Here is a 115343-nt window from a genome sequence, read left to right on the forward strand (position 1 = left end):
GCAGCAAAGGCAAAAGCAGCCGCTCTCGCCCGAAGACAGTCAAAAGAAAGTGGTACAGAAGAACCGGAAGGGAATATGGATGTAGCAAAACAAAAGAAAGAGGCAGCAGCAAAGGCAAAAGCAGCCGCTCTCGCCCGAAGACAGTCAAAAGAAAGTGGTACAGAAGAACCGGAAGGGAATATGGATGTAGCAAAACAAAAAGCAGCCGCAGCAGCAAAGGCAAAAGCAGTTGCTCTCGCCAAAAAACAGGAATCAGTGGGTAAAGGAGAGGATCCTGAAAAAGCAAAGGCTAAGGCCATTGCTGCTGCGAAAGCAGCCGCGGCTGCAAAGACCAGGGCTACTATAAAGGAGAGTACAGAAGTTCACACCCCAGATGAACCTTCACCAAACCAATCAATACTCGATCAAATTGTTCTGGCTATTGAAAAGCATTTGGGACAAGGTGCGCTAACAGATTACTATATTAATAACCTTTCAAAAGATGTCCCCACATTAGTTGCCAAACCAGATACATATTTTCAAATAGCTGAATTTTTACGAGATGATGAACAGTTAAGCTTTCACTATTTATCGGAACTGCATGGAACAGATTTTGAAACTCATATGGAAATCTATGTTCACTTATATTCATTTAATACGAATCATTCGGCTGCTTTGAAAGTGAAGCTGGATAGGAATTCTCCAGTTGTTCCTTCATTAGTCCCTTTATGGTCGGGGGCAAATTGGCCGGAATGTGAGGCCTACGATTTACTCGGTATCCTCTTTCAGGGACACCCTGATTTAAAGCGGATTTTACTTGGTGAGGATTGGGTCGGGTATCCTCTTCGAAAAGATTATCAACCTTATGATGTGGAGGTGTAACCCAATGTTACGGACGGAAGAAATGCTTCTCAATGTCGGGCCACAGCATCCGAGTACACATGGTGTTTTTCGGCTTGTCATCAAAATCGATGGTGAAATAATAAAAGAGGCTACACCTGTAATTGGGTATCTACATCGGGGTACGGAAAAACTAGCGGAAGATCTACAATATACTCAGATTATCCCCTATACAGACCGACTGGATTATCTAGCCGCAATGACAAATAATTATGTGCTTTGTCACGCTGTAGAAACAATGATGGGGGTTGAAATCCCCGACAGGGCTGAGTATTTGCGGGTAATCGCAATGGAGTTAGGCAGAGTTGCGAGTCACCTTGTTTGGTGGGGAACGTATTTGCTTGATATTGGAGCGACGAGCCCCTTTTTATATGCTTTCCGTGAACGGGAAATGATCGTTAACTTACTGACTGAATTGTCTGGTGCACGACTTACATTTAATTATATGCGGGTCGGAGGTGTGAAATGGGATGCTCCTGAAGACTGGATTGAGAAGGTGGCAGAGTTTGTTCCTTATATGAGGGAGCAGCTGGCTGGTTACCATGAGCTGGTAACAGGGAATGAAATCTTCGTGAACCGAGTTAAGGGAGTGGGCACCTATTCGAAGGAAGAAGCGCTTCAGTACTCATTGAGCGGTGCAAACTTAAGATGTACAGGTGTAAAATGGGATTTAAGAAAAAATGAACCATATTCCATTTATAATCGGTTTCAATTTAATATTCCTACCCGTGAAGAAGGCGATGCTTTTTCACGCTATCACTGTAGGATGGAGGAAATTGAAGAATCATTGAAAATCCTTGAGCAGGCAGTTGAGCAATTTCCAGCCGAAGGACCGATTCTTGCTAAGGTCCCGAAAATTATAAAGGTGCCGAAAGGGGAGGCCTTTGTCCGAATTGAATCACCAAGAGGGGAAATCGGCTGCTATATCGCAAGTGAGGGAAAAAAGGAGCCATACCGGTTAAAATTTCGCCGACCCTCATTTTATAATCTTCAAATTCTTCCAAAGTTACTGGAAGGGGAAAATATGGCGAACTTGATAACGATATTAGGCGCCATCGATATTGTATTAGGGGAGGTCGATGGTTAAATGATCCAGGATTTGCTTCAATCCACTCCAAGTCTACTGAATTTTGGCATCTTTTTTGGCTTGGCTGTGCTACTCCTATTTGTTGTTTTAGGGTTTGTCACCTATGGTATTCTTTCTGAAAGAAAAATCATGGGGTTCATGCAGTTGCGGGTGGGGCCAAATCAGATTGGTGGTAAATGGGGGCTTTTGCAGACCGTTGCAGATGTTTTGAAGCTTTTAATCAAGGAGGATACAATCCCCAAAAAAGCCGATAAGCCGCTATATATATTGGCACCGGTAATCGCCTTTGCTCCAGCTTTCATGGTCCTTGCTACATTGCCATTTACCGATGCTTTTCAATTTGCTGATATAGGTGTCGGATTATTGTATTATATGGCAGTTTCCGGCATTACGACGATTGGTATCGTCACGGCAGGTTGGGCATCCAACAATAAATACTCTTTGATTGGCGGAATGCGGGCAGCAGCGCAAATGATATCGTATGAAATTCCGCTCGTGATGTCGTTAGTGGGAATAGTCCTGTTGACAGGGAGCTTAAACTTAAATGATATCGTCGCTGCACAGGAGAAGATTTGGTTTATTTTTCTTCAGCCAATTGCGTTTATAGTTTTTTTTATTGCATCGGTAGCTGAGTTGAACAGGGTTCCTTTTGACCTTCCGGAAGCGGAATCTGAATTAGTCTCGGGTTATCATGTTGAATACTCTGGATTTCGCTGGGCCTTCTTTATGTTGTCGGAATATGTGTATATGTTTGCAATGGCTACGTTAACCACTGTATTATTTTTAGGGGGATGGAATTCTATACCGTTTCTGGATTTTATTCCGGCAGCTATCTGGTTCGGCCTGAAGTTTAGTGCTGTGTTTTATGTATTGGTTTGGATTCGTGTAACCTTTCCGCGTATAAGGGCAGACCAATTGATGGAGTTCGGCTGGAAAGTCCTGCTGCCGATTGCATTAGCTAATATATTTTTGACTGCACTTTTAAAAGAATTATTTAAACTTTTTTAAAAAACTTAAGCTAATCAGAAAGCGAGGGGTTAATATGCTTGGCTTAGCAAAAGGTTTAACTTATACGTTGAAGAACTTGACCCGGAAAAAAGTGACCTATGACTACCCGAATGAGCCGCTGCCGCTCCCTGATCGATTCCGCGGTATACAAAAATTCTATCCTGAGAAGTGCATTGTATGCAATCAATGCGTGACGATTTGTCCAACAGACTGTATACAATTAATAGGAAAAAAGCATCCGGACCAAACAAAAAAAGGTAAAATCATCGATACGTATGACATCAATTTTGAGATATGTATTTTGTGTGATCTATGTACGGAGGTTTGTCCAACTGAAGCGATAGTGATGACGAATCAATTTGAACTGGCGGAATACAGCCGTGAACAGTTATTTAAAAATCTGGAGTGGCTGGATGAAAATGATGAAAATATCCGGAAGGTGAATAAGGTATGAGTTTGTCCGGTGAATTAATTGCATTTTTTGGTTTGGCACTCGTCGCCATATTAGGCGGGGTGCTGCTAATTACGCTAACAAAAGTGGTACACATGGTAATTGCCCTTGTCTTTACATTTCTAAGTATTGCAGGCATTTATATGCTGCTCTCGGCAGAATTTGTGGCAGTCGTACAAATCTTGATCTATTCTGGGGCAATTACGATCATGATGTTGTTTGGAATTATGCTGACTAAACATCAAGAACGCGAAGAACCGGCAAAAAGGGGGTGGGGGAAATTCTCTTTGCTGCTTGCGGTTGCTGGATTTGCTGTGGCGGTTTATCTGGGTATTTACAATCTGCATATACCTGTTCAGCCAACGACCTTGCATGAGGAAAATACTAAACAAATTGGTATTGAGCTGTTTTCCAAATATGTGATTCCGTTTGAAGTGATGTCTGTCCTCCTACTTGTTGCCTTAGTCGGTGCCATTGTGTTAGCAAAAAAAGACGATAAGGATGAGGAGGGCGATCAATTATGACAGAAGTTCCCTTGTCTGCTTATCTGGTATTGGCACTAGTTTTATTTTGTATTGGTCTATATGGTGCATTGATAAAAAGAAACGCGGTCATTGTTTTGATATCCATTGAGCTGATGCTGAACGCTGCGAATATCAATTTAGTTGCTTTCAGTAAATTTGGAGTAACGCCATCTATTACTGGTCAAGTGTTTTCATTATTTACAATAACAATTGCTGCAGCCGAGGCAGCTGTTGGGCTGGCTATATTAATGGCCCTTTATCGTAATCGTAAGACGGTCAATGTTGATGAAATGGACACGATGAAGCATTGAAGGTTTATATAAATGAAGAAGGGGATTTGATACGATGATGGAGAATGCTTGGCTCATACCGATCTTCCCACTCGTCACGTTTCTGGTTCTGCTTCTATCAGGCAGGAGATGGCGAGAACAAGTAGCCTATATAGGAATATTATTAACGCTAGCTTCGTTTATTTTATCGCTGCTTGTCTTGATAGAACGGTTTAAGGAACCTACTTATAAAGTAACTATAGATTGGCTTTCCATCGGTGGGACTCAACTTACGGCAGGATTTGAAATCAATCAGCTTAATGCCTTGATGCTCGTGATTGTTTCACTTGTCAGCCTGCTTGTCCAGATTTACTCGAAGGGGTACATGAATGGTGAAGAGCGATTCTCCATTTTCTATGCATACCTTGGTTTCTTCACCTTTGCCATGCTTGGACTTGTCATGGCACCCAATTTATTGCAACTCTATTTTTTCTGGGAACTGGTCGGGGTTGGTTCCTTCCTATTGATTGGGTTTTACTTTTATAAACAGGAAGCGAAGAAGGCTGCGAAGAAGGCCTTTATTATGACAAGAATAGGTGATGTAGGGCTTTTAATCGGCGTTATTCTACTATTCTGGGAAACTGGTAGCTTTGAATATGGCGAGATCTTTCAAGCCGTTCAAGCTGGTGAGATTTCAGTTGGAAGGTTGACATTGATTGCTGTTCTGATTTTTATCGGTGCGGTTGGGAAATCGGGACAGTTTCCTCTTCACACCTGGCTTCCTGATGCAATGGAAGGTCCGACTCCTGTATCTGCACTGATTCATGCAGCAACTATGGTTGCAGCAGGAGTTTACTTGGTAGCCACTATGTTTCCGTTGTTTCTGGCAAGTGTTACAGCAATGCAGATCGTAGCAGTAACGGGTGGATTTACAGCCATCTTTGCTGCAAGCATTGCTCTTGTGCAAAAGGATGTTAAGCGTGTGCTTGCCTATTCGACAATCTCCCAACTTGGTTTTATGATGCTAGCTTTGGGTACGGCTGGATATGTGGCCGGGGTGTTTCATTTAATGACTCATGCTTTTTTTAAAGCATTGCTGTTTTTAGCAGCAGGAAGTGTAATTCATGCTATACATACACAGAACATAGAAAAAATGGGTGGGTTATGGAAAAGGTTGAATTGGACAGGACCGCTGTTCTTAACTGGAACTTTGGCGATATCGGGGTTTCCCTTGCTGTCGGGGTTTTTCAGTAAAGATGAAATTCTCATGTCGGCCTGGGAGCATGGGGACTATCTCCTATTTACACTTGCGGTGATTACATCCTTTTTAACAGCATTTTATATGTTCCGCCTGTTTTTCATGATATTTGCAGGAGAATCACGAAGTCCGGTTAATCAGGTTAAGGAATCAGCTTCAATCATGTTACTTCCTATGTTTGTTTTGGCGTTGCTTGCTGTAATCAGTGGATATATTCAAACACCATGGTTCGGAACATTCCTTGGTGATTGGCTAGTCGAAGGAAATGAAACGCTGCTTGGCGCTAGTCATAATGAGGGACCTATTTGGATCATGTTTATGGCCGTGTTTGTATCGCTGGCTGGCATATTACTTGCTTATATGATATACGCTAAAAAGAAGATACCTCGGGGCTGGCTCTTCAAAGAGAACTCCAAATTATATAAAGTTTTAGATAATAAGTATTTTATTGATGAGATTTACTTTTTTACTCTAGGCTATGCAATTAAAGGCTTTAGTTTATTTCTTTCTTATATTGAAAAGTTCATTGTCGGGGGATTGATCTCAACAGTGACAAGTTCAATAGAGGGGCTAGGTAAAATAGGGTCTAAACTGCAAACAGGACAGGTGCAGCAGTATGGCATGATCGCCTTTCTTGGACTTGCGGTATTATTGGTCATCTTTGCGTTAACAGGGGGGTATTTAAGATGAATGTCTATTTGCTCTCACTATTAGTGTTTTCTCCGCTACTTGGCATTGTAATGGTTGCCATTATGCCGATAAAAGAGGAAAGAACGATCAAGCAATTCGGTTTTTTCGGAACACTGCCTCCCCTTATTCTCTCGTTGTTTCTATTTAGTCAATATTATTCGGGTGTGGCACTCTCTTCCTTTGATACCAAGATGAATTGGGTCCGATTTGGAAATTTGGCGATGTATGACCCTAAATTGTTTACCGTTAATTTTGAATTGGGTCTGGATGGGTTAAGCCTCATCTTTATATTACTGACGACAATCGTGTCGTCGCTAGCGGCGATAGCTTCCATTTATATAAAACAAGAGTTGAAAGGGTATTACCTTTTATTTTTGATTTTAGAGATTGGTATGCTCGGTGTCTTTACAGCAGAAAACTTAATTCTTTTTTTCATCTTTTTTGAAATGACGTTGATTCCGACATTCTTTTTAATTGGGAGATGGGGATTTTTAGAGAAGGAGAAAGCGTCTTATAGTTTCCTAATTTATAACGGCATTGGTTCAGCGGTTTTATTGGTGGCTATTCTGATTTTGTTTGCCCGGACAGGAACGACGAATATTGCGGCTTTGTCTCAGATGATGACGATGGGCGGCGTCTCACTCTTTGCACCAATTTCCGGTTCGATGAAGTATGGATTATGTTTGGCCTTCATCATAGCTTTTGCGATTAAGCTGCCCGTATTTCCCTTCCACAGCTGGATGGTGCGGGTTCATGCCGAGGCACCGCCATCCATTGTTATGATTCATGCAGGTGTCCTTTTGAAAATTGGGGCATATGGAATCATCCGGTTTGGAATGGGAATTTTCCCGGAACAATATAAAAGCCTGGCTTTTATCGTTGTACTATTTGGAGTCCTAAGCTTGTTATATGGTGCATTTTTAGCGTTAGTGCAAACGGATTTCAAGCTAGTTTTAGCATATTCCTCGGTCTCGCATATGGGAATAGTTATGATGGGGCTGGGTGCCTTGAACGAATCGGGTATCCAGGGAGCCATCTTTCAAGTTATCTCTCATGGATTAATTGCTGCTTTGTTGTTTTTCTTGGTTGGCGTGTTGTATGAGCGGACGGGTACGACCATGCTTACTAAACTTGGTGGCTTGACAAAGTCTATGCCAATATTTTCTGGACTTTTGCTAGCCGGCGGGATGGCCTCCCTCGGTTTGCCCGGGATGTCTGGCTTCATCAGTGAATTTATGGTATTCCTTGGCTTATTCAAGAGTCAGCCATTGTTTGCGGCAATCGGAGCTCTGGGACTTGTTTTAACGGCTGTCTATATGCTGAGAGCGGTCCTGATGATAACGTTTGGTAAAAGTAATAGCTTGGTAGAGAAAGAGAAACGTGACCTTATGGGGCTGGAGTTTGTGCCAACAGTGGTACTTCTCGGGTTGATTATATCGGTTGGGGTGTACCCAAATCTGTTAGGCGGGCCTCTTCAAGGAACGATTGATGCCATGATTCTAGCGCTAGGGGGGCGATGAAGGATGGATTGGAACACAATGCTTTCTTACAAATGGGGAGCGATGATGCCGGAATTCATCATCCTTGGAACAGCCATGATTCTTTCGATATTGGATTTATTCTGGCCAAATCATTTTAATCGAAGGAAACTTGCATGGCTCGCGTTAACCGGAATTATTCTGGCATTTTTTTCACTGATTAGCTTATTTTCATTTGAGACTGTAAGCATCTTATCCGATACATTTCGTTTAGATTCATTTGCAAAAGCATTTAAGCTAGTCTTATTATTCGGAGCGGGCCTTGTCATCCTCCTTGCAGAAAGCTACGAGCCCCAAGAGGGATTACAGGAGCATCGCGGGGAATTTTATTATCTGTTCCTGACCGCATTGCTTGGGGCGATGATCATGACCTCAAGCGGGGATATGATAACCTTGTTTGTTGGACTAGAACTACTTTCGCTTTCTTCTTATATATTGGTAGGAATACGTAAACATAATCGAAAGTCTAATGAAGCGTCTATGAAATATGTAATAAACGGTGGTATTTCAACGGCAATCACTTTGTTCGGAATGAGCTATTTATATGGAGTGACCGGTTCGGTAAATCTAGGGGAGATGAGCCGGACGATGGCCGCTATGACGGATGGTCAGCTGCAATACATTATGGGTCTCGCTTTCTTCATGGTTTTTGTGGGTTTATCCTTTAAGATTGCTGCCGCTCCGTTTCATATGTGGGCGCCTGATGTCTATGAGGGAGCACCTACTCCAGTTGTTGCCTTTTTAAGTGTCATCTCGAAAACTGCAGGATTCGTCATCATCCTGCGTATCTTCCTTTCACTGTTTCTAACCGCTTCCGGTGATACATTTGGAGCGCTCGACTTTTTGGAAAAAAATAATATCTATATAGCTTTTGTGGCAGGTCTGACGATCATTATTGGGAATGTAATTGCATTAAGACAACAAAACTTAAAACGGTTATTTGCCTATTCCAGTATCGCCCATGCTGGTTACCTCCTTGTAGCGGTAGCGACATTGGGCGGTGGCTACTTCTTGATGGATACAGTCTGGTTTTACTTACTGGCATATGTACTAATGAATATTGGCGTATTTGCGGTCATTCAGCTGCTTTCCAGTCAAAGTGGCTCAGAGGACATAAGTATCCTGGCAGGGCTTGGAAGGAGATCTCCATACCTTGCCATAGCATTTACTGTCTTTATCCTCTCGTTAGCTGGAATTCCCGGAACGACAGGGTTCATTGGCAAACTAAATATATTTCTTGGAACATTCATTACTGAACCTGGACATTATGTTCTTGCAGGGATCATGATTGCAGGTACAATTGTGTCCTATGTGTATTATTTTGGATTATTGGTTCAAGTCTTTTTCCGCCCTATTCATTCAGATAAGGTACTAAAAATTCGATCTGGTCTGTCCACCGTTATAATTATTTGCCTAGTAGGTACTCTCCTTTTTGGAATAGTTCCTAATCTAGCCTTGGATTTTCTCCATAATCAATTTGGGGATTTTACAGATTTTATTTCGAGTGAATGATATAATGCCTGTATCAGAGGCTTGTTCTATTGGATCAAGCCTCTATTTACAGTTTTAAAAAGATATTTTGCAATTCTTCCTTTTATATTCCAAATTCGAAGGGGTTTTGTGTTAGAATAGAAGACGGGTGTCTTTTAGGAGGTATGTACATGTTTTCAGCAATGGGACAACAGGCTTTAACAGGAATAATTGCACACTTGTTTTTCATTGCAGTTACCTGGTGGGCTTTACAGGCATTACACTTTGATAAAATTTTAAGATCTAATTCGGTCATCAAGGCCAGGGTTTTATATATTTTATTAACGGTTGCCATCGGTTCAGTTGTAAGTAATTTCTTCCTTGACTACCTGGGATTTGCGAACCAACTCCCATATATGTTTAGTGATGATTAATAAGCTGTAAGACTCTGCTTATAGCAAAATATGATTCTACTCTTGTATTCGCCATACTTCCTCTGCTATTTGCAATATCAGGTAGTGAGGTGTCACCAATTGTCGGAAAACACGAAGTATGAACTCTCTCCTTGTGGAAAGAATGTATAAAAGGGGAGGGATTTAACATGCATAATTGGAACAAAAAAATGTTAACATACATAGTATTTCTTGGTTTGATGGTGATTTTAATTGGGAATAGAACGATTGTGGCAGAAAGTAAAGCCGATATAGTTAAGTTGGTGGAACTGCTACAACAGGATAAGGATGTAAACATAGGAGAATGGTCTGTATATGCTAGAGAAATAAATAAAGAGATTGCAACTAAACAAGAGTTTGAAAGAGAAGTATCAGTTTTAAAACAAAAATACCCTCAATTTCAATGGTACCGGAAAGATGATGCTTCCGGCTGGAAGGCAGAGGCGTTAATTTACAATGTCGATTCAGGTCTAACCGAGTCTATTAAAATAATGACAACGGAAGAAAAATTTGATAAAGTTACCTATGTTGTTTACGAAGTGAAGGGGCAAAAGTGGAGAAACGCTAATTCAGCCTTCTTTACAACAACGTTCCAGAACAGGGTGAATGACCTATTTATAGGAACTCCTTCAATTTTTTCTTGTATTAAAGGGTCTATCAATGATAATATGGATTCGGTTTTAAACTCTAAAACTGTAGATCTGTTAGATATGTTCCAAGCAAGGGAAATTGAGAGTGTGCATGAAACAAACTTTACATCTATATCTGCACATTCAACATTGTTTAAACAACCTTTGACAAAAGAAAAATTAAATTTGCAGTTTGGGCTACGGACAGAAGGATTGGGTGACCGAACGAACTTTGTAGTTGGCACACCAATCATAACGTTTGAATATTAATATAGAGAAAATGGACGCGGAGGGGAATACTTTTGGAAAAAATCATCGTCCGCGGCGGAAATAGGCTTAGCGGGACAGTTAAAGTAGAAGGTGCTAAAAACGCCGTTTTGCCAGTTATCGCTGCAACATTATTAGCAAGTGATGGGAAAAGTATCATTAAAGATGTTCCTACGCTCTCCGATGTATATACAATCAACGAAGTATTGCGCAACTTAAATGCAGATGTTGCCTTTCATGACAATCAAGTAACTGTAGATGCATCAAGAGAGTTATTAGAAGAAGCACCATTTGAATACGTACGTAAAATGAGAGCTTCCGTTTTAGTGATGGGCTCATTATTAGCAAGGAATGGCCGGGCCCGCGTTGCTCTCCCTGGTGGTTGTGCCATCGGTTCTCGTCCTATCGATCAACATTTAAAGGGCTTTGAAGCGATGGGAGCAAAAGTGAAGGTCGGTAACGGTTTCATTGATGCCGAAGTTAAAGGCAGACTTAAGGGTGCAAGAGTGTACCTTGACTTCCCAAGTGTAGGTGCCACTGAAAATATCATGATGGCAGCAACACTTGCTGAAGGTACGACTGTACTTGAAAATGTGGCCAAAGAGCCTGAAATTGTAGATCTTGCGAATTTCCTTAATAAAATGGGTGCTAAAGTCAGAGGCGCTGGTACGGGTACAATGAGAATCGAAGGTGTCGATAAATTATATGGCACTGAACATGCGATTATACCTGACCGCATCGAGGCTGGTACGTTTATGACAGCGGCTGCTCTTACTGGTGGTAACGTTCTTGTTCAAGGAGCTGTGCCTGAACATCTTACTTCCCTTATTGCGAAAATGGAAGAAATGGGCATTACAATTCTTGAAGAAGAGGACGGATTGCGTGTTATCGGTCCAAAAACCTTGAAGGCTATTGATATTAAAACAATGCCACATCCTGGTTTCCCAACTGATATGCAATCACAAATGATGGCATTATTATTGCGTGCTGAAGGAACAAGTATGATTACGGAGACAGTGTTCGAAAACCGTTTTATGCATGTTGAAGAATTCCGTCGCATGAATGCGAATATAAAAATTGAGGGTCGTTCTGTTATTGTGAATGGACCAACTAATATTCAAGGTGCTGAAGTGGCTGCCACTGATTTACGTGCTGCTGCTGCGCTTATCCTGACTGGATTAGTTGCGGATGGCATTACTCGTGTTACAGAATTAAAGCATCTTGACAGAGGATACGTAAACTTCCATGGTAAATTAGCATCTTTAGGTGCTGATGTGGAACGTATTAACGAAGAAGTACCTGCAGAAACAAAAAAAATTGCCGATTTAAACGCATAAGATATCTAAAAAAACCCATTCACGCTTCAGTCATTGAAGTGTGAATGGGTTTTTTGTTTTGTTCTAGTATTAAAACTTCTAATCCAGTACCTGTCGTTTTTCTATTCATAAAAGCTTGTCCTTCGACATACATATGTTATGTAGAGATACCTGCTGGATGGGAGAATATCAGCAGAGAACAAGTGTAGGGAGGCCCAGGATTTGAAAGCTATCAAACCGATGATCGTACTATTTATAGCAGTAGCATTTGTGATTATTATGATTCCAGCAGTGCTTGTGCTTCCATTTTCAAATGATAAGACAAGTGGAAAGTTAGACGAACAATTAGAACAGAAAGCAAAGGAAGAGGGTAAAGAAGTGAGTACAAATGAAATGAGTTCCGTTGAAGTTGCTGTTTACCGTACAACTGCTAAAAAGATTCAAAAACTGCCGATGGAGTCGTATTTGGCTGGAGTGGTTGCAGCGGAAATGCCTGCGGATTTTGAGGAAGAAGCATTGAAGGCCCAAGCATTGACAGCCAGAACCTACATTGTCGATCAGCTCATTAACGATAATCGAATGGGCTTGCCAGACGGTGCGGATGTGAGCGATACGGTAATGCATCAAGTTTATATGAATAACGATGAGCTAAAAGAGCAGTGGGGCTCTGATTATAAATGGAAGATGAAGAAAATTAACAAAGCTATTAAGGAAACACAAGGCCAAATTCTAACCTATAATGGAAAACCAATTACAGCGACTTTTTTTTCGACCAGCAATGGGTATACAGAGAATTCTGAGGACTATTGGGAAGCAGAGTTTCCTTATTTAAAAAGTGTATCCAGTCCATGGGATAAAGAATCACCAAAGTTTTATAATAAAATGGTAGTAGACGCTGCGGATTTTGAAAAGAAGCTAGGGGTAAATCTATCATCAGGGACAACAATAGGGACTGTCATTGAAAGAACATCAGGTAATCGTGTAGGCGTAGTTGAAATCGGCGGAAAGAAATTGACAGGGAAGCAGATTCGTGAAAAGCTCGGATTGAAGTCATCTGATTTTAACTGGGAGCGCCAAGGCAACCAAATTGTCATCACGACAAAAGGATATGGACACGGAGTTGGAATGAGTCAATACGGTGCTAATGGAATGGCCCGGGAAGGAAAAAACTATGAAGATATTGTAAAGTACTATTATAAAGGGGTAAAAGTACAGTCTTCTGGCAAGTGGATGAATACAATGACGGCGAAAAAATGAGAGATGGGGATTCCCATCTCTCATTTTTTTTCGCCTATTTTTTCTATAATAGTCAAAAAGCCACGTTCGTGTTTGAAATAGTGGTAGTGAACATGAAAATAGACAGCCAATACTCCGATGATATCTTTAATTACATCTATTAAGGTGGCGGAACGATAGGGAATGAAAGATTGATGATATTCATCTACAATACCGTATAAGCCTGCCACAAGGGCAGCCAACAAGCTTAGCCCGGGCTTCAGTTTTTGGTTTACTGCAAGAGCAGAAACAAACAATATGTACAAAATTGCAAATTCGACTAAATGAAGTGCCTCTTTTATAAATCGGTCCGTTGTTGATGAGGGGATATCAAGAATAACATCATCAGGAAGGCTGGACATAGTCCAAATGGCAATCATATATAAAAAAGGTAATAACGTTAACACGAGTTTAAAGGCTTTTTTCATAAATTAAACATCCTTTAACAGTAAGATACAAAACATTTTACCATTCTACGAATAAAATCGGTTTCTTTTCCACAAAATAAATCTAAAAAATTTTTTACCAAAATGTATATAATCTTAGCAAAATGTTCAGAATGATTGCTGAGGTGATTAATATGAGAGAGGAAGAAAAGAAACCAACTTCCAAAATCCGACGTATACTTAAACAACGTTGGGCATTATCAGCAATCTATATCGCAAGTGCAGCCATAATCTTAGCCGCGGCCTTCTTATTACAAAATAGTTTTGATGATTCAGCTAATGACGGTAAAAAGGATTCAGCTGAAACAGGAAAAAACTACGATCAGCCTTCAGTCGAGGTTAATAGTAATCTTGAGACAATCAAGATGCCTGTAGCCGATGCCGACAAAACCGTAATTAAAAAACAGTTCTATGATGTGAATGCAGATGAAAAGGCACAAGAAGAAGCGTTGGTTTTTTACAACAATAGATATGAGCAAAACAAAGGTGTAGACATTGCGATGGAAGATGGTAAATCTTTCGATGTAAAAGCATCGTTAAGTGGAAATGTAGCGAAAGTTCAAGACGATGCCTTGCTTGGCAATTTAATTGAAGTTGAGCATGAAGATGGTGTCGTTACTCGTTATCAATCAGTGAAAGATATCAAAGTTGCGGTTGGTGACAAAGTGAAACAAGGACAAGCTATTGCTACTGCTGGAAAAAGCCAAATCAATGAAGAAGCAGGCGTGCATGTCCACTTCGAAATCAGAAAAGATAACATTGCATTAAATCCAACTGATTTTGTTGATAAACAAGCATCTGCCATTCAATCTGCAACTGAAACAGAAGGCAGCACACTTGATGATTCAACTGAGAAAGAAGAAACACCAGCAGTTGATGAATCTGAAAAGGGCACGGATTTAGAAAGTGGTACTGATAAGGAAGGCTCTACTCCAGGTGAAGATTCTACTGAGGAAAGCGATTCCTTGAAAGATTCGTTAAATCAATCTAATTAAGATTAAGATTTTTAATAAAATCAAAACATAAACCTTGAGCGTTTCGAATGACAACAACTGAAAATTTGGTAAAAGGAAGCCGTTCGTTTTGAACGGCTTCCTTTTTTTCGTTCGAGGAAATATTGGTTTAAACGCTGAAACCCTCGCTCTTCCGACAAATTTCTCGGGAAATAATTTATTTTTAAGGAAAATAAACAGATAAATCTGAGAAATAAATCTAAACCACCTGTCCCATTAGGCATATATTCTTAACCAAGCTAATAAGATGTTATAAACCATGCAAAGAGAGTGTTTGAGGTGAGGAATCGTTTATTACAAATTATCTAATAGTTGAATAATTCTATCTTTCATTGTTTATAGGGCAGCGGTATTCGATTCGAAAAATACGAATCTCATTTCACACTTCTCACATCCAATTTGGGGAGGTCGAGTGGTGTGCACGATTACATCAAAGAAAGAACTATCAAGATAGGAAAGTATATCGTGGAAACTAGAAAAACAGTCCGCGTCATTGCAAAAGAGTTCGGAGTCTCTAAAAGTACAGTGCATAAAGACTTAACGGAGAGGCTGCCAGAAATTAATCCTGATTTGGCAAACGAAGTGAAGGATATATTGGATTATCATAAATCCATTCGTCACCTTCGAGGTGGAGAAGCGACAAAATTAAAATATAAACGATCGGAAAGAGAAGAAGAAATCGTTAAATAATTATATAAATTGATTCCGGTATTTGGAAGTGATTCGAGAAATTAGGGAATAGATAAAGGGACATGAAAATGTGTCATCTTTCTAAAACCTTGATTATGAATCTCCATGCCGGGATTTTTTTATTGGGAAAAGAAAGGGATAGTGATTTATGGATATCGGTCATTCAGGGGGAAAGTAGTATATGTTTGTGTTTATTTATAATTCATACTTACTTGTGTCAATACGATATGGTAAAATAAACAATTAGGACAGAAGTAGGTTATATGTGAGGATATTCAAGGAGGATTTAAGAAATGTTTGCTAGAGATATCGGGATAGATCTTGGAACAGCCAATGTTCTAATACATGTCAAAGGTAAAGGAATTGTGTTAAATGAGCCTTCGGTAGTAGCGATTGATAAGAATACAAACCGTGTTCTTGCTGTCGGGGAAGAGGCTCGTAAAATGGTAGGCCGGACTCCAGGAAACATCATCGCAATTCGTCCTTTAAAAGATGGCGTCATTGCGGACTTTGATGTAACAGAATCGATGCTTAAGCATTTTATAAATACATTAAATGTGAAAGGCTTTCTTTCAAAGCCTAGAATTTTAATTTGCTGCCCAACAAACGTAACAAGTGTTGAACAAAAGGCGATTAAAGAAGCTGCTGAAAAAAGCGGTGGCAAGAAAATATTCCTTGAAGAAGAACCAAAAGTAGCTGCAATCGGTGCTGGCATGGATATTTTTCAACCAAGTGGCAACATGGTCGTAGATATTGGTGGAGGTACAACTGATATTGCGGTTCTTTCGATGGGGGATATCGTTACGTCTTCTTCTATTAAAATGGCCGGTGATAAATTTGATAATGAAATTTTACATTATATCAAACGGAAGTATAAGCTTCTAATCGGTGAACGTACAGCAGAAAATATTAAAATTCAGGTTGCAACAGTCTTCCCTGGTTCACGTAAAGAAGTCATTGATATTCGTGGGCGTGATATGGTATCAGGATTACCTAGAACCATTTCTGTAAACTCTGAAGAAATTGAAGAAGCGCTTCGCGAGCAGGTTTCCATCATTGTACAAGCTGCAAAAAGTGTGCTTGAGCGGACACCACCTGAACTTTCTGCCGATATTATTGACCGCGGGGTCATATTAACAGGCGGAGGCGCATTACTTCATGGAATCGATCTCCTTCTTGCAGAAGAACTTAAAGTTCCAGTACTTGTAGCAGAAAATCCAATGGATTGTGTTGCAATTGGAACTGGAATCATGCTTGATAATATGGACAAATTGCCACGGCACAAATTCAATTAAAAAGCGGACGTGAAAGTCTGCATTATAAGATAGGGGTCTAAGGTTCAGACAAACATGAGGCATAGTGAAAGTGCGTGCAGTTCTAGTACTGATGAGCAATAGGCCCTCTTCTTTTAGTTGAAAATTTAACACCATTCCTTTAAATCTGACCTAGCCTATAATACATACAAATTCTTCTGCCTAATGCTTTTCTTTTTTTCTTAAGATACTGAAGTTTATGACCGATAAGATAGATATAAGATAATGAACGGTATAAATAATGTAGAATAAGGAGTGAAGAAGATGTTAAGAGGTTTTTATACAGCTGCTTCTGGAATGCTTACACAGCAAAGGCGTACAGAAATGCTGACAAACAATATGTCTAATGCAAATACAACAGGGTTTAAATCTGACCAAACGAGTGTAAGATCTTTTCCGGAAATGCTTCTCAGCAACATCGATAGTAAAACGATTCCTACAGAGAACAAATTGAGCATTTCGAGGTTGTCTCAGGTAGGGAGCCTTAGTACCGGTGTTTATGTACAAGAAACCAATCCTATATTTACACAAGGTACTCTAGAGGAAACCCAGCTTAATACAGATCTTGCCTTGGCTGACGAAAATCTTCCAATCAATGAAAGAACCGGTCGGCAAGGGGCGGTGCTTTTTACTGTTCAGGATGTCGAAGGTGGACTCCGTTATACACGTAACGGCAGTTTTACTTTAGATGGGCAAGGGTATTTAACCACCTCTAATGGTTATTATGTACTGGATGAGAATAATGAACGAATTCAGCTTGATAGTGATCAGTTTACCGTTACAGAAAACGGTGTTATTTTAGAAGGAAATGTTCAAAAGGCACGCCTTGGCATCGGTTTTTCAGATAATCCATCAGCACAGCTTATGAAAAATGGGGAAGGCCTCTATAAGGTTGTGAATGATGAGGAATTACCTAGTGCATATGCGGATGCAGAGGTTAGTTTTTCTACCAAACAAGGTTTCCTTGAGGGCTCGAATGTGGATCAATCGAGAACGATGACAGAAATGATGTCGTCATACCGCTCTTTTGAAGCGAGTCAGAAAGTCCTTCAAGCCTATGATAAAAGTCTGGATAAAGCGGTTAATGAAGTTGGCAAGCTTTAAGTAACCGATTTATAGAAAACTGTCTTTGGGAATTTGAACATTTAAGGGGAATGTCTATGAATCGATCCATGATAACAGCGACGAATACGCTAAACCAACTTCAAAGTAAAATTGATCAAATCAGCAATAATATTGCCAATGTGGATACGACTGCTTTCAAAAAGACCCAAACGAGTTTTAATGACTTGTTAACACAAAGTTTTGATAACCAGCCGAGTAAGTCCAAGGAAGTTGGAAGGTTGACAACACCCGGGATAAGACAAGGAACAGGTGCTAAGATAAGCCAAGCTCAATTGGTGCTTGCACAGGGTGCTTTAAAGACGACAGACCGTAATCTTGATGTGGCATTCACAAAGGAAGATCTATTCTTTACGGTAAGCGTTCAAGATGACAAAGGGGTCAATACAAGATTAACACGGGATGGTGCTTTTTATTTATCCCCTAATGCAAAAAATCCAGAACAAATGATGCTTGTTACCTCTGCTGGGCATCGAGTCCTTGATGAATATGGGGAGTCGATCCTTATTGAGGGTAGTATTACAGATATCACAGTTTCGGAAGAAGGCTTATTGACGGTTGATACAGAGGAATTTGGCGAGAAGAGTTTTGGGCCCGGCGTTGTAGCGGTAAAAAAACCACAATTCCTTGACCAATTAGGTGGTAACTTACTTGGTCTTCCCGATAACATGAGAGGCGTGGGCATTATGGAAGATGATATTATGACAGCGCTAACAGGAGATTCACGTAGTGAAATAGCTGTTCGCCAAGGCATCCTAGAGTCCTCAAATGTCGATCTTTCTAAAGAAATGACGGATTTAATCAATGTTCAGCGTCATTATCAGTTCCAATCCCGTGCGGTAACGATGGCTGATCAAATGAGCGGATTAATCAATGGTATCCGTTGAGTAATAGGAATAAAGAATACCTCGCTGCGGGTTTATACCGAATCGGTTATAATTAATACTTTAAAAAAGATATTTGTTGGCGCTTTTCATTTCGACAAGGCTGCTGATAGTATGAGAAGAGAAAATCAGTCGGCGAGTTTTCTTAGAAAAAGGAGCTTTTACATCTAATATGGAGCAAAAAAGTGTAATGAGACAACAACTTAATGAAGAGGTAATGGAAGTTGAAACGAAACCAAACCGTAGAATCAGGGTCCGTCTTTTGCCAATTTGGCTTCGTTTACTCATTGTTATGGGATTAATTTTCTTTGCTGTATTATCTGGGGCGCTTTTAGGTTACAGTGTGATCGGTGGAGGACACGCAATGGATGTTTTTCAAAAATCAACGTGGACCCATATTATTGATATTGTAAACAAAGACGCATAGTTCCATGCTTTTCGAGGTAGTTGCCGTCGGTATAGAAATGTTTTAAAATGGCAACTACGTCTCTGCCATTAAGGTAGAGGCGGGTTTTCGTTATGTATGAAAAAATTAAAGTCATAGGAGGAGCAAATATGTTAGATATTACCCAAATAAAGGAAATTATTCCGCATCGTTACCCATTTTTATTAGTTGATCGGATTATTGAGATAGATGAAGGAAAAAAAGCAGTAGGACTGAAAAATGTTACAGCTAATGAAGAATTCTTTAATGGGCATTTCCCTGATTATCCAGTTATGCCTGGGGTTTTAATTGTAGAGGCATTAGCACAAGTTGGCGCTGTAGCAGTTTTGAAACAAGAGGAATATAAAGGACGGCTTGCGTTTTTTGCTGGAATTGATAATTGTCGATTTAAAAAGCAGGTAAAACCAGGTGATCAACTACGCCTTGAAGTTGAAATAGTGCGTATGAGGGGATCATTGGGTAAAGGGAAAGCTGTGGCAACCGTAGATGGCGAGGTTGCATGTGAAACTGAGATTATGTTTGCCTTTGGAGACAAATAAAATATACTTGTTCAAGATAAAGTTGGATTAATATTGCTGTTTTTTTACAAAATGGGTTTTAAAAGCCTTTATAAGTGTATATAAGAAGCAAATGCTTTGCCGGACATAAATTTGTCCGGCATTTTTTTATGCTAATCATTTATTATTTTTAAATAGGACGCAAGTTATTTTTACATTCGGGCAAAATAACTAAGAATTAAGAAAGAAAGGAGGTTGCCAAAAATGATGAAGAATAGAATTTTAGCACTAATTGGAGGATCTTTATTATCTATGATGTTCCTTGCTGGATGTGGAACAAATAATAATGATAACAATCCTGCCCCAGAAGATAATAACATAATTGACGATAATAAAAATGGCGTTGATGATAACAATGTGAATGATAACAATGTAAATGATAACAATGTGAATGATAACGATGCAAATGATCTGGATAAAAATGACGATGGAATGATTGAAAACGATGATAATACCAACGATAACGATAACAAGTAATTAGCATTGATTAAAAAAGACTGACTTAGTTAAAAAGAGGATAATTTATCCTTTTTCGTCTAGGTCAGTCTTTTTTATGCGTGTATTTGGTTTGAGGGGAAATAGGAATAAAGGGAAGGGTACCTTATTTATTTGTGGCTAGTTTAGGCTTGGAGCGGATTTTTTGCTTGAACTCATTTATTAATTCATCGCCGACTAGACCTTTTTGGACCAAATCTTCAAGAAGAAGTTCTGCATATTTGCTGCGCGTTTTTTGGATGTGTCCAACAAATAATAAGCTATAATGGTTGCCCACCTTTTTTATTGTGCGTAGGACAGTGTTAAATAAAGCTGGCTCATTGTCCTTTTTTGTAATAACGGCTTGGATAAACACCTCTCCGTTTATATTGGGAAGTTTGGATTCAAGCTGGCTGAAATGGCTTTCTTCTACAAATGCTTCGAGTAACCAGGTTCTAGCATCATTTTCTTTATTAATTATAAGACCATCTGTTAAAACAATATCAATTAAGTGTAAATCCTCAGTAACAATTTGCAACGAAATTAATTTAAACGATTTCATCTAATTCCTCCGTTTCTTGCCTGTAAAGGAGAGTGGAAAATACCTCTCTTTAACCTAGATTTCGATAAGTGATGGGTTCGCGATAGTTTATAACTGTAAATCCTTTTAAAGGTAATTATATCATACTAAAAAACAGTACCTTAATGAAATGAAAACCCAACAATTTTCTAAATTATGAACGATACAATAAAAATTCGCAAAAAATTTAAATTTGTATTCTTTTTGTTTTTTACTTACTTTTCATCGCTAAAATTGAATTTTAGATAAATACAAATCGGGTTTTTAAGAAGAAAATAGGTGGATACAGATTATTTTGTCGATTTTCCATCTGATGAAAGATTCATTATGATAAAAGCATATTAAAGAGAAAGGAGTGAAACGATGATCAACCAAATTACCCTTGTTGGGAGATTGACGAAGGACCCCGAATTAAGATACACACCGGATGGCAAGGCGGTTTCCAATATTACGTTAGCTGTCAATCGTAACTTTCGTAATACAGTAGGCGATTATGAGGCGGACTTTGTACAGTGTATCATATGGAAAAAGACAGCTGAAAATACCGCTCAGTATTGCAAAAAAGGGGCCTTAATTGGCATTACCGGCAGAATTCAAACGAGGAGATACGAAAACCAAGAAGGTAAAAACGTATATGTCACCGAAGTTGTTGCCGAGAAAGTTCAATTCATTGGATCAAAACAAAATGATGTTAAGCCAAAGGATTTTGAGCATATTGGTTTATAGTCTAAAGTGAATTTCAGCTCTTGAACCAGGCGTCTATTTCATCAACAGAAGATTAAGACCCATTTACTCCTCTTAATTCCCCAAAGCCAATTTGGCTTTTTCCTCGCACGTATCTCCGTTTCCCTCTAAATGAATCAAATACATGATTCCCTCTTATTGAATGACTGCCAAATAGCAGTCATTTTTTTATGAAATAAATATGCGCAACAAAATAAATTTATTATTCTGGTAAATTAGAATTTTTAGAAAATATATTGTAAATTTTTGAATTTGATGCAATAATAAACAAAATAATATTAAGTTGGTAAAATAGTCATGTATAGGAAGTGATGTAATGAGCGGGCCAATTATTGAAGTGAACGGGCTACGAACGAGTTTTCGTACAGATGATGGGGAAATTCCAGTTGTGAATTCCATCGATTTTCATATCAATCCGGGCGAAGTATTGGGGATTGTTGGAGAATCAGGCTGTGGAAAAAGCGTAACTTCTTTATCTATTATGGGACTAGTACCAGCGCCTGCTGGAAAGGTAGAGGGAGAAATCCTTTTTAAAGGGGTTAATATTGCCAATGCACCTGAAGCGAAAATGAGAAAGATTCGTGGAAATGACATTGCGATGATTTTTCAGGAACCGATGACAAGCTTGAATCCTGTTTTTACAATTGGGGAGCAATTGGTTGAGACTCTTCGGATACATAGAAAATGGAATAAAAAGCAGGCTCGTCAAAGAGCGGTGGAAATGTTGAAGCTTGTTGGTCTTGGACGTGCTGAAGAACTGATCAATGAATATCCGCATCAACTTTCAGGAGGGATGAGACAGAGGGTCATGATTGCAATGGCAATGATTTGCGAGCCACAACTCCTCATCGCAGATGAACCGACTACTGCTTTGGACGTGACGATCCAAGCACAAATTTTAGAGTTAATGAAAAATTTAAATAAACAGACTGATACGGCGATCATGATGATTACCCACGACCTTGGTGTAGTGGCGCAAATGTGTGAGCGTGTCCTTGTCATGTATGCAGGGAAGGTAATTGAAGAAGGAAATGTGCAAACGATTTTTCAAAACCCGAAACATCCATATACGGTCGGTTTGCTACAATCAATTCCTGATATGCGTCTAAAAAAAGAGCGGCTTTATTCGATACCTGGTCATGTTCCAAAACCAGGGACAGGCAACCTGGGCTGCCAGTTTGCCCCTCGCTGCATTCATGCTATGGAACAATGTCTAAGTGAGACTCCGTCACTTCTAGAATTTGAGGCTGGGCAGTATGTACGCTGCTGGTTGTATGAAGATCAGAAAGGAGCAGCATTGCATGAATCAACCGTTAGTTAAGGTGGAAAACCTGAAGAAGCATTTCCAAATCAAAGGAGGTATTCTTGGGAAGACAGTCGGGGAGGTCAAGGCCGTTGACGGTTTAACATTTTCGATTTACAAAGGGGAAACCTTAGGTCTTGTTGGTGAAAGCGGTTGCGGGAAATCGACAACTGGCAGGTTACTGCTCCGATTGCTTGAGCCGAGTGAAGGTAATGTTTATTTCGAAGGAAAAGACTTAACGGCTTTAACTTCCCGTGAAATGAGAAAAATGCGTCGGGAAATGCAAATGGTCTTTCAGGACCCATTCGCTTCCCTTAACCCTAGACATACTGTTGGAAGGATATTGGAAGAACCACTTATCGTTCACGGTGTAAAAGATAAAAAAGAACGTAAAGACCGTGTGAAGGAGCTCCTTAAGGTTGTTGGTTTAAGCAGTTACCATGCAAAAAGGTACCCGCATCAATTCAGTGGTGGCCAGCGGCAACGTATTGGCATCGCCAGGGCACTAGCAGTTAACCCTAAGTTGATTATTGCTGATGAGCCAGTCTCTGCACTCGATGTGTCGATTCAAGCGCAAGTATTGAATCTTTTACAAGATTTACAGAAGGAATTTGATTTGACTTACTTATTCATTGCCCATGATCTTGGTGTAGTTCGGCATATCTCGGACCGCGTCGGTGTTATGTATCTTGGTCATATCGTTGAATTGACGGAAAGTGAAGAACTCTACGTAGACCCCCTTCATCCATATACTCAGGCTTTATTATCTGCTGTGCCAATTCCAGATGTGGAATACAAGGGAGATAGAGTAGTCCTGCAGGGAGATGTTCCAAGCCCATCTAACCCGCCAAGCGGTTGCCCCTTCCACACGAGATGCCCGCAGGCCATGGTAGAGTGTAAAACAGTAAAACCCGTCTTGCATGAGCATAAACCCGGTCACTACGTTGCTTGTCATTTATACAATTGACACGACGTATACATAAATTCTCAAACAAATAAAGGGGGAAGAATATGAAGAAGACATTGGCTTTATTGCTAACTACAATCCTGGCGCTTTCACTTGTACTTGCAGGATGTTCCTCATCTACAACAAAAGAGAAAGACGATGATAAAGGGGGATCAAGTGAAGCAAAAGGCGGCGTATTAATTTATGGTAAAGGCGGCGATGCAGTTTCACTAGATCCCGCAATCGTAACGGATGGTGAATCATTCATCGTCACACAGCAGGTTTTTGAAACTCTTGTGAAATACGGAGAAGATAATACGGAAATAAAGCCAGGTCTTGCAGAATCATGGAAAGTTTCCGATGACTCAAAGACATATACATTCAAATTGAAAACCGGCATTAAGTTCCATGATGGCTCGGATTTCAATGCAGAAGCAGTTGTTAAAAACTTTCAGCGTTGGGCACAAAGTAAAGATGAAGCTAAATTTGCATACTATGCCTCTATGTTCGGCGGCTTTGAAGGTGATGAAGGCCATGTTATCAAAGAGGTAAAAGCTATTGATGCTAATACAGTGGAATTTACGTTAAATCGTCCGCAGGCACCATTCTTGAAAAATATTGCGATGCCTACATTTGCAATAGCAAGTCCAACTGGTTTTGAAAAAGATGCTGATAATTTCGGTAAGAATCCGTCTGGAACCGGTCCTTTCAAATTCAAATCATGGAAACCAGGCGATACGATTGAAGTGGTGAAAAACGATGACTATTGGCAAGATGGACTGCCAAAGCTTGATGGAATCACGTTTAAAGTCATTAAAGATAACTCTGCTCGTTTAAATGCTGTAATCAAAGGTGAAGTTGATCTAATGGACGGGTTAAACCCAAGTGATATTAGTAAAGTAACAGGAGATGACAAACTGCAAATATTCGAACGCCCATCCATGAATGTCGGCTACTTTGCATTCAATGTTGAAAAAGCACCATTCGACAAAAAGGAAGTACGCCAAGCCATCTCACACCTAATTAACAAAAAAGAAATCATTGATAACTTTTACGAAGGCACAGCTGAGCCTGCTAAGAATCCAATGCCGCCATCTGTTTCTGGCTACAATGACAACATTGAAGACTATGACTACGATGTAGAAAAAGCGAAGGAATTACTTAAAAAGGCTGGACTTGAAGATGGGTTCAAAATGGACCTTTGGGCAATGCCGGTACCACGCCCATATATGCCAGATGGTCAAAAAGTAGCTGAAGCCATTCAAGCAAGCTTAAAACAGGTAGGTATCGAAGCAAATATCGTTTCGTATGAATGGGCTGCATACTTGGAGAAAGTTCAGGCTGGTGAAGCTCAATCTTTCATGCTAGGTTGGACAGGCGATAATGGAGATGCAGATAACTTCCTTTACACATTATTGGATAAAGATAATATCGGATCAAATAACTATGCTCGCTATGCAAACAAAGAAGTTCATGAACTATTGATTGAAGCTCAATCTACTGCAGATGAAGCTAAACGTAATGAGTTATATGGAAAAGCACAGGAAATCATTCATGAAGAAGCACCATGGGTTCCACTTGTACACTCTTTACCACAACTTGCTGGAACTAAGACAATAAAAGGATTTGTTCCGCATCCAACCGGTTCTCAATCTCTAGTTAACGTGTCTATAGAGAATTAACCGTACGAATCGGGGAGTATGGATTTATGCATGCTGCCCGGTTTTGTTATGGAATGCATTTCAAAATAATCGAGGGTGAATGTAAAGGACCCTATTGTAAAAAGGCGGGTGATTGTTTTGTTTTCCTACACCGTACGGCGTTTAGGATCCCTCATTCCAGTATTACTTGGAATGGCGTTTATTGTATTTATGATGATTCGTGCGATTCCAGGAAATCCTGCACAAGTAATTTTAGGACAGCAAGCAACAAAAGAGGCAGTTGCGGCAATGACAAAGGAACTCGGTTTGGATAAACCTTGGTTTATTCAATTTTGGGATTATCTATCAGGTCTGCTAACAGGAGATCTGGGTGTTTCCTTAAAAACAAAGAGTCCGGTATCTGAAGAAATTGGGCCTTATCTAATGGCGACGATTGAGTTAGCCTTGATTGCCATGCTTATAGCTGTAGTCATTGGTGTAAATGCCGGTATTATTTCGGCATGGTTCCAAAACTCATGGTTTGATTATGCAGCCATGGTCATTGCATTGATTGGTTTGTCCATGCCGATATTCTGGCTTGGGCTAATGGAACAATATATCATTTCGATTCAATGGGATTTACTTCCTACGACAGGGCGGGATAATATCAGGGATCCTGTTGAGGCAATAACGGGTCTGTATTTATTAGACACCCTCATTGCTGGAAGAGTTGACCAATTTAGCGAAGTGGTTAAGCATTTAATTTTACCGGGCCTCGCGCTTGCTACCATTCCGATGGCGATTATTGCAAGGATGACACGCTCGTCCATGCTAGAGGTAATGAGATCGGATTTCATTCGTACGGCTCGTGCCAAGGGAATGAGAATGTTTTGGGTTGTTTATAAGCACTCCTTGAAGAATGCTTTAATTCCAGTGGTTACGGTTATCGGCCTACAAACAGGGTTACTCTTAGGTGGGGCAATTTTAACGGAAAACATATTTGGTTGGCCAGGTATCGGTACATACATTTATGATGCAATTCTTTCCCGGGATTATCCGGTCATTCAGTCCGGAATCCTCATCATCGCCTTTTTGTTTGTCATGATTAACCTAGTTGTGGATTTATTGTATGCAGCGATTGATCCTAGGATTAAGTATAAATAGGGAGGGAAACTCATGCCTGAAATAGCAACGAATACATCGCCAATCCTTCCTCCCCAAGAGGCAGAGGAAAAAGTCATCTCTCCCTGGAGTGAAGGGTGGAAAAGCTTTAAGAAAAATAAGATAGCCCTTGTCGGTCTGGGCATTGTTTTATTTTTTATCTTAATCGCAATTTTTGCTCCGGTTATTGCACCTTATTCATTTGAGGGGCAGAAGCTTAGTGATAAACATCTGTCTCCATCTTCAGAACATTGGTTTGGAACGGATGAATTTGGGCGCGACATTTTGAGTAGGGTCATCTATGGCTCGCGTATATCAATAGGAATTGGCTTTTTATCTGTGGCCGGGTCAGTCGTGGTCGGGTCTTTTCTAGGAATTATCGCCGGGTATTACGGAAAGTGGATAGATGCAATCATATCGAGGGTTTTTGACATTATTCTGGCGTTTCCAAGTATATTGCTTGCCATTGCCGTAGTAGCCGTATTGGGGCCTTCACTTCGCAATGCACTTATTGCCATTGCCATCGTCAATGTCCCGATATTCGGCAGGCTTTTACGTTCGAGGGTTTTAACGGTGAAAGAAGAGGAATATGTAACAGCTGCCAAGGCAATAGGAATGGGGGATGGCCGGATTCTACTTCATCACGTACTCCCGAACAGCCTTGCACCGATTATTGTTCAAGGTACTTTGGCGATTGCCACTGCCATCATAGAGTGTGCAGCACTCGGGTTCCTTGGTCTCGGTGCACAACCACCGGCACCAGAGTGGGGGAAAATGCTTGCCGATTCGAGGTCGTTTATCATTCAGGCACCATGGACGGTGCTGTTTCCTGGCCTTGCGATTATGCTAACTGTCCTTGGCTTTAACCTTATGGGTGATGGACTGCGTGATGCATTGGATCCAAGAATGAAAAACTAATTGTTAAAAGGTGGTGATTCTTTTATAATCACCATCTTTTTTCGTTTTCCTTACAAATCTATTAAAATATGAAAAATAATAACAAAATACTAGTTGAAAATAGGAAAATAGTGACTATTACCTCTTAAAATCACCCCAAAGGTTATGATACTTTTATACTTGGTTAGAAAATTCCAAAAATTGATTATTTTAGAGGAGGAAAAGTTCATTGATTAAACGTAGCTTGTCCATTCTAGCAATCTTTCTATTAGTATTTACGGCAACCGTTTCCGCAGCCAAGCTCCCTGATCCTTCAGGCGGTTCGAGCGTTGGAAAGAAGAATCAGGAAAGTATTTTAAAGTTAAAGAAAAACGAAACGGAAAAGAAATACAAAAGTAATGAGAAGGTCAGGGTCATCGTAGAGATGAAGGAAGCCCCGGCAATAGAAATAGCTTCGAAAGAAGGGAAACTTTTTAAAGAGCTATCTAAAAATAAGAGGCAACAATTAAAGGCCGAAAAGTTGGCCAACCAGAAAAAAGTGAAAAATAAAGTGAAAGAGAAAAAAATTGCCTTCAAGGAACTTGAAAGCTTTACGACAGTCGTAAATGGTTTCAGTGCAGAGCTTCAATATGGTGAAATTAAAAAGGTGGAAGCCATGCCTGAAGTTGCTGAAGTACATATAGCGAATGAATATGAACGTCCTGTTGAAAAGCCAGATATGATTTATAGTAAAGAACTTGTCCAGGCTCAGGAAGCTTGGCGGGAGTATGGATATAAAGGGGAAGGAATGGTCGTTGGTATTATCGATACTGGAATCGACCCATCTCACCGTGATATGGTCTTAAGCGATGATAATAAGGCAGAACTGACTGAAAGTGAAATTAGTGGAATAAAAGAATCTAGCCATCTATTAGGTAACTATTATACGGCGAAGGTACCTTATGGATACAATTACATGGACGAAAATGAAGAAATCCTTGATCTTGGTGAAGAGGCTTCGATGCATGGAATGCATGTAGCCGGAACCGCAGGAGCTAACGGGGATGAAGAGAATGGCGGCATTAAAGGGGTCGCTCCTGAAGCCCAGTTACTTGCTTTAAAGGTATTCGGGAATGATCCTGCTATACAGACAACATGGGGCGATATTTATATTAAGGCAATTGATGATGCAATTATTCTTGGGGCAGATGTACTGAACATGAGCCTAGGATCTACTGCAGGTTTTGTATCAGCTGAAGATCCTGAGCAGCAGGCGGTTTCGAGAGCTGTGAATAATGGGATACTCATGTCGATTTCAGCAGGGAATTCGGCTCATTTTGGAAATGGGTTTGCAAACCCAACGGCCTCGAACCCGGATATCGGCGTTTCAGGTTCACCTGGACTTGCCCATGATTCGGTACAAGTAGCATCCGTCGAGAATAACTACATGGATTTAGATGCGGCTACTTATGATATTAACGGGCAGGAAGGGAAAGCACCGTTCATGTCGGCTTCAAGCGTACATCCCAATGCTCTAAAGGATAAAACGTATGACTTGGTTGCTGCAGGTCTTGGGACGCCAGGGGAGCTTTCGAAAGTGGATGTGAAAGGCAAGTTTGCCCTTATTGAGCGCGGCACGCTTTCTTTTATTGAAAAAGCCCAAAATGCTCAGGCAGCAGGAGCAGCAGGAGTCATTATTTATAACAATGCAGATGGGTATATTTCTATGGCCACAGATCCAAGCATCACGATACCGCAATTGTTTATGTTGAAATCGGATGGAATAAAGTTGAAAACGGCCATAACTGAAGGGGAAAAGGTGAAGGTTACCTTTAATGGTGATAAAACAAAAGCTGTAAATCCCGAAGCAGGGAAAATGAGCTCATTCAGTTCATGGGGTGTCGCACCGAATCTGGATTTTAAACCAGAAATCACAGCTCCAGGTGGACAAATTTACTCGACATTGAACAATGATGAGTATGGCATGATGAGTGGTACCTCGATGGCGGCACCGCATGTATCCGGGGGTTCTGCACTGGTTCTTGAAAGAGTGGATAAAGAATTTAAACTAAATGGATTTGCGCGAGCGAATTTGGCTAAGAACCTGATGATGAATACTTCAAAGCCATTAACGGATCAAGGTGTCGTCAATAATGCTCTTGGCTGGGAAAACCCTTACTCGCCTCGCAGGCAAGGAGCAGGAGTCATGCAGCTGCAATCTGCTTTGTCCACACCAGCTGTCGTGACGGAGGCATTCACGAAAGAAGCGAAGGTTGCTATGAAGGAAATTGGCAATAAGTTTGCCTTTACTTTGAAGGTTGAAAACTTCAGTAACAAAGCAGTCAAATATGATGTAAAAGGAAATATTCAAACAGACTATGCTATCCAGGGGCAACTGGGTTATTCCGCTAACCAATTAGAGGCACAGGAAATTCAGAACGCTTCGATTAAAATCAATAATAAAAATACAAACAAGATTACCGTACCTGCAAAAAAATCGGTTACATTTGAAGTGAAAGTGGACATATCCAATGCAAAAGTACTTGGCGATGATCTTCAGACTCTTGTAGACATTGACAAGGTCTTCCCAAATGGGTATTTTGTAGAAGGGTTCGTGACACTGAAGGATCCAACTGACACTAAACCAGAACTCCATGTTCCGTATGTAGGTTTTAAAGGAGAATGGGACAAGGCCCCGATCCTAGATGGAACGAAATATGATAAAGAGTCGTTCTATGGCATGGCAGGAGGAGTTTCGACAGCAGGCAAGGATTTCACTTATCTTGGCTACGACCCTGCAGGAAAAACATTTAATAGCAAATATATTGCGATTTCCCCGAATGGCGATGGAGCACAGGATGACTTCGTGCCGGTCCTATCATTCTTGAGAAATGCGAAAAAGGTAGAGTTCAATATATTGAATGGTGAAAACAAATCAGTCCGGAAACTTCGCACGGAGAATAATGTGCGTAAGGACTATTATGATGGTGGAAAAGGTTCCGCATACTCACTTGATCCAGCGCGTAAATGGGACGGTAAAATCAATAATGCACTCGCTAAAGATGGAGTCTATTATTTTGAAATCAAAGCGATGATAGATTACGAGGGTGCAAAATGGCAGACGTTTAAAATGCCTATCAAAATCGATACGGTAGAGCCGACAGTTAAGATATCGAAAATAGGTAAGGTGTTAACCATCCAAGGTAAGGATAATTTAAATGGTTCAGGACTTGCCTATTACGATGTACAAATTGATGGTGCATCTATCCTTGAAGAGCCCCTTGCAGCGAATACGAAAAAATTCACTCTGCCTGATGTAAAAGGGGAAAAGGTACAAGTCGTGGCAATTGACTTCGCTGGTAATGAAAAAGTAGCTGAAACCGAATTGGCCACTGATTCTGCTCCAATCGATAATAATGCACCAGCTGTTAAGATTAAAAGTCCTGAAGCCTTAAGCGTGAACAATAAAAATAAAATCAAAATAACAGGTGATATTGAAGAAGCGTCGGAAATAAAGGAATTTAAAATCGACAATAAAAAGGTCCCTGTAACGTATAACAAAACGAAGAATAAGTATGAATTCTCTATTGAAAAGAAATTTGGGGATGGCGTCCAAAGCTTTACGGTTAAAGCAACAGACAAATGGGATAATACGGTTTCCTTTAAGCGGACGATTATGGTTGATACAACAAAACCAGGTTTAAAGGTTAAAGGTGTGCCAGCAACTGTGGGAGTCAAAGGGTCAAATCCAAAAGTGGACGTGACAGTAGAGGATAATTTCGATGAGATCCGCCTTTATTTGAACGGAAGCGAAGTATTCTATAATGAATTCAAGGAACCATACAAAATGCGTTCCTATAAGAAGAAGATAGAGGATTTGGAACTACCGCTTAAACCAGGCAACAATAGGTTTGAATTTAAGGTAACCGATCTTGCTGGAAATGAATCGAAGAAAGTATTCAACATCCAAAAAGCCAAAAAATAAACGAAAGGCAGCCCTCTTATCCAAAGGGGGCTGTTGTTATGTATTTAAGACCTATGAAATTTTTAAAAAGTGAAGTTTGAGCAGCTTTTCTTCCAACTGCCAATTTAGAAATATAGGTTTTGCAATGATGTAGATCGTGTATTTTTGTTCGTAAAATTAATAAAACTTCAAATATTCCTGCGAAAAGCTTTCAGTAGCTTTACGGCATTTTTACCATGCTAATGTCGAAATCTATGAGAGAAAATATTTATTTTCGGGTTCTTGCAGGAATATAATAGAAGACAAAGGAATTAGGTATAAAGAACCATCTAAATAGGAGGGTATCTATGAATTATAAAAGGGGCTTGAACAAAAAGGTATATAGTCGTGGAATTACCGTTAAATTTGAAAAAAGAGCAAGTGACCAGTTGTCAATTACAAAACCTAGTTTCTTTGATGCACTTCAACATGTTAATTCTCCATTTGAAAAAGTACCCCGCACAGATTTAGCCTATCAAGATTATCCGCTTTGTAAGGAGGTTGCCCTTTCGCTATTTGATAAGGGTATTGCTAAAACATCAATCAAATATGACCCTCATCAAGAAAAAATCATCATTGAGGAAATTTCAGAGAATTATCAGCCGAATAAGGGAGAGGCGCTTACTACAATTCTAGAGCATATAATGATCAATCATGGAAATTACCATTCTTTTTTCATAGTCAGGCCGAAAGATTGGACCGCAAAAAGGAAAGCCACTACTCCATGATATCCTCTTCTTTAACTTTCTTAGGTTAAGCAGTGAAAGGTAGGTGACTTTCGAAAAGTAATTCGAGAAGATTCCTTACCACTGCCTGTAGATTGTTCAGTCAATAAGAATGGGGCTGCCAGGCAGCTCCATTTATGTTTCAACACGATGAGTCAGCTTTCTGAATCCTTCAAGAATTTAAATCAAACGCCGAATGATCTTTGAGAGGGTTTGCATACCATAAGCTAATTGTTCCTCCGAGGCGTAAGAATATGAAAGCCGTAGATGTGTATTGTTATTTGGTTCATATATGTACCCCGGATTAAGGAGTATGTTCTCCTTTATCGCTTGCTTGAAAAGGTTTGGATTCACAATTGGTTTACATAATTTTAACCAAATATAAAATCCGCCTTGAGGTATCTGCCATTCAGCCAGTCCCTTAAAATATTGATTGAGAAGAGTTAATGTAAAATCTCTACGTACTATCAACTCATGCCTTAGCCACTCTAAATGCTTTGAATATTGATCACTTGCTAACCATTCTGCCACAAGGTGTTGGGAAAGAGCACTGGACCCATAATCCATTTGCATTTTAATATCTGCTAAACGTTCAATCACAGTTATTGGACCAGCAATCCATCCGATGCGCAATCCGGGGCTTAATGTTTTGGACATACTGCCAATATGCAATACAAGGCCATCTGTATCAAGGGATTTTATAGGTGGAGGCGGTTCCTTTTCAAACCACAAGTCACTATATACGTCATCTTCAATAATCGGAATCTGTTCTTTTTTGCATATGGATAAGAGGTTTAGTCTTTCCTCTTTTGTCCATGTAGTATTGGTTGGATTGTTAAACGTTGGAACAGTATAAAGCAGTGACGCTTTCTTCCTTCCATTGATGCGCTTTATTTGTGTGGGAATACTTTCTTGGCCTTGTTTTGATAAGCCGATTAAGTGCATGCCCGCAGATTGAAAAGGATGAACAGAATTTAAATAGGAAGGTGATTCATGTAAAACCATTGATCCCTTTTGAAGTAAACCAACTGAAATCAATTGGAGTGCTTGAAGCCCGCCAGAAACGATCATGAGGGAGCTGGGGCTTGTGTTGACCCCTTTTGTTTCTAAATAAACACTTATACATTGGCGAAGCCTTTTATCCCCCTTGGGTTCAGAATAACCTAATGAGTGGGTATCAAAAGAAGTGGATTGCAACGTCTTTTCGATTTTTTTTGTAGGCAATAGAGTTGGAGAAAGTTCGCCCGTGCCTAATCTGATGATGGCAGTGTCTGTTTCATACTGATTAATGTCCTGAATCGTTTTTAAATTAGGTTCATGAAGGCCATTCCGGACATAGTTTTTCCAGTCGGTCTGTTTGCTGGAGACGAGCACATTCCATGTGTTATTAGAAACGAATGTGCCAGACCCAACCTTAGTTTCTAATAGTCCGTCTGCAATCAACTCTTCTATAGCTGTAATGATGGTACTTCGGTTCACACCAAAAGAATCGGCCAATGAGCGTTGTGATGGAAGCCTGGTCGCAACTGGCCATTCCCCTCGTGTAATTTGTTGTTGCATCCAATCTACTATTTGTTGGTGAAGAGATTGGTTGGACTGCCGGTTCGGTCTCCATTCGATAAACATACGAAAACGACCCCTTTCATGTTCTATATTCATTATAAATTGGTTGGGTTGAAAGCCAACCAAATGGATGGTCAATTCCTTTGTTTTTTTCATTATACTGAATGAGAATGGAGGGGAGGTATTCGTATGGGACCATTTTTTCATGGATTATTATTGGCATTGGGGCTGATCCTGCCATTAGGAGTGCAAAATGTATTTATTTTTAATCAAGGTGCAATCCAACCGACCTTAAAAAAGGCATTGCCTGCAACGATCACAGCTGCCATTTGTGATACAGTACTCATTCTGTTAGCTATTTTAGGTGTTTCGTTGATTGTCATGGAATATGAATGGTTGCGTCTTACATTAATTATAATCGGAGTTATATTTTTATTGTATATGGGTTTACAAATTTGGTCTGCCAAAGCGAACCCACGGTCAGATCAAACTATGCAAATGTCTACCAAAAAACAAATTGTATTTGCCTTATCCGTATCACTACTGAATCCACATGCAATCTTAGATACGATAGGGGTAATCGGTTCGAGCTCACTTGTTTATTCAGGAACGGATAAAATGATTTTCACGGGAACATGCATCGTTGTGTCATGGTGCTGGTTCCATGGATTATGTCTTGCGGGAAGAGTGCTGAAAAAGGTTGATGCATCAGGCAAATTCCTTGGAATATTAAATAAAATCTCTGCAATCATCATTTGGATTACGGCTCTCTATATGGTGAAAACGATTTTTTGAAACAGAAAAAGGACATCTGAATTCGAACTTGACTAATCCGGAAAAAGAATAGATTACCCAGTTGGGTAATCTATATTTAAGGAGGAAATCCAATTTTCCCTTTCTTATTTGCAGTTAAAACCATCAGGGTCAAAGCAAGGATTGCTTTAAATAAACTGGATCCAAGAAAGTTATATAGCTAGCTATAAGTTTTTAAGAGTTAAAAATTTCAGTATTAATCGGCGCTTTTTGAATAAAAAAAGGAGAATACATATCGAATATGTATTCTCCTTTATTTTTTATCTTAATATGCTAACACCCTGCCCTCATTCATCTTCGTATCGTGAGAGGGGTTTTGGAGCGTGAGAACATTATTGAAGTGCTACTAAGTCCTTTATTTCCTCTGTGGAAAGTTCAGTGATCCAGTTGTCACTACTGATGATTTCGTCGTTTAGTGCTTGCTTTTTATCAAGCATCTGATCGATTTTTTCTTCCAGTGTCCCTGTGCATATTAACTTATGAACATGAACGAACCGCTGTTGCCCAATTCGATAGGCACGGTCTGTAGCTTGATTTTCAACAGCTGGATTCCACCAGCGGTCATAGTGAATGACGTGGTTCGCTTCTGTTAAATTAAGTCCTGTGCCACCTGCTTTTAACGAGAGAATGAAGACTGGAAAATCTCCATTTTGGAATTTAGTAATCATATCATCACGTTGCTTTTTATTCGCACTCCCATTCAGGAAGGGAACTTCAAAGCCATACCTTTTTTCTAACAATTCCTTCATCATGTTACCCATCCCAATATATTGCGTGAAAATGAGGCAGCTTTCATCTTGTTCGCGGACAGCGTCTACAAGCTCAGTCAGTTTCTCAAGTTTGCCGGAGCGGTTGGGTGCCTTCAGGATGTTTTCTTTTTCCATCTCTTTTAAATAAAGAGCAGGGTGATTGCAAAGTTGCTTTAGTTTATTAAGCATCTGCAGTATGATGCCTTTTCGTTCAAAGGCAGACAGCTGTTCGATATCAGTAAAGGTATCCTTGAGTAGCTGTTCATACAGTGATGCTTGCTCGGTGGTAAGCGGAACGAATTCCTTTTGCTCTTGCTTATCCGGGAGATTCAGGGCTACTTCTTTATCGCGTTTTGTCCGGCGGAGCAAGAATGGTTGAATCAAGCGCTGTAATTCCTTGATTTTACCCTTCTGTTCATCACGTTCAATGGTCGCCACATATTTTTCCTGAAACTGACCTAGCGTTCCAAGATAACCTTTATTGATAAAATCGAAAATCGCCCATAGCTCACTCAAACGGTTTTCCATTGGCGTACCCGATAAGGCAATATGATGCCGGCCATTTAGCTTGCGGACCGCTTTGGATTGCTTTGTTTGGGCATTCTTGATGTTTTGTGCTTCATCTAGGATTACGCTGCTCCAATGGATGGAGGATAGTTCAGCTACATCTTGGTGGGTCAGGCCATATGAGGTTAAGACAATATCATGATCCGCTGCTATTTTAGCAAATGCTGCACCTTTAGCTCGATTCGATCCGTAATGAAGATGAACCTTAAGTGTGGGCGCGAATTTTTCTAATTCTTTTTGCCAGTTGCCAAGAACGGATGTTGGACAGACGATAAGAGCTGATTGAACTGAAACAGGTTCTGGAATGGCGGTAATTATTTCTGCCTCATCGCTGCTCTCCGTGTTACCTTCCTCGTCGAAAATAATCGGTTCACTCTTTTGTTCGTCGTTCGAGGCAATAGGGAGCTCCTTAATGGCTCCCTCTTTGTCCTTCACATGAAGTAGGTAGGCAATCATCTGAACGGTTTTCCCCAGCCCCATATCGTCTGCAAGACAAGCTCCAAAACCATGCTCTCTTAAAAAAAGCAGCCAGCTCATACCGAGTTTTTGATAGGGACGCAAATCGCCTTGAAGTGTCTTAGGAACGGGCAGGATTGAAATGTTTTTTGTTTCCCGCAGTCTTCCCACCATTTTACGAAGCTCCTGATTCAATTCAAATTGAATTCGGAGCATTTCATCGATTTCTGAATCATCATCGCCATCCTCATTTGTGCTGCTCAATAACTCTTGCTGCAGCAAATCCGACAATTGAATCCCTTTTTCATTAGCTGTTTCCATCAGTTCCTGAATTTGCTTAATGAAAGCCGGGTCGAGTTTAACCCATTGGCCGCGGATATAAACGAGTCTGCGTTTTTCATTAACGAGCTCCTCGAACTCTGCCTCAGTGAGCTCTTTACCATTCAGGGAGAACCGCCAATCAAAGTCCATTAAAGCTTTAAGGCCAACGTAAGAGGGGCCCCGATTCGATTGGCTTTTTACTTTCGCTTTCACCTTGAGAGTGGACTCCTTCAGGGCAAGCCACCAGGATGGAAGGAGAATTTCAACACCAAGAAACAGTAGTTTTTCGCTAGCATCGGTCAAAAACTCCCATGCGTCGGTTTCCGAAAGCTCTCTTTTTAGACGGCCATTCTCTCCAAGCCAGGGCACGACGAGTTGCCAGCGTTTAGTAGCACGCACCACTTCGCTTGCGTACTTATTCCAGCCGCGCGGCAGTTTTTTTCCTGTATATGTTTCGATGATATTCTCATCTCTTTTGGAACGAAGGGTGACATCGAGTATCCAAGGTCCAACACCATCAGGGGGCTCAGTTAAACGAAGGCCTATAGTGAATGGTTTAGGATCATGCTGGGCGCCGAGCCATTCCTGCCAGCTGTCTTTGTCGAAAAAGGCCTGCAATTCTTCAGGAGAAAGTCGTGAATCCTTTAATGCTCCGACAGCTTCGCTCCATTTATCCTGCATAGGTGAGTAGTTTTTTAAATACATATTCGCAGCACCGTTATACCACTTCTCGATAAAAGTTCGATTTGTTTCCATTTCAGGTGTAGGAAGGTCCAAGGAGATTTCTTCTTCCCAAAAGGAAGGAACAAATTCCTCCTCTACTTCTTCCGGCAGCTTCCAGCCGATAGAGTCCAACTGTAAATTAGTGAAATCCGGTACGGGAATCCCTGCTTCAATGGATTCATGTAGAACAGGTGCTGCAGACAGGCAAAGGGAGGAAATCTCGGACCATTCCCATTCAATGAAGGAGTTGAAGCTTTCCTTCGCAAAAAAGTTGAGAAGACCCCAAGCGTCAAGAATGAAAACTGGATTTCCTTCTATCGTATCTGTCGTCATTTTAGTACCGTAAAAGCTTGCGTCATCCCAATTAAATAACAGTCTGCGAATATAATTCGTGTTGAGAAAGCTATTCTCTTCATTGACGACACCAAGGACGTAGGTTCCGTTTTCGAGAGCTGCTATTTTGATTTTTAATTTTCCTGGATTAAACATCGATTAGCTTACCCCTTTTTAGTTCTTCTTGGAAAGCGCGTAGCCGTTTCGTTGAATCGGCTACATATAGAATATACCGTTCGAATACGTCTTCTTTTTTACTCTTTTTATAGATAGTACGCATCTTTTTTAAATAGCGGACAGCTTGCTTATAGGCAGGTCGGTTTTTCAAGGACACTTTTTCCTGAACCGCATGGTAATAAAGGGGCAGGATTAATTCAGGATCCTTAGAGACCACTTCTTTAATGGATTCACTGCTGATTAAATCAATGCTGATATCTGAGTAAATATGCATCTCCACCCACTTTTTATATTGTCCTTGTTCAAAAAGGAAATTTGCGTAGTTCCAATAGTTGTGTGGAAGGGTAGCCCGGTAAAATTTTTCAAGCAAATCGTTCCGCTTTAACTTATAGCAGCAGCTGCTAATCAAAGTCGTAAAGGTCCGTACGAAATCCACCCGCTGATAATAATCAGAAAGATCTGCCAAAAACTCCTGAACATGAGCGATGATGAACTCGATGAAAGGAATGGCCCGTGAACGATTGTCTGATTCAGACAGGAGATTCAGCCAATAAAAGATATATGGACAGGCTTCCTTCTTCAATTCATGGAGAAGTTCAATCGCCTGATGATCCTGATTTTCTAGCAAGGATAGGTGAATCGCTGCTAGGGAATAGGAGGTCCGCTCAGTCGTACCTAAATACTGTTCTGGAAGTTCTCTCTTGACCCGTTCGAGTTCCTCTTTACGCCATGAGGACGTGGTGAACAAATAGCTCCAAATCTCCCGATAGAGATCAATCTTTTCATATTCTAGGCCTTCACCGCCATTCAGTAGCTTAGCTACATCTTCTTTGATGCTGAAAACGAAAGGATCAAAGGCGAAGGGGCGTGCCTGTCGACTAAGCGGCTGAACCGTTTCATGCAGCTCTTCTGCAAGATCGACGGCCAGTGCATAAAAGACACGGATCGTTTGCGTCTGATTTTTGTGTAACTGAATCATTCTCAGTGTCAGTTGCATCGTACAAAATTGCGTAACAAAATGATAAAGTAGCTTCCATTCCCGTTCCATGGGGGACTTGGAGCTGAGACGTTTAAAGTAGGTCTGTATATGGTTTTCAATCACGTAAGTTGGTGCGCCTATATGAGGCTCTACTTGTTCCGTGAAGGTAACGTTCACGAATTGCTTCCATGATGGATAGCTTTTATCTAAGATAATGGATTTCTCCTCTACTTGTTTAAGTAATTCACTTGCCCGCTCTACTTGCTGTAAAGCTTGGGTGGGTGTGGTATTCTTTGGTGTGTTCCATTCGCTTAACCAATCGGAAACACTAGCGTATTCCGAATACGCAGAAAAGAAAACCGCCATTTGATGCCGGCAAATAAACCTGGAATCACATGTACAGCTTCCATCCTGAGGGAAGAGAAGATTCAATCTTGCCTTATAGCGAGTGACATCCTGCACCTCAGCAGTAATTGTATCCACCGCTTCCTCTTTAAGATCAACAAGCCCTTGACGGTACAACTGAAGCCCTTGATTTACCACATCCGAATCATCTGAATTCCCGGCCTCCAAAAATCCCGCTAGTCGCTCCCCAACAAACAACAACTCCCGCTCCATACTCTCCTCCTCTAGGGGTCAGACCCCATTTCGCAAAATTATATTTTTGTATTATCATTGATCTATCAGTACTTTAACAACACCGGATAGGGGTCAGACCCTATTTCCCGGTATAGGAAAGGATGATGGCTTATGCCTCGTAAACCTTGGCAATGGTACCCTGGTGCGATGTATCATATTGCAAGCTGTGGCAATCGCCACAGTGACATTTTTTTTTAGATGATAAGGACCGACTTCGTTATCTGCATCATGTAGAGGAAACGAAAGAAAAATATTTCTTCGAGCTTCATAGCTATTGCCTCATGACCAATCATGTTCATCTTCTCCTCAAAACAATGCAGCACCCCATCAGCGATATTATGCATAAGCTGAACTCCCGCTATGCTATCACCTTCAATAGGCGTCATGACCACGATGGACACCTTTTCCAAGGACGTTACCAAATCGATCGAACAATTCACTGGTAAAAGCCGTTATATTCATTTAAACCCTGTAAAAGCCAATATCGTCAAAAACCTCGCTGAATATAAGTGGAGCAGCTATAAAGCCTTCCAAATGGGGAAACCAAACATGCACGTCAACCCCACACAAATTCTTTATTACTTTCAAACCCCACAAAACGGCGAAAAATACGTAATGAGGGGGTCAGACCCTATTTCCTATCCATAAAAAAGACCAGAAAACCTTTAAAAGTACAGGGTTTCCGAGCAACCGGATAGGGGGGTCAGACCCCATTTCCCGAGTGGTTTTTTGAAGCATCTCTTTATTATACTTCATTTTGGCTTGGAATTTGAAATAGAGGAATACAGGTTTTGGAATATGGACATGAGAGCTTGTGTATATGCTTTGTAAATTCGTAAATGTGAAGAGCCATTCCCGTGTGGGAATGGCCATTTACTATAGTCTTAGTTTATTTTCATTTCATTTTTCCAACTATCCAGTCTTTTGTTGATAAATGTAGCAAAGGTATGATTCTTTTGTAACGTGAATAGAAATGCAGACTTTTCTAGATATTCCTTTGCTTCTTTATAGTTTCCTACCAGTTCAAGGTTGTAGCCTAAATGGTAATGTAAATCGGCTAAAGCATATAATTGATCATGTTCCAAGCACCATTTTATTGCATCGCGGCAGCATGTAATAGACTCTTCATATCGGACTAGTCGCGTTAACACTCTACCAAAATTATAGGATAAACGTGTCTTTAGCGTCTTATCTGTAAGAATAGGAAGGGCTTTTAAATGATCTAGTGCCTTCTGAAGCAGGGCAAACGCATTTTCGTATTGTTCTTCGGCGACGTACATCACGCCGAGACTACTTAAAATTTCGAGCTCCCGTTCCGAATAAATTTTATCCGTGGTATGAGTAATAGCAATGGCTTGTTTAATAAAATCAATAGCTTTATCGAGATCTTTATTTTTTTCGTATTCATAGATGCCTTTGTGCCAAAGAATCAACTGATGATTCTTTTTGTTCTGAAGAAAAAGTGGACTGTTTTCCTCAGTCTTCACAATTTGTTGCATTTCCTCATAATTTCGGGTTCTTCTCGCTATTTTTAGTTGATGGATCACTTCTTCTACGTAATCCAGTCTAGGAGTCATGCCAATATCAAAAAAATAGTTCACATCCACTCCTAAGCGTTGAGAAATTAGATAGAGAGTGGATGCGTATGGATAGACATCACCTTTTTCAATCTTGCTAATCTGTGCTTGTGTACAAATACCGGATGCTAACTCTTCCTGTGAAAGTCCGATTTGTTTGCGTAGCTCTTTTATTTTTTGTCCAACTGCAAAAAAATCCATTTTGATTCTCCTTAAAATATGCCTAGAGTTATATTTTGTTATGAAAAATCGGTAAAAGCTGTATGTACCTGTCCTTAACGGTTTAAATAGATTCTGTAGTCGATTTATATGATTTTAAGAAGTGTGGTTAAATATAACTATAGAATTAATTTCTATTTTAACCAATATTTTTTTGTAAAAAAGGAGGAATGACCTATGAAAAAAAGTACTAAAGCATTAGTCGTATCTTTTCTTATCATCGCTGCTTTTGTGATTGTTCCAAACGAATTACCAGGCCTTTACGCAGAACTTCCAGGCTTATATAAATAAGAATCGAACTATAATTTTGCTCTTCTTAGCATCTTCATTCGAAGATGTTTTTTTTTTGTTCTTTTGTAGATTATTCTTTTGCGCATATTCCTTTAGTTATAATTATCTATGAATTGGGAATGAAAGGTCCAATTGGTACGTGAAGAAGAATCGTAAGCGTAGTTTGGAACACCTATTTCCTTTTATTAATTTTGTTATAGTAAAAATAACAAAACGGAGAGAGGTGTAAGGTTAATGATTGATATTAATATGAAAGTTCAGCCCTCTTTTTATGATGAAGAATGTGCCATTGTGTTTTCTTTTTATTTTGATAAGGCAACCAAAAAGATTGGTGAAGCTGTGGTATACACATGCAAAAAATCAAACGAAAAAGGATACAACCAAGATCATATAGATACAGATATACAGGAAAAAATCGCTTATATTAAAGAATTTTCTATAGTAGATGAATATCAGGCAACATCTATGGAGAAAATTCAACATTTTTTGGACGTAATCGGTATCAAAAAGTGCGTAAGGCACAACCCTCTGGAAAATGAAATTGCATTTTAAACGGTAAAAACTCATGACACTTATGTGTTATGAGTTTTTACCGTTTAATTGAGATTTTTGAGCATTCATTTTCACTTTTTTCATGAATTCGCTCATTCGTTTTCTATCACTTGGCTTTGAGGTATTAGCTTTTCCATTTCATCTAAAACGTGAATTTGACGGATAAGTAGAGCCCTATAAAAAGATAGTTTGGGGAAAACTTATATTATTCCTATAGTTATATTTTCATCTGAAAAGCTCAGTATAATAGAATTCCTTACTATCTAATACGTAATAATGCTTAAATAAGATAAATTTTCACGTTTTATTCTACTAAAAATAAATGCTAAAATGGTCCGAATATCGGATTTTCATTAGAAACATCAGTTTCTAGTACCCTAAAGTGAAGAGAGTTGAAAGACTCCCTTCGATTGCCCCCAGGCTCCTGCTTGGGGGATTTTTTTTGTTGTTGGCGGATACTTTGTCCACTTTTTTACAATATGTTTCGTTTTGTTTTTGTATGCCTGGGTAAAATAAGAAACAAGATGAATTTAACCTAGGCCATCCCAGTTTAAGCGGAGGAATAGATGATGGATGTGATAAATAATAAAAATGATCTTACAAGGCGTTCCTTTCAGCAGTTCATCTTTCCATTCACACTTGAGGGAAATAAGATTGAAACTTTTGTGAAAAATTTGCTTGAGGACAATTTCGTATTTTTGAACTTGAAAGATATGAAACATCAAGGTGGATTTTACGGAGACCACAAAGTTTTACACCGTAAATTAGAAAAATACTTTATGCCGTACATTGAGCCGATTTTGTTTCCAAGCAGTTCAAAGCAGAAAGAAGGATTACGACGTTTTACAAAAAAACTGGATATTCGGTGCACCTTCGAATCACCGTATTTAAATACGCCTTTTTTTATAGATGAAAAAATGTATGTAATTAGCTACATTGCACTCCCAGAGAATCGTAATATTTCTAAAAATGATTTGTACCGTGCCAGTGAGCTGAATGGGTATGATAGTGATGGTGAGCCCTATATCGGTGCATCAAATCCAGATTACATCGAACGGTATTATCAGGAAAGGGTTTATGACAGGTGGGCGAAGGAAACCTATTATGTAACAAGCGTGTACAATTTTGCCTGTGTAACGAAAGCGACAGGCAAGCTGGGGCAGGAACTCGCAAGCGAAATGTACGGTCAGCACTTTTATGCATTGTTGCTTTACCTCTATTATAAAATAGTACTTCTGAAATTGGCACATGAACACTCCCGAATTGATGTGGAAAAGGACCAAACAAGTACAGAACAGCTAATCTTCATGATCACCGAGTTTTCCGCAAAATACTTATTTACCGAAGTCAACAGTACGGCCACTGGGAAAGAGCTATTTAAAATGACGGGGGAAACCTTTAGGATTGCCCCGCTTTATAAAGATTAAAAGAAACACTTTCCTACCTCTATCAGAATCAGGAAAAATCAGCTGGGAAAAGCAGTAATTATCTCTTGCAAATCCTCACGATTTACACCGTTATCTCCGGAATTTTCGGAATGAATCTATATATTGAAGATTGGAAAGGGAAATTAACATGGAAAGAGTATATGAATTACACCATATATGAATGGGTGGCTGTCTTTGTGACGACAACTGGTCTCGTCATATCCAGTGTCTTGGGTTTTTTCTTCTTAAAAAAATGGCTGCAAGAGAAAAGAAGTCGAAAAAAGAAAATGCTTTAATTTGTAGGAGTCCTGTACTTAAGTGCAGGACTTTTGCTTTAGCATAAACATGGGGAATTAACAGAATGAAGAAATTAGTCATACAAATTCCCCTATTTCTCTAATACTTTGATAAACTATATGTATATCATTCTAACTATTCATTAGGAGGAAATTATGAAGAAACTAGCATTAGTTTCCAGCTTTTTGTTGATGAGCGTTATGTTTTTGGCAGGCTGCTCGGATGAGCCTAGTCCAGAAGAGCGCTTTGCGGCTTACACGAAGCTTTGGAATAAACAGGATTATTCGAAGATGTATGAGTATCTGTCATCTGATACGAAGGAAAAAGTCAGTGCAGATGAATTTGCGAAGCGCTATGAAAAAATCTATAAGGGCATTGAGGTCGACCAATTAAAAGTGGACTATAAACAGCCAAAAGAAGAAAAAGATCATAAAGATGCTAAAAAAGTAAATCTCGCCTATACAGTTGATATGGAAACAATGGCGGGAGCGATTAGCTCTGACCATAAGGCAACCCTTGTCAAGGAAGAGGGAGATGAGGAAGATAAGTGGTACGTCAAGTGGGATGAAAGCTATATCTTCCCTGAATTAGAAGCTAATGAAAAAATTTCAGTTGAATCGTACCCGGCAATACGCGGGGAAATTGTCGATCGAAATGAACGTGGTCTTGCAATGAATGGTAACGTTGCAGAAGTGGGAATCGTACCAGAGAAAATGGCCAATGAAACTGAGACAGTTAAGAAGGTTGCAGGAATTCTCAACATGTCAACGGATGAAGTGAATCAGAAATTGAACCAATCATGGGTGCAGCCTGGCTATTTTGTGCCTATCAAGAAAATGTCATCCGATAACACTGCAACCTTGGAAAAATTGTTAAGCATTGCTGGGGTCTCGGTCAATAATAGAGAGGATCGTATATATCCCTATAAAGATGCTACCGCCCACTTAATCGGATATGTCGGTGAAGCGTCGGCGGAAGACCTGGAAAAATTGAAAGGCAAGGGATATACAGCCAGTGACGTTATCGGCAAGCGTGGTCTCGAGGAAATTTTAGAAGAACGTCTAAAAGGAAAGCCAGGCGGTAAAATCTATATCAAATCAGAAAATGGCGAAGAAAAAGTCATAGCTGAAAAGCCAGCTGAAGAAGGAGAAACAATTACATTAACCATTGATGCTGAGCTTCAAAAGGATATCTTTAAGCAATACAAAAAAGAAGCAGGGTCAGCTACAGCACTTGACCCAAAGACCGGCGAAACGCTGGCACTTGTCTCAAGCCCTTCATTTGATCCTAACAAATATATATACGGAATAACAAAAGCGGAACAAAAAGCGCTTGAAGAAGATCCGGATAAGCCGCTTCTGAATCGATTCAGTTCAACCTTTGCACCTGGTTCAACAATTAAGGCAATAACTGCGGCGATAGCTTTGAAAAATGGTGTGGATCCGAATGAGGCAATCAATATCCAAGGGAAAACGTGGGCCAAATCGACTTGGAAAGACCATTCCATCACGAGAGTAGCTGATCCCGGTGTAGCAATCGATATGGAAAAAGCGTTAATTTATTCAGATAATATTTACTTTGCCCAAAAAGCACTTGGCCTTGGTAAGGACAAATTCACAAGTGGACTCAAAGCATTTGGATTTGATGATCCATTGGACTACGACTACCCGATCAAAGCATCGAGCATCGGTAAAGTCGACAGTGAAGGGCGCCTGGCAGATGCTGGATATGGCCAAGCGCAAGTTCAAATGAGCACGCTTCATTTGGCAATGACGTACTCAGCCTTCTTAAATGAAGGAAACATCCTTAAGCCTTCGTTAATAACAGGCAATAACACAGAAAAGAAAATATGGAAAGAAAAAGTCATATCAGCTGATCAAGCGAATCAGATTACTAAGATGCTGACACAAGTCGTGGAACATCCTAAGGGGAGCGGTCATGGCATAAATGACCTTGGCATCAAAATCGCAGCCAAAACGGGAACCGCTGAAATAAAGGCTTCCAAAAACTCCAACGGAACAGAAAACGGCTGGTTCGTCGCCATGGACACGGAAGATCCAGAACTTCTTATGGCATGGATGATCGAAGATGTAAAAGGACGCGGCGGGAGCCATTTGGCTGTCGATCAAATGAAACCGATCTTGAAGAAATATTTGAAATGAATAAGGAAAGGCACCTACTGGTAGTAGGTGCCTTTTTTATGTATCTATATTCCTATTACAAATTGATAATATATAAAAACAATACTCTTTTAAATATTAATAAATAATAAATCATCACAAATTATAGTTAGTTAATAGAGGGATAATTGGAAGTAATAACAAAAACTTTAACTTAAAATTATTATAAAAGAGGTAGAAATTTCAAAATTATTATATTATTGTAGATTTACAAGGATAAATTGGTAAAAAATGATTGGGTTTATATAGTTTCATAGAACTGGTTTTAACATTGTTACTTATAATAGGAATTGTGAAGGGGGTAATTAGTGCTAAAATGATTTGTTTTGTAAGTCGTTGTTATTTTTTACTCTATTAGTACCTTGAGCTCTATTTTAGATATTTGAAGGGAGAACACTTTCTATATGAATAAAAAGAAAGCAATTAAACTAGCAACGGCAACTGCAATTGCAACATCAGCATTCACTGCTGTTGCACCAATACAATCCGAGGCGTCTACTAGCATTGCCACTCAAGTTAAAAATGCAAAAGCAGCAATGAAAAAACCATTTAGCACTTACTTCGACGCTAAAAAATTAGCAAATGTGACAACTGTTGAAAAACAAATTAAATCTGCTAAAAAAGCTTACACGAATGTGAAGGATTCAATAAAAAATTCTAGCAATAGCAAAGCTAAGAAAGATGCTTATTACAAAGAACTTAAAGATTACGAAAAATATATCACACGTGCTGAAGGCTATGTAAAAGGCTACAAAGCAGCTGAAAAAGCTAAAAAAACTCTTAATAGTGATCTTACTAAACTAAACGCTGCTGCGATTGCTCAAAAGCCAACAGATGTTAAGAATAAATACAATGCTCTTGATGCTTCTGTTAAAAAAACAGACAAAAATATTAAAGACACTGTATATGGTGCGAAAATTGAAAAACTTCTTTACGCTCAATTCACAGCAGCTACTAAAACTGCTTTACAAGGAGAAATCAAAGCATACTACTACTACGAAAAAGCAGAGTACTGGTTGAATAAAGGAGATACAAAAGCAGCGGCGGATAGAATTAAAACTGCTTCGAAAATTAAAGTAGACACTAAAAAAGACTTAGGCAAAGCAATTCAAGTATATGCAAAAAAAGTTCAAACTAAATATGACCAAGCAACTGACAAAGAAGCACCAAAATTCACTTACAAAGGTGAAGTTAAATTCGAAGTAGAAAATGGAGCAGATTTCAAGCTTCCTAAAGTAACAGCAGAAGACAAGCTTAATAAAGTGTACGTAACATACAAAATTAAAGGGCCAAAAGGCGCGACTAAAATTGATACTAAAGTTGCCGGAGTATACAAAGTAACTTACACAGCAACTGACGCTAAAGGTAACAAAGCAAAAGACTTAGTAATTACAGTTGTAGTTAAAGAAGCTACTGTTAAAGTTGAGAAAGTAAGTGCGATCACTTCTAAAACTTTAGAAGTTAAATTCAACACTGCTGTTGATGATACAAAAGCATTATTTGAGTTGAAAAAGGACGGACGTAAAGTTAACTACTCAAAAGTATCTTTCAGCGAAGACAAAAAAACAGCAACAATTGAACTTACATCTAAAATTACAAAAGGTGAATACTCTGTTAATGTATCTGGTTTAGTCCAAGGTAAAGTAGTTTCTGGTTCAGTTAAAACAGAAGATGAAAAAGTAAAAGGTATCGAAATCCTTTCTGAGAAAGCTCCAATTATCGGTGGGCAAGTTAGCATTGGATATAAGGTTGTTAACCAATATGGTGAAGATGTAACAAAATTTGAGACTGTTGAAGTAAGTGTCAAAGGAGCTAAAGAAGTTTCAAACACTGATGGTCAACTCGTATTAACTAAAGTTGATGGAGCGAATGACCTGAAAGCAGGAGACGAAATAGAGGTAACATTAATTCACAAAGCTACAAAAACTTCGGCAAAAAAAACTATTACTGTTACTAATGAGAACTTTGAATTAACGGTCATGCATACAAATGATACACACGCGCATTTGGATAATATCGCTAGGCGCATTACAGCTATTAAAGAAGTAAGAAAGGAAAACCAAAACTCATTGCTTTTAGATGCAGGAGATGTCTTTTCTGGAACACTATATTTCAACCAATATACTGGGCAAGCTGATCTTGAGTTCATGAATTTAATTGGATATGATGCTATGACTTTTGGGAACCATGAATTTGATCTTGGTACAGAAAAGTTGGCTGATTTTGTTAAAAATGCAAAATTTCCATTTGTAAGTGCAAATGTTAACTTTTCGAATGATACTTATCTCAAATCTTACTTTAAGGGAGAAAGCACACAAACGGCAAAAAGCGGTGAAATATACAGCAGTATCGTGAAGAGTATTGATGGTGAAAAGGTTGGGATTTTTGGTCTTACAACTGCTGAAACAAAAGATATCTCAAGCCCGGGAGCGGGGGTTGAGTTTGAAGAATATCTTGAAAAATCCCAGCAAACCGTTAATAGCTTAGAAAAACAAGGCGTTAATAAAGTCATTGCACTTACCCATCTTGGCTATAATGATGGCGGTGGAGATAACGATTTGACTCTAGCAGAAAAAGTAAAAGGAATTGATGTAATTGTCGGCGGACATTCCCATGATAAATTAGAAAAACCAATTGTTGTTAATACAGAAGCAGGAGCAGAGCCTACTGTCATTGTTCAGGCTAATGAATATAGCAATTATCTAGGGCAATTGAATGTAGAGTTCGATAAAGATGGAAAAGTTATTGCTAATGATGGTAAGTTAATAGATTTAAATAAACAAAATGCAGATAAATCCTATGTTATTAAAGATGATGAGGAAGCGTTAAATATCCTTAATACCAAATACAAGCCAGCGGTCGACGATATGCAGAAATTTGTTGTGGGCATTGCTGATGTAGACTTAATTGGTGGAAATCCGGCAGCACGTACAGGGGAAACGAATCTGGGTGACTTTATTGCAGACGGAATGCTTGCAAAAGCACAACAATACAAACCAGGTACAGTCATTGCCCTTCAAAATGGTGGTGGTGTTCGTACTACAATTAAGGCAGGAAACATTACATTAGCAAACATTTTTGAGATTCTTCCTTTTGGTAACTCATTAGGAGTAATGGATTTAAAAGGTTCAGAGATTAAATCTGCCCTTGAATTCAGCGTGAAGGATGCTCCTGCTGCATTTGGCGGTTTTCTGCAGGTTGCCGGACTACGGTTCGCATATGACCACACAAAAGCCACCGGATCTCGCGTGCAAAGTGTGGAAGTATATAAAGATGGAATGTTTGAAGAATTAAAAGATGATGAAAATTATCAGGTTGCTACGAATATTTTCACTGCTAAAGGCGGTGATGGTTACACAATGTTCGCAAAAGCATACAGCGAAGGACGTGTAAGTGAGCTGGGCTTTGTTGATTGGGAAGTGTTGCAAGATTATATCAAAGTACAGAAAGACCAAAAAATTGCCCCAGCTCTTGAAGGACGTATTATCGATGAAGCTAAAACAGAAGTGAAGGCAAGTGAGTTCAATGGGACAGCAGAGAACCCTAAAACTCATAAAGGCAGTGTAGTAGTCGATATAACAGGAGTATCTAGTCTCGAAAATGCTATAATCACAGGAAATCTTCACTTGAAGGGTACTGACGCTGATAAGGTAGTTCTTAAAAATGTAACTGTTCTTGGTGACACATATTTCATAGACTAATCGTTTTATGGAAGGCCTTCTAGCAGCTTTGCTGGAGGCTTTCCTTTGGCAAATATATTAATTATGGAGAGTGTTCAATGAAAAGAAAGAATTGGAAAATAAAGATAAACCTTATTCTAATTTTCACATTGATATTAAGCTTTTTTGCACCAATGAATTCTATCGTTACGAAAGCTGCTGAGCCAATTACTGTTGCAGAGGCGATTGCAAATAACTCAGGCACTGCAACTGTGCAGGGTTATATCGTGGGGTATACAACAGGAACAAACAAATATACTAAAGACCCGGCAAAATTTGCAGGAGATACAAATCTAGCAATTGCCGATTCTCCTGACGAAACAGATCCAAGTAAAATAATACCTGTAGAATTGAAAAATAGCGGTACCTATCGGGCTACTTACGGACTAAAGACAAATCCGGGTAATGTGGGTAAGAAGGTGCTTTTTACCGGAACTCTCACAGCCTATTTCTCAGTATCGGGCCTAAAAGATTTATCTGCGGCGAGCTTTATTGAAGAACCTTCTCCTAATAAAGTAGAAGCTGTCAAGGCCAGTGTAGCTGCTGGCGGGGTAGTAGATGGTACAAAAGTATCACTCTCCTCAGGTACTGAAAATGCAACCATTTATTATACAATTGATGGTTCAACTCCTACGAGTTCAAGCACTCAATATACAGAATCAATAACTATTACAAAAGACATGACAATTAAAGCAATTGCTATAGCATCAGGTTTGGCTAATAGCGATATCGCATTGTTTGAATATAAAATTATATCTATTACATCAATAGCCGAGGTAAGAAAAATGACCATTGGCAGTTCAGCCCTTACTACTGGAGTCGTTACGGCCGTTTTTACATCAGGCACTAACAATACAGTCTATATCCAGGATGACACAGCTGGGATTGTTATTTATGGTTCAGACCTAGCGGTTGAGGCAGGAGATAAAATCAGCGTCAAAGGAACGCTGGCTGATTATAATACACTATTGGAGTTAAACGTTCAAAAAGCGGACGTAACTATTCTTAAAAAAGAAAGTATTCCTGTTGCAGAAAAATTGACTGCGGCTCAATTTGAAGAGAGTAAGGAAGCTAAGCTTGTAACGGTGAAAGATGTAACAGTTGAGTCTGTTTCAAACGGAACCTTTATTGGAAAAGATGGGGAGGGAGAGTCCCTTACATTACGCCCTCAAGATGCAACGCTTCTTTCAGTCGGTACAACATATGATTCAATTACAGGTGTATTGGGATCATATAAAGGCGTGTATCAATTAATTCCAAGAAGTGCATCTGATATTATTCAAGATGCAAATAAAGTACAAGCTGTAGTTGCGACACCTGGTACAGGATTTATTAAAGCAGGTGAAACTGTCACGCTGGCCTCAGGAACAGCTGACGCAACAATCTATTACACAACAGATGGACAGGAGCCTACGAAAAGCAGCGCTGTCTATACCAAACCAATTACAATCAAAGAAGCTACGACATTAAAAACTTTTGCCGTAAAAAGTGGCTTAACGGATGGTAACATCTCTACATTTACTTACACTATTTCAAAAGGTGATGTCCGAATTCATGATATTCAAGGAGCTGGACATACTTCTCCATATTTAAATCAAAATGTAACAGATATAGAGGGTATTGTCGTATCCACGATTGATAATAATAATTTCTTTATTCAGGATCAAAAACCTGATAATGATATAAACACTTCAGAGGGAATTCTTGTGTATAAAAGTGCCAATGGCGTTAAGGTTGGCGATGTCGTCAAAGTAAGCGGAACGGTAAAAGAGTATGTGATGGAGGGATATTCCGAAAAAGCAACAACGGATCTTCCGGTAACAGAAATTAGTGCATCCGCGATTACGGTTGAATTAAATGGACAGGCTTTACCTGACCCAATTGTAATTGGCAAAGACCGTACCCCGCCAACTGGGAAGATTGATAGTGATGGATTGACTGTTTTTAATCCAGCAGTTGACGGTATTGATTTTTACGAAAGTTTAGAGGGTATGCTTGTTCAACTTGAGAGTCCGAAGGTTGTGGCACCACAGGAGTATGGGGAAGTTGTTGTAATTCCTAAGAATATGGAAACTTCTACTTCTGCTGGTGGAGTCAAGTTCACCGAAACAGATGCCCACCCAGAAAGAATTCATCTGAAATTTGATGACGATAAATATGTAGCGAAAACCGGCGATAGTTTTAATGGAAGTATTACAGGAGTCGTAAGCTACGGTTATAGTAACTTTAAAGTGTTGACAAATAAGGCCAAATTACCTGATCTACAAGATGGGGGAACGAAGCGTGAGGTTACTTCTATTGAACCGGATGCGAAGAAGCTAACAGTTGCCTCTTATAATGTGGAGAATTTTTCAACTAAAACAGACAATGAAAAACTAACGAAATTAGCTAAAGCCATTGTACAGAACCTGAAGATGCCAGATATTATCGGTTTAACAGAAATGCAGGATAATGATGGTGAGACTGATAGTGGTACTACAGATGCTACGGAGAGCTTTAAGAAGCTGGTTGCCAAGATTCAAGCAGAAGGTGGACCAGAGTATCTATTCACTGATATAGCTCCAGAAGATAAGCAAGATGGTGGAGCACCAGGTGGAAATATCCGAGTAGGTTTCTTGTATAAAAAAGGTACTGTTTCGCTTACTGAAGGAACAAAGGGAAAAGCTACAGAGTCGGTCGGCTTTAACGATGGCAGGCTTACATTAAACCCAGGCCGAATCGATCCGACTAATGCAGCATTTGCTTCAAGCAGGAAGCCGTTAGCAGCCCAATTTGAATTCAACGGTGAAAGTGTTATTGTTGTTGCCAATCACTTTAATTCGAAGGGTGGAGATCAGCCTTTATTTGGGAAAAACCAGCCGCCAGAACTAAAAAGTGAAGTTCAGCGTCTTAAGATTGCGAGTATTGTTAACAGCTTTGTTAAGGATATTAAATCAAAAGATGCTAATGCAAATGTTGTTTTACTAGGAGATTTCAATGATTTTGAATTTTCTAAGACACTAACTGCATTAAAAGGCAGTGAATTAACAAACATGGTTGAGAAGGTTCCTTTTGAAGAAAGATATTCTTATACGTACCAAGGCAATTCTCAAGTTCTGGATCATATTCTTGTTTCTAATAATATTGCAGCAGAAACTAAGGTGAATATCGTCCATATTAATTCATCCTTTACTGAAGCTGATGGCCGCGCGAGTGACCATGATCCAGTCCTGATTCAAACAGAATTAAAACCAACACAAACACCACAGCCACAAAAAGTATATGACTTGGTTGGATTCACAACAAAAAAATTGGTAGTTGAAACACCTAATTCATTGGTCAAACTTGATGCGACTTCGAATATCAAAGAAGGAATCTGGCTAAAGACAGATACGACTCTATCTGGTGAAGGTCTGAAGAAAACGAAAATCATAATCAGTCCAATAAAAAAGGAAACTGTCATTGATTTCTCAGGTGCTGAAGTCAAGGAAGTGTTGATTGATAACAGTAATGTAACAGAAATCAGGGGAGCAGAAAATGTTCAAAAATGGATTTTTACAGAAGGTATGGATGTTTCTGGTATAAAATTCTATAATGCAAAAGGAGAAGCAATAGCTTCTCCTTTTATTCCAAAAGAAAATCGTCCTCCGGTAATAATAAAGACTATCGATAATCTTTCCGTGAAAATTGGAGAAGAGGTAAGTGTAAACTTAAACAATCATTTTTCAGATCCAGATAGCGATGCACTTACTTATTCCACAACAATTGGCACGGTATCAGGGTCCATACTAACAGTTCCAACTAGTACGAAAGGTTCCTATATTGTTGCTGTCACTGCAAGAGACAAGTGGGGATCGAAAACAATTGCTACTTTCTCAGTAAACGTTACTGCCGACGATCAGCTTGAACCCTATTATCAAAAAGCTGAAGGTAAGACCGGGTCTGAATTAAAAACGTCATTACATACTATTATTAAGTCACAAACAAAATTGACATACGCAAAGGTTTGGGATGCAATTAAAGATACGGACGAAGATCCTAAGAACCCTAACAATGTCATTTTACTTTACTCAGGTAAGTCGGTGGCAAAAGCGAATAATGGTGGGAGCAACGGTCAATGGAATCGTGAGCATGTCTGGGCAAAATCCCATGGTGATTTTGGTACCAGTGTAGGACCAGGAACAGATATTCATCATTTACGTCCCGAAGATGTAACTGTAAATAGTGTTAGGGGACATCTTGATTTTGATAATGGCGGCAAAAAATATAGTGGATGTGAATGTTATTATGATACTGACTCTTGGGAACCACCTAACAGTGTTAAAGGTGATGTTGCGAGAATGATATTCTATATGGCTGTCCGCTATGAAGGAGATAACGGAGAAATTGATTTAGAGCTGTCAGATACAGTTAATACCTATCCAAAAGCATTACATGGCAAATTGTCCACTCTTTTAGAGTGGAATGAACTAGACCCCGTAGATGATTTTGAACGCCGCCGAAACGATGTGATATATGAAAGATGGCAGCATAATCGTAATCCTTTTGTTGACCATCCTGAATGGGCAAACGAAATCTGGAAAGCTCAGAAAATACAAGATATAAAAAAAGCAAGCTGATATATATTTGTATAGCTCATCGTCAATGCGGTGAGGTTTTTTTATACGTATGAACTCAGTGATATTAAAAACTTTTTTTAAACGTTAGTGCAATAAGAATAAGGAATTAAAAATGAAGCTATCAATGGGCTAGTTTTTGCATGTCAGTCTGATCTGGATGTGACTTTTCAAGAAACTTACCTTATATAAAAAGGTTAATGAAGAGTTTATCCAGAATTTAAAAGAGAAGCTCCAAATTCTTAGTGGTAAAAAGTTAGTCAAGTACCGACCTAGGATAAGGATGAATTTTATCAAAAAAATAGAGATTGCTATTCAAATAGAAGCAGAAAATGAAGAAGAATATTTTGATAGCTATTGCACTGAATATTCTGGAATGTCGAAAAACCATAGTTGTTACCAAAGTAAAATTTGTTGTGACCAATTTTCCGTTTTCTGTTTATCTTTGAATTGGTCAATATTAATAAAGAAATCTTTTGAATATCAGTCTAGATGTTGGAAAAGAAATGAGGATGAACAAAAATGAGAAGTTTGAAGTATATTTTTATTGCTTTCTTTATCATTTTTTCTACATTTCCTGCTCATAAAGCAGCAGCAACAGAAGAGCATACATCTATGAAAGTGAAACTAGAAAATTACTTAGGGAACCAAACAAGTGTCACACTAACGGCAACAGGGGACTATCAAACATCTGATAAAGAGGTATTTATTAAGGCAGATGAAGAGCTGACTTTGAAAGTAGAATCAGGAAAACTTGTGGTATACAAAAACTCCCAGAAGACAGGTATATTTACTTCCATTAGGGTAAATCCGGTTAAACAAGATTCTTTACTTTCCATTAATAACCGTTCGTATCCCGGTTCCTTGGAGTTTACAGTTGAGGGCAAGTATATTCGACCTATCAATCATGTTTATATTGAAGATTATCTAAAGGGCGTGGTTCCAAGGGAAATGCCGGCATTATGGCATAGCGAAGCCGTAAAAGCACAGGCAATTGCGGCTCGTACTTATGCACTTCGCTATCAATCTAAGGTGATTAATGATACGGTTTCCTACCAGGTATATGGAGGGGCTGACGGTCACTCCAACTCTAATTTAGCCGTGGAACAGACAACGGGTATGGTAATCAAGCATGATGGGAAATTAATCGAAGCACTCTTTTCTTCGAGTAATGGAGGCATGACTGAATTAAATTCTAATGCTTGGACAAGTGGAGAACCTCTTGCTTACTTGTCTATTAAAGAAGATTCATATGACCCGAAATTAAAATGGACGATAGCGCTGGATAAAAAGCAAATCGACTTAGCAAAATTCGATGTATCAAAGCCGGAAGATTGGTGGACAAGCGTACAAGAAAAGGATAAAACGATTGTTCCTAACCTGAAGACTTGGCTGCAAAGTAATGGCTATGCCAAAAAGGATATAAAAATAACGGAAATTCCTGTTCTAACCTTAACAGATAAAACATCTGGAGGCCGGGTTACGAAAGGCTCGATCCAGCTGAACTTTTATGTGAAGGATCTTACCGATGATAAGGGGAAATTAGTACAGCAAAATGTCACCCTAACGAATGTCGCGGCTTCAAAAATCCGGGCCATGGTGGGACTGGGTAATATGAAGAGTTATCTAGTTGATAATTCAACATCAACGGATCCAGGCAAAATTAAAATTGATGGATTAGGATACGGCCATGGAGTCGGACTAAGTCAGTATGGAGCAAAACACAGAGCAGAAGCTGGTCAATCCTATCAGGGGATTTTAGAATTTTATTATCCGAACACTAATATAGTGAGGGAATACAGCGGCGCTGCGGTTGGATCTGAAACTGATCCTGTTGTGAATAAAGATACAACGGCACCGAGAATAACTAGCGTGAAGGCGAAGGAAGACTATCTAAATAATAAGGTCAACATCACGTATGCTATTGATGAGGATGCTACTGTATCCATCATGATTAAAGATAAAAATGGCAAGGTGATAGCCACCCTAATTAGTAAGAAATCTATGAAAAAGGGAATTCAGTCGGCTACCTGGAACACGAAAGCCGTAAGTAATGGAACCTACACAGCGGAATTTACCGCAACAGATAGAGCCGGAAATAATGGTACTGTAACACAAGAGATTAAAGTAAATAAGGATACGACGGCACCGAATATCACAAGTATTGATACATCGGGAAATTACAGTACAGAAAAATCAAGCATTACTTATACCATAAGCGAACCTGCTAAAGTTACGGTACAAGTCAAGAACAGCAAAGGTAAAGTAATAGCCACCCCGACCAATGCGAAATCGCTGAAGAAAGGTAGTCAATCGGCAACCTGGAACTTTAAAAGTGTGTCCAACGGTACGTATACTGTGACGATCACAGCCAAGGATGCAAGTAATAATCAAAGAACGGTTTCAAAGAAAATCTCTATCAAGAAGACAACAGGAAAAGTGACGGCAAGTGTGCTTAATATAAGAGAAAAAACGAATACATCCTCTAAAATCGTCGGAAAGCTAAAGAAAAACCAAACCGTGACGATTCTGTCCCAACAAGGAGATTGGTATAAAATAAAGAATGGAAGCCAAATCGGGTATGTGTCAAAAATATATATCAAAAAGTAACTACTTTAGACGTCATATTGGCGTCTTTTTGAATAAGATGGTTTTATAGTGGCGGTTCCCAGGGAGTTTAACCAGTGGAGCGACAAATCCGGCATTCAAAAAAATCACCTTACAAAAAGTGGGCCGAAACATTCAATTTATGGTCTGGGAATATTTTGGACTAGGTTCTTAACACAATATAAACAGATCTTATGAATAATGTTGCAATAGGCACAGCGGAAATGTTTATCCGCAATCTCACGAATTTCTCTTGAATTCAGAAAAAATCTATCTTTTGACACAGTAGAATATCTGAAAAGAGGGATGAATAAATTCATTCCTCTTTTGTTTGATGTTGGCCAGGTGTAAATGGTACACGGGCGGCTTTTGTGATGATTTGCGATATATCTGTATTTTCAATGACTCCATCAAAGGCTTCGCTGCCTGGGCCTGTTGCGAAAACAGGAATCATATTGGCGGTATGTCCTCCTGTGGAACTGGCTGCCCGTACGCTACGGTCAGCTACTCCTGCTTTATAATACTTGGCAATTGTGCTTCCGATTTCCCAATCTATTTTATGCTGTGGATAGACAAGGGTTCTATTCTTTCTTACGTTATCAATGAATTGATGGACCTCTTTATTTGTAAGAGATATATGAGCATACTTTTTAAATACGGAAACGACACTTTCTGGATTGATTTCATTATTTTTATCGAAAGTAAGTTGCTTGGACATATATTCAGAAGAAACATTGATTCTTTTCAATGCATCGATATCCATTGTTTCAGAAGCAGAGGTACCCATCGTTTCATGGTCTGCAAGCACTACAATCAGGGTATCGTTTCTGTTCTTAGCCCAGTCTACTACTGCTTTTACCGTCTGATCAAATTCGATTGTTTCCTTCCAAATTCCAGTAATATCTGCAGCATGCTCAGTATGGTCAATGCGTGCACCTTCAGTCATTAAAAAGAATCCATTATTACCCTTAGACAAAATTTCGATTGCTTTGGTTGTCATTTCGGGTAGTGATGGCTCATGTGAATGAAATTCTTCTTTATCAAGCTTGAAATTCATATAGGTAGGGTGAAACAGTCCCAGAAGTTTTTCAGATTTTTGAACCGAAGCAAGTTCTTGCTTATTAGCCGTAACCCTATAGCCTGCTTCTTTAAATTTAGCGACTAAATCTACACCATTTTGCTTATCCGCTTCGAAATAACTGGCCCCACCGCCAAGAATAACATCGATACGATTATCAAAGAGTTGTCTCGCAATATGTGCGCCACCTGTCCAGCGGTTTGAAACACTGGCACCGAAAGCAGCAGGGGTGGCATCGACAACCATATTTGTTGAGATAATCCCGACTTTTTTTCCGCTTGTTTGAAAGGCATCCAGTATACTGTCTACTTCAGAACCATTTGAATCTACACCGATGGATTCATTGTTGGTTTTGACACCTGTGGCAATCGCTGAACCCCCAGCGGCCGAGTCGGTGACAAAATTATTAGCGGAATAGGTGCGCATCAGAGCGACATGCTCTAACTTTTCCAAATGTAAAATTCCTGTTTTTCCATATTCAAATTGCCTGGCAATGTCTATTGCGCCTAACCCCATGCCATCACCAATTAACAGAATGACATTTTTCGGAGTGTTTTGCGATTCCGCCTGAATAGGAGATGTTAAGCCAATAAGGCAGAAAAGAACGAGTAGTCCAATTTGATAAGGCCGTCCAAGTTTATGAATGAATTTTCTAGTTGTCGTATTCATATGTACTCCTCCATTTGATGTAAGTCTTTCTATTATTTGTTGAAATCCATAAAAAAACTCTTCCTTAATATCAGGAAGGGTTTAATCTTATATGCGGCTATATTTGGACGGATTGCACTTCGTCCAGATTTGAACCGGAATTATAGCTCTAGGATAGAACAGCGAACAGCGAAAACACTATTACTAGGATCTTACAAAAAGTGATAAAATCCTTTCACACTATCAGTTGCTACAAATGGGTAATGATTGATAAAGGCTCAATATATACCTATATATGATATAATTTTTCTAGTTGTACAATTGATATTATAGGAGAGAAAATCCTATGTTAACTAGTATGAGGAAGATATTTAATGAGAGTTCAAAAGACTTAAAACGAATCTATAAGCTTGTAGATAATGCGAATCAATTAGAGATTAAATATAAAAAATATTCGGATAATGAATTGAGAGGCATGAAGGATACATTTAAAAGTCTCCTTGCTTCTGGTAAAACCTTGATGGATATACAAGTTGATGCTTTTGCTGTGGTGCGGGAAGCAACCAGACGTGTATTGGGACTTCGGCACTATGATGTTCAGCTTATAGGTGGTTTTGTCTTAAATGAGGGAGCCATAGCTCAAATGAATACAGGTGAGGGAAAAACACTTGTTGCTGCCTTACCTAGTTATTTACACTCATTGAGAGGAAAAGGTGTTCATATTATCACGGCGAATGAGTATCTGGCACGCCGAGATAAAGAATTAATGGGTCAGGTTCATGAATTTCTTGGCTTGTCGGTTGGTTTGAATATTTCTAAAATGCAGCCTTCAGCAAAGCGTGAAGCCTATGCAGCAGATATTACATATGGAACGGGAACGGAATTTGGTTTTGATTACCTGCGTGATAATATGGTTTTTCGAAAAGAGGAAAAGGTGCAAAAGGGCCACCAATTTGCGATTGTCGATGAAATTGATAGCATTTTGATTGATGAAGCAAGAACGCCTTTAATCATTGCTGGAAAATCAAGTGATGGGGCGGAGCTTTTTCACATTACAGCGCAGATTATGAAGACATTAAATGAGGATGAAGATTATGAGATTTCTAACGAATCGAAAGCGACCTTTTTAACAGACCAAGGTGCTTCCAAGATTGAAAAAGCATTTGGAGTCAATAATTTGTATGACATAGAGCATCAGGAGTTATTGCATAATGTGTCACAGGCACTTAAAGCTCATGCCATTATGAAATTAGATGTGGACTATATCGTCAAGGATGGGGAGATTTCTTTGATCGATAAATTCACGGGCAGGGTGATGGAAGGACGTAGTTTTAGTGAAGGGCTTCAACAGGCCATTGAAGCAAAAGAAGGCTTGGAAATTTCCGAAGAGAATGAAACACAGGCTACTATTACAATCCAAAATTATTTCCGTTTATATAACTCTCTTTCAGGGATGACTGGAAGCGCTATGCCTTCAAAGTCAGAATTTTGGGAAACGTATCAGCTGCCTGTTATCGAAATTCCAACGAATATGCCTATTCGGCGTTTTGATGAACAGGATTTAATTTTTAAAGATGAAATAAGTAAAATCAATAAAATTGTTTCGGAAGTAAAACGAATTCATGGAGAAGGAAGACCAATTCTAATAGGTACGACTTCCATTGAAAAATCGGAAACACTGTCCGTTCATTTAGAGAGGGAAAGAATTCAACATCAGATCCTTAATGCAAAAACGGAAGAAGGCGAAGCGGGAATTATCGCCAATGCCGGGAAAAAAAATCAAGTTATGCTTGCTACGAACATGGCTGGAAGAGGAACGGATATTTTACTTGATGAAGAAGTTAAGGAATTAGGTGGTCTTCATATTATCGGGACGGAGCGTCACGAAAGCAATCGGATTGATATGCAGCTTCGTGGACGGTCCGGACGACAAGGGGACCCAGGTTCTACACAATTTATCATTTCCCTGGAAGATGAATTGTTTGATTACTATGATGAAGAAGAAATTGAACGATATATTAAGAAAGTCAAAACGGATGTAAATGGTATGGTTGTAGGCCCCGCTCCAGAAAAATTTGTAAAAAAGGTGCAGGAAACGATTCAGCAGATGTATCAATCAAGCCGTAACCACTTATTGAAATTAGAACATGCATTAAATGAGCAAAGTAAAATTATTTATTCGATGAGAGATAGAATCTTGAATCTCAATACTGACCAATTGTTCACCATTACTTTTGAATATATTGAGAAATACATCCGTCAACTCATTTTGAAATATTATCCAGAATATATGGAACAACCAAATTCAAAGGCTTTTATTGAAGAGCTCTCCTTTGTTTTAGCATTAGATTGGCAGGAAATTGACTTGAAAAATTTAGATGGGTCTGAAGTGAAAGCTAAAGCACTGGCTGCATTTGACGAGATAAAACCCATGATCTTAACATTTCAGGACAATGATGATTGGGTAAGCCAGCTTCGTGTATTTATGCTACAACAAATAGATATGAACTGGATAAGCCATTTAGGTGAAATGAATAGAGTGAAGGAAGGCATTGGTTTAAATGCCTACGGCCAACAGGACCCTTATATGTTGTTCGAAAAAGAAGCGCTTGATCAATTTGAACAGCTATTAGTCGACATTGAATCAAGTATCAGTACAAACTTTATGGAATTTTTTAAAAACCAATTGGATGATGAAGAGGAAGAACTTGAAAAGGAGGCTGAGAAGTAATGGGTCTATTTAGTAGAGGTCAGAAGGTAAAAGAAGCAGTGCAGATTAACACGGGAATAGCAGAAGATGCCGTATCTCCTGTTGATGCTGCAGTTAATACTTCCTTGGTTTTTCATGAGGAAGCGGATTTTTCCAAACAAGAAAGATATGTACTTCAGTTTCATCATCAACAGTTGCCTTCGATAAAACCGAATCAAATTTCTATCTCAGAAGTTCGGTTATCAAGGTTTGAAGAAGATGTAATAATTATGGCCTTTATCCGTAATACATTAGATAAGGCTGTAAGTTTTGAATTAGTGGATTTATTGTTGCTGGATGAAAATGGACAGGTTCTAGCGAAGAAGTCCTTCGATTTGACGGAAATGGGAGAAATACCAGCCCTTTCATGTATGCCGTGGAGCTTCATGTTTGAAGAGGAAGATATCCTAGTGGAGTCGATACCAGACAAAGGTTGGAAGATGGCATTTGAACTAAAGAATGAGGAATCTATGGAGCATGCGTTGGATTTGGCACCAATCTGGATAGAACAGCTTTCCGAAACTCAACGAGAGAATTTTCAGCGGCTTGTTGACGGACTGCCAAAGATCAATCAAGGGGAAGTTAATTTTATGGGACTAGAAGCTACTTTGAAAGAAAATAATCAATTAGCAGTCACCGTTTTGATTCGTAATGGAAGTGACAAACAGATTAAAATTGAAAAACTACCATTGATTGTAGAGGATGCCGATGGAGACCAAGTTTGCCAGGGTGGGTTTTCTCTTGAAGACTTTGAAGTGAAGGCGAATACAAGCAAGCCATGGACGTTCATTTTTCCAGGTGAGCTAGTAACAAAGAAAAATCCCGATTTAACACGTTGGAAAGTGTACCCACCAAGTTCTAAATAGTAATGCTGAAAACCCCCTCATTGTAATGAGGGGGTTTTGTATATGAGGAAATGAAGTCAGTATTATTTTAAGAGTTTATAAATTATCAAGTTTAGGAGTTATTCATTGGAGTTAAGAAAAAAACAGGATATTTTCTTTGCTTTTGTTTCCGAATATTCTAACTATAACACGTGTGTATTTTCTCATAAATGGTAACGATAAGTAATATCTATAAGTAATCTTATGTAAGCGGGTTTCTTAAAGAGCTTAATATGAAGAGGAAAGTGGCGGTAGCATGAAGCATAACCTAAACCGGCGATTGAAGGAGAGACTATTTGAGGTCTTATCTATATCCATCGTTGCCATACTTTTTATTTATACAAATGAAAAGATGGGGAATAATCTTTCTATCGGTATATTTACGATTATTCTCGGCGTCGCTGGATTTTTGGTCTATCTTAAGGAATGGATAACGAAAAGATTCATAAAGGGTACTATTTTTACAATCTTACTTCTTATAATTATGGCCTTTTTTCTTGGTGATATATGGTTTTACCGTTACTATTCAACACCTATCACTTCCTATATGTGGATGCAAAAAAGCAATCTAAATGGACTGGGTGAAAGCATATTCAGTATGGTGGAATTGAAGGACGCTGTCTTTCTACTGGTGGGCGTTCCAATTGCTGAATCATTTGCAAAGAAAATATACCCGCTCAAAGCTATGGCACTTGTACCGGCTGTATTATTTCTGATGATAGCGGGGCTGAAGCCAGTAAAAAATATTTTTATCGATCAGGTGGATATAACTCGACGTTATGAGGCGAATACCTTTTTGCGAAGTTGGGGTCCAATTGGTCATCATGTATTGGATACGTATGCCTACTTTGTTGATTCGGGAAAGTATGAAATGTCTCCAGAAGAAAAGAGCACCGTTTCTGATTACTTCGATAAAAAGAACCAGCAGGATCGTGCATATTCTGGCTCATTAGCAGGTAAGAATGTCATCATCATCCAAGTAGAATCATTACAGGCCTTTCCGATATTCCAAAAGAGCGCAGGACAAGAAGTCACGCCATTTATGAATAAACTAGCGAAAGCCGGTTTATACTTTCCTCATGTATATCCACAGACGGTGTTTGGAAACTCATCGGACGGTGAGCTGATTGTGAATACCGGTTTATATCCTTTAAAGCAAGGGGCGACCTTTTTCAGATTTCCTTACAACGATTTTCCGAGTCTTGCTAAAGAATTAAAGAAGAGGGATTACCAAAGCTATGCTTTCCATGGTGATGAAGAAAACTTTTGGAACCGGCAGTATGCATATCCTGCTCTAGGTTTTGATGACTATATCTCCATCGAGGATATGCAGCAGGATGAGATTATCTCGATGGGCTTGAGCGATCGTAGTTTTTTTAAACAAGGCTATGATTATTTAAAAGATAAACAAAATCCCTATTACGCTTTTTTCGTGACATTGACGAGTCATGTACCGTTTTCGCTACCAGCAGATCAGATAACATTGAAACCTGAAGTAGGAAAAGTGGGAAGTTATCTTACGAAATATTATGAAGCGTTACATTATACAGACTCCGCCATAGAGAAATTTGTAAAGAGTTTGAAGAAAAATGGAAAATTGAAGGACAGCGTGATTGTTATTTATGGAGATCATGATGGGCTATTTGTAAAAGATAAACATGAAGTTGAAGAGTACTACGGAATTAAAATTAGCGATGAAGAATGGATTGAAAAGTATATGCCCATTCCAGTGATTATTTATCAGGAGGATATTCAAGGGGGTACGATTGATAAGGTGGCCGGGCAGGTCGATATATTACCAACATTATATGATTTGCTTGGCATTAAAAGCTCTCCTTTCTTTGGAGAGACCATGCTTAATGGGGAAGATGGAGAAGCTCTGATATTAAAAGGGGATTATGGTACCCAAATGAAAATAAATGGAAAGGGGAGAGTAGAAGAGTTTTTACCAGAAGACCAAAAAGATGTGGATATGAGTGACCAAGTCATCCGTTCCGATTATTTTAATCAAACGATTGATTAATAAAGAAAAAATCTGATTTAAAGCGTTTTTGATATCAGAAAAAGAGGATGACTGATAAAAGCCATCCCCTTTCTTTATAATCCAAGATGTGTTTTTATTCGGTTTTGGGCTTCAAGTTTTGTTTCCTCGGAAACAATGTTATACCAAATTCCATCGATTTTTTGATTTTCACCTTCAAGTGTATATTGATCAATCTTTTTAAGTGACGATTTGTAGTTTTTTTGAATACTTAACATTTCATTGAAAGTTAAATTAGTTTCAACGTTCTTACCGAGGGCTTCAAATATATCGTCATAATTGGTAAGTGTGGATAGGCTTGCTCCTTTTTTCATGACGGCTTGTATAACTTGACGTTGCCTCATTTGACGACCATAATCACCGCGGGGATCTTCTTTACGGATTCGGGAATAAATTAAAGCCTCTTTACCATCCAAGTCTATAGTGCCTTTTTTAAAGCTATATCCTTTATAGGCAAGGTCCATATCATTATCTACCGTGACGCCACCCACAGCATTTACGATATCCTGAAAGCCCTCCATATTCATTTTGACGTAATAATCAATCGGAATATCTAAATAGGCTTCCACTGTATTTATCGACATATTCACGCCACCATATGCATAGGCATGGTTCATTTTATCATTCGTACCTTTACCGATTATTTCTGTACGTGTATCACGGGGCAAACTCAATAATTCAATGGATTCTTGTTTAGGGTTAATGGTCATAACAATCATCGTATCTGAACGGCCTTTGTCATTTTTTCTTTCATCTACTCCAAGTATAAGAAGTGAAAAAGGGTCCTGGCTTTTAAACTTGATATCATCTACACGTTTGTCCGTTTTATGCGCCGCGCCCTGCATAGTATGAATCGCACCTGCCAAGGATTGATAAACAGAGGCCGCATAAGCGCCACCACAGATGAAAAGTATAAGAAAGGTAAACCCTATTATTTTAAACGTTTTTCGTTTCTTTTTCTTGTTTTTATGTTCGGATCTCATCTTTATTCCTCCCTGAACCATTCCACTAAAATGGAAAGGTATGAAAAAGTACCTAGTTGGTATGTTTAACTATACCTGTTTTTTGTTAAGAATAGAATAGTTTCTTTTTGTACTTACAGTGTATTTTTACCTATTTCCATTCAAAAAATCGAAGGAGTCCTAGTAACAAGATTCCCTCGACTTCCTGTTATTGGAATATTATTGAGCGGCTGAGTCACCCTCTATTGCTTCAGGATCTGTATTTGAATCTCTTGACTCTACAATTGGTGGTTCGGGTTGTTCAGGCTCTTCTGGTTCTAGTTGTAGAAGCTCATCTTTAATGGCTTGCAGCATGTTCGCCAATCTAATCTCTGTGTTTTTGTAAGAGTAAGTAGAAATTAATTTTTCATAACTTGAGATATTAGCTTTGACTTCATCATAAAATCCGTTATTTAAATCATTTTCCATTTCTAATAGTAGTTCATATCTGGCTAAGTCATAGCCGATATTTTTCTTGCTAGTTTTAGCTGGGGTGATATATTTGGTTGTGGCAAGTTTTTGGACATCTTTACTGTACATTTTCTTGATTTTACTTTCAACTATTGTTATCTGATATATCAAATTATTATAGAGAGTAAGTGTTGTATCGTTTAAAGTTCCTGCATTTAAATAACCGGTAAGCTTCTTGTTAGCAGAGACGAGATCGTCACCTGCCTTAATTCCATTCATGTAGGCTAGGGAGTTATCTCGATAGGTTTTGGTCGTTTTTAATGCCGCATTTGGTTTTGTCCGATATTTCGCAGGAAGCTGGGCAATTGCTTTCTCTTGTTTTTTTATCTCTTTAACAGTTTGGTCATACAGTGCCTTATGGGGGCTTGTGACCGTCAATTTGTTTTGAGAGTAATAGTTTTTCAACTTTGCTGCTGTATTATTATACGTTTTAATATTCTTCGTTACTTTATCACTGGCTGCAATATTGCGCTTATCAAATAGCTTGTAGCCTTCTTGTGCTGTATATAGACCAATGCTTGCGTTTTGACTCCAAATTTTAGAATAATTTCTAAGAGGTACATTATTTTCCCCAACAGCTGGGGATACTTCAATGGTGAAGGCTGGTTTCTTTTCTACTTTGTTAAACCAATCACCGAAACCGCCTCCGGTCGATCTTGGTTTAACAAGGCCGTAGCCGGTTACTTTGCTTAATTTACTGGCATACTTATAATCCTGAGTATAGCGGCTCCCTGTTTGCTGATACTTCCAGAAAATAATTTGCCCGCTTGAATGGTACGAAATCGTCATTTCTGGATCGATTTTTTCAAAAAAAGAAGGTACGGCTTTAGTTTCGGACGCTGTCGCTACTTTAGCACCCTTGTAATCTTTATATGAGGGCGCTTTAGGGCTGTCAAGATTCTTCCAATTTGCATCATATTGTCTGTTTAAATATACTCCCTTTGCATTGGCTTTCCAACGTTTAAAGTTTTTGCTGCCATTATTCATTTTAATGATTTTTGAATGGTCTTTTGCAGGAAAGTATTTTAGACCAAATTGCTGCAAGGTTACTCCATCCGGATTGACCATTGGTATAAACCAAATGGTTGTATTATTGAGGAGCTTTTTGACATCATAGCTGTTGATTTTGGTGCCGCTTTTATAGGCAGCAGCATATTTGTCTATCATATTCATCGTGAGATTGGTAGTAATCCACTCACGGGCATGGTGAGACCCATTAATGAAAACAGTAGGATCCCCTTTTCCAAGAGAAACAGCATATATATTCCGCCCGTATCCAGATTTTCCAATAACCACTTTTTTGATGAAACCAGGATAAGCTTTTTCGAGCTTCTTAATATCGTTTAGCATCTTAGTGGTAGAGTATGTTTGATTCGGATTTACAATTGATGATTGTGCAAATGCAGATTCTGTGAATAGTGATAAAGAACCGCAGAGGATGACGAAAGAAAATAAAGATATACGAAATATTAACATGGTGTACCCCCCTTTTCGAGATAATAACAACCATAGATTAATATAGAATATACATTTTTTTACATAAAATTACCAGACTCTCAAAATGGAGTCTGGTAATAAATACTATAAACTTCTATAACCGATGATTCTACTTTTGAAGTATGAGTTTGAAACGGTATTGATTTCTATCCCCTTACTTGAAGAGGCATGAATGAACTGTCCATCTCCTAGATAAATACCCATATGACTAACGACAGATTTATTCGAACCAGTTGCAAAAAAGATAAGATCACCAGATTTCGGTGAAGTAACTTTTTTTCCCATATCATAATAAGTGGAAGAGGAAAGCCTCGAAACTTTATAACCTGCCTTTTTAAACGTATAGTAAATAAATCCACTGCAGTCGAAACCAGAGGGGGAAGCGCCAGCCCACGAATAAGGGGAACCAATTAATTTTTTTGCTTCAGAAACGAGTGTGTCTACCTTATTACCGGAATGTGGTGCATCAACTTTTTCATTGCTTTGATCTGTAGAGTCTGAATTGGCTGATTTAACTAGTTTTAGTTTCTGTCCTATTCTGATTAAATCGGACTTTAACGAGTTTATTGATTTAAGTTCAGTGACAGTTAAGTTAGTCTTTTTGGAGATTTTTGAAAGTGTGTCACCTTTTACTACAACGTATGTACCCGAAAGTTTTGGGGGCGATGTAACATTTGATGGTTTGGAACTGCTAGGTAAATCAATGGTAGTTGTAGTAGTGGAACTAGATACGATAAGTTTAGCACCTGCATAAATTCTATCGGATTTTAGGTTATTTAACTTCTTTAACTCAGCAAGTGTAAGGTTATGTTTGTTGGCTATTCTAGTTAAAGTATCACCAGAAACAATGGTATAAGTGGTTTTCTTGTTTTTTTCTACGGAAACTGAAGTAGACTTTGCTGTTGTGGTTGTTGTTGTTTTGGAGTTGGGTGTAATTAATTTTTGATTAATCTTCAATAGGTCCGTTTTCAAGTTATTAAGAAGTTTTAATTCTTTCACCGTAGTCTTATGTGTTTGAGCGATCTTGCTTAAGGTATCGCCACTTTTAACTGTATAGGTACTGGCAAGGGCAGGAGAAACAAACGTCGATGACAGAATAGCTAATGTCGAAAATGCGACTACACTCTTTTTCACGATTTTACACCTCAAATATGTCTTTTTCCCTATTCTATCAAATGAAATGGTGAAAATTATATTACATTTTTATTACAAGGGGAATATAGTAGTATTTTACTGGTTTATATTGGTGGGATATGAGTAGTATAATCTACAATATTTTCTATTTTATGAGTCTTTTTTCGCATTTTGCAGATAATGAAGATTTGTGCGATATGATGTTCTACGTTATAAATAAAAACGAAAAAAGGGTAGGTGGACGAAGAAGCGAATACCAAATGGAGGTTGATTCTGAAATTTGGATTTTATATTCCCATTTTCATAACATCCACAAAATGTATGAATTTACGTAAAAAACCACTCCGTATTTTACGGAGTGGTTGAATTTATGAATTACACAGCTCTATTTTTATCGAAAATCAAAATTTATCTACGAAATTTGATTTATATCCTCGAAAATCAAAATTTATCTACGAAAATTCAAATATATCTAATGATCATCTTATTTTGAATTGTGAAAGAGAAAATCTACTAACTTTTCACTTGAATTTCCAGTTGAGTATTGATTCCACTTTTTCTTAAAGGGCTCAATTTTTTCTATAGAATAATCAGCGTTCCGGATTTTTTCAAGGAGCTCTTCATTGGTAGATACGACCGGTCCAGGCATGGAAGAGGAATAATCCTCCCAAAACCCGCGCTCTTTCTCGTACTTTTCTAAGTCATAAGCAAAGAAAATCATTGGTTTTTCTAAATAAGAAAATTCAAATGGAATCGAAGAGTAATCCGTTATTAAAAGATCCGTGCTAATTAGCAGTTGGTTCACATGAAAATCACTATTGACTGGATATACGAATCCGGGAAATTTATGTTGTAAATCATGTTCAGCTTTTACAGCCGGATGCAGTTTCAGCAATAATGCGTAATTTTTGCTTTGCAGTTCTTTGTAGAGTAATTCTAAATTGAGTGCAATTTCTCCGGTGTTTAAGCCATCATTTCGAAATGTGGGAGCATATAATATGATTTTTTTATGCTCGAGCTCAGGAAACTCGGCTAACAACGCTCTACGTGAAGTTTTTTTAGATTCATCATTAAAGAAGAAATCGGTCCGAGGTATCCCGGTCCTAAGAATATGGGATTTCGGTAACTGAAAACTTTCCTGATAAATTTCTGCCATTTTTTCGGAGCCTGTCGTGACATAATCAAATTTTTGATATACTTCCAAAAATCTTTTTCTTGCACCAGCAGAACGACTTTGATTCGAAGGATCCTTCGATCCAAATTGCTTAATGGCACCGGCGGCATGCCATACTTGAACACAAGTCACTGTCCTTTTAAATGTAATGGTTGAAAGAAAACCAAAGTAATTATCAATGATAACCCATTTAGAAGTAGCTAGGTGATAAATCGACCGAATCATGGCGATTATATTTTTCGTTTCAAACGGAAGGACGATGGTTTTTCCATCGCCCTTCACTTGTATATGACTGCTCGATTTCATTAAAAATACTTTTTGAACAGTAAGGTTCTGCTTGTCCATTTCATCTGCAATGTACTGGCAATTGTCCCCGAAGGAGGTGATAAACGTTGTTTTGTTAGATAATGGAAATAATTTAAAGATAGAGAATAGCACTTTGAAGCAAAATAGATAAATCCCTATCGCGAATTCTTTAGCCATTTGTAACTTGTAAAAGGTCATCTTTAATTTGAGAAGTAGAGATACCGATTGTTCTTGGCAGGTACACAACTTCACAAACTTCAGCAAGTTCATCAAATTGACCTTTCCAGTCATCTCCCATGACAAAAATATCTACACCTTCACGAACGATATCTTCTCTTTTTTGTGCCCAATTGTCTTCCGGGATAACTTCATCCACGTAGCGAATTGATTCAAGGATCATTTTTCTGTTTTCAAAGCTATGATAAGCTTTTTTATCTTTTAGAGCATTAAATTCATCCGTCGAAATAGCAACGATTAGATAATCTCCTAGGTCCTTAGCGCGTTTTAATAGATTGATATGGCCCCAATGAAGCAAATCAAAGGTTCCGTAAGTGATTACTTTCTTCATCTTTATTCCTCCTGTACAAGTATATTTATTTATATTTATATAAGGAAAAGTCGAATTAGGCTTTTTTATGAGAAGCATAAAGGCGAACAATTTGACGCATTATATATATGAATATGAAGTGTTTGTGTTTTATTAATGCTGCACTTCTAATTATAACGCAAATTTTTTACAAATAAACCACAAAATTTTTACAATATTAATAAATAATTAGTTTATTAGATAACTATTCATGAGTTTAACAATTTTAGAACCTATTAGCACAAGGAAAAAACGATATTCCAATAAATTACATTCAAAGTCGATATATTAAGAAATAATTTTTTTGTAAATTTTTAAGTTTTTATTAATAGTATCTTTTAGTTATTTTGGTACTCGAAAACGTGTCAGTCCATATTCATTTATTATTTTATTTGGATACTGTTAGGTTTGCAGATAAAGCTATTTTAGAAAGAGGGTTTACGTTATAAGTACATCCAGTAGGGGAACCATAACATTCTTGTTTCAAGTATTGGCCTGAATGGTACATATGATAAAAAGAGCAGCCAGGAGGCTCTATAGCGGAATATAGGGTCACGAAATAGCTTGTCTACATAGTGGGAAATATTCTTTAGACCTAGCTGAACAGACTCATGTTAAATTACTTTTTAAATGGTAGCCTGAACAATTTGGAAACCTATCTTTAAAAAACTTACAACTAGCTTTATCGTTGGACCTATACCCACATCAAGCTTCAAGAATATTCCTGTGCAAGTAGTAAATGACTTGGAAATCTCTGTGCATTTTGTTAATACATCATCTATTTTGCTGTTATATCAAGATTATTGCGCATAATACTTCTATATAATGTATCCCCTAGCATTGACCTAGTCGTATTGAAACGAGTCTAAAGATAATTACTCCAACTTTGCTAAGTTATGTAAAGATACTATACCTCATTAATCATTGAGAAAAACGTTAAAAAAGTTTATGATTTTAGAGTATAAATTTGCAAATGATTTATTTTAAATAATTAGTTATAGGTGGTCTACAATGATAAATAAGCTTCTTAGAAAAAGGAAAGTGAAAAAATCTCCTAAAATTAAGTTAAAACAGAGTCTGACCATTGTCCAAGAGAAAGATACTCTGTTGATAAAAGGAAAGTTTTCAAAGGAATATTATTGCGCAAAAGAACTTTGGCTTCATTCTAGGGAAAATGAAGTTAAAAAGATAAAAATTGCTGAAACTTCATCTAATTTTGATTTTAAAATAAATCTAACAGATTTAATCCAAAACTTACAAGAGTCGGAACCAATGATTTATGACTGTTATATCAAGGTTTCCGTCCCTGTTGAAAACATGAGCGAAAAAACAATGCTTAAAATTGAACATAAAGTCGAGTATGTGGAGATAGGCAACGAGTTATATATCGAATATTTACTTCGTCTAGGGCGTTTTCAGGAAACTTACATTGATCATTTAAGTTTTTTCACATATGAAGATAAACAAAGTATTTTCTCTTTAACTAAAAAAGGTAATCTATCTCTTTACTTCAATAAGACACCTGGCACTTCAGTAAAATCCCAAATTGAAAAATTGACCTATGAGCCAAAATCAATGCTTATCAATGGGCAAATTTTCACTAAGAATTCAAAGATTCTTTCAGGTGAAGGTATAGTAAAAGGAAGACAAAGTGAAAAAGAATATCGAGCAAATATATCTTTTATTTATAACCAGGAAGTTAATATTAAGAAATATGGGCTGAATCGTTATATATATAATATCAATTTAAATTTAGAACAATTAGTCGATGAAGGTTTGGCAGATGATGTATTTGATATTTATATGAAATTGCATTTGCACGATCAGGAAGAGCCGAAAATGGTACGGGTTGGTAGACCAACAACAAGAACTAAATTATTTACAAAACAGACCAGTGTTAACCGAGATAATACAGTTGCTGTAGTCAAACCATACTATACCTTTAAGGCCTCAAATTTATCTTTAGAAGTGTTTAACTTCCCGGTAGATACGTATCAATATTTAAGAAAGGAAATGCGTTGGGGAAGATTCTCGGGTTTATTTAAAAAGAAAAAAGATATCTGGATTATTGGCGAAAGAACTTATAAAGCGCAGGATACTGGATATCATTTTTTTAAATATATGAGGGAAAATCATCCTGAAAAAGAAGTGTATTATGTGATCGAGGAAAATTCAGTGGAAGCTAAGAACGTAGAGCCTCTAGGTAATGTACTCTATTTCAAGTCAAGGGAACATATTAAAAAGACCTTAGAATCGACACGTGTTATTTCATCACATCATCCTGATTATTTGTATCCATTAAGAACATCTGCTTTTAAAAGGCAGGTTAAGGCTGTTAAAGTTTTTCTTCAACATGGAGTTATGGGTACTAAGAATATGGTAGCTAATTATGGGAAACATGCAACATCAGGTTTTAATACGGATGTTTTTTTGGTAAGTTCAGATTTCGAAAAGAATATGATTGTCACTGATTTTGAGTATAACGAAAATGAAGTGTTTACGACAGGACTCTCGAGGTTTGACTCCTTGTTTAAGAATGATGTTTTAATGAAGCGGCAATTGTTGATTATTCCAACTTGGAGAGATTGGATTACATCTGATGAAGCATTTTTGGAAAGTGAGTATTTCGAGCGTTATCAGAAATTAGTGCACCATTCGGCTTTACATGATCTTTCTAAAAATTACGGTTTTGAAATCATTTTTTGCCTGCACCCTAATATGCAAAAATTCACCCCTTATTTTAAAGATGCTCCGGTTAGGGTAATTAGCCAGGGAGAGGTGAATGTTCAAAGGCTAATTAAGGAAAGTGCGATGATGATAACGGATTATTCAAGTGTGGCCTTTGACTTTAGCTTCCTGCATAAGCCAGTGATTTACTATCAATTTGATAGAGACCGTTTCATAGGGAAAAGACCGTCACATTTGGATTTAGATAATGATCTTCCAGGTGATATCGTTAATGAATTGGATGAACTGATCGTTTTTATTGAAAAGTATGCCAAAAATGATTTTACCATGGAGAAAAAATATATAGATAAAGCTAACCGTTTTATTAAATATCGTGATGTTCATTCTAATTCAAGAATTTTCGAAGTGATTCAAAATGTTAAAAAAGAAGAAAAGTTACTAGAGAAAATCTATAATCATGCAATGTTTAAATTCTTATTGAATCGGTTCAGGAAGAGTGGAGTTTATTTCCCTGTAATGAAAAAAGTATATAAAATTATGTCTAGGGTTCTACCTATTGACCGAAACCTTATTCTTTTTGAAAGTGGAATTGGAAAACAATTTTCAGATAGTCCCAAGTATATTTATGAAGAACTAGTGAAAAGGGATAATAACTATAAAAAAGTTTGGGTTTATAATAGTAATTTACCGATAAAGGATAAAAATACTAAACGGATAAAACGTTTAAGTCCTGAATACTATTATTATTTAGCTAAAGCAGGATATTGGATAAATAATCAAAACTTTCCTACCTATATAAGTAAAAGAAAAGAGACGACTTATATTCAGACGTGGCATGGTACGCCTTTAAAAAAGATGCAATTTGATATAGAGAATATTCAAGGAAGAGACGATGGATATTTAAATCGAGTGCATAGTGCAACAAAAAATTGGGATTATTTAATTTCACCAAGTCCATATGCGTCCAAGGCCTTCAAAAGTGCATTCCGCTATGAAGGAGAAATATTAGAAACGGGATATCCTAGGAATGATCTCTTTTATAGGGAAGATGTTTCAGTCATTGCAAACTCTGTAACAGATAAATTAAAGTTGCCAAAAGGAAAAAAAGTTATTTTATATGCTCCAACATTTCGGGATAATCAAACATCTAAAAACAATAAATTCATTTTTGAGTTAAATTTAAATTTGGAGAGAATGAAAGAAGCTCTTGGAAATGAATATATCCTATTATTGAGGATGCATGTTGTTATTAGTAATAAATTCAGTATCCCCGAAGGGTACGAAGATTTCGTTATGAATGTATCCAAGTATTCAGATATACAGGAGCTTTACCTGATAAGTGATATATTGATTACTGATTATTCTTCAGTAATGTTTGATTTTGCTAATACAGGTCGACCTATTTTGTATTACACTTATGATTTGGAAGATTACAGAGATAATATTCGTGGATTCTATATGGATTTTGAAAAAGAAGCACCGGGTCCATTTTTAAAAACCACTGAGGATATTATAGAGTCTATTACCAATATTGATGAAATAAACATGCGATACAAAAAAAGGTACAGTTTATTTAGAGAGAAGTATTGTGGAATAGAGGATGGTAAAGCAACAAAGAGAATCGTTGATAAATTCTTTGATAATTGATATTGATTTATTAAGGGGTATTAACACCTTCGAAATAGGCTGAATGAAATGGGGTCAATTGGAAAAATCGTTATTTACAGAGTTTATACGATATATTGATTATCAACTTGTGAATATCAAAAAAAACCTAAAGAATAAGATGATATATAATAAGAAATATGTGTTTTATCAGTGGCAAATAATTTGGGACTAGCAATAATGTCTTTGGAGTAGCCGTTTAAATAAGCTCTCCCTGATATTGGGCGAGCTTACTTTTAGTCCGAAGTATTTTGTGAAGTAGGAGAGATTCTGTACTTTCTGAGTGTAAGCATTCAACCACTACTACTACTACTTAATAAACAGGGAGATAAGATATGTTAAATAAAAAAATACAAATCCCAAGTAAACCTTCCTTTTTATCAGTATTTAGAAATATGGTTAAAACCATTTTTTTAAGTGGATATAAATTCAGTTTTGGCATAGCAGCGAAAGTGCTTCCAGTCGATAAAAAGCTTGTTATTTTTGAAAGTTTTTTAGGGAAGCAATATAGTTGTAATCCTCGTGCAATATATGAATACTTGCAGTGTCATCATTCTGAATATAAAATGTACTGGAGTGTAGATAATAGGTATACCGCTCAATTTGAAGAGGCAGGTATTCCTTATCTAAAACGTTTTTCACTTAGTTGGCTACTTAAAATGACACGTGCTCGTTACTGGGTAACGAACAGCAGGTTACCGCTTTGGATTCCAAAGCCGAATCACACGGTTTATTTGCAAACGTGGCATGGAACTCCTTTGAAGAAACTTGCGTCAGATATGAAGGAAGTTCATATGCCTGAAACAACAACGGAAAGTTATAAAGAAAATTTCCATGCGGAATCAAGTAAATGGGATTATTTAATTTCTCCAAATGCTTATTCAAGTGAAATTTTTGCCCGTGCCTTCAATGTCGATACTTCTAAAATTCTGGAAACCGGTTATCCTCGTAATGATATACTTTACAATGGGAATAATCGTGATACAATCGACACATTGAAACGGAAGTTGGGTATACCATTAGAGAAAAAGGTTATATTATATGCCCCTACGTGGAGAGACGATGAGTTTTATAGTAGAGGAAAATATAAGTTTGAAATAAAACTGGATTTGGCTCAAATGAAACAGGAATTAGGGGATGAGTATGTTATTTTGCTCCGTCTTCATTATTTAATTTCTGAGAACTTGGATGTATCGGCGTATCAAGGTTTTGTCTACAATTTATCCAGCTATGAAGATATCAATCATTTGTATCTTATTTCAGATTTATTAATAACTGATTATTCCTCAGTTTTCTTTGATTACGCAAATTTAAAGCGTCCGATGTTATTCTATGTATATGATATTGAAAATTACAGGGACAGACTTCGCGGGTTTTACTTTGATTTTGAAGCGATGGCACCAGGTACGTTAGTAAAAACGTCTGATGCGGTCATTGATAGCATCAAGGCTTTGGATTTTAAAAATGCTGTAGGATCTAATCAATTTCATGAGAAGTTTTGTGCGCTCGAGGATGGCCAAGCTTCGCGCCGTGTCGTAGAAAAAGTGTTTTTAGGAAGGTCTGTGTAATATATGAGTTCAGCTTTGACCGTTTTAAAAGAACAAATCAACAATTTTTATTTGATTAGACGTTTGTCTGCTTACGAGATGAAAAGCGCTAACAGCAGTAACTACCTAGGAATCCTGTGGGAAATCATCAATCCGATGATTCAAATTGCGATTTATTGGTTTGTATTCGGGTTTATAATGGTTAATCGTGGCGAGGGGTTCCTTCCATGGCTGATGGCAGGGATCGTTGTTTGGTTCTTTGTGAATCCGACTATAACCCAGACGTCTAAATCTGTCTATTCCCGGATGAATATGGTGTCCAAGATGAGTTTTCCAATGAGTGTTATTCCTTCTTATGTTATTTTTGCTAAGTTGTATCAACATCTCATGCTACTTGGTATCATCATCATACTTTTAGCGTTTACGGGTTATCTCCCGACGTTTTACATCATACAACTGCCTTACTATATTGTTGCGACAGTGGCTCTGTTATTTTCATTTGGATTAATTTCTTCCACCTTATCAACCATTATTCGTGATGTTCACAATATAATTCTGTCATTAATGAAAGTCTTGTTTTATTTAACACCAATCCTTTGGGTATTAGATGCTAAAGATCATCCAGTAATCGTTAATATCATGAAACTAAATCCTCTATATTATATTGTTGAGGGGTATCGAGCTTCGTTATTGGGGGAATCATGGTACCTAATAGTGAATTGGGAATATACGCTTTATTTCTGGGCAGTCGTAATCGTCTTATTTTTGATAGGTTCCTCGCTGCATGTTAGATTTAGAGATCGCTTTGTTGACTTTAAGTAAACTGGAAGTGAGAATAGATGGAAAAATCGGTAGTTGTCAAAAACGTAACGAAAAAATATAAATTATATAATAAAAGCTCAGAAAAATTGATGGATCTTCTTTTGCCTAAAAGCTATGGAGAAGAGTATTATGCTCTTAGAAATGTTAGCTTTGAAGCGGAAAAGGGAGATGTAATCGGATTTGTCGGGGTCAATGGTTCCGGAAAATCCACATTGTCCAACATTATTGCTGGTATTATCCCGCCCACGGATGGTAATGTCCAAGCTAACGGGAAAACAGCTTTAATCGCTGTTTCATCAGGTCTTAACAATCAATTGACTGGTAGAGAAAATATCGAATTGAAAATGTTGATGCTCGGATTCGATAAAAAGCAGATTCGCGAACTGGAGCCTGAAATCATTGAGTTTTCAGAGCTTGGCAAGTTCATTAACCAACCGGTGAAATCTTATTCAAGCGGGATGAAGTCAAGGCTTGGATTTGCCATTTCCGTTCATATCGATCCAGATATCCTGATTATTGATGAAGCCTTATCAGTCGGGGATAAAAGCTTTGCTGAAAAGTGTCTAGAGAAGATGAATGAATTTAAGGAAAGAGGCAAAACGATGTTCTTTGTCAGCCATTCCATCGGTCAGATGAAGCAATTCTGTCAAAAGGCGTTATGGCTTGAATATGGAGAATTAAAAGCATACGGTCCCATCAAGGAAGTTATGCCGCAATATGAAGCATTCTTAAAAGAATATAAAGCAATGTCTAAAAAAGAACAGAAAAAATACCGCGAGGATCAAATGAACAAACGTAGTTCTACAACGGTATAAAAGTGACAGGCAGACTCAAGTATTGGGTCTGCCTGTTTTTGAGTTCAGAACATCTTGGTAAGCCTTCTCAAAACGCTCAGCAGCTGCTAAATGGGAATACTCATTTTCAATTTTATATCTTGCCCTTTCGGCTAGTTTTGCAGCAAGTACTGGGTCACTAAGCAGAGTAGAGATGGCTTGAGACAATGCTTTGATGTTTTTCTCCTCCACAAGCAAACCATCTTCTCCATCAGAGAGAATTTCCTTGAGGCCTCCGACTGCACTTGCGATAACAGGTGAACCGGAACTCATCGCTTCTAAAGCAGATATGGAGGTCGCTTCTTCTACCCCATGAGAATGAACGCTTGGGATGAGTACGATATCTGAAGCACCATACAGGTTTTGCATTTTTTCGAAAGGCACTGAACCTAGGAGTAGTACTGAATCTGTTAATTTGAGCCTGGCTATCGTTTCCTCAAGTTGGGCTTGCTGTTCTCCTGTCCCGGCATAGACTAATACAGTGTCATGATGATTTTTCAGTACCTCAGGAAGAGCCATTATCGGATAAATAACGCCGTTTTTTTCAGTCAGTCTTCTAGGAACAAAGAGCATCTTTTTATGTAAGGGGATTTGAAAGGCTTGGCGAGTTTCATTCCGGTCGGTGGTATCGGGTTTGAATGCAGCCACGTCAATGAAATTCTTAATTGTTTCCGCTTCGATATGTGCTAAATGGTTAATATAGTCTTTGATTCGGTGATCGACGGTCACGACTTTTGCAACAGATTGATAGGCTTTTCTTTCAAAATCGCGAATGATTAAATCCTCCGCACTGTCAGGAAAAATGGCCCCCCGGCTAACCGCCTCAAATGAATAATACCCATGGACTGTTTCTACCGTTGGGATTCCTGATTCAATGGAGGCGAGTGTTGCGAAAATATCCTGTGCATTAATGACATCATACTTTTTTTTCAAGCTTTTAATAGAAGAGGTCAATAACCTCAGACGTTGTCGATCATTAAACAACTGCCCGCTCCCATGTTTTACTCTATTTAATAAAAAACCTGGAGCCTGGGCGAGCAACTTTTTTTTGAATGAGGGTAATTGTGAGAAAGACAAAATGTCCACACTATGACCTCGTGACTTCAATCCCTTTTTTAACGTGGTGATATGACTTGATAGACCCCCTTCATGAGGGTAGGAAAATATCGTTGTAATTAAAATATTCATATCCGCACTCCGTTCTTTTAAATGACTACTTTGATCTTATCTTCCTCAATGCTTCTAAACTACTTACTTTAAAAAGCATAGAAAATAGGATATATACCCCGAATACCATAAGGGAGACGATAACTAATTCCACAAAAATGGGGAACTTTAGCGTAAAAGGATGGATCCATAAAGCAAGTCCATAGATGAGAGCTCCGATGATGATTAGCTTGCTACTTTCTTGAAAAACATCAGTAAATACAGCTTTGTCCGTTTTTTTGGTTTTTAGCCACAAGAAGCTGAATAGGTAGAGAGATTGCAGGAACATAGAAATACCTGAGGCTAAGGCGATTCCTCCGACACCGAGAAAACGTGAAAGTGTCCAGCTGAGCAGGACATTTAGTAAAACAGCAATCAGGCAGGAATACATAGCCACCTTTGTTTTTTTTAAGGCGTAAAAGGCGTTCATCAAATAATCTCTTAGTGCAAAAAACGGGAGACAAGCTGAATAAAAGAAAAATGCTGTATAAGTTGTTTCAGTAGCGGACGCATCAAAGGCACCTCGTTGAAAAGCCAGAGCGATTAGACTATTTCCACTGATCAACATGACAATCATAAAAGGAACGGCTAAGAATAAAAGGGACTTCAATCCTTTTAAGGTTAAACTAAGGAAAGATTGATATCCTTCAATAGCGCGTTCGACAATAGAAGGATATAAAACGGTAATCAGCGGTGTGAGGACAATGCTTAGCGGCAACCACAATAGCCGGTTCGCATAGTTCAGGGCTGATACACTTCCAGTCTCGAGCGAGGTGGCAATAATCCGGTCGACGACACTATTTAATTGGATGGCCAATGCCGCAATGATGATAGGATAAAAGGTGATAAGCGTATTAATAATTTGCTGTTTGTAAGCCCGAAAGGAAAAAACCGGACGAATCTTGTATTTCTTTAATGATGGATATTGAATGATAAATTGGCTGGCGGCACCAAACACAAATCCCCAGGCCAATCCTTTCACCCCAAAGGGAGCAGCGAACAATACGGTGGCTAGTATAATGACTGTGTTTTGGGCTGTTGAAGTAAAAGCTGGGAGCAGAAAACGCTGATTCGCATTTAAGACTCCTGTCGCCATGTATGCAAGCGTGAAGAAAAGTAGACTCGGCAGCATGATTCTGGTTAGAACTTCTGTTAAAGCTAGTTCGGAACCCGAGAATCCAGGGGCCACCATCATTACGAGTGGCTTTGTGAAAATCAGGCAGGCAATGGTCATTACGACAGCTACTATCATAAAAAAGGAACCTAAAACGCTGATGAATTCATCAGCTCCCCTTGGATTTTCTGCTTTTTTCTCCAGGTAAATAGGAATGACACCGGCTTGAAGACCGCTGCCGAGAGCTGTAAAAAGAATGGTGGGAATTAGGCTGGCCACGAAAAAGATGTCTGCCGTTGATGATGCTCCGAAATAGGCGGCAATGATTGATTCCCTGCCAAAGCCAAGAACTTTTCCAATTGCGGCAATGATAGTGACGAGCCCGACCGATTTAACAACATGTGAAAGAGTAGGCATATGTTCAATCCTTTAATAAGATGTCCTTTTGTAAACAAAATCCTAAACAACTATAAAAAATAAGGGTAAACGTTTTATCCTCAAGAATATTGTAAAAAAGTCCTGCTATTAGCGCTGCTAGCATCAAGCAGATTGTGAAGACTGCTGAAGTGCCATTGCTTGTTTTAATGATTTTACGAAAGGTTAAAAGAATAAATACTAAAACTGATAAAAAACCGAGCAACCCTGTTTGGACAAGAATCTGAATGTATTGATTATCAGTATACATCCTTTCATCAATCTGGTATTCCTGATATATCCGTGAGGGGAAGGAAAGGGTGGCTGAATCTCCGAATGTAGCAAGCCCCGTACCAGCAATGGGATGATCTTTGAAAATTTCAAGCCCTTTAAAAACGACATATAACCGGCCCCATTCAGTACTTTGATGAAGAGTCTTATCAGAGAACATGTCTGAGAAACGATTGGAGAGGGCATGTTCATGTTCGGAAATAGGAGTACTGCCAATTATCATATTTTCCATTGGAACTGATGCTGACAGCTCCACTTTGCCTGAAGTGAATAGAACCGGGTAATATATGAGAAGCAGACCGCAAACAAATGACCCTAAAGCAAATTTAAAAAATGTTATATTTTTAGTCCAGATGATAAAGACAAGCGTTGCGATTCCGAAAGCGATCATCGTCCCCCGTGAATAGGTGAGCAGTAAAGTTCCGAACATTAAGATGGCTGCTAGAAAGACCGAGAACTTATATTTTTTTAACGCTTGAAAGAGGAAGAAGCTAAAAAACAACTGGATGCTTAAAAATAAAGCAAAGACATTAGGATTGGCAGCCGCACCATAAATCCTCATTCGATTTGTTGAGGAAAGAGTCCACATTTCCCAAGCTTGAGGCAGCAAGATGGAACGAGAAAAGATTTTCTCCAATAAGCCGTGAAGGCAAAGGACGATTGTAAATAGTAGGGTTACCTTCAAAAAGCGAAAGATATCCTTTCTTTCTAGATTTAATTCACCGATAATATAGAGAAGTAAGAAGGTTACAAGTATAGCTCGGAGTTCAAACAGAATTGGAATGAGCCCCACCCCGGTTAAGACCGAGGCAACAACACCAACTAAACAATACAGCCAGAACGGTAAAGTAAAATGATACTTCGCAGTTGACCATTCTTTCTTCTTATACTTTTCAATAAGCAAAGAAATAAATAGAAAAAGGATAATTAAGTCTCCAGTATAGGTTAAGCCACTATTCAGTTCCGTAAATAAGGGACGGGCTGGGAAATAAATGAATAGAATTAATAGCAGGTTTTTTTTATTTATAACGATAAAAATAAGCATCAACGCCGTCACAGTGTAGCCGACGATAGGGTGTGGTACTGCTAATGAGAAGAGTAGGCACACAATTAGAATGGGTAACGAAAGTTTATCAAGAAGCTTCAATTGTTCAACCACCTTTGAATCAAAATTACGTTATATGATGTGTATGAAAAAATTTCTTGAATAATACCCGACCCTATAGATGTATAGTACATATGAAAGGCTGAAGAGATATGACTGAGAAATATGTGGAGATATTGTCCATACCATTTATTGATAGCAATATGGATGAATTTATAAATCAGATGATCTACCCAAGATTAATGAATCAAGAAAAAACGTTTGTTGTTACGGCAAATCCTGAAATTGTTGAGTATGCAAATGAACATCAGGATTATAAGGACATCATTACATCGGCTGATTACATTACACCGGATGGCGTTGGTATTATTATGGCCTCAAAATGGCTGAATCAACCATTACAGGAGCGGATTACAGGGTTCGATTTGATGAATGAACTATTCCGGATTGCCGATGAGCAGGCTCTAAAGGTATATCTGCTTGGAGCTGAAGAATCCGTGATTGAAACAGCTGCCTTAAAGGTTCAAGAGCAATATCCGGGTATCGAACTTGTAGGATACAATCATGGTTACATTGATATCAAGGACGAGTGTTTGGCAAAGTCCATAGTGGAACTGGAACCTGATATTATTTTGACTGCCTTGGGCTTTCCTAGGCAGGAAAAGTGGGTTTCTATGCACTACCCCTTATTTAAAAAGGGGTTTTTTATGGGAGTCGGAGGGAGCTTTGATGTTCTCGCAGGAAAGGTGAACCGCGCTCCTGTCTTATGGCAGAAGGTGCGTCTTGAATGGTTGTACCGACTAATCCAACAGCCTTCCCGATGGAAACGGATGCTTGTGCTGCCGAAGTTTGTATTAAAGGTTAGACGGAAAAGGAAAAGGTTACAGCGTTCTTAAACATAAGGAGTGAACTAGATGAAAATCTTGCACTTAAACGCTGGTAATGAAACTGGCGGCGGTATGTTTCATATTCTGTCCTTACTTAACCAACTAAATAAAGAAGAATGCCTGCTGGGTGTGTTTGAAAAAGGAGCTCTATCCCGGCAGGCTGTGGCATCTGGGATTCAAACTGAAATTTTTAAGCAACATTCTAAGTATGACCTTTCGATATTGAAACCTTTACGTGACTTTATCCGTCTAAATAATATAGAGATCATCCACACTCATGGTCCACGTGCGAATATTTATGGAGCTTTTCTAAAACGTCTCGTAAAACTCCCATGGGTTCTTACTGTGCACAGTTCCCCTCAGCATGATTTTTTAGGTATGGGTGTAAAAGGAAAACTGTTTACGAGCTTGCATTTAAGGTCATTTCAGCATTCTGATCATATACTGGCGGTTTCCGATCCATTTAAGCAAGACTTAATTAGTCAAGGGATTCCCTCAACCAAGATCACCAAGATTTTAAATGGTATTAACTTTGAAAAGGATTTAGAGGAGCCCTTTCAAAGAGAAGACTTTGGTTTTGTGGCTGATGATTTTATTATCATCATGCCTGCTAGGCTTGAACCGGTAAAGGGCCATGAATGTGCCTTAGAGGCGTTAAGTCAAGTGATATCGGAGTTGCCCTTTGTAAAGCTGTTACTTGTGGGTGAAGGCAGCAGAAGACAGACTTTAGAAAAGATGGTTTTGGAAAAAAAATTAACTAATCACGTGTTCTTTTTAGGGTATCGTAAAGATATAGAGAAGCTCTATCCATTGGCAGATGTCACATTGTTAACGTCTTTAAGCGAGAGTTTCCCGCTTGTTTTACTTGAAGGGGCAAGGGCAGGTTTGCCTGCGATTACAAGTGATGTTGGCGGTGTAAAAGAATTAATTCCGGATGAGAAATTTGGCTGGATAACAGAGATTGGGCATGTTACCCAATTGAAATTGGCTATCTGTAAAGCAATAGAATTAAAAAAATCCGGAAACCTGACAAGGTTAGGGGCGAATTTACAAAAATTTGCAAAAAACAACTTTTCTATAGAGATTTTAGCCGAAAACGTATATAATGTTTATTTGAGGATGAAAAATAAATAAGTAATTATATATACGTTTTCCTATAGATTTTTTAGGGTATTAGATTTCTAGTTATTTCTAGTTGAATAGAGGTGGTTCTTGATGGTCTTGATGTTAATAGGGGCCTTGTTGGTAGCATTTTTATTGTCCATTTTTTTGACTCCTTTTGTCGGAAAGTTGGCCATTAAATTAGGAGCTACTGATAAACCAAATGAGAGAAAAGTGCATATGAAAATTATGCCGCGCATGGGCGGTTTAGCTATATTTTTGAGTTTTTCCATTACATTCTTAATTTTTACGAATGACTTGGGGCAGCAATTGCCTCTTCTAGTAGGTGCTCTTGTCATCATATTAATTGGGATGGCGGATGATATATATGAATTAAGAGCTGCGCCAAAATTTTTGGGTCAGATTTTAGCTGCTCTCATTATCGTGTTATGGGGCGGTCTTGAAGTTGAATTTATCAATTTACCATTTTTTACCGATACACTTCAGTTTGGTATCTTTAGTATCCCTATTACCATTTTGTGGATCGTTGCGATTATTAATGCCATTAATTTAATAGATGGCCTAGATGGTCTTGCGGGTGGAGTCTCCACAATTGCATTAGTGACGATTGCAACGATGGCCCTTATTAAAGGGGATTTATTTGTTGCGATGGTTGCATTGGTTGTGATTGGAAGTACTCTGGGCTTTTTGAAATATAATTTCCATCCAGCAAAGATTTTCATGGGAGATACAGGTGCGTTGTTCCTAGGTTACATCATCGCGGTTCTTTCTCTGCTTGGATTTAAAAACGTTACGATGATTTCCTTAATTGTACCGATTATTATTTTGGGCGTTCCTATTTCGGATACATTTTTTGCGATTATCCGCAGGCTCGTCAATAAACAACCGATATCAGCTGCTGACAAATCACATTTACATCACTGCTTGTTAAACCTAGGATTCACTCATAAGCAGACTGTCCTTCTTATTTACGCTTTAGCTGCTTGCTTCGGTTTAGCTGCCATAATCTTTTCATTTGCAACAATGTGGGGAGCTTTGATTCTTGTAACTGGCCTCTTATTGATTATAGAAATTTTCGTGGAAAAAATTGGACTGGTCAGTTCGGATTATCAGCCTTTGCTGAAGATGCTTAATTTTAAAAACAAACCATAATTGCTTTTGCTCATAGAATACTAGATTATTATTCGCGATGCAAAGCTCCTATAATAGGGAAGTTAGATTAAATAAATATGTTTAATGCCTCCATATCGTATTTACAAATAGGTATGGAGGTTTTTTTATAGTTTCGTTAAGGGGAAACTTTCCATGAAATAACAAGTGTATATCGAAAATTATTATTAGCACGGAATTATGTAATATTTATTATAAAATATCAAGTCGTAATTTTACCAATCAGAAGCTTATTTGAAAACTGATCCTAAGCAAAATACCGTATTACTTGAGTTTCATAATTGGAAGAAAGTTAAGGTATTCCAGGGAAAAGGAGAAAGAACAGTATTATTATGTTTATGTACACCTTCTACGGTTAATATTTTTATCAAGTAGTTTTCTTTGCTAATGAAAGAAGAGACTTTCTTAGGGGCTAAAGGAGAAGTCAAAAATATTCGGTAAAAGAAAAAACCCCATATCATCCTAAGATGAGTGGGGTTTTTTCTTTTATTCTAATTGCGATTGAACGGCTTCAGTTTGATTGCCTTCTTTTGGTCCCAGGTTCAAGTGGGATTGAAGTAGCAGCTTAGTGTTCGCTACTGATGTATCGTTCAGTTGATAATAATAGGTTCCGTTAATGGTAGAATCCTGACCTTCAAGTTTGATGGTTTCAAGATTAAGTCCCTTATCGGTAGTCATATATTTTATGAAACCCTTCATTTGTGAGAATTGTAGGTTCGTCGTCATATTGTCGCCAATAGCTTCCATAACTCCTGCATACTTCGTAAGTGCTCCAACAGAGGTTGCTTTGGCCATGATGGCTTTCATAACTTCCTGTTGTCGCTCACCACGTTGGATATCGCTGTCCTTTTTTCGTGTACGTGCAAAGGCTAATGCTTCTTCACCATCAACAGTTTGTACTCCTTCTTCTAGATGAATGGCATTCTTCTTGTCATGTGAATCCATTTCATTCATTTCATATGGTACATTAACTTCAATTCCATCTAATGAGTCCACGACGTCGATGAAAGCATTAAAGTTCATCCGGACATAATAATCAACAGGGATATCCAATAATTCTTCCACAGTATCCATTGTTGCTTTTGGTCCACCAGCTGCATGAGCCGAGTTGATCTTCGTCGTTACGCCTTTGGCTGGCACGTACACATAAGAATCACGTGGAATGCTTAAAAGCTTAATGGATTTTTGATCTTTGTTGAATGTAGCCAGCATTAAAGCATCCGAGCGTGAATTTCCTTTATAGTCTCGTTCATCGCTGTCATCAATCCCTATAAAAAGAATCGAGAAATTATCCTTGAGCGGGTCAACCGTTTCATTCCGCTTGGCTGAAGCCTCAACGGGATCGTAAGAATCATTAAATACATTTTGGGCTTTCATATATAGAGTTGCAGCATAGGTAGTGGCCCCTAGACCAAGTACCAGCAGGGGAACAAGCAATAACCAAAGCTTCTTTCGCCTTTTTTTCTTTGTTTTTTTAATTTTATAAACACGCCTAGTATTAGACATCTTTTTCTTCTCCTTTTAAATAGCAACATAAATCGCCATTTTTCGAATCCTTCAGATTATATTTCGTCATATATTAATCCTAATTTTACAATGATTTAATAATTTCGTAAAATAAATATTTCTTTTCAATTATATTACAGCAAAAAAAAAGGAAAAATATGCAGGAGAAAATCAAACGATTGCCTGTTCTAAATAAAGCATTTCGCCCTCAGTGATACGACCTTGACCGTTTGTCAGCTCTGTCATCCAGTTGGTATATGCCTGTTTTTGGGCTTCCTCTACATATACCAGAAGATTGACTTGTTCATGGTATTGAATTTCCTTTATTTGATAAATTGATGATCGTAATTCGTTTTCCAATTTTCCGAGCCATGTATAGTCGACATTTGTTGAAATTACGCGCATTAATTTTCTATTGACTACACCCGTGGTATTAATTCCTTCTGAAGTCGCTTTACTATAAGCACGAATCAGGCCGCCTGCACCAAGTTTGATGCCTCCAAAATACCGTGTAACCACAACAGCCGTATCCTTCAGGTCTTTTTTCTTAAGAACCTCGAGAATAGGGACGCCTGCTGTACCGCTTGGCTCTCCATCATCAAGGGCTTTTTGAATTTGGTTTTGTTCTCCAATCAAATAGGCGGAACAATTATGTGTAGCATCTTTGTGCTTTTTCTTAATTTCTTGAATAAAGGCCTGTGCAGCTTCTTCCGATTCTACTCGGGCGACGTGGGCTATAAATCGAGATTTCTCAATCACGATTTCATGTTCACCACGTCCTTTTACCGTTAAATAATGAGGGAGCATTACTATTCCACCTTCGCTCTCGCTATTAGTTGATTCATTATAAGGCTTTGTGCAAAAAGTGGCAATGAAGATTATAGTTTATTCCAGTATAGTGTAAAGAAACTTTAATATAAGAAAAATTTGTACGTGTTATAATTAATTCTACTTCCTGCTAATGTTTAATAGCTGGTCTATATGCTTAAAAGAATATCATTTTAGGAAAAACAATGAGTTTTGTACCATAAACCTGGCTTGTCCATATCGTGTCCGCTCATTTCAGGGATTTTGCCATTTAATAAATGTATCTGTTTCGTATGATAATCAATGGAGTGGGATATTCCATTGATAAGGTAACCTTTTAATAGGTGGTCTAACGTAATATCCATAAAAGCTGGGAATATGAAATGTATACTAAATATGTATATTTTGTGAAAATCCTATAATGAAATTGACGTATTTTTCTTCTTTTTTTGGTACAATATGTTCATGAAGGTTACTTCATTGCAAGTTTCCTGATAATTAACCATTCATGAAAAAGGAAATAGAGCTTTTTTCCATATACATAGTCTATAAGACAACAAATTGTTTAAGTCTGTTGATTTAAGTGGAGGGATCTTAATGTCCATAAAAAAGGTTGATGCTAAAGCATTGGACAAGATCTTAGAAACAATGGTAAGCACTGTTAGTGAAAGTAAGGATGAAGTCTTTGATATTGGAGAACAATGTCGCATAGACTTTGAGTCATTAACAAAAGAGCTTGATGATGTGAAAATCAGAGTTGCCATTGTAATAACCGACAGCGATGCACTGGATACAAAAGCCAGATTTGCTCGAAAAAGGCTTTCCGAGGTCAGTATGCACTTCAACCATTTTTCTGAAGAACAGGTTCGCGATGCGTATGAAAGGGCACATAAGCTGCAAGTCGATTTACAAATAAATCGCCAGTTAGAGAAAGAGCTTCGTAATCGTCGGGATGAACTTGAGCTTAGATTAAGGGGATTACAGCAGACGATTGATAAAGCTGTACATCTCGTCTCGCAAATCTCTGTTGTACAAAACTATTTGACACAGGATTTGAAATTTGTAGGAGAAGCTCTACAAGAAGCGAAACGTAAGCAGGACTTCGGCTTGAAAATAATAGAAGCTCAGGAGCAGGAACGAAAAAAACTCTCACGGGAAATCCATGATGGCCCCGCGCAAATGCTTGCTAATGTCATGATGCGTTCGGATTTGATAGAGCGTGTACAACGAGAGAGAGGCCCTGATGAAGCTCTTGTGGAAATCCGTAGCTTAAAAGTCATGGTACGGAATGCATTATATGAAGTGCGTAGAATCATCTATGATCTTCGCCCTATGGCCCTTGACGATCTAGGCCTTGTTCCTACCCTCAGAAAGTATCTGCAAACGACCGAAGACTATAATACTGGTGTGCATTTGAATTTCGTTAACCTCGGCCAGGTCAAAAGGCTTCCCTCTGATATGGAGGTTGCTTTATTTAGGCTGGTCCAAGAGGCTGTACAAAATTCACTGAAACATGCAGAGCCAAAGCAAGTTCAAGTTAAGCTTTCCATTTCTAAAGAGATGGTTACGGTTGTCGTCAAAGATGATGGAAAAGGGTTTGATTCTTCCATTCAAAAAGAGGGTTCTTTTGGCTTGGTAGGCATGAGAGAAAGAGTCGAGCTGCTTGAAGGTGAAATGACGATTGATTCACAACCAGGGGCGGGCACTTTGGTGTTTATACAAATTCCCTATCATTTATAAATTTTTAGAGAATAGGCAATTAAATAGAAATTAGGAGGAAGAGGCCGTTGAAGACTAGTATCATCATTATAGATGACCATCAGCTTTTCCGTGAAGGTGTTAAGCGTATATTAGATTTTGAATCATCCTTTGATGTTGTTGCCGAAGGTGATGACGGAAGCGAGGCTATGGATCTTGTTGAAACACACAAACCAGATGTTGTTATCATGGATATCAACATGCCGAATATGAACGGTGTTGAAGCGACTAAAATGCTTGTAAACCGTTATCCTGAAACGAAAGTCATCATTTTATCGATTCATGATGATGAAAACTATGTACAGCATGCATTGAAAACAGGAGCACAAGGTTACCTGTTGAAAGAAATGGACGCAGATGCGCTAATTGACGCTGTTCGTGTAGTCGCAGAAGGTGGCTCATACCTTCATCCGAAGGTGACACATAATCTAGTTAAAGAATATCGCCGTTTAGCTGCTGAAGAGGGTGCTGATCGTGATTCAGTGCATGCTGTAGAGATTAGAAGACCGCTTCACCTATTGACTCGACGCGAGTGTGAAGTTCTTCAACTTTTAGCAGACGGAAAAAGCAATCGTGCCATCGGCGAAACTTTATATATCAGTGAAAAAACAGTAAAAAACCATGTAAGTAACATTCTTCAAAAAATGAATGTAAACGACCGTACCCAAGCTGTTGTTCTAGCTATTAAAAACGGCTGGGTAGAAGTGAAATAATTTCAACTTATGGATAAGTCCGGCTCTTCAGTTTTCGCAATGCGTGCTGAAGAGCCGGTCTTTTTTCGTCAAATACCGAATTCGGCATAAATCTGCACCTACTTTCTTTTTGCATATTTATGGTAAAAAGAGAAGCTATTTAATGCAAATTAAGGCATTTTCAGATAAGATATTAAGATATATAGAGTAAATTTGTATAAGGATGGTACTCATTATGAAAACCGCAGTCGTAACAGATAGCACTGCATATATACCTAAGGATATGCGTGATCGTTTACATATACATATGATGCCGCTTAATGTCATTTTCTCCAATGAAGCCTATCGGGAAGAAATCGATATTACTGCAGATGAGTTTTATGAAGAAGTAAAAAGGCAAGAGAAGCTGCCGACCACGTCACAGCCGCCAATCGGTCAGTTTGTTGAGAAGTTCGAAGAGCTGAAAAAAGAATATGATGATGTTATTTCGATTCATTTATCGAGTGGTATCAGTGGTACGTATCAAGGTGCAATTTCGGCAGGTGAAATGGTAGAGGGAGTTCGGGTCCACGCCTTTGATTCTGAAATTAGCTGTAGAGTCCAGGGGTTTTATGTTCTCGAAGCGGCTCAGATGGCACTTGACGGCAAGGATGCAGAAGAGATTATGGCCAGGCTCGAAGAAATGAAACTTTCCGTCCGGGCATATTTCATGGCGGATGACTTATCCCATTTGCAACGTGGGGGGCGGCTAAGCAGTGCCCAAGCCTTGATAGGGAGTTTGCTACAAGTAAAGCCTGTTCTCCATTTTGTTGACAAAGTCATTGTCCCGTTCGAAAAAATCCGTACCAGAAAAAAGGCGATGAAACGGATTGCTGATTTACTTGGAGAAGACGCCGCAAACGGTGAAAACTATAAAGCGGTCATTATTCATGCTAAGCGCGAAGCTGAAGCTAAAGACTGGAAAACGGAACTTGAAGCGCGGTTCCCAAATGTCGAGTTTGACATCAGCTACTTCGGTCCTGTGATCGGAACGCATCTGGGCGAAGGCTCGATGGGGATGGGCTGGTATAAAGTATAAACAGAGGAACGCCTTTCCTTGAAAAAGGAGGAGGCGTTTTTTTTATGGATGTAAGAGGGATTCTAATGTGAAAAGCGAATTCTATTTACGAGTGTAAAATTCTATTCTAAGAAAGAAGGTTATAGTTTGGAAAATACGATTATCTCTCCCCCTTTTTCCCCAGAACTTCAGAATCACCTCACAGGAAGGTTGTTATTGGCCTCCGAAATTCCTTTTTCCCCGGCAATCATTTCCGACCAAATAAAGCACGGCTATGTCTCGGTGACTTGCGGAGTGCATTGTGTGAATGGTAAGTACAATTGTGTTCGCTGCGGTAACCAAAATTCTGCTTTGTTTTATACGTTTCCGTGTAAGATTTGCAATCAAGATTGTACTTACTGCCGGGCCTGTATCATGATGGGTCGGGTCAGTGAATGTGCAAAATTATATGGCTGGATCGGTCCTGATTTGAAGTTTGAGGTTCCTGACAAAGTAATGAGCTGGGATGGTACTCTAACTGCAGGACAGCAAACGGCCTCGGACTGTGTCGTTGAGGCTGTAAAAAGAAAAAGTGAATTACTGGTATGGGCAGTATGCGGCGCTGGTAAAACGGAGGTCCTATTTGCTGGCATTGAGGCGGGCTTGCTTGCCGGAAAACGAATCTGTATGGCAACACCTCGGACCGATGTCGTTCTCGAACTGTCACCCCGGTTAAAAAGAGCCTTTCCAGCCATTGAAGTATCAGCTCTTTATGGGGGCAGCGAAGACCGAAGCAAAGCGTCGCCTCTAACTGTATCCACCACACATCAGCTTTTTCGTTTTTCTGAAGCCTTTGATGTAGTCATCATTGATGAAGTCGATGCGTTTCCCTACTCTATTGATGATTCTCTACATTATGCGGTTAATAAATCCAAAAAGCCCTCTGCTACAACTATCTACTTAACAGCCACTCCTTCTAAACAAATGCAACGATCTTACCGTTGCGGGAAACTGCAAGCCGTGACAATCCCTGCCCGTTACCATCATAAGCCGATCCCTGTTCCTGAAATGAAATGGAGCGGCAATTGGCAAAAACAATTTCTCCAAAAAAAGATTCCACCTATGATTGCCAGTTGGGTAAGTGAACGTCTTCAGCAGAAGATTCCTCTATTATTATTTTTCCCAAGTATTCAAGTGATGGAGCAGGTCGTTCCGTTGTTTCAAACACTATCCCCTAAATTGGAGACCGTTCACTCACAGCACCCTGAACGAAAAGAAAGAGTACAGGCATTACGGAATGGCGAGGTCCCTGGGTTATTGACCACGACGATTTTAGAACGCGGGGTGACGATTGAACGACTAGAAGTAGCTGTGATTGGTGCCGAACATGAGGTCTTTTCTGAGAGTGCTCTCGTCCAGATTGCTGGCCGCGTCGGCAGAAGCTTTACTTATCCTTCCGGAACTATCACTTTTTTTCATTACGGAAAAAGCAAAGCTATGGTCGAGGCGATCCGCCATATACAAATGATGAATAAAGAGGCCTGGAAGAGAGGTCTGCTGGATGGGTAGATGTTTATTTTGTGTTGAGGAAATGAAAGAAGTAATGACATGGAAAAGTCTATTACTGAAGAAAGAGGCAATGACAATTTGTGAAAGATGTGAAGGGAAACTTAAAAAGTTAGCCGGCGAGACATGCTCGATTTGTTCTCGAGAGCTTGATGAGAATTACCGCATTGAGGATCTTTGTTTGGATTGTGTGAGATGGGAAAAAGATAAGAAATGGGGCGGGTATTTGTCCATAAACATATCACTATTTCATTATAATGAATTTCTGAAAGACATGATTGCGAAATATAAGTACCGAGGAGATTATGCACTGGCTGAGGCCTTCGTGCCCTTTTTAAAAGACAAACTAAAAGACATGAATTTTGATTTGGTAACGTTCATTCCTCTTAGTAATGAACGGCTGATGGAGAGAGGTTTCAATCAGGCGCAAGCTTTGACAGATCTGCTAGGCGTTAACACGGTTGAGCTATTAACGCGCCTCCATACGGAAAAACAATCGAAAAAGTCACGTGAGGAACGGATATCATTGCCGCAAGTTTTTCAGGTTACCAAACCGGATTTATTAAAGCACAAATCGATCTTAATCGTGGATGACATTTACACAACAGGCTCAACACTCCGGCATGCGGCTAAGGCTTTGAAAACCGCTGGTGCCACAGAAGTTTCATCAATCACTCTGGCTAGGTAAAACCGAATATTTTTGATAAACCTTCTAAAGTATCGCTGCTAATATTCGATATATACAGTACTGAAGAACAATCATTGTGATAGTAAAGGAGGGGGCCCTCAATGGATTTGTTCAACTGCCAAAATTGTAATTCGTTATTTGTTAAAACAAAATTCCGTGATGTTTGCGATGCTTGCTATAAAGAAGAAGAAGCTAAATTTGATAAAGTGTATGCCTACATTCGCAAGAAAAGTAATCGAACGGCGTTAATGATGCAAGTGGTGGAGGCCACAGGTGTGGAAGAAGATTTAATTATTAAATTTGTAAAAACAGGAAAGCTGAGAATTTCTCAATTTCCTAACCTAGGCATTCCTTGTGAAAAATGCGGCACCAACATTCAGAGTGGGAGATTATGTAGCAAATGCAGCGATTCCCTTCGCTCTGAATTACAGGCGTTTGAAGATGAAGAAAAGTGCCTAACTAAAATACAAGTACCTAATAAAAAAAATACGTATTATATTAAAGATAATCACGAAGGATAATCCTTGGCTTCATGATTGGCATTTTGTTAGAATATTCGGTATTGAGAACAAAGTTCGACAATGGTTGTCGAAGGAAAGATCACAGGAAACCATAAAAAAAAATAAGTCCTTGTCGATAAAAATGATAGGGAGAATAAACACAGCCAAGAGTCATTCTCATGGTCTGTTAAAGGAATCGAAAAATGAGGTTATATATTAGATTAGATAAAGAAAATCGGCCGAAGGAGAGGATCTGGAATATGAAAATCAATAACGTCGGTATGACAGGGATTAACCCGTATAATCTTCAAGCCAATAAAGTAGGAAATGTCAAAGATTCTAAGGTCAATGCCGTAGATAAAGTTGAAATTTCTTCAGCGGCAAAAGAAATGCAGCAATTATCTCCAATTCCTGCTGCAAGACAAGCGAAAGTGGATGAACTGAAAATCCAAGTGGAAAATGGAAATTATAAATTGAATTCACAGGCGACAGCAAAAGGCCTTATTGATTTTTACCGAAAATAGATTATTAATAAAACGTTAGATTATTGTGAACGGAATCATATTCCGTCAATCATCCATGAGCAGAGGAGGGAGCAAGAATGTCTGCACAATACATCATCGAATCGCTTGAAAAATTGATCAGGCTTCATAAAAGCTTCAATCAATTAGCGTTAAGAAAAACAACCATTTTAAAAGTTAGCGACACTGAGGCAATTACCTCCCTGCTAATCGAAGAACAAATGCATATTAAAGCAATCAGTCAAACGGATAAAGAAAGAGAAGCAGCTGTCGAAGGATTTTTCACAGCAAATGGAGCAGTGAGACAGACGGTTTCTATCGACACCGTAATGGAATTAACAGAGCCAATTGAAACGGATGCACTTAAACGACTAAAAAAAGAGCTAATCGATGAAGTAGCTAAGCTGAAAGAGAGGAACATTTTAAATCAGCAATTAATCTATCAGTCACTTCAATTCATTAATGTCTCTTTAGATATGCTGAGACCGCAAAATCAGGATATGAACTACGGGAAGTCGGTTAAAAAGCCAACAAAAAGCGGTATAGGCATATTTGATTCGAAAGCATAAGAAACAGAAAAGAGATGGAGGTTTGAGCAAATGATTTCAACCTTTATGGGGCTTGAAACAGCTAAACGTGGATTATCGACCTCACAAGGCGCTTTATATACTACAGGAAATAATGTTGCAAATGCCAATACATTAGGATATTCAAGGCAGCGTGTCAACTTGGTACAGACATCTGGGTTTCCTACGGTCGGATTAAACAGCCCCCGTGTAGCAGGTCAACTCGGGACAGGGGTGGCGGCAGAAACGGTACAGCGAATCAGAGACAGCTTTTTGGACTCACAATACAGGACTCAAAGTAATAAAATCGGTTTTTACGGGGCGATGAGCGAATCATTGTCTAAAATGGAAGGAATCATGAATGAACCAACCGACAGTGGATTGTCAGCAATGATGGAAAAATTCTGGAATTCTCTGCAGGGGTTAACGGCCAATACGGAAAACTCAGGGGCTCGTGAGGTTGTTGCCTCAACAGGTGTTATGGTCGCGGATACCCTAAACTACTATTACAATTCGCTAAAAAGCGTTCAAACTGATATCGGAAATCAAATTAACGTCAAAGCAAACGAAATAAATATGCTTATTAGCAGTATTGATCAACTTAACCAGCAGATTAGTAAAGTAGAGCCGCATGGTATAATCCCCAATGAACTTTACGATAAACGCGATTTACTTGTAGACAGCCTCTCTCAGCTTGTTAGTATAAATGTAAAAAACGTCATTCCAACAGATTATGGCAAAGCCAGTGATGTAGCAACAGGACTATACAACATTGAATTAATGCAAGAAGACGGTTCTTCCTTTGCGCCGCCTATCAATCTGGTCAGTGTTAACCAAACAGGGATGCTGGGAACTTCAAAAGTTGAAGTTAGCTATGATAAATCGACAGGTATGGTAGATGGAGTAAAGTTTGGTTCGAAAACATTAACGGAGCACAAGTTTTCAGGAGAGCTATCCGGATTGATTAACAGCTTTGGTTATAAAAAGAGTGATGGTACAATCGGAGGAACCTATCCTGATATGCTGCAAAAGCTGGATAATATGACAACGGCTTTTGTGAATGAGTTTAATGCTATTCATAAACAGGGATATGCGTTAGGAGCTAGTGAAACATCAACACTAAACTTTTTTGAAATTGAACCAGGCAAGAGTGCTGCTCAAAGCATCAAGGTGAATAGTGAGATTTTGAAGGACCCTTCATTAATTGCCGCAGGTGGTAATAGTGGAGGAGCTTCTGGGGATAATGAAAATGCTAAACTCTTAGCTGATTTGAAAAAGAAAGCTTTTAGTGATTACTCAACTAAAGACCAAAATTCTAAGGAGTTAACTGGAACCTTTGACACCTATTATTCCGGGATTATTGGGAAATTGGGTGTTGATTCACAAAGTGCTCAAAAGAATCTTTCCAACTCTGTAGTGCTTGCTACATCCGTTAACCAAAATAGAGACTCTGTCAGTTCTGTATCCTTGGATGAAGAGATGACCGATATGATTAGATTCCAGCAAGCTTATAATGCTTCTGCAAGAATGATGACGATGATGGATGAAATGCTCGATAAAATCATTAACGGAATGGGTACGGTAGGCCGATAATAGGAGTGAGAAATTATGCGCGTGACGCAATCCATGCTAACCAATAATATGTTAAGAAACTTAAGCAGCAGCTACGAAAAGATGGGCAAGCTGCAGGAACAAGTCTCTTCTCAAAAAAAATTCTCTAAACCATCTGATAATCCTGTTGCAGCCATGATGGGAATGGGGTACCGGATAAATCTCAATCAAATCCAGCAGTATACCAGTAACATCTCGGAGGCAACTAACTGGATTGACAGTACTGATGATGCCATTTCTGAAGCTGTTTCCGCCATGCAGCGGATTCGTGAGTTGACGGTTCAGGCCAGCAATGGTACGTATGAAGGCGAACAACTGAAAAATGTTGCTGAGGAAATAAAGCAATTAAAAGAACATCTCATAACTCTTGGCGACACACAGATAGGCGGGAAATATATTTTCAACGGCCAGGATACAAATGCGAGACCGTCTTCCGTTAAAGATGGGAATGGGAATACGGTGTATGGCACAGGGGACATAAACCTTGAAGTGTTTTCCGGGATTTCCCTGAAAATCAATACGGACGGTTCTAAGATTTTTGGAGATGCGCTTGCTATTGGCGGCAGCATTGATCAAACGATAGATGCACTTGAAAACGGCGGTGACGTGAGTAGCACACTGGAAGGAATTGACGAAACTATCAATACATTCTTAGCTATGCAAGCTCAGGTTGGTGCCAGGCAGAATCGAATTGAATTGATGACGGAACGCCTAAAGCAGCAGGAGGTTTTTGCTACGGAAATCCTTTCGAAAAATGAGGATGTCGATATCGAAAAGGCGATAATGGATTTAACGACACAGGAAAGTATTCATAGTGCCGCATTAAGTATTGGAGCAAGAATCATTCAACCGAGTTTACTAGATTTTCTTCGCTAAGCTATTCTTAAATGGGTAGCTTTTTTTCTATAAGGAGAGGAGTGGTAAGGATGCAAATGCCACAAATACAATTGCAGTCTGTCTCAATGAAGATTGGATTGAATATAGACCAACCTGTACAGGAAATTGAACAGAAGGCAGCGGACCAATCAATTGAACAGCCGAGAGCAATCTTAGAAATTCAGATAACCCCAGGGAAGCTAACGATTGATCAAACAAAAGCGAGAGAAGATATGGATTTGAAAAGCCTATCCAAGCGAGTTGAGGAATTTGCACAGCGGGGCTATCAGGATTGGCTGGCAGGTATGGCAAGAAGGTCACAGCAGGGCACGGAGCTGAGGCATATTGAAAAAGGCGGTAATGCACTCGCTGATCAAGCCAGGCAAAACAGCAAGGGGCCAGAAAAGCAATTCAATCTCGGTTGGGTTCCCTCTCATTTCAGTGTTCAGATGGACTATCAACCGGCCCAGGTAGAAATTGAAGCAACCCCTCAAAAACCGATCATCGATGTGCAGGTTAATAAACCAAACCATACATACACGCCAGGTAATGTAGAAGTGGAAGTTTTACAAGAAAATTCACTGGATATAGATTTCATTAATTTGTTTCCAGATGAGATAGGTGAGTGAGAACATATATGATTATACAGACAAAATTTCATAACGAACTCGAATTGGCAGAGAAAGAGATTTATGTATTTGAAAGCGGGATACCAGGATTTTTAGAAGAAAAACAGTTTTGCTTGCTAGCTTTGGGGGAAACGCCATTTGTCGTTCTGCAATCTATAACAACAAAAGAGGTTGCTTTTATCATGTTGAACCCTTTTGATATTTTTCACGATTATGAAGTGAATCTTACTGATGAGGTACTATCTACTTTGCGAATAGAAGCAGAAAAGGAAGTCATTATGTTCGTGATTTTAACGATCCACGAACCATTCAATAAAACGACCGCTAATCTTCAAGCTCCTATCATTTTAAATAGCTCTAAAAAAACAGGAAAGCAGTTTATCATGAATGGAAGTGGCTACATGACTAAGCATCTTCTTATTGAACCTTCAGTAGAACAGGAGGAAAAATAATGCTTGTCCTAACTAGAAAATCTAATGAATCGATCATGATAGGTAATGATATTGAAATTACGGTCTTAGCTATAGAAGGCGAACAGATCAAACTTGGTATCAATGCTCCAAAAAATGTCGAGATTCATCGAAAAGAAATCTATCTATCTATTCAGCAAGAAAATAATGAAGCTACTAAAACAGAAACCAGTATTCTGGAAAATTTATATGAACATTTCAAGAAAAAATCTTAAAATCTCTAAATATGTTTCTGAGCATGTCGATAATACATATACAACGATGAGTAGTGATATAGACGGGCGTCTTATTCACTATCCATCGTAAAAAACCACATGGATGTGGGAACTTAAAACTCAAGGAGGAAACATAAATGATTATCAATCACAATATCTCAGCTCTAAACACGCACCGTCAATTATCAAGTGCAACGAATGCACAATCAAAATCAATGGAGAAACTTGCATCAGGTATGCGTATCAACCGTGCAGGCGATGACGCAGCCGGTCTTGCAATCTCTGAAAAAATGCGTGGACAAATCCGCGGTTTGGACCAAGCTTCCCGTAACTCCCAAGATGGAATTTCTTTAATCCAAACTGCCGAAGGCGCATTGAACGAAACTACAGACATTCTGCAACGTATGCGTGAGCTTGCTACACAAGCATCAACTGATACTAATACAACTAGTGACCGTGGAGAAATCCAAAAGGAAATGGATTCATTAACATCTGAAATTAACCGTATCGGTAATACTACTGAATTCAATACACAGAAATTATTGAATGGTTCTAAAGACACGGCTACTCTTGCTAAAGATGCTGTTGCAGCAGAAGATGCAGTAGCTGGTGTATATTCAATAGCTGGACCAACAGCGGATATTACAATTGATGGGAAAGACTTTGCTTATGATGCTGGTGGAGCAAAAGATTTTAAAGATGTAGATGAGTTGGTATCAGCAATAAATGCTGATACAGATTTAAAAACTAAGTACACTGCGAGTAAAGATGCAAGTGGTAAACTAGTATTAACACAGAATTCAGGTTTTGAATCAGCAACAGCACCAACAGGTGCAACATTCACAGAAGATACAGCAGGAAAAGCAGCTGTAGAGGCTAAAGATGCTGTTGAAGCTGGCTCAGGTCTTCAATTCCAAATCGGTGCAAACGAAAACCAAAGCCTGACACTTGAAATTGGTGACATGCGTGCAAGTGCTCTTGGGTTGACTGGTTCTGGTGCAGGGTTCACAACTGATGCAAATGTAAGCAATGGTACAGATTCTAAAGGTGTTGAATCTGGCCTGGATGTTTCTAATGCTAAAAACGCATCAGCGGCTATCACAAAAATCCAAACTGCAATTGACACAGTATCAGCTGAACGTTCTAAACTAGGTGCTAACCAAAACCGTTTAGAGCATACTATCAACAACTTAGGTACTTCTTCTGAAAACCTGACTGCTGCTGAATCACGTATCCGTGATACAGATATGGCAAAAACAATGATGGAGCAAACTAAAAACTCTATCCTGGCGCAAGCATCACAAGCAATGTTGGCTCAAGCAAATTCCGCACCTCAAGGGGTTTTACAACTTCTAAGGTAAATTTGAAGGGCGTTTTATCTAGTAATGGATAAAATTATAACTGGGTGAATTGCTGGAACTTCCTAAAGCTACATCAACCACAACGTAACTGGAAACGGTAAGCGTGAAGGTTTGAAAATGATGAAGATGATCCAATGGATAATCAGCAGCCAAGCTCCTTTGAGGAAACTCTGGAGAAGGTTCAACGACTAGGGTATACAGTCTAAGGCGAAGGCTATGACAATGAAATCCGTAGGGTGGCATAAGCCATTCGAAGTGCCCAGCCCCATAGAATAATATGGGTGAAGATATAGTCTATTCTATGTTCGAAAGACATAGTCGCGAAGCAAGCGAACCAACAACCACAAGGAGTTTTACAACTTCTTCGTTAATTTTAGATTACTTGAAAGAGACTCTAGTTTTGCTAGGGTCTCTTTTGTATAGAAGGAAGCATGGAAAAAAAGTAGAGTTAAGGGTGAATGAAAATACTAGGGTGGAATCAGGATGGATAAGGCCCAACAAGATCAGAAGGAATTCCTCAAACACAGCTTAAATGGACCAAGGAACAGGTTCTTATTTTGGACGAGATGGAAGTGAAGTTATGAAATGAAAAGGATAGCAGAATATGCGAAATGAAATTGAGAGGCTAAATTGTGAACTGAATGTCCTAAAGAAAGAAGGAAATCAGTTACCCGGAACAACAGTTATATAAAGCACTCGGTTAGATAAGCATTACTATTGATAGGGTCTAGCACCTCGATACAATCACGAGGTGGAGTTAGTCTAGTTTTTTGATGTCTTGCCATTTGTAAGTAACTGACCAATAACTTCTTTTTAGCATCTTTGCAATTTCATTTGTTGTATAACCATTTTCTTTAAGTTGTCTTAGTAATTTAATTTCATCTTGAGAATAGGGTTTAGATCGATCTGAACTGCTGGTAAGAATCGTGTAATCAGGATACTTAGATTTCCATCTGAGTATTTCCTTTTGATTTCGGAATTCCCAAGAGGTTTTATATAGCATAGAAGAACAAGTTTTTGCTACAGGTTCGATTAGTTTGAGGAAACGAAAAGTTTCTTTAACAGAAGTAGTTTTTAGAATATATCCATAACCATCCTTACGAGAACTCAACTTTAAGGATAAATGATATGTGGTAAATATAGTTCCTTTAGTTTCTCTAATTCGTCTTTAGGATAGCATTGAAGGTAAAGGTAAATATGCGGTGTGAGGTATATAATTCTCTTATTATGATTTATCCTAAATGAGATGCTTAATGAGCCATCATCCATGTATAGAATAGTTAGGAAATGTGGTAAACGGCAATTTTTCACTAATGTGAAAGGGAGATGTTTAGTTCCATCTTTGCTGTAAAAGTGAGGAAATAAATTTGTGAATAATTCCAAAGAAGCGGAACGGACACATTGGCTAGCCGGAGTGATATACAATAATCCATCAAAAAAGGAAATTTTCCATTTTCGATAATCTTCCTGAGATGTGCCGTAGTGTTCCCGGTAGCTATTGTTCTTTCTCCTGCTATTTTTATAAATTTTCGTAATTTAACCGTCACTTATAATACTGGCATATAATATATTTTTCTGGATTTCAGTAAGATAAATCATGAAAACCTCCTTATATAAGAGTGTATACTCTTCTTCTTAGTCCCATTCTATAACGTTATCCCCTCCAATGGTAGAATGTTTGTTCTCTATTTAATGATAAATCCTTTGTATGTACACTGTAAAGTTTCATTTCAGAACCGATATAAAAAGTAAAGATATCATATTGGGGGCTATTTAGATGCTGGAGAGTTTGTCCACGAATATTCTTTCCTCACAACTTAGAACAGCAATCTCAGACGGAATTAGTTCATATTATCAACGTGAAATGAATACGCTTGCCTATTCAGAACAAAGTGTAGAATCTAATAATGAGCCTGCAAAAGAAAAGGTGAAAGAAGTAGTGGAAAGTTTGGACGCCTTCCTGGATCCAACACATACGGCCATTCGTTTTGAGTATCATGAGGAGCTGAATGAGTATTATGTCAAGGTTGTGGATGACGTTACGGATGAGACGATCAGGGAGATCCCTCCTAAGAAGTTACTGGATTTCTATGCGGCAATGACAGAGTTTGTCGGGATTATGGTGGATGAAAAAATATAGGCGGGTGATCAATTGTGGTACGAATCAGTGGTTTTGCGAGTGGAATGGACATTGATGAATTAGTTAAGAGTATGATGCAGGCGGAACGGGTGCCATTGGATAAATTAACACAGAAAAAGCAGTATTCCGAGTGGCAGCGGGATGATTACCGCTCGATAAATACATCTTTATCAGAATTGGATAGACTCATTCGTGATGGGGTTGGGAAGCAGTCATCCTTTATTAAAAAGAAAATATCGGTATCGAATCCAGATGCAGTATCGGTGAAAAATGTGAGTTCGACCAGTGATTTTACTGGAAATATCAAGGTGAACGGGCTTGCCAAAGCAGCAACCATGACAAGTACGGAGAAATCAGCTGTTACTGACTCCAAAAAGAAACTATCGGAATTGGGTATCACGACACCTCAAGATATTACGATACTGGCCATCAATAAAGATGGCGGTTTTGATACGGAAGTAAAAGATGGAGTAACAATGGACAAACCGTATACGCTTACTCTTAATGAAAACGATACGCTAGAGAGTGTTATTAATAAAATTAATGCTAACTCGGGAGTGACTCTATTTTTTGATGAAACCTCCCAGAAGTTTTCCATCACTGCTAAAAATACCGGTGATGTAAAAGATCGCCCTGAAATTGAATTAGGGGGTACCGGAGATTTTTTTGCTGCGTTAAAAATGAGCAGTAACAATGAAGGGACTGGCGGCACAATAGGGGAAAATGCAACGATTACTTATAATGGACTGGACATTTCCCGACCTTCGAATACGTTTCAAATCAATGGAGCAGAAATAACGGTTAAGCAGAAAACGATGGATACCGTCACATTCTCATCAACGGCTGATGTGGATTCCATCTTGGACACAATCACTCAGTTTGTGAATAAATACAATGAAATCATTAAAAAGGTTCAGGATAAAACGGGTGAAGCGAAATATCGCTCCTTTACCCCGCTTACCACTGAGCAAAAGAAGGCAATGACAGAAGATGAAGTGAAGATGTGGGAAGAGAAAGCGAAGAGCGGAACGTTAAAAAGTGACTCGACACTAAAAAGTCTTCTAACCACAATGCGATCATCTCTATACACCTCGGTGGATGGGATCACAGGTAAAAACAATCTCAGCAGTTTGGGAATCACTACGACCAAGAATTATTTGGAGGGCGGTAAATTAACGATTGATGAGGACAAGCTCCGGGCAGCCATTAGTGAAGATCCAAATGCGATTTATGATATGTTCATGGCCAATGGAACGGAGAAAAGCGATAAAGGCCTCGCGCGCCGGTTACGGGATGATATAGAATCATCCATGAAGGTGATTACTGAAAAAGCCGGAAAAGCTGGATATGTTAATAACAATTTTACAATCGGAAAATTGGTTGATGGGCTGGATAAGAAGATTTCAACATTTGAAGCAAAGTTAACGAAATTGGAATCGCGCTACTACAATCAGTTCACAGCTATGGAAAAAGCGATTCAAAGGGCAAACAGCCAAAGTGCATCGTTAGCATCTTATTTTAGTTAAGGTAAGCCGGAAAGGGAGATAAATATGGCGATAAATAATCCATATCATTCGTATCAACAGAATTCAGTCAATACAGCATCTCCGGGAGAGCTTACATTAATGCTGTATAATGGCTGCCTAAAGTTCATCATGCTTGGGAAGAAAGCCATTAAAGCTGGTAATATCGAAGCGAAGAATACGAACATCATTAAGGCGCAAAACATAGTCCATGAATTGATGGTGACGCTGGATATGGATGTCGAAGTATCCAAAGAAATGATGAGTCTGTATGATTTCATGAATCGCCGTCTGGTAGAGGCGAATATGAAAAATGATGTTGCTGCCTTGGAAGAGGTGGAGGGACTCGTTACTGACTTCCGTAATACTTGGAAGGAAGTAATTCAGATGAACAGGAAAAAACAGTTTACACAAAGCGGTCAAGTGTAATGATCATTCAAACCTTTCATGATTTGACTGTTGAATTAATTGCCGTTCTGGAAGATAGGACGATTGCAGAACGTGATGATAAAATAGAAAGGGTCACACAGCTGATTGATCAGCGAGATGAACTTCTTTCTCAAATCAAACCGCCTTTTACTGGTGAAGAGCAACAGCTTGGCCGCGCAATAATGTTGCTTAACCAACAGGTCGATCGCTTGCTGAATCTTCAAAGGCTGGAGATAAAGCGGGACATCCAGGAAATAAATAAGAAGAAAAAATCATCTAATAAATACACGAACCCGTATGAAAGTCTATCAGTAGATGGCATGTTCTACGATAAAAGAAATTAGATATTAATTAGCCGTTTAAATTCCAAACGGTATTAATGTTAAATATTTTTTAATTTTTTGTAAATATTAAGGGCTTAATTTTTTCTTTATAGCGTTACATTTGTTATAATAAAGCTAGGGCAGACATCAACCCTTTCCAAACCTTCCGACAATTGTTTCATAATTTCGACATATTTCGTGATGTGTTTCTAAAGGAAACCGGAGGGGTATTGTAGAATCTAACTGTATAGTCTTAATTTAAGGAGGACTCACTTTATGAATTACAACGTACGCGGTGAAAACATTGAGGTAACTCCAGCAATTCGAGAATACGTCGAAAAGAAAATTGGCAAGTTAGAACGATATTTTAACAATACACCAGATGCAAATGTGTTAGTGAATTTGAAAGTGAACAATAATACATCCAAGGTCGAAGTGACGATTCCAATGCAGAATTTGGTTCTTCGCGCTGAAGAGGAAAATGCGGATATGTATGCTGCCATTGACTTGATTAATGACAAGCTTGAACGCCAAATTCGTAAACATAAAACGAAAGTCAATCGTAAATTCCGTAACAACTTATCTACAACTCCTGAGGCGTTCGCCTTTAATACGGAAACTGATGAAATGGTGGACGAATTTGAAGATGATACTGATATTGAAGTAGTCCGCAATAAGCGCTTTGATTTGAAGCCAATGGATAGTGAAGAAGCGATTCTGCAAATGAATATGCTTGGTCACAGTTTCTTCGTTTACACCAATGCGGATACAAATACAACGAATGTTGTGTACCGTCGTAAAGATGGGCGCTACGGATTAATTGAACCTAGTTAATATGAATCTATAAACAAAAGCACAACCCAGACTATGGGTTGTGCTTTTTAAATTTTACTTCTATCCATTGCATGTCCATTTAGACTAAGGAGTTCTATAGTTCTGGAAAAACAACCATCAGTTTCAACCAAAGAGGTCAATGATTGTTTATTTTTCATTCCCTTTTCATTCCTGATTATTTAGCTGACTAATTAGCAATTCGATAAGTGTCTTTATAATAAGTAAATTCTTCTGTTGAAAGCGAGGTATCAAATATTATCGATTAACTGGTTGGTCTCTGGGAATTTCATTGTTCTCTAAAAAATACAATGAAGTACGGAAAGTATAATATTTTCTTTAAAAAGGCACTTTTGTTCTTTAATAAGATAAATGGGTATTTATACTCGTTTGAATACTCCCCTATTGTACTGCACTTGAATTAAAGTTCTTTAAAAAGAACAAAAATTCATTTGAATAAAACATTTGATTATAGTGCATAGGGAGTGGATTATTGTATCAGGAAAATTGCTATACATGCCATAGGGCGTCTTTTAGAAGTGCAGAATATGGCAACTTGTCCGACCTGTGGTGAGGACTTGTCTGCGCAAAAAGCTTTTGATGCACTTACAATGGAAAGAATTAATATGCACCATCGTTTGAATAAGAAGGGCAATGTTTATTATTTTGTAAAAAAACGAACATGAAACATTGGAACCATCTTGCTTTGTACATAAAATAGACAAAAACTATCATTAATTTTCTTGATTTTGTAATATTTTGTCGATAAAAAGTTGTATATTGTGGTAAATTAGCGACATAAAATAGCAATATTTGGAGTCGATATTAGCTATAATAAGATACTAAATATAGTATTTGTAATAATTACCCTGACAAAGGCAAACTTAGCGAAAGGTGAGGTCGCAAGGCATAGGTCTAAGGTTGCTTGATACTAAGATGGACTGGTCTGCTTAAAATACATACAAGTAGTATTTTAGGAGGATAAAAGAGGTGGTTTAAGTGAAAGTGGATCAAGAATGGGTGAAGTTGATTGCAGAAGCTAGGAAATTGGGTTTTAAGAAAGAAGAAATTAGTGCTTTTTTACAAAAAGAGAATCTTAATGTGTCAATAGAGGAGAACAATGAAAACTAAGAATCAAAAAATGATTGAAAAAAACATCCCTATAAACAGTTGATTTACAACATAGCTGTCTATAGGGATTATTTTATTGTGTGAAATTCTATCAAGACTAGTTTGATAGAGCAGTACTATTTATGTTTGTGTAGATAGTTTAGAATTTATCTATTCTTCTTTATCTTTTCTCCATTTATTAAACTCAATGAACTCTCTGAATTGTTGTTTAGAAACGCCAGAATTCATGGCTTCCTCAACAATTTTCATCCAGTCAGTGTCCAAGGATTCCTTATTTGGTACATCGTAAAGAAGGGCATCTACAGGAATGTTAAGTACAGCGGAGATTTTTTCAAGAAATTGAATAGAAGGATTCGTTTGTAAGTTCCGCTCGAGCGAACTTAAGTATGACTTTGCTACTCCGGCTTTATCGGCTAGTTCAGTCATTGACATTTTCTTTTCTTCTCGCAGTTTTTTTACACGTTCACCAATCAACAATACCACCTCGAAACATGTTCTATTTATCTTCAATTTATAAGTTTTAAACCCACATAAAATCACAGGAATAGGAAGCCTGAAAAGCTAGATTACTTCAACTGACTATCAGTATAGAGGGACCAAAAATATCTATTAATAGAAGGTTGTGTTTAATCCGCATTTTCGTTTGTCTTGTTAAAGACTCATATGAAAAGTGGGGGAATGTGTAAGGTACTTTTGATACTTCCCTCTATTTTAACAGCTCTACCCCTCTTTTATCCATTGTTTTTCGTAAGAATTGAATTCAGGTCCATAGACATAGAGTGACATGAAGTTGTACCTCTAGAATAGAAGTGTTAAAATTAAGCTTGGATTAGTATTAACAGAAGGTGTGTTTCTTCTTACTTATATGAATGTGTTATTGAATGATCATTACCATAATAGAGGAGCGTTATTGAATGCTTAATATATTAAATAAAGTTTTTGATCCGAATAAGCGAGAAATTAAGCGTCTGGAAAAAGTCGCTGATCAGGTCGAAGCGCTGGCTGATGAGACAGCTGCGTTATCGGATGAGCAGTTGCGCGCCAAAACAGAGGAGTTTAAGGAGCGCTATCAAAACGGGGAAACCGTGGATGATTTGCTTGTTGAAGCTTTTGCAGTTGCGCGTGAAGGGGCAAAACGAGCTCTTGGTTTGTATCCTTACCGTGTTCAAATCATGGGTGGGGCATCCCTTCATGATGGAAACATCTCCGAGATGAAAACGGGTGAAGGTAAAACATTAACATCAACCATGCCGGTTTATTTAAACGCTCTTACTGGTAAAGGTGTGCATGTCGTGACTGTCAATGAATACTTGGCGCACCGTGATGCAACTGAGATGGGTGTATTGTATGATTTCCTGGGTTTGACTGTCGGGTTGAATTTGAACAGTCATTCTAAAGAAGAAAAACAAGCCGCCTACAATGCTGACATTACTTATAGCACGAATAATGAGTTAGGCTTTGATTACTTGCGTGACAATATGGTTTTGTATAAAGAACAAATGGTACAGCGCCCGTTGCATTTTGCTGTCATCGATGAAGTCGATTCAATTTTGATTGATGAAGCGAGAACGCCTTTGATCATTTCTGGTTCAGCGCAAAAATCAGCACAGCTTTACATCCAAGCAAATGCTTTTGTGAGGACGTTACAAAAAGAAACGGACTATACGTATGATGAAAAGACAAAAGGTGTTCAGCTGACCGAAGAAGGTATGAACCGTGCTGAAAGAGCATTTAATATTGATAACTTATTCGATATCAACCATGTTACCTTAAACCATCATATTAATCAGGCTTTGAAGGCGCATGTTTCCATGCATTTGGATGTGGATTATGTTGTTCAAGAAGGCGAGATTGTTATCGTCGACCAATTCACTGGCCGTTTAATGAAGGGCCGCCGTTACAGTGAAGGTCTTCATCAGGCAATTGAAGCAAAAGAGGGCCTTGAAATTCAAAATGAAAGCATGACTCTAGCGACTATCACGTTCCAAAACTATTTCCGGATGTACGAAAAACTTTCTGGTATGACAGGTACAGCTAAGACAGAGGAAGAGGAATTTCGTAATATCTACAATATGAATGTTATTGCGATTCCAACAAACCGGAATATTGTTCGTGATGACCGCGCCGATCTTATTTACGCGTCAACGGATGGGAAATTCCGCGCTGTTGTGGAAGACATCGCTGAGCGTTATACAAAAGGACAGCCAGTGCTCGTTGGTACTGTTGCCATTGAAACGTCTGAAGTCATTTCTGCGTATTTATCCAAAAAGGGTATACCTCATGATGTTTTGAATGCAAAGAATCATGAGCGTGAAGCAGAAATCATTGCGAATGCAGGTAATCAAGGTTCAGTTACAATCGCTACTAATATGGCTGGCCGTGGTACGGATATCAAGCTTGGCGAAGGTGTCAAAGAACTTGGCGGCCTTGCTGTTATCGGTACGGAGCGTCATGAAAGTCGAAGGATAGATAACCAGTTGCGTGGTCGTTCCGGTCGTCAGGGAGATCCTGGGATTACTCAATTCTATTTATCAATGGAAGATGAACTGATGCGACGCTTCGGTTCGGATAATATGAAAAGTATGATGGCACGTCTTGGAATGGATGATTCACAGCCAATTCAAAGTAAAATGGTGACGAGAGCCGTTGAATCCGCTCAGAAACGAGTGGAAGGTAATAACTTTGATTCGCGTAAACAATTGCTTCAGTATGACGATGTCCTACGTCAACAACGGGAAATCATCTATAAACAGCGTTTTGATGTGATGGAAAGTGAAAATTTACGTGAAATTGTTGAGACGATGATTGAGGCATCCATTCAGCGTAACGTTGCTGCATTTGCTCCAATGGGTGATGAAGAAGGCTGGAACTTACAAGGTCTTGTCGATTACTTGAATGGTAACCTATTCAATGAAGGTTCAATCACTATAGAAGGTTTAGAAGGAAAAAATGAATCGGAATTGGTTGAATTTATCGTAGGTAAAGTGAAAGAAGACTATGATCAAAAAGAAGCAGAGCTCTCAGAAGATCAAATGCGGGAGTTTGAAAAGGTTATCGTTCTTCGTGCGGTTGATAGCAAGTGGATGGACCATATCGATGCTATGGAACAATTGCGTCAAGGGATTCACCTTCGTGCTTATGGTCAAATTGACCCGCTTCGTGAATACCAATCGGAAGGTTTCGCAATGTTTGAAGCCATGATTGCCTCCATGGAAGATGAAGTCGCTAAATACATTATGAAAGCTGAAATTCGCAATAATTTAGAGCGAAAAGAAGTCATAAAAGGACAAGCGGTCAATCCGAAGGAAGAAGATGGAGGGAAAGTGAAGAAGGCTCCAGCCCGTAAAAAGGAAGAAGTCGGACGAAATGCCTTATGTCCATGCGGCAGCGGCAAAAAATATAAGAATTGCCATGGTAATTTAGCCTAAAATTAGGTGTATAATGATATGAGAGACGGTGTAAGAACTTGCCGCCTCTTTTCATGTTTAGTTTGCGTAAAGCAATATTTGCATATAGTATGAAGAGGTTTATTGGTACTGAAACACATCCCTGTAAAGGGATTTTTTTAACATACTTAATGAGGTGAAGAGAAATGGAATTAGCAGAAATTAGAAATGAACTTGAACGAACCGCGCAACGATTAACGGACTTTAGGGGGTCTCTTTGACTTAGATGAAAAAGAGGCACGAATCGCACAGCTAGAAAATGAGATGACACACCCTGATTTTTGGAATGATCAGTCAAAAGCACAGACTGTTATTAATGAAACGAATGCATTGAAAGATCAAGTCAATCAATTGTCCGATTTGAATGATGCGTATGAAAATCTGGATTTGACGTATGAATTAGTGAAAGAAGAAAGTGATGAAGAACTTCTGGCTGAACTAGTAGAAGAAATCACAATTCTTTCACAAAAGATGAATGAATTTGAACTTCAGCTCTTACTAAGTGAAGAATATGATTCGAAAAATGCAATTCTGGAATTGCATCCTGGTGCAGGCGGAACTGAGTCCCAAGATTGGGGTTCAATGTTGCTTCGTATGTATACAAGATGGGGCGAAAAAAGGGGCTTTAAAGTAGAAACCCTTGATTACCTTCCAGGTGATGAAGCTGGAATCAAGAGTGTCACGTTGCTGTTCAAAGGCCATAACGCATATGGTTATTTGAAAGCAGAAAAAGGTGTTCACCGTCTTGTTCGGATTTCTCCTTTCGATTCATCAGGCCGCCGTCATACTTCATTCGTTTCTTGCGAAGTTATGCCGGAATTCGACGAGACGATTAATATAGAAATTCGTACGGAAGATCTGAAGGTAGACACGTACCGGGCAAGTGGGGCAGGTGGTCAGCATATCAATACGACTGACTCAGCCGTAAGGATAACGCATTTACCTACGAATACTGTGGTAACGTGCCAAAACGAGAGATCGCAAATCAAAAATAAGGCTCAAGCCATGAATATGCTGAAAGCCAAATTATATCAACTTGAAATTGAACAACAGCAAGCCGATTTGGATGAAATTCGCGGAGAACAAAAGGAAATTGGTTGGGGAAGCCAAATTCGTTCTTACGTCTTCCATCCGTACTCCATGGTAAAAGACCACCGTACTAGTGCGGAGACAGGGAACTTGGGAGCTGTCATGGACGGAGATATCGATATGTTCATTGATGCGTATTTACGTTCAAAATTATAAGAAGTAAAAGCCGGGCCGGATTTTTGGTTCGGCTTTTTTTATGATTACGTATACATGGAAGTTCAATTCACTACCACTTTAAAGTCATTTGGCTGACTTTTACAGGATATTATAGGGGATGCAATAAAACGTTCGGCCAATACTAGATAAAAATGATGGTTTTTTAGGAGAAAATATAGAATGAGAAAACGATACCGGGAGCAGAAGCATCCCTTGATACAAAAGTTAATGGAGTATGGGTTGGTAATTGTCGGTTCAGCTATAATTGCAATTGGTTTTAATGTATTCTTGCTTCCTAACCAGATTGCTTCAGGCGGAGTCAGCGGAATTAGTACGATTCTCGATTCTACGCTCGGTTGGGAACCAGCCTATGTACTGTGGGGGTGTAATATTCCTTTATTTCTTGCTGGACTAATTATACTTGGGCGGCATTTTGGTGCCAAGAGTCTGATTGGAACCTTGTTCTTACCGCTTGTGGTATTCCTTACAAAGGATTGGGAGCCATGGACGAATGATGCTTTGCTTGGTTCAATATGTGGGGGAATTATGGTAGGCTTTGGGTTAGGAATTGTTTTTCGCGGAAAGGGTTCCACCGGGGGAACCGATTTAGCAGCACAGATTATTCATAAGTATGCCCATATGTCATTAGGGACATGTGTAGCTGTCATTGATGGAATTATTGTCTTAAGCGCTGCGATTGTTTTTGATATTGAAAAAGGTCTTTATGCGTTAATAGGTTTATATGTGACGAGCAAGACGATTGATCTTGTTCAGGTTGGGTTGAATCGTTCTAAGATGGCATTAATTATCATGAATAATGAAATGGAAGTAAGGGATGCTATCTTACATGAGCTAGACCGGGGAGTAACTCGAATTTCCGGGTATGGTGGCTATACGGATGATACTCGTCCAATTTTGATGTGTGTAATAGACCAGTCGGAATTCACTAAATTGAAACAATTGGTTAAACTTGTTGACCCTAAAGCGTTTGTGATCGTGATGGATGCATCGGAAGTACTTGGGGAGGGTTTTAAACTAGATTAAAATTGGTATAATGTTTCTGTACTGGTAAAAATCAGAGGGGGTAAATTCTATGAAAAAGAAATGGTTAGCCTTAGTAATGGGCACGTCTCTCGCCTTGGCTGCATGCGGAGGAAACGATGATAATGCAGATAATAAGCCAGCAAGTGATAAAAGCGAAACTACAACCGTAGATGCCGGAGATGCAGCGAAAATTTATGAAAACAAATGTTCAAGCTGTCATGCAGTAAATCTTGAAGGTGGCGTAGGACCGAATTTAACGAAAGTTGGTTCGAGATTATCAAAAGCAGAAATCGAGCAAGTCATTGCAAAAGGTCAAGGAGCAATGCCAAAAGGTATAATTCAGGGAACCGAAGCGAGCAAAGTTGCTGAATGGCTTGCTGAACATAAATAACGACTATAGAAACGTTCTGCATACAGCGGGGCGTTTCATTTATTCTCCTTTTAAATCCACAGAAAACCCACATCTAATCCCTAATCAAGAAAACTAATCCTAGAATTATTACGTAGATGTTGATAATCTTTCTCACTGAAATGAAACTGTAATATTTTTATGCTTAATTTGACAAAATTAGATGTTATAATGTTTCTGTGCTCTAGTAAGAAAGATTCCTGTCAGATTCCAGTGAAAATTGTCGAAAAAGCTTAGTTACATAGATATAAAAACAAGCAAATTAGGTGGTTTTAGAATGATAGAAATGATAGATGTGAAAAAGACCTATCCTAATGGCGTAACTGCCATTAATGGACTCAATGTAAAAATAAAACCAGGCGAATTCGTTTATGTAGTAGGACCCAGCGGTGCCGGCAAATCGACCTTCATCAAAATGATGTATCGGGAAGAAAAGCCGACAAGTGGTAATATCTTGGTTAATGGTGTCAGCCTTCCAAGTATCCGCAATTCGAAAGTTCCTCTATTCCGCCGTAATATCGGTATGGTATTCCAAGATTTCAAACTCCTTCAAACCTTCACAGTTTATGAAAATGTTGCATTTGCGATGGAAGTTATCGAAAAAGAACCAGAAGAAATTAAAAAGAGAGTCATGGAAGTTCTTGATCTAGTAGGGCTTAAACATAAAGCTAGAATGCTCCCTACCGAGCTATCTGGTGGCGAACAGCAGAGGGTTGCGATTGCCCGTTCGATTGTCAATGATCCTAAGGTGGTTATCGCCGATGAACCTACAGGGAATCTAGATCCTGAAACATCATGGGAAATTATGAACATATTTGAAGAAATTAATAAACGTGGAACAACACTTATCATGGCCACACATAATAGGGACATCGTTAACAATATTAAACGACGTGTCATTGCCATTGAAAGTGGAAAAATAGTTCGTGACGAACATCGAGGTGATTACGGATATGAAATTTAGAACATTACTCCGTCACTTCCGTGAAAGTTTTAAAAATATTGGCCGTAATGGATGGATGACGTTTGCATCAGTCAGTGCAGTAACAGTCACTCTAACATTGGTTGGCGTTTTTTTAGTGCTCATGATGAATTTAAATCATATCGCGGGAAATGTGGAGAAGGATGTCGAAGTTCGTGCACATATTGATAATGCGGCGAATGATGACGATATAAAAGCAATTGGTAAGAAAATTACAGAGATGAGCGGCATCGAAACAGTCATATTCTCTCCAAAAGATGAAGAGCTCACCAATTTAATAGATGATTTAGGCGATAATGGTGATGCCTTTAAACCATTTGAACAGGACAACCCATTAAGGGACGTTTATATTATCAAAACGAAATCACCGCAAGATGTCATCAAGGTGGCAAAAAAAATCGAAGGCTTTGAATATATTCAAAGTGTTAAATATGGACAGGGCTATGTCGAGAATCTATTCAGTTTCGTGAATATAGCCAGAAACATAGGAATCGTTCTTATTGTAGGTTTGCTTTTTACTGCGATGTTCCTTATTTCGAATACTATTAAAATTACAATTGTAGCTAGAAGAAAAGAAATTGAGATTATGAGATTAGTAGGAGCAACGAATAACTTCATCCGTTGGCCATTTTTCTTAGAGGGACTCTGGTTGGGAATTCTCGGTTCAATCGTGCCAATTGGTCTGGTTTCTGTACTCTATTACAATATTTATAAATATGCAGCACCACAGATTACGTTTAAATTCATAGATTTTCTACCTGCAAGCCCGTTTATTTATCAAGTTTCGGCCATTCTTATTGCAATAGGCGCCGTTATCGGAATATGGGGCAGCTTGATGTCAGTTAGGAAGTTCTTAAAAGTATAAAAATATAACTCACACCTTCTTTTACACTCGAATGTCAAAAGAAGCCTAGTACAAATAGAGAGACGTTACAAGGCGTTAGATGTGACGGGATTGAAAGGGGAAATGAAACGTTGAAAAAAAATATTATTGCAATGAATGCTTCAATATTGATTGGGCTGGGGAGCATTTTAGCTGCTCCTTCGGCTTATGCTGAATCAATTTCAGATTTGCAACAAAAGAAAGAATCTATTCAGGAGAAACGCTCGGATGTTGAATCGAATATTTCCGATACTGTGAAAAAAATCGATAACCTGCAGGATAAACAATTGACGGCAGAGGAACAAATTGCAGCCATTGAAGCGAAAATTGCAGAATCGACAAAAAAAATCGATGCTAAAAATGCTGAAATTACACAAACGAAAAAAGAAATTGAAAAATTAAAAGAAGAGATTAAAGTATTAAAAGAACGGATTGCTAAACGTAATGAAGTTTTGAAGGAAAGGGCGCTTTCTTTCCAAGAGACTGGTGGGGACGTGAACTACCTAGAAGTGTTATTCGGATCATCAAGTTTCGGTGATTTAATTGACCGTGTCGGAGCTGTAGCGACAATTGCTGAAGCCGATCGGGATATTTTAAAGCAACATGAGTTGGATAAAAAGGATCTAGAAGAAAAGCAGACAGCTGTTGAAAAGAAGCTTGCTAGTCTAGAAGTAGCCAAAGCCGAACTTTTAGAAATCCAAAAGCAACAAAAACAGCAGAAGCAAGAAAAGGCTGCTTTAGTTAAGAAATTAAAGCAACAAACCAAAAAACATGAAGATGAGAAAATGGGCTTAGAGGAAGAAAAAGCGAACCTTGCTGCTCAAGAAACGGCTATCAAATCGGCCATCAACTTAGAACGAAACCGTCTTGCTGAATTGGAAGCAGCTCGTAAAAAAGCAGCAG

94 protein-coding genes, 1 pseudogene and 1 riboswitch (1 of these 96 cut by a window edge) are annotated in these 115343 nt (G+C 38.7%); of the genes and pseudogenes, 76 read left to right on the top strand and 19 right to left on the bottom strand.

The features are described 5' to 3' along the window. The 13 genes from ACQKMR_RS00240 to spoIID form a co-directional block, all read left to right on the top strand. Positions 1-861: NADH-quinone oxidoreductase subunit C (locus ACQKMR_RS00240; protein ID WP_427695468.1), on the top strand; the 861-nt coding region annotated here is incomplete at its 5' end. Positions 862-865: 4 nt separating this feature from the next. Then, on the top strand, positions 866-1966 hold the full coding sequence (locus ACQKMR_RS00245) for an NADH-quinone oxidoreductase subunit D (protein ID WP_427695469.1): 1101 nt from the start codon (positions 866-868) through the stop codon (positions 1964-1966). Next, entirely contained in the window at positions 1967-2974 is a 1008-nt protein-coding gene (gene nuoH, locus ACQKMR_RS00250; protein ID WP_427695470.1) for an NADH-quinone oxidoreductase subunit NuoH, read from the top strand. 34 nt (positions 2975-3008) lie between these two features. Beyond that, positions 3009-3428 carry an NADH-quinone oxidoreductase subunit NuoI gene (gene nuoI / locus ACQKMR_RS00255; protein ID WP_427695471.1) on the top strand — a complete coding sequence of 140 codons (420 nt, stop codon included), beginning with the start codon at positions 3009-3011 and terminating at the stop codon, positions 3426-3428. Continuing rightward, entirely contained in the window at positions 3425-3949 is a 525-nt protein-coding gene (locus ACQKMR_RS00260; RefSeq protein WP_427695472.1) for an NADH-quinone oxidoreductase subunit J, read from the top strand. The genes nuoI and ACQKMR_RS00260 overlap by 4 nt, the downstream gene beginning before the upstream one ends. Continuing rightward, a complete protein-coding gene (gene nuoK / locus ACQKMR_RS00265) occupies positions 3946-4260 on the top strand; it encodes an NADH-quinone oxidoreductase subunit NuoK (RefSeq protein ID WP_427695473.1) in 315 nt (104 codons plus the stop codon). Before ACQKMR_RS00260 ends, nuoK begins: the two co-directional genes overlap by 4 nt. Before the next feature lie 34 nt (positions 4261-4294). After that, complete coding sequence (gene nuoL / locus ACQKMR_RS00270) at positions 4295-6166, top strand: NADH-quinone oxidoreductase subunit L (protein ID WP_427695474.1); 1872 nt, start codon at positions 4295-4297, stop codon at positions 6164-6166. Further along, positions 6163-7686 carry an NADH-quinone oxidoreductase subunit M gene (locus tag ACQKMR_RS00275; RefSeq protein WP_427695475.1) on the top strand — a complete coding sequence of 508 codons (1524 nt, stop codon included), beginning with the start codon at positions 6163-6165 and terminating at the stop codon, positions 7684-7686. The genes nuoL and ACQKMR_RS00275 overlap by 4 nt, the downstream gene beginning before the upstream one ends. Positions 7687-7689: 3 nt before the next feature. Then, positions 7690-9216 carry an NADH-quinone oxidoreductase subunit NuoN gene (nuoN, locus tag ACQKMR_RS00280; RefSeq protein WP_427695476.1) on the top strand — a complete coding sequence of 509 codons (1527 nt, stop codon included), beginning with the start codon at positions 7690-7692 and terminating at the stop codon, positions 9214-9216. Positions 9217-9365: 149 nt separating this feature from the next. Beyond that, entirely contained in the window at positions 9366-9608 is a 243-nt protein-coding gene (locus ACQKMR_RS00285; protein ID WP_061465671.1) for a DUF1146 family protein, read from the top strand. A gap of 167 nt (positions 9609-9775) precedes the next feature. Continuing rightward, complete coding sequence (locus tag ACQKMR_RS00290) at positions 9776-10525, top strand: YwmB family TATA-box binding protein (protein WP_427695477.1); 750 nt, start codon at positions 9776-9778, stop codon at positions 10523-10525. A 32-nt stretch (positions 10526-10557) separates the two neighbouring features. Further along, positions 10558-11859 (top strand): UDP-N-acetylglucosamine 1-carboxyvinyltransferase, encoded by a 1302-nt coding sequence (gene murA / locus ACQKMR_RS00295; protein WP_427695478.1) that lies wholly within the window; start codon positions 10558-10560, stop codon positions 11857-11859. A 201-nt stretch (positions 11860-12060) separates the two neighbouring features. Then, positions 12061-13095, top strand: a complete 1035-nt coding sequence (spoIID, locus tag ACQKMR_RS00300) for a stage II sporulation protein D (RefSeq protein ID WP_427695479.1) — start codon at positions 12061-12063, stop codon at positions 13093-13095. Between the two features lie 20 nt (positions 13096-13115). Here spoIID and ACQKMR_RS00305 read toward each other — a convergent pair whose 3' ends face one another. Then, complete coding sequence (locus ACQKMR_RS00305) at positions 13116-13541, bottom strand: VanZ family protein (protein WP_427695480.1); 426 nt, start codon at positions 13539-13541, stop codon at positions 13116-13118. A gap of 152 nt (positions 13542-13693) precedes the next feature. Here ACQKMR_RS00305 and ACQKMR_RS00310 point away from each other — a divergent pair, with 152 nt between their 5' ends. The 8 genes from ACQKMR_RS00310 (at position 13694) to ACQKMR_RS00345 (ending at position 20060) form a co-directional block, all read left to right on the top strand. Further along, positions 13694-14554 carry a peptidoglycan DD-metalloendopeptidase family protein gene (locus ACQKMR_RS00310; RefSeq protein WP_427695481.1) on the top strand — a complete coding sequence of 287 codons (861 nt, stop codon included), beginning with the start codon at positions 13694-13696 and terminating at the stop codon, positions 14552-14554. A gap of 435 nt (positions 14555-14989) precedes the next feature. Then, entirely contained in the window at positions 14990-15262 is a 273-nt protein-coding gene (spoIIID, locus tag ACQKMR_RS00315; RefSeq protein WP_034315767.1) for a sporulation transcriptional regulator SpoIIID, read from the top strand. Between the two features lie 293 nt (positions 15263-15555). Next, on the top strand, positions 15556-16557 hold the full coding sequence (locus ACQKMR_RS00320) for a rod shape-determining protein (protein ID WP_053348506.1): 1002 nt from the start codon (positions 15556-15558) through the stop codon (positions 16555-16557). Between the two features lie 282 nt (positions 16558-16839). Then, entirely contained in the window at positions 16840-17679 is an 840-nt protein-coding gene (locus tag ACQKMR_RS00325; protein WP_427695482.1) for a flagellar hook-basal body protein, read from the top strand. Positions 17680-17735: 56 nt separating this feature from the next. Next, entirely contained in the window at positions 17736-18584 is an 849-nt protein-coding gene (locus tag ACQKMR_RS00330) for a flagellar hook-basal body protein (RefSeq protein WP_427695483.1), read from the top strand. A gap of 169 nt (positions 18585-18753) precedes the next feature. Then, positions 18754-19008 carry a DNA-directed RNA polymerase subunit beta gene (locus ACQKMR_RS00335; protein ID WP_427695484.1) on the top strand — a complete coding sequence of 85 codons (255 nt, stop codon included), beginning with the start codon at positions 18754-18756 and terminating at the stop codon, positions 19006-19008. Between the two features lie 128 nt (positions 19009-19136). Next, positions 19137-19565 carry a 3-hydroxyacyl-ACP dehydratase FabZ gene (gene fabZ / locus ACQKMR_RS00340; RefSeq protein WP_427695771.1) on the top strand — a complete coding sequence of 143 codons (429 nt, stop codon included), beginning with the start codon at positions 19137-19139 and terminating at the stop codon, positions 19563-19565. A gap of 222 nt (positions 19566-19787) precedes the next feature. Then, complete coding sequence (locus ACQKMR_RS00345; protein WP_427695485.1) at positions 19788-20060, top strand: hypothetical protein; 273 nt, start codon at positions 19788-19790, stop codon at positions 20058-20060. Positions 20061-20184: 124 nt separating this feature from the next. Here ACQKMR_RS00345 and ACQKMR_RS00350 read toward each other — a convergent pair whose 3' ends face one another. Then, on the bottom strand, positions 20185-20619 hold the full coding sequence (locus tag ACQKMR_RS00350; RefSeq protein WP_427695486.1) for a YwpF family protein: 435 nt from the start codon (positions 20617-20619) through the stop codon (positions 20185-20187). A 381-nt stretch (positions 20620-21000) separates the two neighbouring features. Here ACQKMR_RS00350 and ssb point away from each other — a divergent pair, with 381 nt between their 5' ends. From ssb to ACQKMR_RS00390, 8 genes are all read left to right on the top strand, one after another. Beyond that, positions 21001-21363 (top strand): single-stranded DNA-binding protein, encoded by a 363-nt coding sequence (gene ssb, locus ACQKMR_RS00355; RefSeq protein ID WP_427695487.1) that lies wholly within the window; start codon positions 21001-21003, stop codon positions 21361-21363. 334 nt (positions 21364-21697) lie between these two features. Continuing rightward, a complete protein-coding gene (locus ACQKMR_RS00360) occupies positions 21698-22702 on the top strand; it encodes an ABC transporter ATP-binding protein (protein WP_427695488.1) in 1005 nt (334 codons plus the stop codon). Continuing rightward, positions 22683-23651: an ABC transporter ATP-binding protein gene (locus ACQKMR_RS00365; RefSeq protein ID WP_427695489.1), complete on the top strand. Its 969-nt coding sequence runs from the start codon at positions 22683-22685 to the stop codon at positions 23649-23651. The genes ACQKMR_RS00360 and ACQKMR_RS00365 overlap by 20 nt, the downstream gene beginning before the upstream one ends. A 44-nt stretch (positions 23652-23695) precedes the next feature. After that, positions 23696-25312, top strand: coding sequence for an ABC transporter substrate-binding protein (locus ACQKMR_RS00370; RefSeq protein WP_427695490.1), 1617 nt, complete (start codon positions 23696-23698; stop codon positions 25310-25312). 117 nt (positions 25313-25429) lie between these two features. Then, complete coding sequence (locus ACQKMR_RS00375; protein WP_427695491.1) at positions 25430-26434, top strand: ABC transporter permease; 1005 nt, start codon at positions 25430-25432, stop codon at positions 26432-26434. 12 nt (positions 26435-26446) lie between these two features. Then, a complete protein-coding gene (locus ACQKMR_RS00380) occupies positions 26447-27349 on the top strand; it encodes an ABC transporter permease (RefSeq protein ID WP_427695492.1) in 903 nt (300 codons plus the stop codon). Positions 27350-27557: 208 nt separating this feature from the next. After that, the gene (locus ACQKMR_RS00385) at positions 27558-31292 is read left to right on the top strand and encodes a S8 family serine peptidase (RefSeq protein ID WP_427695493.1); all 3735 of its coding nucleotides are present in this window, start codon (positions 27558-27560) and stop codon (positions 31290-31292) included. Between the two features lie 326 nt (positions 31293-31618). Then, complete coding sequence (locus ACQKMR_RS00390; protein ID WP_427695494.1) at positions 31619-32038, top strand: hypothetical protein; 420 nt, start codon at positions 31619-31621, stop codon at positions 32036-32038. Between the two features lie 177 nt (positions 32039-32215). Here ACQKMR_RS00390 and ACQKMR_RS00395 read toward each other — a convergent pair whose 3' ends face one another. After that, positions 32216-33661 (bottom strand): PLP-dependent aminotransferase family protein, encoded by a 1446-nt coding sequence (locus tag ACQKMR_RS00395; protein ID WP_427695495.1) that lies wholly within the window; start codon positions 33659-33661, stop codon positions 32216-32218. A 126-nt stretch (positions 33662-33787) separates the two neighbouring features. Between ACQKMR_RS00395 and ACQKMR_RS00400 the strand changes: the two genes are divergently transcribed. Continuing rightward, complete coding sequence (locus tag ACQKMR_RS00400) at positions 33788-34393, top strand: LysE/ArgO family amino acid transporter (RefSeq protein ID WP_427695496.1); 606 nt, start codon at positions 33788-33790, stop codon at positions 34391-34393. A gap of 350 nt (positions 34394-34743) precedes the next feature. Here the strand turns inward: ACQKMR_RS00400 and ACQKMR_RS00405 are convergent, their stop codons facing one another. Further along, the gene (locus tag ACQKMR_RS00405) at positions 34744-37716 is read right to left on the bottom strand and encodes a DEAD/DEAH box helicase (protein ID WP_427695497.1); all 2973 of its coding nucleotides are present in this window, start codon (positions 37714-37716) and stop codon (positions 34744-34746) included. Next, positions 37709-39334 carry a hypothetical protein gene (locus tag ACQKMR_RS00410; protein ID WP_427695498.1) on the bottom strand — a complete coding sequence of 542 codons (1626 nt, stop codon included), beginning with the start codon at positions 39332-39334 and terminating at the stop codon, positions 37709-37711. The genes ACQKMR_RS00405 and ACQKMR_RS00410 overlap by 8 nt, the downstream gene beginning before the upstream one ends. Before the next feature lie 242 nt (positions 39335-39576). Between ACQKMR_RS00410 and ACQKMR_RS00415 the strand changes: the two genes are divergently transcribed. Both ACQKMR_RS00415 and ACQKMR_RS00420 read left to right on the top strand, forming a co-directional pair. Further along, a complete protein-coding gene (locus ACQKMR_RS00415) occupies positions 39577-39801 on the top strand; it encodes a transposase (protein WP_427695772.1) in 225 nt (74 codons plus the stop codon). Then, positions 39716-40003, top strand: coding sequence for a hypothetical protein (locus tag ACQKMR_RS00420; RefSeq protein ID WP_427695499.1), 288 nt, complete (start codon positions 39716-39718; stop codon positions 40001-40003). Before ACQKMR_RS00415 ends, ACQKMR_RS00420 begins: the two co-directional genes overlap by 86 nt. A 236-nt stretch (positions 40004-40239) precedes the next feature. Here the strand turns inward: ACQKMR_RS00420 and ACQKMR_RS00425 are convergent, their stop codons facing one another. Continuing rightward, positions 40240-41133 carry a helix-turn-helix domain-containing protein gene (locus ACQKMR_RS00425; RefSeq protein ID WP_427695500.1) on the bottom strand — a complete coding sequence of 298 codons (894 nt, stop codon included), beginning with the start codon at positions 41131-41133 and terminating at the stop codon, positions 40240-40242. A gap of 543 nt (positions 41134-41676) precedes the next feature. Between ACQKMR_RS00425 and ACQKMR_RS00430 the strand changes: the two genes are divergently transcribed. The 7 genes from ACQKMR_RS00430 to ACQKMR_RS00460 all read left to right on the top strand — a co-directional run bounded on the left by ACQKMR_RS00430 (position 41677) and on the right by ACQKMR_RS00460 (position 56822). Next, positions 41677-41994 (top strand): hypothetical protein, encoded by a 318-nt coding sequence (locus tag ACQKMR_RS00430; protein ID WP_427695501.1) that lies wholly within the window; start codon positions 41677-41679, stop codon positions 41992-41994. A 569-nt stretch (positions 41995-42563) separates the two neighbouring features. Continuing rightward, positions 42564-43421: a hypothetical protein gene (locus ACQKMR_RS00435; protein ID WP_427695502.1), complete on the top strand. Its 858-nt coding sequence runs from the start codon at positions 42564-42566 to the stop codon at positions 43419-43421. A gap of 110 nt (positions 43422-43531) precedes the next feature. Next, positions 43532-43717: a hypothetical protein gene (locus tag ACQKMR_RS00440; protein WP_427695503.1), complete on the top strand. Its 186-nt coding sequence runs from the start codon at positions 43532-43534 to the stop codon at positions 43715-43717. Positions 43718-43873: 156 nt separating this feature from the next. Continuing rightward, entirely contained in the window at positions 43874-45880 is a 2007-nt protein-coding gene (locus ACQKMR_RS00445; RefSeq protein ID WP_427695504.1) for a penicillin-binding transpeptidase domain-containing protein, read from the top strand. 422 nt (positions 45881-46302) lie between these two features. After that, entirely contained in the window at positions 46303-49599 is a 3297-nt protein-coding gene (locus ACQKMR_RS00450; protein WP_427695505.1) for a 5'-nucleotidase C-terminal domain-containing protein, read from the top strand. 77 nt (positions 49600-49676) lie between these two features. After that, complete coding sequence (locus tag ACQKMR_RS00455) at positions 49677-54215, top strand: endonuclease (RefSeq protein ID WP_427695506.1); 4539 nt, start codon at positions 49677-49679, stop codon at positions 54213-54215. 519 nt (positions 54216-54734) lie between these two features. Beyond that, complete coding sequence (locus ACQKMR_RS00460; protein ID WP_427695507.1) at positions 54735-56822, top strand: SpoIID/LytB domain-containing protein; 2088 nt, start codon at positions 54735-54737, stop codon at positions 56820-56822. Between the two features lie 313 nt (positions 56823-57135). On the opposite strand, the gene ACQKMR_RS00465 is transcribed toward ACQKMR_RS00460, so the two are convergent. Continuing rightward, positions 57136-58566: an alkaline phosphatase gene (locus ACQKMR_RS00465; RefSeq protein WP_427695508.1), complete on the bottom strand. Its 1431-nt coding sequence runs from the start codon at positions 58564-58566 to the stop codon at positions 57136-57138. A 325-nt stretch (positions 58567-58891) separates the two neighbouring features. Here ACQKMR_RS00465 and secA2 point away from each other — a divergent pair, with 325 nt between their 5' ends. The 3 genes from secA2 to ACQKMR_RS00480 all read left to right on the top strand — a co-directional run bounded on the left by secA2 (position 58892) and on the right by ACQKMR_RS00480 (position 64201). Then, complete coding sequence (secA2, locus tag ACQKMR_RS00470) at positions 58892-61276, top strand: accessory Sec system translocase SecA2 (protein WP_427695509.1); 2385 nt, start codon at positions 58892-58894, stop codon at positions 61274-61276. Continuing rightward, positions 61276-62160, top strand: coding sequence for an accessory Sec system S-layer assembly protein (locus tag ACQKMR_RS00475; RefSeq protein ID WP_427695510.1), 885 nt, complete (start codon positions 61276-61278; stop codon positions 62158-62160). Before secA2 ends, ACQKMR_RS00475 begins: the two co-directional genes overlap by 1 nt. Positions 62161-62434: 274 nt before the next feature. Further along, positions 62435-64201 carry an LTA synthase family protein gene (locus ACQKMR_RS00480; RefSeq protein ID WP_427695511.1) on the top strand — a complete coding sequence of 589 codons (1767 nt, stop codon included), beginning with the start codon at positions 62435-62437 and terminating at the stop codon, positions 64199-64201. Between the two features lie 74 nt (positions 64202-64275). On the opposite strand, the gene ACQKMR_RS00485 is transcribed toward ACQKMR_RS00480, so the two are convergent. The 5 genes from ACQKMR_RS00485 to tagD all read right to left on the bottom strand — a co-directional run bounded on the left by ACQKMR_RS00485 (position 64276) and on the right by tagD (position 70370). Continuing rightward, positions 64276-65202 (bottom strand): LCP family protein, encoded by a 927-nt coding sequence (locus ACQKMR_RS00485; protein ID WP_427695512.1) that lies wholly within the window; start codon positions 65200-65202, stop codon positions 64276-64278. A gap of 198 nt (positions 65203-65400) precedes the next feature. After that, on the bottom strand, positions 65401-67167 hold the full coding sequence (locus ACQKMR_RS00490) for a M14 family zinc carboxypeptidase (RefSeq protein ID WP_427695513.1): 1767 nt from the start codon (positions 67165-67167) through the stop codon (positions 65401-65403). A gap of 105 nt (positions 67168-67272) precedes the next feature. Next, complete coding sequence (locus ACQKMR_RS00495; protein ID WP_427695514.1) at positions 67273-68322, bottom strand: LysM peptidoglycan-binding domain-containing protein; 1050 nt, start codon at positions 68320-68322, stop codon at positions 67273-67275. A gap of 484 nt (positions 68323-68806) precedes the next feature. Continuing rightward, on the bottom strand, positions 68807-69979 hold the full coding sequence (locus ACQKMR_RS00500) for a CDP-glycerol glycerophosphotransferase family protein (RefSeq protein WP_427695515.1): 1173 nt from the start codon (positions 69977-69979) through the stop codon (positions 68807-68809). Then, the gene (gene tagD, locus ACQKMR_RS00505) at positions 69972-70370 is read right to left on the bottom strand and encodes a glycerol-3-phosphate cytidylyltransferase (protein ID WP_201187419.1); all 399 of its coding nucleotides are present in this window, start codon (positions 70368-70370) and stop codon (positions 69972-69974) included. Before tagD ends, ACQKMR_RS00500 begins: the two co-directional genes overlap by 8 nt. Positions 70371-71399: 1029 nt before the next feature. On the opposite strand from tagD, the gene ACQKMR_RS00510 reads away from it, so the two are divergent. From ACQKMR_RS00510 to tagH, 4 genes and pseudogenes are all read left to right on the top strand, one after another. Then, positions 71400-74723, top strand: a complete 3324-nt coding sequence (locus ACQKMR_RS00510; RefSeq protein ID WP_427695516.1) for a CDP-glycerol glycerophosphotransferase family protein — start codon at positions 71400-71402, stop codon at positions 74721-74723. A 362-nt stretch (positions 74724-75085) separates the two neighbouring features. Then, a pseudogene (locus ACQKMR_RS00515) lies at positions 75086-76309 on the top strand (CDP-glycerol glycerophosphotransferase family protein); the annotation flags it as partial. A gap of 3 nt (positions 76310-76312) precedes the next feature. Then, positions 76313-77110 (top strand): ABC transporter permease, encoded by a 798-nt coding sequence (locus tag ACQKMR_RS00520; protein ID WP_340892207.1) that lies wholly within the window; start codon positions 76313-76315, stop codon positions 77108-77110. A gap of 17 nt (positions 77111-77127) precedes the next feature. Beyond that, a complete protein-coding gene (gene tagH / locus ACQKMR_RS00525) occupies positions 77128-77925 on the top strand; it encodes a teichoic acids export ABC transporter ATP-binding subunit TagH (protein WP_427695517.1) in 798 nt (265 codons plus the stop codon). 15 nt (positions 77926-77940) lie between these two features. Here the strand turns inward: tagH and ACQKMR_RS00530 are convergent, their stop codons facing one another. The 3 genes from ACQKMR_RS00530 to ACQKMR_RS00540 are packed head-to-tail and all read right to left on the bottom strand — an operon-like array spanning position 77941 to position 82115. Beyond that, on the bottom strand, positions 77941-79131 hold the full coding sequence (locus ACQKMR_RS00530; RefSeq protein WP_427695518.1) for a glycosyltransferase family 4 protein: 1191 nt from the start codon (positions 79129-79131) through the stop codon (positions 77941-77943). Positions 79132-79156: 25 nt separating this feature from the next. Beyond that, positions 79157-80680, bottom strand: a complete 1524-nt coding sequence (gene murJ / locus ACQKMR_RS00535; protein WP_427695519.1) for a murein biosynthesis integral membrane protein MurJ — start codon at positions 80678-80680, stop codon at positions 79157-79159. A gap of 4 nt (positions 80681-80684) precedes the next feature. Further along, a complete protein-coding gene (locus ACQKMR_RS00540; RefSeq protein ID WP_427695520.1) occupies positions 80685-82115 on the bottom strand; it encodes an O-antigen ligase family protein in 1431 nt (476 codons plus the stop codon). Positions 82116-82225: 110 nt separating this feature from the next. Between ACQKMR_RS00540 and ACQKMR_RS00545 the strand changes: the two genes are divergently transcribed. The 3 genes from ACQKMR_RS00545 (at position 82226) to ACQKMR_RS00555 (ending at position 85234) form a co-directional block, all read left to right on the top strand. Continuing rightward, the gene (locus ACQKMR_RS00545) at positions 82226-82969 is read left to right on the top strand and encodes a WecB/TagA/CpsF family glycosyltransferase (protein ID WP_427695521.1); all 744 of its coding nucleotides are present in this window, start codon (positions 82226-82228) and stop codon (positions 82967-82969) included. Between the two features lie 18 nt (positions 82970-82987). Then, positions 82988-84094 carry a glycosyltransferase family 4 protein gene (locus tag ACQKMR_RS00550; protein WP_427695522.1) on the top strand — a complete coding sequence of 369 codons (1107 nt, stop codon included), beginning with the start codon at positions 82988-82990 and terminating at the stop codon, positions 84092-84094. Between the two features lie 90 nt (positions 84095-84184). Further along, a complete protein-coding gene (locus tag ACQKMR_RS00555) occupies positions 84185-85234 on the top strand; it encodes a glycosyltransferase family 4 protein (RefSeq protein WP_427695773.1) in 1050 nt (349 codons plus the stop codon). Between the two features lie 504 nt (positions 85235-85738). Here ACQKMR_RS00555 and ACQKMR_RS00560 read toward each other — a convergent pair. Together ACQKMR_RS00560 and ACQKMR_RS00565 are read right to left on the bottom strand one after the other, a co-directional pair. Continuing rightward, positions 85739-86758 carry an LCP family protein gene (locus tag ACQKMR_RS00560; protein ID WP_427695523.1) on the bottom strand — a complete coding sequence of 340 codons (1020 nt, stop codon included), beginning with the start codon at positions 86756-86758 and terminating at the stop codon, positions 85739-85741. A 171-nt stretch (positions 86759-86929) separates the two neighbouring features. Beyond that, positions 86930-87565: a YigZ family protein gene (locus ACQKMR_RS00565; protein WP_427695524.1), complete on the bottom strand. Its 636-nt coding sequence runs from the start codon at positions 87563-87565 to the stop codon at positions 86930-86932. Between the two features lie 597 nt (positions 87566-88162). Here ACQKMR_RS00565 and ACQKMR_RS00570 point away from each other — a divergent pair. The 14 genes from ACQKMR_RS00570 to ACQKMR_RS00635 all read left to right on the top strand — a co-directional run bounded on the left by ACQKMR_RS00570 (position 88163) and on the right by ACQKMR_RS00635 (position 100054). Continuing rightward, positions 88163-89305 carry a sensor histidine kinase gene (locus ACQKMR_RS00570; protein ID WP_427695525.1) on the top strand — a complete coding sequence of 381 codons (1143 nt, stop codon included), beginning with the start codon at positions 88163-88165 and terminating at the stop codon, positions 89303-89305. Between the two features lie 47 nt (positions 89306-89352). Continuing rightward, entirely contained in the window at positions 89353-90036 is a 684-nt protein-coding gene (locus tag ACQKMR_RS00575) for a response regulator (protein WP_053348555.1), read from the top strand. 214 nt (positions 90037-90250) lie between these two features. After that, the gene (locus tag ACQKMR_RS00580) at positions 90251-91093 is read left to right on the top strand and encodes a DegV family protein (protein ID WP_427695526.1); all 843 of its coding nucleotides are present in this window, start codon (positions 90251-90253) and stop codon (positions 91091-91093) included. A gap of 126 nt (positions 91094-91219) precedes the next feature. Then, entirely contained in the window at positions 91220-92620 is a 1401-nt protein-coding gene (locus ACQKMR_RS00585) for a DEAD/DEAH box helicase (RefSeq protein ID WP_427695527.1), read from the top strand. After that, positions 92613-93305, top strand: coding sequence for a ComF family protein (locus ACQKMR_RS00590; RefSeq protein WP_427695528.1), 693 nt, complete (start codon positions 92613-92615; stop codon positions 93303-93305). The genes ACQKMR_RS00585 and ACQKMR_RS00590 overlap by 8 nt, the downstream gene beginning before the upstream one ends. 101 nt (positions 93306-93406) lie before the next feature. Further along, positions 93407-93826 (top strand): TIGR03826 family flagellar region protein, encoded by a 420-nt coding sequence (locus ACQKMR_RS00595; RefSeq protein WP_427695529.1) that lies wholly within the window; start codon positions 93407-93409, stop codon positions 93824-93826. Between the two features lie 239 nt (positions 93827-94065). After that, positions 94066-94329, top strand: coding sequence for a flagellar biosynthesis anti-sigma factor FlgM (gene flgM, locus ACQKMR_RS00600; RefSeq protein ID WP_427695530.1), 264 nt, complete (start codon positions 94066-94068; stop codon positions 94327-94329). Between the two features lie 77 nt (positions 94330-94406). After that, a complete protein-coding gene (locus tag ACQKMR_RS00605; RefSeq protein WP_427695531.1) occupies positions 94407-94895 on the top strand; it encodes a flagellar protein FlgN in 489 nt (162 codons plus the stop codon). Positions 94896-94925: 30 nt separating this feature from the next. Further along, on the top strand, positions 94926-96485 hold the full coding sequence (flgK, locus tag ACQKMR_RS00610) for a flagellar hook-associated protein FlgK (RefSeq protein WP_427695532.1): 1560 nt from the start codon (positions 94926-94928) through the stop codon (positions 96483-96485). Positions 96486-96500: 15 nt separating this feature from the next. Beyond that, positions 96501-97379, top strand: a complete 879-nt coding sequence (flgL, locus tag ACQKMR_RS00615; RefSeq protein ID WP_427695533.1) for a flagellar hook-associated protein FlgL — start codon at positions 96501-96503, stop codon at positions 97377-97379. 50 nt (positions 97380-97429) lie between these two features. Continuing rightward, positions 97430-98008 carry a DUF6470 family protein gene (locus ACQKMR_RS00620; RefSeq protein ID WP_427695534.1) on the top strand — a complete coding sequence of 193 codons (579 nt, stop codon included), beginning with the start codon at positions 97430-97432 and terminating at the stop codon, positions 98006-98008. 8 nt (positions 98009-98016) lie between these two features. Further along, positions 98017-98460, top strand: coding sequence for a flagellar assembly protein FliW (gene fliW, locus ACQKMR_RS00625; protein ID WP_427695774.1), 444 nt, complete (start codon positions 98017-98019; stop codon positions 98458-98460). Further along, positions 98460-98693, top strand: a complete 234-nt coding sequence (gene csrA / locus ACQKMR_RS00630; RefSeq protein ID WP_056524408.1) for a carbon storage regulator CsrA — start codon at positions 98460-98462, stop codon at positions 98691-98693. The genes fliW and csrA overlap by 1 nt, the downstream gene beginning before the upstream one ends. Before the next feature lie 137 nt (positions 98694-98830). Beyond that, a complete protein-coding gene (locus ACQKMR_RS00635; RefSeq protein ID WP_427695535.1) occupies positions 98831-100054 on the top strand; it encodes a flagellin in 1224 nt (407 codons plus the stop codon). A 1113-nt stretch (positions 100055-101167) separates the two neighbouring features. Here the strand turns inward: ACQKMR_RS00635 and ACQKMR_RS00640 are convergent. Beyond that, positions 101168-101590 (bottom strand): hypothetical protein, encoded by a 423-nt coding sequence (locus ACQKMR_RS00640; protein ID WP_427695775.1) that lies wholly within the window; start codon positions 101588-101590, stop codon positions 101168-101170. Between the two features lie 241 nt (positions 101591-101831). Between ACQKMR_RS00640 and flaG the strand changes: the two genes are divergently transcribed. The 6 genes from flaG to sinI all read left to right on the top strand — a co-directional run bounded on the left by flaG (position 101832) and on the right by sinI (position 106431). Beyond that, complete coding sequence (gene flaG / locus ACQKMR_RS00645) at positions 101832-102194, top strand: flagellar protein FlaG (RefSeq protein ID WP_427695536.1); 363 nt, start codon at positions 101832-101834, stop codon at positions 102192-102194. A gap of 14 nt (positions 102195-102208) precedes the next feature. Continuing rightward, positions 102209-103720: a flagellar hook-associated protein 2 gene (locus ACQKMR_RS00650; RefSeq protein ID WP_427695537.1), complete on the top strand. Its 1512-nt coding sequence runs from the start codon at positions 102209-102211 to the stop codon at positions 103718-103720. Between the two features lie 24 nt (positions 103721-103744). Beyond that, entirely contained in the window at positions 103745-104146 is a 402-nt protein-coding gene (fliS, locus tag ACQKMR_RS00655; RefSeq protein WP_427695538.1) for a flagellar export chaperone FliS, read from the top strand. Next, positions 104146-104490, top strand: coding sequence for a flagellar protein FliT (locus ACQKMR_RS00660; protein ID WP_427695539.1), 345 nt, complete (start codon positions 104146-104148; stop codon positions 104488-104490). The genes fliS and ACQKMR_RS00660 overlap by 1 nt, the downstream gene beginning before the upstream one ends. Before the next feature lie 255 nt (positions 104491-104745). Beyond that, the gene (gene hpf / locus ACQKMR_RS00665) at positions 104746-105303 is read left to right on the top strand and encodes a ribosome hibernation-promoting factor, HPF/YfiA family (RefSeq protein WP_427695540.1); all 558 of its coding nucleotides are present in this window, start codon (positions 104746-104748) and stop codon (positions 105301-105303) included. A gap of 864 nt (positions 105304-106167) precedes the next feature. Next, positions 106168-106253: riboswitch (cyclic di-GMP riboswitch) on the top strand. 46 nt (positions 106254-106299) lie between these two features. Continuing rightward, on the top strand, positions 106300-106431 hold the full coding sequence (gene sinI, locus ACQKMR_RS00670) for a DNA-binding anti-repressor SinI (protein ID WP_427695541.1): 132 nt from the start codon (positions 106300-106302) through the stop codon (positions 106429-106431). 150 nt (positions 106432-106581) lie between these two features. Here sinI and ACQKMR_RS00675 read toward each other — a convergent pair whose 3' ends face one another. Next, the gene (locus ACQKMR_RS00675) at positions 106582-106905 is read right to left on the bottom strand and encodes a helix-turn-helix domain-containing protein (protein ID WP_427695542.1); all 324 of its coding nucleotides are present in this window, start codon (positions 106903-106905) and stop codon (positions 106582-106584) included. A gap of 440 nt (positions 106906-107345) precedes the next feature. On the opposite strand from ACQKMR_RS00675, the gene secA reads away from it, so the two are divergent. From secA to ACQKMR_RS00710, 7 genes are all read left to right on the top strand, one after another. Then, positions 107346-109859: a preprotein translocase subunit SecA gene (gene secA, locus ACQKMR_RS00680; RefSeq protein WP_427695543.1), complete on the top strand. Its 2514-nt coding sequence runs from the start codon at positions 107346-107348 to the stop codon at positions 109857-109859. Between the two features lie 164 nt (positions 109860-110023). Continuing rightward, positions 110024-111122 (top strand): peptide chain release factor 2 gene (gene prfB / locus ACQKMR_RS00685; RefSeq protein ID WP_235569524.1). Its coding sequence is split into 2 segments (ribosomal slippage): positions 110024-110086 and positions 110088-111122, totalling 1098 coding nucleotides; the frame shifts between segments, so codons are not numbered across the junction. Positions 111123-111350: 228 nt separating this feature from the next. Then, positions 111351-112166 carry a YitT family protein gene (locus tag ACQKMR_RS00690; RefSeq protein WP_427695776.1) on the top strand — a complete coding sequence of 272 codons (816 nt, stop codon included), beginning with the start codon at positions 111351-111353 and terminating at the stop codon, positions 112164-112166. A gap of 49 nt (positions 112167-112215) precedes the next feature. Beyond that, the gene (gene cccB / locus ACQKMR_RS00695) at positions 112216-112557 is read left to right on the top strand and encodes a cytochrome c551 (RefSeq protein WP_427695544.1); all 342 of its coding nucleotides are present in this window, start codon (positions 112216-112218) and stop codon (positions 112555-112557) included. A gap of 295 nt (positions 112558-112852) precedes the next feature. Continuing rightward, a complete protein-coding gene (ftsE, locus tag ACQKMR_RS00700) occupies positions 112853-113539 on the top strand; it encodes a cell division ATP-binding protein FtsE (RefSeq protein ID WP_427695545.1) in 687 nt (228 codons plus the stop codon). Then, entirely contained in the window at positions 113529-114422 is an 894-nt protein-coding gene (gene ftsX, locus ACQKMR_RS00705) for a permease-like cell division protein FtsX (protein ID WP_427695546.1), read from the top strand. Before ftsE ends, ftsX begins: the two co-directional genes overlap by 11 nt. A gap of 110 nt (positions 114423-114532) precedes the next feature. Continuing rightward, positions 114533-115343 carry the 5' portion of a murein hydrolase activator EnvC family protein gene (locus tag ACQKMR_RS00710; protein WP_427695547.1) on the top strand. Its footprint extends 602 nt past the window's final position, so 811 of the gene's 1413 nt are visible here — the first part of the coding sequence; its start codon is at positions 114533-114535; its stop codon lies beyond the right edge, outside the window.

The organism is Peribacillus sp. NPDC096540 (assembly GCF_050278525.1).
Classification (GTDB): Bacteria; Bacillota; Bacilli; order Bacillales; family DSM-1321; genus Peribacillus.

Coding starts and splice junctions, on each gene's coding strand:
- ACQKMR_RS00245 (WP_427695469.1), top strand. CDS start 866: ATGTTACGGACGGAAGAAATGCTTCTCAATGTCGGGCCACAGCATCCG.
- nuoH (WP_427695470.1), top strand. CDS start 1,967: ATGATCCAGGATTTGCTTCAATCCACTCCAAGTCTACTGAATTTTGGC.
- nuoI (WP_427695471.1), top strand. CDS start 3,009: ATGCTTGGCTTAGCAAAAGGTTTAACTTATACGTTGAAGAACTTGACC.
- ACQKMR_RS00260 (WP_427695472.1), top strand. CDS start 3,425: ATGAGTTTGTCCGGTGAATTAATTGCATTTTTTGGTTTGGCACTCGTC.
- nuoK (WP_427695473.1), top strand. CDS start 3,946: ATGACAGAAGTTCCCTTGTCTGCTTATCTGGTATTGGCACTAGTTTTA.
- nuoL (WP_427695474.1), top strand. CDS start 4,295: ATGATGGAGAATGCTTGGCTCATACCGATCTTCCCACTCGTCACGTTT.
- ACQKMR_RS00275 (WP_427695475.1), top strand. CDS start 6,163: ATGAATGTCTATTTGCTCTCACTATTAGTGTTTTCTCCGCTACTTGGC.
- nuoN (WP_427695476.1), top strand. CDS start 7,690: ATGGATTGGAACACAATGCTTTCTTACAAATGGGGAGCGATGATGCCG.
- ACQKMR_RS00285 (WP_061465671.1), top strand. CDS start 9,366: ATGTTTTCAGCAATGGGACAACAGGCTTTAACAGGAATAATTGCACAC.
- ACQKMR_RS00290 (WP_427695477.1), top strand. CDS start 9,776: ATGCATAATTGGAACAAAAAAATGTTAACATACATAGTATTTCTTGGT.
- ACQKMR_RS00305 (WP_427695480.1), bottom strand. CDS start 13,541: ATGAAAAAAGCCTTTAAACTCGTGTTAACGTTATTACCTTTTTTATAT.
- ACQKMR_RS00310 (WP_427695481.1), top strand. CDS start 13,694: ATGAGAGAGGAAGAAAAGAAACCAACTTCCAAAATCCGACGTATACTT.
- ACQKMR_RS00320 (WP_053348506.1), top strand. CDS start 15,556: ATGTTTGCTAGAGATATCGGGATAGATCTTGGAACAGCCAATGTTCTA.
- ACQKMR_RS00325 (WP_427695482.1), top strand. CDS start 16,840: ATGTTAAGAGGTTTTTATACAGCTGCTTCTGGAATGCTTACACAGCAA.
- ACQKMR_RS00330 (WP_427695483.1), top strand. CDS start 17,736: ATGAATCGATCCATGATAACAGCGACGAATACGCTAAACCAACTTCAA.
- ACQKMR_RS00335 (WP_427695484.1), top strand. CDS start 18,754: ATGGAGCAAAAAAGTGTAATGAGACAACAACTTAATGAAGAGGTAATG.
- fabZ (WP_427695771.1), top strand. CDS start 19,137: ATGTTAGATATTACCCAAATAAAGGAAATTATTCCGCATCGTTACCCA.
- ACQKMR_RS00345 (WP_427695485.1), top strand. CDS start 19,788: ATGATGAAGAATAGAATTTTAGCACTAATTGGAGGATCTTTATTATCT.
- ACQKMR_RS00350 (WP_427695486.1), bottom strand. CDS start 20,619: ATGAAATCGTTTAAATTAATTTCGTTGCAAATTGTTACTGAGGATTTA.
- ssb (WP_427695487.1), top strand. CDS start 21,001: ATGATCAACCAAATTACCCTTGTTGGGAGATTGACGAAGGACCCCGAA.
- ACQKMR_RS00360 (WP_427695488.1), top strand. CDS start 21,698: ATGAGCGGGCCAATTATTGAAGTGAACGGGCTACGAACGAGTTTTCGT.
- ACQKMR_RS00365 (WP_427695489.1), top strand. CDS start 22,683: ATGAATCAACCGTTAGTTAAGGTGGAAAACCTGAAGAAGCATTTCCAA.
- ACQKMR_RS00370 (WP_427695490.1), top strand. CDS start 23,696: ATGAAGAAGACATTGGCTTTATTGCTAACTACAATCCTGGCGCTTTCA.
- ACQKMR_RS00380 (WP_427695492.1), top strand. CDS start 26,447: ATGCCTGAAATAGCAACGAATACATCGCCAATCCTTCCTCCCCAAGAG.
- ACQKMR_RS00390 (WP_427695494.1), top strand. CDS start 31,619: ATGAATTATAAAAGGGGCTTGAACAAAAAGGTATATAGTCGTGGAATT.
- ACQKMR_RS00395 (WP_427695495.1), bottom strand. CDS start 33,661: ATGTTTATCGAATGGAGACCGAACCGGCAGTCCAACCAATCTCTTCAC.
- ACQKMR_RS00400 (WP_427695496.1), top strand. CDS start 33,788: ATGGGACCATTTTTTCATGGATTATTATTGGCATTGGGGCTGATCCTG.
- ACQKMR_RS00405 (WP_427695497.1), bottom strand. CDS start 37,716: ATGTTTAATCCAGGAAAATTAAAAATCAAAATAGCAGCTCTCGAAAAC.
- ACQKMR_RS00410 (WP_427695498.1), bottom strand. CDS start 39,334: ATGGAGCGGGAGTTGTTGTTTGTTGGGGAGCGACTAGCGGGATTTTTG.
- ACQKMR_RS00420 (WP_427695499.1), top strand. CDS start 39,716: ATGCTATCACCTTCAATAGGCGTCATGACCACGATGGACACCTTTTCC.
- ACQKMR_RS00425 (WP_427695500.1), bottom strand. CDS start 41,133: ATGGATTTTTTTGCAGTTGGACAAAAAATAAAAGAGCTACGCAAACAA.
- ACQKMR_RS00430 (WP_427695501.1), top strand. CDS start 41,677: ATGATTGATATTAATATGAAAGTTCAGCCCTCTTTTTATGATGAAGAA.
- ACQKMR_RS00435 (WP_427695502.1), top strand. CDS start 42,564: ATGGATGTGATAAATAATAAAAATGATCTTACAAGGCGTTCCTTTCAG.
- ACQKMR_RS00440 (WP_427695503.1), top strand. CDS start 43,532: ATGAATCTATATATTGAAGATTGGAAAGGGAAATTAACATGGAAAGAG.
- ACQKMR_RS00445 (WP_427695504.1), top strand. CDS start 43,874: ATGAAGAAACTAGCATTAGTTTCCAGCTTTTTGTTGATGAGCGTTATG.
- ACQKMR_RS00450 (WP_427695505.1), top strand. CDS start 46,303: ATGAATAAAAAGAAAGCAATTAAACTAGCAACGGCAACTGCAATTGCA.
- ACQKMR_RS00455 (WP_427695506.1), top strand. CDS start 49,677: ATGAAAAGAAAGAATTGGAAAATAAAGATAAACCTTATTCTAATTTTC.
- ACQKMR_RS00460 (WP_427695507.1), top strand. CDS start 54,735: ATGAGAAGTTTGAAGTATATTTTTATTGCTTTCTTTATCATTTTTTCT.
- ACQKMR_RS00465 (WP_427695508.1), bottom strand. CDS start 58,566: ATGAATACGACAACTAGAAAATTCATTCATAAACTTGGACGGCCTTAT.
- secA2 (WP_427695509.1), top strand. CDS start 58,892: ATGTTAACTAGTATGAGGAAGATATTTAATGAGAGTTCAAAAGACTTA.
- ACQKMR_RS00475 (WP_427695510.1), top strand. CDS start 61,276: ATGGGTCTATTTAGTAGAGGTCAGAAGGTAAAAGAAGCAGTGCAGATT.
- ACQKMR_RS00480 (WP_427695511.1), top strand. CDS start 62,435: ATGAAGCATAACCTAAACCGGCGATTGAAGGAGAGACTATTTGAGGTC.
- ACQKMR_RS00485 (WP_427695512.1), bottom strand. CDS start 65,202: ATGAGATCCGAACATAAAAACAAGAAAAAGAAACGAAAAACGTTTAAA.
- ACQKMR_RS00490 (WP_427695513.1), bottom strand. CDS start 67,167: ATGTTAATATTTCGTATATCTTTATTTTCTTTCGTCATCCTCTGCGGT.
- ACQKMR_RS00500 (WP_427695515.1), bottom strand. CDS start 69,979: ATGGCTAAAGAATTCGCGATAGGGATTTATCTATTTTGCTTCAAAGTG.
- tagD (WP_201187419.1), bottom strand. CDS start 70,370: ATGAAGAAAGTAATCACTTACGGAACCTTTGATTTGCTTCATTGGGGC.
- ACQKMR_RS00510 (WP_427695516.1), top strand. CDS start 71,400: ATGATAAATAAGCTTCTTAGAAAAAGGAAAGTGAAAAAATCTCCTAAA.
- ACQKMR_RS00520 (WP_340892207.1), top strand. CDS start 76,313: ATGAGTTCAGCTTTGACCGTTTTAAAAGAACAAATCAACAATTTTTAT.
- tagH (WP_427695517.1), top strand. CDS start 77,128: ATGGAAAAATCGGTAGTTGTCAAAAACGTAACGAAAAAATATAAATTA.
- ACQKMR_RS00530 (WP_427695518.1), bottom strand. CDS start 79,131: ATGAATATTTTAATTACAACGATATTTTCCTACCCTCATGAAGGGGGT.
- murJ (WP_427695519.1), bottom strand. CDS start 80,680: ATGCCTACTCTTTCACATGTTGTTAAATCGGTCGGGCTCGTCACTATC.
- ACQKMR_RS00545 (WP_427695521.1), top strand. CDS start 82,226: ATGACTGAGAAATATGTGGAGATATTGTCCATACCATTTATTGATAGC.
- ACQKMR_RS00550 (WP_427695522.1), top strand. CDS start 82,988: ATGAAAATCTTGCACTTAAACGCTGGTAATGAAACTGGCGGCGGTATG.
- ACQKMR_RS00555 (WP_427695773.1), top strand. CDS start 84,185: ATGTTAATAGGGGCCTTGTTGGTAGCATTTTTATTGTCCATTTTTTTG.
- ACQKMR_RS00560 (WP_427695523.1), bottom strand. CDS start 86,758: ATGTCTAATACTAGGCGTGTTTATAAAATTAAAAAAACAAAGAAAAAA.
- ACQKMR_RS00565 (WP_427695524.1), bottom strand. CDS start 87,565: ATGCTCCCTCATTATTTAACGGTAAAAGGACGTGGTGAACATGAAATC.
- ACQKMR_RS00570 (WP_427695525.1), top strand. CDS start 88,163: ATGTCCATAAAAAAGGTTGATGCTAAAGCATTGGACAAGATCTTAGAA.
- ACQKMR_RS00580 (WP_427695526.1), top strand. CDS start 90,251: ATGAAAACCGCAGTCGTAACAGATAGCACTGCATATATACCTAAGGAT.
- ACQKMR_RS00590 (WP_427695528.1), top strand. CDS start 92,613: ATGGGTAGATGTTTATTTTGTGTTGAGGAAATGAAAGAAGTAATGACA.
- ACQKMR_RS00595 (WP_427695529.1), top strand. CDS start 93,407: ATGGATTTGTTCAACTGCCAAAATTGTAATTCGTTATTTGTTAAAACA.
- flgM (WP_427695530.1), top strand. CDS start 94,066: ATGAAAATCAATAACGTCGGTATGACAGGGATTAACCCGTATAATCTT.
- ACQKMR_RS00605 (WP_427695531.1), top strand. CDS start 94,407: ATGTCTGCACAATACATCATCGAATCGCTTGAAAAATTGATCAGGCTT.
- flgK (WP_427695532.1), top strand. CDS start 94,926: ATGATTTCAACCTTTATGGGGCTTGAAACAGCTAAACGTGGATTATCG.
- flgL (WP_427695533.1), top strand. CDS start 96,501: ATGCGCGTGACGCAATCCATGCTAACCAATAATATGTTAAGAAACTTA.
- ACQKMR_RS00620 (WP_427695534.1), top strand. CDS start 97,430: ATGCAAATGCCACAAATACAATTGCAGTCTGTCTCAATGAAGATTGGA.
- fliW (WP_427695774.1), top strand. CDS start 98,017: ATGATTATACAGACAAAATTTCATAACGAACTCGAATTGGCAGAGAAA.
- csrA (WP_056524408.1), top strand. CDS start 98,460: ATGCTTGTCCTAACTAGAAAATCTAATGAATCGATCATGATAGGTAAT.
- ACQKMR_RS00635 (WP_427695535.1), top strand. CDS start 98,831: ATGATTATCAATCACAATATCTCAGCTCTAAACACGCACCGTCAATTA.
- flaG (WP_427695536.1), top strand. CDS start 101,832: ATGCTGGAGAGTTTGTCCACGAATATTCTTTCCTCACAACTTAGAACA.
- fliS (WP_427695538.1), top strand. CDS start 103,745: ATGGCGATAAATAATCCATATCATTCGTATCAACAGAATTCAGTCAAT.
- ACQKMR_RS00660 (WP_427695539.1), top strand. CDS start 104,146: ATGATCATTCAAACCTTTCATGATTTGACTGTTGAATTAATTGCCGTT.
- hpf (WP_427695540.1), top strand. CDS start 104,746: ATGAATTACAACGTACGCGGTGAAAACATTGAGGTAACTCCAGCAATT.
- secA (WP_427695543.1), top strand. CDS start 107,346: ATGCTTAATATATTAAATAAAGTTTTTGATCCGAATAAGCGAGAAATT.
- ACQKMR_RS00690 (WP_427695776.1), top strand. CDS start 111,351: ATGGAGTATGGGTTGGTAATTGTCGGTTCAGCTATAATTGCAATTGGT.
- cccB (WP_427695544.1), top strand. CDS start 112,216: ATGAAAAAGAAATGGTTAGCCTTAGTAATGGGCACGTCTCTCGCCTTG.
- ftsE (WP_427695545.1), top strand. CDS start 112,853: ATGATAGAAATGATAGATGTGAAAAAGACCTATCCTAATGGCGTAACT.
- ftsX (WP_427695546.1), top strand. CDS start 113,529: ATGAAATTTAGAACATTACTCCGTCACTTCCGTGAAAGTTTTAAAAAT.